Annotated in this window: 100 protein-coding genes, 1 other RNA gene and 2 pseudogenes (1 of these 103 running past the window's edge); 65 read left to right on the top strand and 38 right to left on the bottom strand. The window is 41.7% G+C overall.

Going from position 1 to position 115,343, the window contains the following annotated elements:
• Window positions 1-314: 314 nt before the first annotated feature.
• The 3 genes from ssrS to rapA all read right to left on the bottom strand — a co-directional run bounded on the left by ssrS (window position 315) and on the right by rapA (window position 4,349).
• Window positions 315-497: non-coding RNA, 6S RNA (gene ssrS / locus L1271_RS00005), on the bottom strand.
• Between the two features lie 197 nt (window positions 498-694).
• Window positions 695-1,348, bottom strand: coding sequence for a bifunctional tRNA pseudouridine(32) synthase/23S rRNA pseudouridine(746) synthase RluA (gene rluA / locus L1271_RS00010; protein WP_235366504.1), 654 nt, complete (start codon window positions 1,346-1,348; stop codon window positions 695-697).
• A 103-nt stretch (window positions 1,349-1,451) separates the two neighbouring features.
• Window positions 1,452-4,349, bottom strand: a complete 2,898-nt coding sequence (rapA, locus tag L1271_RS00015; RefSeq protein ID WP_235366505.1) for an RNA polymerase-associated protein RapA — start codon at window positions 4,347-4,349, stop codon at window positions 1,452-1,454.
• On the opposite strand from rapA, the gene L1271_RS00020 reads away from it, so the two are divergent.
• From L1271_RS00020 to L1271_RS00150, 27 genes are all read left to right on the top strand, one after another.
• On the top strand, window positions 4,348-4,485 hold the full coding sequence (locus L1271_RS00020) for a hypothetical protein (protein ID WP_235366506.1): 138 nt from the start codon (window positions 4,348-4,350) through the stop codon (window positions 4,483-4,485). The genes rapA and L1271_RS00020 overlap by 2 nt on opposite strands.
• 158 nt (window positions 4,486-4,643) lie before the next feature.
• Window positions 4,644-6,011 carry a PhoH family protein gene (locus L1271_RS00025; RefSeq protein ID WP_235366507.1) on the top strand — a complete coding sequence of 456 codons (1,368 nt, stop codon included), beginning with the start codon at window positions 4,644-4,646 and terminating at the stop codon, window positions 6,009-6,011.
• Complete coding sequence (locus L1271_RS00030; RefSeq protein ID WP_062566157.1) at window positions 6,011-7,393, top strand: PhoH family protein; 1,383 nt, start codon at window positions 6,011-6,013, stop codon at window positions 7,391-7,393. The genes L1271_RS00025 and L1271_RS00030 overlap by 1 nt, the downstream gene beginning before the upstream one ends.
• A 194-nt stretch (window positions 7,394-7,587) precedes the next feature.
• Window positions 7,588-7,950, top strand: a complete 363-nt coding sequence (locus tag L1271_RS00035) for a hypothetical protein (protein ID WP_062566156.1) — start codon at window positions 7,588-7,590, stop codon at window positions 7,948-7,950.
• 208 nt (window positions 7,951-8,158) lie between these two features.
• Window positions 8,159-9,196 (top strand): hypothetical protein, encoded by a 1,038-nt coding sequence (locus L1271_RS00040; protein WP_045979611.1) that lies wholly within the window; start codon window positions 8,159-8,161, stop codon window positions 9,194-9,196.
• Window positions 9,193-9,510, top strand: a complete 318-nt coding sequence (locus L1271_RS00045; RefSeq protein WP_045979610.1) for a hypothetical protein — start codon at window positions 9,193-9,195, stop codon at window positions 9,508-9,510. The genes L1271_RS00040 and L1271_RS00045 overlap by 4 nt, the downstream gene beginning before the upstream one ends.
• Before the next feature lie 13 nt (window positions 9,511-9,523).
• Window positions 9,524-9,871, top strand: a complete 348-nt coding sequence (locus L1271_RS00050; RefSeq protein ID WP_235366508.1) for a hypothetical protein — start codon at window positions 9,524-9,526, stop codon at window positions 9,869-9,871.
• 178 nt (window positions 9,872-10,049) lie between these two features.
• Window positions 10,050-10,403: a hypothetical protein gene (locus L1271_RS00055; RefSeq protein ID WP_235366509.1), complete on the top strand. Its 354-nt coding sequence runs from the start codon at window positions 10,050-10,052 to the stop codon at window positions 10,401-10,403.
• A gap of 107 nt (window positions 10,404-10,510) precedes the next feature.
• Window positions 10,511-11,008, top strand: a complete 498-nt coding sequence (locus L1271_RS00060) for a DUF411 domain-containing protein (RefSeq protein WP_004589252.1) — start codon at window positions 10,511-10,513, stop codon at window positions 11,006-11,008.
• Window positions 11,008-12,435: a TolC family protein gene (locus L1271_RS00065; RefSeq protein ID WP_235366510.1), complete on the top strand. Its 1,428-nt coding sequence runs from the start codon at window positions 11,008-11,010 to the stop codon at window positions 12,433-12,435. The genes L1271_RS00060 and L1271_RS00065 overlap by 1 nt, the downstream gene beginning before the upstream one ends.
• The gene (locus tag L1271_RS00070; protein WP_055022008.1) at window positions 12,435-14,192 is read left to right on the top strand and encodes an efflux RND transporter periplasmic adaptor subunit; all 1,758 of its coding nucleotides are present in this window, start codon (window positions 12,435-12,437) and stop codon (window positions 14,190-14,192) included. Before L1271_RS00065 ends, L1271_RS00070 begins: the two co-directional genes overlap by 1 nt.
• Before the next feature lie 14 nt (window positions 14,193-14,206).
• On the top strand, window positions 14,207-17,371 hold the full coding sequence (locus L1271_RS00075) for an efflux RND transporter permease subunit (protein ID WP_235366511.1): 3,165 nt from the start codon (window positions 14,207-14,209) through the stop codon (window positions 17,369-17,371).
• A 53-nt stretch (window positions 17,372-17,424) separates the two neighbouring features.
• Complete coding sequence (locus L1271_RS00080) at window positions 17,425-17,772, top strand: copper resistance CopC family protein (protein ID WP_010558032.1); 348 nt, start codon at window positions 17,425-17,427, stop codon at window positions 17,770-17,772.
• Between the two features lie 19 nt (window positions 17,773-17,791).
• Complete coding sequence (locus L1271_RS00085; protein WP_235366702.1) at window positions 17,792-18,679, top strand: copper resistance D family protein; 888 nt, start codon at window positions 17,792-17,794, stop codon at window positions 18,677-18,679.
• A 15-nt stretch (window positions 18,680-18,694) separates the two neighbouring features.
• Entirely contained in the window at window positions 18,695-19,165 is a 471-nt protein-coding gene (locus L1271_RS00090; protein ID WP_008467847.1) for a YybH family protein, read from the top strand.
• Between the two features lie 27 nt (window positions 19,166-19,192).
• Window positions 19,193-21,016 (top strand): copper resistance system multicopper oxidase, encoded by a 1,824-nt coding sequence (locus L1271_RS00095; RefSeq protein ID WP_010558029.1) that lies wholly within the window; start codon window positions 19,193-19,195, stop codon window positions 21,014-21,016.
• A complete protein-coding gene (locus tag L1271_RS00100) occupies window positions 21,013-21,873 on the top strand; it encodes a copper resistance protein B (protein ID WP_182724336.1) in 861 nt (286 codons plus the stop codon). Before L1271_RS00095 ends, L1271_RS00100 begins: the two co-directional genes overlap by 4 nt.
• A 659-nt stretch (window positions 21,874-22,532) precedes the next feature.
• The gene (locus tag L1271_RS00105; protein ID WP_004589264.1) at window positions 22,533-22,955 is read left to right on the top strand and encodes a hypothetical protein; all 423 of its coding nucleotides are present in this window, start codon (window positions 22,533-22,535) and stop codon (window positions 22,953-22,955) included.
• 306 nt (window positions 22,956-23,261) lie between these two features.
• Window positions 23,262-23,675 (top strand): MerR family transcriptional regulator, encoded by a 414-nt coding sequence (locus L1271_RS00110; RefSeq protein ID WP_193522134.1) that lies wholly within the window; start codon window positions 23,262-23,264, stop codon window positions 23,673-23,675.
• 101 nt (window positions 23,676-23,776) lie between these two features.
• Complete coding sequence (locus L1271_RS00115; RefSeq protein WP_193522135.1) at window positions 23,777-26,020, top strand: heavy metal translocating P-type ATPase; 2,244 nt, start codon at window positions 23,777-23,779, stop codon at window positions 26,018-26,020.
• A gap of 11 nt (window positions 26,021-26,031) precedes the next feature.
• Window positions 26,032-26,385: a cupredoxin domain-containing protein gene (locus tag L1271_RS00120; protein WP_138627005.1), complete on the top strand. Its 354-nt coding sequence runs from the start codon at window positions 26,032-26,034 to the stop codon at window positions 26,383-26,385.
• Between the two features lie 4 nt (window positions 26,386-26,389).
• Window positions 26,390-26,737: a P-II family nitrogen regulator gene (locus tag L1271_RS00125; protein WP_138627004.1), complete on the top strand. Its 348-nt coding sequence runs from the start codon at window positions 26,390-26,392 to the stop codon at window positions 26,735-26,737.
• Complete coding sequence (locus L1271_RS00130) at window positions 26,727-27,062, top strand: DUF2933 domain-containing protein (protein WP_063529849.1); 336 nt, start codon at window positions 26,727-26,729, stop codon at window positions 27,060-27,062. Before L1271_RS00125 ends, L1271_RS00130 begins: the two co-directional genes overlap by 11 nt.
• Entirely contained in the window at window positions 27,055-27,720 is a 666-nt protein-coding gene (locus L1271_RS00135; protein ID WP_063529850.1) for a methyltransferase family protein, read from the top strand. The genes L1271_RS00130 and L1271_RS00135 overlap by 8 nt, the downstream gene beginning before the upstream one ends.
• On the top strand, window positions 27,704-28,126 hold the full coding sequence (locus tag L1271_RS00140) for a hypothetical protein (RefSeq protein WP_008467863.1): 423 nt from the start codon (window positions 27,704-27,706) through the stop codon (window positions 28,124-28,126). Before L1271_RS00135 ends, L1271_RS00140 begins: the two co-directional genes overlap by 17 nt.
• Window positions 28,127-28,136: 10 nt before the next feature.
• Window positions 28,137-28,508 carry a hypothetical protein gene (locus L1271_RS00145; RefSeq protein ID WP_008109666.1) on the top strand — a complete coding sequence of 124 codons (372 nt, stop codon included), beginning with the start codon at window positions 28,137-28,139 and terminating at the stop codon, window positions 28,506-28,508.
• Between the two features lie 50 nt (window positions 28,509-28,558).
• Entirely contained in the window at window positions 28,559-28,909 is a 351-nt protein-coding gene (locus L1271_RS00150) for a hypothetical protein (RefSeq protein WP_024602002.1), read from the top strand.
• A gap of 215 nt (window positions 28,910-29,124) precedes the next feature.
• On the opposite strand, the gene L1271_RS00155 is transcribed toward L1271_RS00150, so the two are convergent.
• Entirely contained in the window at window positions 29,125-29,856 is a 732-nt protein-coding gene (locus tag L1271_RS00155) for a glutaredoxin (protein WP_235366512.1), read from the bottom strand.
• Between the two features lies 1 nt (window position 29,857).
• The gene (locus tag L1271_RS00160) at window positions 29,858-30,379 is read right to left on the bottom strand and encodes a DUF305 domain-containing protein (RefSeq protein WP_008109672.1); all 522 of its coding nucleotides are present in this window, start codon (window positions 30,377-30,379) and stop codon (window positions 29,858-29,860) included.
• Window positions 30,380-30,766: 387 nt separating this feature from the next.
• Between L1271_RS00160 and L1271_RS00165 the strand changes: the two genes are divergently transcribed.
• Window positions 30,767-31,129, top strand: a complete 363-nt coding sequence (locus L1271_RS00165; protein ID WP_235366513.1) for a recombinase family protein — start codon at window positions 30,767-30,769, stop codon at window positions 31,127-31,129.
• 526 nt (window positions 31,130-31,655) lie between these two features.
• Here L1271_RS00165 and cadR read toward each other — a convergent pair.
• Complete coding sequence (cadR, locus tag L1271_RS00170) at window positions 31,656-32,045, bottom strand: Cd(II)/Pb(II)-responsive transcriptional regulator (protein ID WP_008109677.1); 390 nt, start codon at window positions 32,043-32,045, stop codon at window positions 31,656-31,658.
• Between the two features lie 79 nt (window positions 32,046-32,124).
• Here cadR and L1271_RS00175 point away from each other — a divergent pair, with 79 nt between their 5' ends.
• Window positions 32,125-32,856: a transglutaminase-like domain-containing protein gene (locus L1271_RS00175; protein WP_005245162.1), complete on the top strand. Its 732-nt coding sequence runs from the start codon at window positions 32,125-32,127 to the stop codon at window positions 32,854-32,856.
• The gene (locus L1271_RS00180; RefSeq protein WP_235366514.1) at window positions 32,843-33,730 is read left to right on the top strand and encodes a cation diffusion facilitator family transporter; all 888 of its coding nucleotides are present in this window, start codon (window positions 32,843-32,845) and stop codon (window positions 33,728-33,730) included. Before L1271_RS00175 ends, L1271_RS00180 begins: the two co-directional genes overlap by 14 nt.
• An 84-nt stretch (window positions 33,731-33,814) precedes the next feature.
• Here L1271_RS00180 and L1271_RS00185 read toward each other — a convergent pair whose 3' ends face one another.
• The 4 genes from L1271_RS00185 to L1271_RS00200 form a co-directional block, all read right to left on the bottom strand.
• Window positions 33,815-36,943, bottom strand: coding sequence for an efflux RND transporter permease subunit (locus tag L1271_RS00185; RefSeq protein ID WP_235366515.1), 3,129 nt, complete (start codon window positions 36,941-36,943; stop codon window positions 33,815-33,817).
• 10 nt (window positions 36,944-36,953) lie between these two features.
• Window positions 36,954-37,850, bottom strand: coding sequence for an efflux RND transporter periplasmic adaptor subunit (locus L1271_RS00190; RefSeq protein WP_235366516.1), 897 nt, complete (start codon window positions 37,848-37,850; stop codon window positions 36,954-36,956).
• Window positions 37,851-37,921: 71 nt separating this feature from the next.
• Window positions 37,922-39,214, bottom strand: a complete 1,293-nt coding sequence (locus L1271_RS00195) for a TolC family protein (RefSeq protein WP_235366517.1) — start codon at window positions 39,212-39,214, stop codon at window positions 37,922-37,924.
• Window positions 39,215-39,667: 453 nt separating this feature from the next.
• Window positions 39,668-40,567, bottom strand: coding sequence for a cation transporter (locus L1271_RS00200; RefSeq protein WP_235366518.1), 900 nt, complete (start codon window positions 40,565-40,567; stop codon window positions 39,668-39,670).
• A 508-nt stretch (window positions 40,568-41,075) separates the two neighbouring features.
• Here L1271_RS00200 and L1271_RS00205 point away from each other — a divergent pair.
• The 6 genes and pseudogenes from L1271_RS00205 to L1271_RS00230 all read left to right on the top strand — a co-directional run bounded on the left by L1271_RS00205 (window position 41,076) and on the right by L1271_RS00230 (window position 46,657).
• Entirely contained in the window at window positions 41,076-41,321 is a 246-nt protein-coding gene (locus L1271_RS00205; RefSeq protein ID WP_033103103.1) for a helix-turn-helix domain-containing protein, read from the top strand.
• A gap of 18 nt (window positions 41,322-41,339) precedes the next feature.
• Window positions 41,340-43,100, top strand: a complete 1,761-nt coding sequence (locus tag L1271_RS00210) for a KAP family P-loop NTPase fold protein (RefSeq protein WP_235366519.1) — start codon at window positions 41,340-41,342, stop codon at window positions 43,098-43,100.
• 1 nt (window position 43,101) lies between these two features.
• Complete coding sequence (locus L1271_RS00215) at window positions 43,102-43,989, top strand: hypothetical protein (protein ID WP_075594018.1); 888 nt, start codon at window positions 43,102-43,104, stop codon at window positions 43,987-43,989.
• Entirely contained in the window at window positions 43,982-45,316 is a 1,335-nt protein-coding gene (gene qatC / locus L1271_RS00220; protein WP_100912783.1) for a Qat anti-phage system QueC-like protein QatC, read from the top strand. The genes L1271_RS00215 and qatC overlap by 8 nt, the downstream gene beginning before the upstream one ends.
• Complete coding sequence (gene qatD, locus L1271_RS00225; RefSeq protein WP_062566148.1) at window positions 45,313-46,044, top strand: Qat anti-phage system TatD family nuclease QatD; 732 nt, start codon at window positions 45,313-45,315, stop codon at window positions 46,042-46,044. The genes qatC and qatD overlap by 4 nt, the downstream gene beginning before the upstream one ends.
• Window positions 46,045-46,095: 51 nt before the next feature.
• Window positions 46,096-46,657 (top strand): annotated as a pseudogene (locus L1271_RS00230) (manganese efflux pump MntP).
• A 1-nt stretch (window position 46,658) separates the two neighbouring features.
• On the opposite strand, the gene L1271_RS00235 reads toward L1271_RS00230, so the two are convergent.
• From L1271_RS00235 to L1271_RS00265, 7 genes are all read right to left on the bottom strand, one after another.
• A complete protein-coding gene (locus tag L1271_RS00235) occupies window positions 46,659-46,877 on the bottom strand; it encodes a GDCCVxC domain-containing (seleno)protein (protein WP_062566147.1) in 219 nt (72 codons plus the stop codon).
• The gene (gene merC / locus L1271_RS00240; RefSeq protein ID WP_016708222.1) at window positions 46,865-47,254 is read right to left on the bottom strand and encodes an organomercurial transporter MerC; all 390 of its coding nucleotides are present in this window, start codon (window positions 47,252-47,254) and stop codon (window positions 46,865-46,867) included. The genes L1271_RS00235 and merC overlap by 13 nt, the downstream gene beginning before the upstream one ends.
• Window positions 47,255-47,314: 60 nt before the next feature.
• Window positions 47,315-47,692: a MerR family transcriptional regulator gene (locus L1271_RS00245; RefSeq protein ID WP_016708221.1), complete on the bottom strand. Its 378-nt coding sequence runs from the start codon at window positions 47,690-47,692 to the stop codon at window positions 47,315-47,317.
• A 239-nt stretch (window positions 47,693-47,931) separates the two neighbouring features.
• Entirely contained in the window at window positions 47,932-48,396 is a 465-nt protein-coding gene (locus tag L1271_RS00250; RefSeq protein ID WP_016708220.1) for a hypothetical protein, read from the bottom strand.
• Entirely contained in the window at window positions 48,393-50,477 is a 2,085-nt protein-coding gene (locus L1271_RS00255; RefSeq protein WP_045979590.1) for a hypothetical protein, read from the bottom strand. The genes L1271_RS00250 and L1271_RS00255 overlap by 4 nt, the downstream gene beginning before the upstream one ends.
• Window positions 50,474-53,245 (bottom strand): hypothetical protein, encoded by a 2,772-nt coding sequence (locus L1271_RS00260; RefSeq protein ID WP_062566146.1) that lies wholly within the window; start codon window positions 53,243-53,245, stop codon window positions 50,474-50,476. The genes L1271_RS00255 and L1271_RS00260 overlap by 4 nt, the downstream gene beginning before the upstream one ends.
• Window positions 53,229-54,719, bottom strand: coding sequence for a site-specific integrase (locus L1271_RS00265; RefSeq protein ID WP_045979589.1), 1,491 nt, complete (start codon window positions 54,717-54,719; stop codon window positions 53,229-53,231). The genes L1271_RS00260 and L1271_RS00265 overlap by 17 nt, the downstream gene beginning before the upstream one ends.
• 85 nt (window positions 54,720-54,804) lie before the next feature.
• Here L1271_RS00265 and L1271_RS00270 point away from each other — a divergent pair.
• From L1271_RS00270 to L1271_RS00280, 3 genes and pseudogenes are all read left to right on the top strand, one after another.
• Window positions 54,805-55,062, top strand: a pseudogene (locus L1271_RS00270) (PhoH family protein); the annotation flags it as partial.
• Between the two features lie 122 nt (window positions 55,063-55,184).
• Window positions 55,185-58,826, top strand: coding sequence for a hybrid sensor histidine kinase/response regulator (locus tag L1271_RS00275; protein ID WP_235366520.1), 3,642 nt, complete (start codon window positions 55,185-55,187; stop codon window positions 58,824-58,826).
• A 9-nt stretch (window positions 58,827-58,835) separates the two neighbouring features.
• On the top strand, window positions 58,836-59,738 hold the full coding sequence (locus tag L1271_RS00280) for a GGDEF domain-containing response regulator (protein ID WP_102057391.1): 903 nt from the start codon (window positions 58,836-58,838) through the stop codon (window positions 59,736-59,738).
• Between the two features lie 68 nt (window positions 59,739-59,806).
• On the opposite strand, the gene L1271_RS00285 is transcribed toward L1271_RS00280, so the two are convergent.
• Both L1271_RS00285 and L1271_RS00290 read right to left on the bottom strand, forming a co-directional pair.
• Complete coding sequence (locus L1271_RS00285) at window positions 59,807-60,187, bottom strand: DUF3192 domain-containing protein (protein ID WP_010606064.1); 381 nt, start codon at window positions 60,185-60,187, stop codon at window positions 59,807-59,809.
• A gap of 198 nt (window positions 60,188-60,385) precedes the next feature.
• Window positions 60,386-61,333 (bottom strand): D-2-hydroxyacid dehydrogenase, encoded by a 948-nt coding sequence (locus tag L1271_RS00290; RefSeq protein ID WP_235366521.1) that lies wholly within the window; start codon window positions 61,331-61,333, stop codon window positions 60,386-60,388.
• Between the two features lie 91 nt (window positions 61,334-61,424).
• On the opposite strand from L1271_RS00290, the gene zntR reads away from it, so the two are divergent.
• The 3 genes from zntR to L1271_RS00305 all read left to right on the top strand — a co-directional run bounded on the left by zntR (window position 61,425) and on the right by L1271_RS00305 (window position 64,361).
• Window positions 61,425-61,832, top strand: a complete 408-nt coding sequence (zntR, locus tag L1271_RS00295) for a Zn(2+)-responsive transcriptional regulator (protein WP_010606066.1) — start codon at window positions 61,425-61,427, stop codon at window positions 61,830-61,832.
• Window positions 61,825-63,099 (top strand): SO_0444 family Cu/Zn efflux transporter, encoded by a 1,275-nt coding sequence (locus L1271_RS00300; RefSeq protein WP_235366522.1) that lies wholly within the window; start codon window positions 61,825-61,827, stop codon window positions 63,097-63,099. The genes zntR and L1271_RS00300 overlap by 8 nt, the downstream gene beginning before the upstream one ends.
• A 167-nt stretch (window positions 63,100-63,266) precedes the next feature.
• A complete protein-coding gene (locus L1271_RS00305; protein ID WP_235366523.1) occupies window positions 63,267-64,361 on the top strand; it encodes a 1-acyl-sn-glycerol-3-phosphate acyltransferase in 1,095 nt (364 codons plus the stop codon).
• A 51-nt stretch (window positions 64,362-64,412) separates the two neighbouring features.
• On the opposite strand, the gene L1271_RS00310 is transcribed toward L1271_RS00305, so the two are convergent.
• Window positions 64,413-64,955 (bottom strand): GNAT family N-acetyltransferase, encoded by a 543-nt coding sequence (locus L1271_RS00310; RefSeq protein ID WP_235366524.1) that lies wholly within the window; start codon window positions 64,953-64,955, stop codon window positions 64,413-64,415.
• Between the two features lie 137 nt (window positions 64,956-65,092).
• Between L1271_RS00310 and L1271_RS00315 the strand changes: the two genes are divergently transcribed.
• The 6 genes from L1271_RS00315 (at window position 65,093) to L1271_RS00340 (ending at window position 71,492) form a co-directional block, all read left to right on the top strand.
• Complete coding sequence (locus L1271_RS00315) at window positions 65,093-65,758, top strand: tRNA-uridine aminocarboxypropyltransferase (RefSeq protein WP_102057387.1); 666 nt, start codon at window positions 65,093-65,095, stop codon at window positions 65,756-65,758.
• Between the two features lie 54 nt (window positions 65,759-65,812).
• Window positions 65,813-66,019 carry a hypothetical protein gene (locus L1271_RS00320; RefSeq protein ID WP_235366525.1) on the top strand — a complete coding sequence of 69 codons (207 nt, stop codon included), beginning with the start codon at window positions 65,813-65,815 and terminating at the stop codon, window positions 66,017-66,019.
• Window positions 66,020-66,880: 861 nt separating this feature from the next.
• Window positions 66,881-67,885 (top strand): Fe(3+) ABC transporter substrate-binding protein, encoded by a 1,005-nt coding sequence (locus tag L1271_RS00325; protein ID WP_039493791.1) that lies wholly within the window; start codon window positions 66,881-66,883, stop codon window positions 67,883-67,885.
• Window positions 67,885-69,516: an ABC transporter permease gene (locus L1271_RS00330; RefSeq protein WP_174169830.1), complete on the top strand. Its 1,632-nt coding sequence runs from the start codon at window positions 67,885-67,887 to the stop codon at window positions 69,514-69,516. The genes L1271_RS00325 and L1271_RS00330 overlap by 1 nt, the downstream gene beginning before the upstream one ends.
• The gene (locus tag L1271_RS00335) at window positions 69,516-70,547 is read left to right on the top strand and encodes an ABC transporter ATP-binding protein (protein WP_211858395.1); all 1,032 of its coding nucleotides are present in this window, start codon (window positions 69,516-69,518) and stop codon (window positions 70,545-70,547) included. The genes L1271_RS00330 and L1271_RS00335 overlap by 1 nt, the downstream gene beginning before the upstream one ends.
• 30 nt (window positions 70,548-70,577) lie before the next feature.
• Window positions 70,578-71,492, top strand: a complete 915-nt coding sequence (locus tag L1271_RS00340; RefSeq protein WP_235366526.1) for a Dyp-type peroxidase — start codon at window positions 70,578-70,580, stop codon at window positions 71,490-71,492.
• Window positions 71,493-71,584: 92 nt separating this feature from the next.
• Here L1271_RS00340 and L1271_RS00345 read toward each other — a convergent pair whose 3' ends face one another.
• From L1271_RS00345 to argR, 4 genes are all read right to left on the bottom strand, one after another.
• Window positions 71,585-77,083 (bottom strand): DNA repair ATPase, encoded by a 5,499-nt coding sequence (locus tag L1271_RS00345; RefSeq protein ID WP_235366527.1) that lies wholly within the window; start codon window positions 77,081-77,083, stop codon window positions 71,585-71,587.
• A gap of 70 nt (window positions 77,084-77,153) precedes the next feature.
• Window positions 77,154-79,331, bottom strand: coding sequence for an SPFH domain-containing protein (locus tag L1271_RS00350; RefSeq protein ID WP_102057381.1), 2,178 nt, complete (start codon window positions 79,329-79,331; stop codon window positions 77,154-77,156).
• Window positions 79,332-79,414: 83 nt separating this feature from the next.
• Window positions 79,415-80,026: an OB-fold-containig protein gene (locus L1271_RS00355; RefSeq protein ID WP_010606077.1), complete on the bottom strand. Its 612-nt coding sequence runs from the start codon at window positions 80,024-80,026 to the stop codon at window positions 79,415-79,417.
• Window positions 80,027-80,441: 415 nt separating this feature from the next.
• Entirely contained in the window at window positions 80,442-80,909 is a 468-nt protein-coding gene (gene argR, locus L1271_RS00360) for a transcriptional regulator ArgR (RefSeq protein WP_010372285.1), read from the bottom strand.
• A 241-nt stretch (window positions 80,910-81,150) separates the two neighbouring features.
• Here argR and mdh point away from each other — a divergent pair, with 241 nt between their 5' ends.
• A complete protein-coding gene (mdh, locus tag L1271_RS00365; protein ID WP_095729865.1) occupies window positions 81,151-82,083 on the top strand; it encodes a malate dehydrogenase in 933 nt (310 codons plus the stop codon).
• A gap of 63 nt (window positions 82,084-82,146) precedes the next feature.
• Here the strand turns inward: mdh and serA are convergent, their stop codons facing one another.
• The 5 genes from serA to L1271_RS00390 form a co-directional block, all read right to left on the bottom strand.
• A complete protein-coding gene (serA, locus tag L1271_RS00370) occupies window positions 82,147-83,376 on the bottom strand; it encodes a phosphoglycerate dehydrogenase (protein ID WP_039493776.1) in 1,230 nt (409 codons plus the stop codon).
• A gap of 11 nt (window positions 83,377-83,387) precedes the next feature.
• Window positions 83,388-84,041 carry a ribose-5-phosphate isomerase RpiA gene (gene rpiA, locus L1271_RS00375; RefSeq protein ID WP_010372275.1) on the bottom strand — a complete coding sequence of 218 codons (654 nt, stop codon included), beginning with the start codon at window positions 84,039-84,041 and terminating at the stop codon, window positions 83,388-83,390.
• 104 nt (window positions 84,042-84,145) lie between these two features.
• Entirely contained in the window at window positions 84,146-84,775 is a 630-nt protein-coding gene (locus tag L1271_RS00380) for a 5-formyltetrahydrofolate cyclo-ligase (RefSeq protein WP_235366528.1), read from the bottom strand.
• Window positions 84,772-85,305, bottom strand: a complete 534-nt coding sequence (locus L1271_RS00385) for a hypothetical protein (protein ID WP_010606079.1) — start codon at window positions 85,303-85,305, stop codon at window positions 84,772-84,774. Before L1271_RS00385 ends, L1271_RS00380 begins: the two co-directional genes overlap by 4 nt.
• Before the next feature lie 139 nt (window positions 85,306-85,444).
• On the bottom strand, window positions 85,445-86,956 hold the full coding sequence (locus L1271_RS00390) for a S10 family peptidase (RefSeq protein ID WP_102057379.1): 1,512 nt from the start codon (window positions 86,954-86,956) through the stop codon (window positions 85,445-85,447).
• A gap of 276 nt (window positions 86,957-87,232) precedes the next feature.
• Between L1271_RS00390 and L1271_RS00395 the strand changes: the two genes are divergently transcribed.
• The 5 genes from L1271_RS00395 to L1271_RS00415 all read left to right on the top strand — a co-directional run bounded on the left by L1271_RS00395 (window position 87,233) and on the right by L1271_RS00415 (window position 95,830).
• Window positions 87,233-88,462, top strand: a complete 1,230-nt coding sequence (locus L1271_RS00395) for a GGDEF domain-containing response regulator (RefSeq protein ID WP_010372263.1) — start codon at window positions 87,233-87,235, stop codon at window positions 88,460-88,462.
• 189 nt (window positions 88,463-88,651) lie between these two features.
• The gene (locus L1271_RS00400) at window positions 88,652-88,990 is read left to right on the top strand and encodes a P-II family nitrogen regulator (protein WP_010372259.1); all 339 of its coding nucleotides are present in this window, start codon (window positions 88,652-88,654) and stop codon (window positions 88,988-88,990) included.
• A gap of 13 nt (window positions 88,991-89,003) precedes the next feature.
• A complete protein-coding gene (locus L1271_RS00405) occupies window positions 89,004-90,233 on the top strand; it encodes an ammonium transporter (protein ID WP_235366529.1) in 1,230 nt (409 codons plus the stop codon).
• 161 nt (window positions 90,234-90,394) lie between these two features.
• Window positions 90,395-92,716 (top strand): penicillin-binding protein 1B, encoded by a 2,322-nt coding sequence (gene mrcB / locus L1271_RS00410; RefSeq protein WP_235366530.1) that lies wholly within the window; start codon window positions 90,395-90,397, stop codon window positions 92,714-92,716.
• Window positions 92,717-92,845: 129 nt separating this feature from the next.
• Window positions 92,846-95,830 carry a TonB-dependent receptor gene (locus tag L1271_RS00415; protein WP_235366531.1) on the top strand — a complete coding sequence of 995 codons (2,985 nt, stop codon included), beginning with the start codon at window positions 92,846-92,848 and terminating at the stop codon, window positions 95,828-95,830.
• Between the two features lie 41 nt (window positions 95,831-95,871).
• On the opposite strand, the gene L1271_RS00420 is transcribed toward L1271_RS00415, so the two are convergent.
• The 5 genes from L1271_RS00420 to L1271_RS00440 all read right to left on the bottom strand — a co-directional run bounded on the left by L1271_RS00420 (window position 95,872) and on the right by L1271_RS00440 (window position 102,455).
• Window positions 95,872-97,716, bottom strand: coding sequence for a methyl-accepting chemotaxis protein (locus L1271_RS00420; protein WP_235366532.1), 1,845 nt, complete (start codon window positions 97,714-97,716; stop codon window positions 95,872-95,874).
• A gap of 168 nt (window positions 97,717-97,884) precedes the next feature.
• A complete protein-coding gene (gene hemL, locus L1271_RS00425; RefSeq protein ID WP_235366533.1) occupies window positions 97,885-99,165 on the bottom strand; it encodes a glutamate-1-semialdehyde 2,1-aminomutase in 1,281 nt (426 codons plus the stop codon).
• Window positions 99,166-99,177: 12 nt separating this feature from the next.
• The gene (locus tag L1271_RS00430; protein ID WP_235366534.1) at window positions 99,178-100,194 is read right to left on the bottom strand and encodes an aspartate carbamoyltransferase; all 1,017 of its coding nucleotides are present in this window, start codon (window positions 100,192-100,194) and stop codon (window positions 99,178-99,180) included.
• Window positions 100,195-100,317: 123 nt separating this feature from the next.
• Window positions 100,318-100,752, bottom strand: coding sequence for a CopD family protein (locus L1271_RS00435; RefSeq protein WP_235366535.1), 435 nt, complete (start codon window positions 100,750-100,752; stop codon window positions 100,318-100,320).
• Window positions 100,753-100,772: 20 nt separating this feature from the next.
• A complete protein-coding gene (locus L1271_RS00440; protein WP_010606088.1) occupies window positions 100,773-102,455 on the bottom strand; it encodes a chloride channel protein in 1,683 nt (560 codons plus the stop codon).
• A gap of 337 nt (window positions 102,456-102,792) precedes the next feature.
• Between L1271_RS00440 and erpA the strand changes: the two genes are divergently transcribed.
• Window positions 102,793-103,131: an iron-sulfur cluster insertion protein ErpA gene (gene erpA / locus L1271_RS00445; protein WP_010372235.1), complete on the top strand. Its 339-nt coding sequence runs from the start codon at window positions 102,793-102,795 to the stop codon at window positions 103,129-103,131.
• A 741-nt stretch (window positions 103,132-103,872) separates the two neighbouring features.
• Entirely contained in the window at window positions 103,873-104,115 is a 243-nt protein-coding gene (locus L1271_RS00450) for a helix-turn-helix domain-containing protein (RefSeq protein ID WP_017216404.1), read from the top strand.
• 44 nt (window positions 104,116-104,159) lie between these two features.
• Here L1271_RS00450 and L1271_RS00455 read toward each other — a convergent pair whose 3' ends face one another.
• Genes L1271_RS00455 through L1271_RS00470 form a run of 4 tightly spaced genes read right to left on the bottom strand, consistent with a single transcriptional unit; the run spans window position 104,160 to window position 107,864 of the window.
• Entirely contained in the window at window positions 104,160-105,545 is a 1,386-nt protein-coding gene (locus L1271_RS00455) for an AmpG family muropeptide MFS transporter (RefSeq protein WP_010606091.1), read from the bottom strand.
• 9 nt (window positions 105,546-105,554) lie between these two features.
• The gene (locus L1271_RS00460; protein WP_010606092.1) at window positions 105,555-106,172 is read right to left on the bottom strand and encodes a peptidylprolyl isomerase; all 618 of its coding nucleotides are present in this window, start codon (window positions 106,170-106,172) and stop codon (window positions 105,555-105,557) included.
• The gene (locus L1271_RS00465; RefSeq protein WP_010606093.1) at window positions 106,172-106,729 is read right to left on the bottom strand and encodes a YajG family lipoprotein; all 558 of its coding nucleotides are present in this window, start codon (window positions 106,727-106,729) and stop codon (window positions 106,172-106,174) included. Before L1271_RS00465 ends, L1271_RS00460 begins: the two co-directional genes overlap by 1 nt.
• 4 nt (window positions 106,730-106,733) lie before the next feature.
• The gene (locus L1271_RS00470; protein ID WP_235366536.1) at window positions 106,734-107,864 is read right to left on the bottom strand and encodes a methyltransferase; all 1,131 of its coding nucleotides are present in this window, start codon (window positions 107,862-107,864) and stop codon (window positions 106,734-106,736) included.
• 38 nt (window positions 107,865-107,902) lie between these two features.
• Here L1271_RS00470 and L1271_RS00475 point away from each other — a divergent pair, with 38 nt between their 5' ends.
• From L1271_RS00475 to nqrF, 9 genes are all read left to right on the top strand, one after another.
• Window positions 107,903-108,496, top strand: a complete 594-nt coding sequence (locus tag L1271_RS00475) for an alpha-ketoglutarate-dependent dioxygenase AlkB family protein (RefSeq protein WP_010606095.1) — start codon at window positions 107,903-107,905, stop codon at window positions 108,494-108,496.
• 45 nt (window positions 108,497-108,541) lie between these two features.
• Window positions 108,542-108,856 (top strand): BolA family protein, encoded by a 315-nt coding sequence (locus L1271_RS00480; protein WP_010372214.1) that lies wholly within the window; start codon window positions 108,542-108,544, stop codon window positions 108,854-108,856.
• Between the two features lie 105 nt (window positions 108,857-108,961).
• A complete protein-coding gene (gene fabV, locus L1271_RS00485) occupies window positions 108,962-110,152 on the top strand; it encodes an enoyl-ACP reductase FabV (protein WP_235366537.1) in 1,191 nt (396 codons plus the stop codon).
• Window positions 110,153-110,594: 442 nt separating this feature from the next.
• On the top strand, window positions 110,595-111,938 hold the full coding sequence (locus L1271_RS00490) for a Na(+)-translocating NADH-quinone reductase subunit A (RefSeq protein WP_010372207.1): 1,344 nt from the start codon (window positions 110,595-110,597) through the stop codon (window positions 111,936-111,938).
• 2 nt (window positions 111,939-111,940) lie between these two features.
• A complete protein-coding gene (locus L1271_RS00495; protein WP_010372204.1) occupies window positions 111,941-113,143 on the top strand; it encodes an NADH:ubiquinone reductase (Na(+)-transporting) subunit B in 1,203 nt (400 codons plus the stop codon).
• Window positions 113,133-113,882 (top strand): Na(+)-translocating NADH-quinone reductase subunit C, encoded by a 750-nt coding sequence (locus tag L1271_RS00500; protein WP_095729564.1) that lies wholly within the window; start codon window positions 113,133-113,135, stop codon window positions 113,880-113,882. The genes L1271_RS00495 and L1271_RS00500 overlap by 11 nt, the downstream gene beginning before the upstream one ends.
• Complete coding sequence (locus tag L1271_RS00505; protein ID WP_010372200.1) at window positions 113,882-114,514, top strand: NADH:ubiquinone reductase (Na(+)-transporting) subunit D; 633 nt, start codon at window positions 113,882-113,884, stop codon at window positions 114,512-114,514. Before L1271_RS00500 ends, L1271_RS00505 begins: the two co-directional genes overlap by 1 nt.
• A gap of 10 nt (window positions 114,515-114,524) precedes the next feature.
• Window positions 114,525-115,133: an NADH:ubiquinone reductase (Na(+)-transporting) subunit E gene (gene nqrE / locus L1271_RS00510; protein WP_010372198.1), complete on the top strand. Its 609-nt coding sequence runs from the start codon at window positions 114,525-114,527 to the stop codon at window positions 115,131-115,133.
• A 20-nt stretch (window positions 115,134-115,153) separates the two neighbouring features.
• A protein-coding gene (gene nqrF, locus L1271_RS00515) for an NADH:ubiquinone reductase (Na(+)-transporting) subunit F (protein ID WP_235366538.1) crosses the window boundary here: on the top strand, window positions 115,154-115,343 show its 5' end (the start). 1,037 nt of this gene lie beyond the right edge of the window; only the first 190 of its 1,227 coding nucleotides appear in the window; its start codon is at window positions 115,154-115,156; the stop codon falls past the right edge of the window.

Raw genomic sequence — 115,343 nt, forward strand, 5'->3', positions numbered from 1 at the left:
TTTCTAGAGTTATCTCGCGACTCTTTTCTAGAGTTATCTCGCGACTCTTTTCTAGAGTTATCTCGCGACTCTTTTCTAGAGTTATCTCGCGACTCTTTTCTAGAGTTATCTCGCGACTCTTTTCTAGAGTTATCTCGCGACTCTTTTCTAGCGTTATCTCGTGACTCTTTTCTAGCGTTTATCTCGCAATTTCTTTTGCTTTGCGACGTTAACCGTGTGGCCGCTTTTATAGTATGGAGTTGGGTATACGGTTTATTGAGTAGGTGTAAAAGCGAGTTAGCTCTGAGGCAATGACAAGCGTAGAGTGGGAAAGGTTGTTCCCCGGCTTCGCGGATGCCGATGTCAGCCCTTGAACCCTGAGGTTCAAGGCGGAGAGCAACAGCCTACCGTAGGCTTCTCGGTACATGCCGAGCATGCTCAATAGTAAACAAACTGCTATCCTAAACGAAATTTATCGGCTCAGGGACTTAATCAGCTGTCCTACGAGCTAGGGAACAATTACAGTATATAAAACATCTGCCGATCACGAAACCATAGTAATGCAATTTATGTGTTAACCGCGTGCTTTTTACTCGCTTTGTTTAGTGACTAAGCAAACGTTAATCTGAGCGTTTGCTGGCAACGCTAAATTTGCTTAATTTTTCGAAGGCCACAGCTTCTGGACCGTTTCAAACTAACAGAGTAAACAGGTTACTTAGAAAGGAACCGGTGCAGTAAAGGTCATCATCTCTGCAGTTGTTGGATGTGAAATTTGTAGCATCTCTGCATGCAACTGTAGACGTGAAGCCGCCGCTAACGCCTCTCCCGTAGCGTATAGTCTATCACCTAGGATAACGTGTCCAAGCGAAAGCATATGTACTCTGAGTTGATGAGAGCGTCCTGTGATGGGGGTTAGCTTTACGCGTGTTGCTTGTGCTTCATATTCCATAACTTCAAAATGCGTTAATGAAGGTTTTCCGGTCTCATGACAAACCATTTGCTTAGGGCGGTTAGGCCAATCACACACCAGCGGTAAATCAACAGAACCCGTTTGCTGTTGTAATTTGCCATGAACCCGGGCGATGTAGTGTTTGTGGGTTAACCGGTCTTGAAATTGAATACTTAGATGGCGATGCGCTGCTTTATTCATAGCAAGGCACAGCACGCCGGATGTTGCCATATCAAGGCGATGCACAATTCTTGCCGTAGGGTAGACAAAATTCACTCTGGCGATAGCGCTGTCCCAATGCTTTGGATCTTTACCAGGTACGGTGAGTAACCCGCTTGGTTTGTTGATCACCAGCATATCTTCATCTTGGTACAAAATATCAAGATAGGGAGAAAGGGGGGGAGCGTAATTTAGTAACACCAGCTGCCTCAGCATGAACAGAACGAAGCCGGGTATTATATATGAGTTGCTAAGTGAGCGGTAGCGAGAAAGAGAGCCGCAGCTCTCTCTCGGTGTGGGAGGTTTACTGGTTTGCAACCACAATTAAACGAATCGCATCCAACTTAAGCTGCGCTTTTTCAATGTGTGTGCTCAGCTCAGCCCTTTGTTTATCAAATACTTGAACTTCTTCATCACGGATGTTCGGATTGATAGCCTTAAGTGCTTGTAAACGACCTTGCTCATCACCTAATTGCTTTTGCATTTTATCCATCGCGTTGGCTTGAATGCTTTCAAGTTGAGTTTGTGCAATATCGCCAGCTTTAGTAATAAGCGGGTGAATAGCGCTTTGTAGCGCATTAACTAGCTTGCTGCCGGTTTGTCTGCCAACGGCAGAAAGCTGTTGATTGAATGCATCAAACGCCACGTTTTGGGCTAAGTCATTGCCACCTTTATCCATTAGAATACGAATTGGTGTTGGCGGTAAAAAGCGACCTACTTGAAGAGACTTAGGCGCAGAAGCTTCTGCAACGAAGATCATTTCAACAAAGAAAGTACCGACAGGTAGCTTGTTGTTTTTAAGCAGTGCCACTGACGCACAACCAAAGTCATCGTTACAGATCATATCCATTACGCCGCTGACCATAGGGTGATCCCAGCTGATGAAATGCGCATCTTCTTGTGACAGTGAGGTGTTACGGTCAAAAGTCACTGTGATGCCATCGTCTTTCAAACAAGGGAAAGAAGGATTTAGCATGTGCTCGGTTGGTTTGAGAATAATCGTATTCTCGCCTTTGTCTTCTTGGTTAACACCAAAAGTATCAAACACATTAATCATAAATGCAGGCAAAATGACGTCGTTATCCAGCGCTTCAAGTTCAGCAACGATATTATCTGTTTTACCTTGACCACTTGAGTGAAGCTCAAGTAGGCGGTCTCGACCTTGCTCCATCTTTGTGCGCAGCTGTGCGTTTTCTTTTGCGGCTTGCTCCAATAGAGGATCTAATTCGTCTTCGTCACAGTTGTGTTCAGCGATCAGCGCTAACAAATCATCAGAGAAAGACTTATACAGCATTTGCCCTGTAGTGCTGGTGGTTTCGAATGCATCTAAGCCCTCGTGATACCAACGTAGTAATACTTCTTGCGCGGTACTTTCAAAGTAAGGCACGTGAATATTAATGTCGTGCTTTTGACCAATGCGGTCAAGACGGCCAATACGTTGCTCAAGTAAGTCAGGGTTAAGCGGTAGGTCAAATAGCACCAAGTGATGTGAGAACTGGAAGTTACGACCTTCAGAGCCAATTTCAGAGCAGAGCAATACTTGCGCGCTATCATATTCATCAGCAAAAAACGCTGCCGCGCGGTCGCGCTCGATGATAGACATGCCTTCGTGGAACACCGCCGCTTTAATCGCTTCGCGCTCACGTAATACTTGTTCAAGGCTAATTGCGGTTTCCGCTTTGGCACAAATAAGCAGTACTTTTTCGTGCTTTAACTCTTTTAATTTAGCAATCAACCACTCGACGCGCGGGTCAAACTGCGCCCAGCTGCTTCCTTCACCTTCAAACTCTTGGAAGATTTTTTCAGGGAACAAAGCACGCATCGCGTTAAATTCAGGACTTTGAATACCACCAATGTTACCCATTACCGACATTGCTGTTTTGTATTGCTTCGGTAAAGGTACTGGGTATTGATGTAACAAACGACTTGGGTAGCCATCAATGCCACTGCGGCTATTTCTAAATAGAATACGGCCAGTACCATGACGGTCTAGTAGCATAGACAAGATTTCAGCTTTGGCGTCGCTATCGCCACTTTGTGCCTTTGCTAGTAGCTCAGAAATATCGGTTTCTTTTAGCAGTGTACAAAGTGTTTGCTCTTCTTTTGCGTCTAATTTTTTGTCTTGTAGTAGGTTGTTCGCGGCTTCTGCGACTTCTTTATAATGACTTTCTTCTTCAACGAACACGTCGTAGTCGTAGAAGCGGTCTGGATCGAGTAGCTGTAAACGCGCAAAGTGACTGCGGTGACCCAGTTGGTCAGGTGTTGCAGTCAATAAGATAAGTCCAGGAATATCTTGAGAAAGCTCAGCAATACGTTGATATTCGGTGCTTGGCTTTTCCTTTGTGACCGTCAGGTGGTGCGCTTCATCGACAATCAGTAGATCCCAATCAGCGAGTGTGGCTTGTTCAAACCAGCGGCGCTTTTTGGTAATAAACTCTAGGCTAACCAGTACTAGTTGTTCTGTTTCGAATACATTCGGTGCATCTGCATAAGCTTCGCTACAACGCTCTTCGTCAAAAATAGAAAAGTGTAGGTTAAAGCGGCGTAGCATCTCTACCAGCCATTGGTGTTGTAAGTTCTCAGGAACCACGATCAACACACGGTTGGCACGACCTGAGAGAATTTGCTGGTGTAAAATCATGCCCGCTTCAATGGTTTTACCTAGGCCTACTTCATCAGACAGAAGTACGCGAGGTGCAAAGCGCTTACCGACTTCATCGGCAATATAGAGCTGGTGTGGAATAAGGCTAGCGCGCTGACCTATCAATCCTTTAAGGTGAGATTGTTCTTTATCAAACTGGTGTTGCCAAGTTTGATAGCGCAGAGTGTAGCGATCAAAACGGTCGATTTGGCCTGCAAATAGACGATCTTGAGGTTTATTGAACTTGAGGAAGTGATCAAGAAAGGTCTCTTTGAATGAAGTCTCTTCTTCATTATCAACTCGAGTACCATGATAGCAAAATAGTCCATCTTGCTCTTCCACGCTGTCAACACGTAGTTCCCACTCTTCAACATGGCGGATCACATCGCCTGGGTTGAATACAACTCGAGTTACAGGCGCTTCCTGTACTGAGTAAACACGGTTTTCTCCGCTAGCGGGAAATAAAATAGTCACTTGACGCCCCTCAAGTGCCACTATTGTACCTAATCCCAAATCTGATTCGGTATCACTGATCCAGCGCTGACCTAAGGAAAAATTCATGGTTATCTCGTCTATGCAGAAAAAAGGCGGCTATGTTACCTATTCATGTCGGTTTGTTCAAGACACAACAGTGACTCAAGCCTTTATTTATCAGGCACTGACGCCTTTTCTATTTAGTTGGCATGGCAATCGCTAACTAGTTGTTTTTTATAAATATGCAAGTTGGATTTTCTACTGTCATAAAAGCGACTTTTGCGACAAATAGACTAAACTTGAACTATACCCAAAACATAATTAACCGCAGTGTTGTGTATTGGGTATAGCATAATAATCTGTAAACAACAGGAATGCGCTATGGTAAAACAAGACAAAGACCATAAAGTGTACGTGCTCGACACCAACGTACTTCTCCATGAACCACTCGCTTACCTTTCCTTCCAAGAACACGATGTTGTGATTCCCATGACTGTCCTTGAAGAACTCGATCACATTAAAGATCGAAAGAGTGACGTGAGCCGAGACGCAAGAGTTGCCATTCGTGGGTTAGATGATGTGCTTCGCGATGCAACACCAGAGCAAATGCTAGAGGGGGTAGCGCTACCAACATTGAGGATAGAAAGTCACCGAACGCCTTGTTCAGGTAAATTGATTATTGTAAACGATCACCTGTTTCCTGATTCCATCTCCGGGTTACCCGGCAACGAAAATGATCACCGCATTATTAATTGTGCGGTACATTTGCAAACTCAGTACAGCGACAAAAAAGTGGTGCTGGTTACCAAAGACATCAATATGAGACTGAAAGCGAAAGGCGCTGGACTCAAGTATGTTGAAGATTATCGTACCGATCAGCTGATTGACGACATTGCGCTTTTAACCAGTGGCTTTAAAAAGGTTGAAGGCGATTTTTGGCAAAATGTTGGTGAGTGTCAAACGCAGCAGGAAGGGCGATACACGGTTCATGATGTGCCAAAATCACTCGTACCAGATGTGTTCTGTAATGAGTATCTGATAGATGATACTAATCACTTCGCAGCTCGGGTTGTGGGATACGATTCTGAGCACATTCGATTAAAAGACTTAGGCGTTGAACGTTTGATGCACCGTCAAGCATGGGGAGTGAAACCGAAGAATATCAACCAAGGTATGGCGTTGGATGCATTACTTGATACTGACATTGAGCTGGTGATATTAACAGGACCTGCGGGGTGCGGAAAAACCTTATTGGCGCTTGCCAGTGCGCTTGAAATGATCATCGAAAAAGGAATTTACGACAAGGTAATTGTGACGCGAAATACGCCTGAAATAGCTGAAAGTATTGGCTTTTTACCAGGCACGGAAGAAGAGAAAATGGCCCCTTGGCTTGCGGCAATCACAGATACCTTAGAAGTGCTTCACAAACACGATGAAAGCCCAGTGACTAGCCGAAACTATATTATGGAAAAGGCGAACATTCAGTTCAAATCGGTGAATTTTATGCGTGGCCGAAGTATTCAAAATGCGGTCGTTATTTTACAACCCCGAATTGGGGATATTTTAAAGTTTTTACCCCCTTGTTTTTATTGGCCTGTAGAAAAAGTAAAAAGAATTTCCAAAAAAATTGATTACCTTAGCTACTCTGAGCAGTCTCTCAACAATAAACCTTTACTCAAAATTTGTAATTTACAAGAAAAGTACAACACAAAGCCTAGCAACGATTCAATCTTTTGGGAGGCTGCGTAATGAAAAGCTCTATTGATAATCGAAATCCTCGTGTACTAGACACATCTGCATTAGTACATGATCCAAAATCTATTTTTAGCTACAAAGATGATATTTACATCTGTCTAACTGTCCTTGAAGAGCTTGATAACCTGAAAGAAAGAACTAATAAATCGGTAAGTGCCGATGCCCGTATGTGCATTAGAATGCTTGAAGACATTATAAATGGACATACAGCCGAGGAAATGGAAATAGGTATTCCTTTACCATCTACCGAAACAGCCCAGAGAGGAAAGCTTTTCATTGGAATTGACACTCAATTGGATCTGGCTAAGGAGTTAAAGCACGGGATAGGAAGTGATGCTGATAACAGAATAATTAATTATGCTTTATATCTTCAAAAAGAACTCAATAAAGACGTAATAATTGTTAGCCGTGACATTAATATGCGCTTGAAAGCTCGAACCGTAGGGGTCATGGCAGAAGACGTTGCCGTAGATAATCAAATATCAGATATTGATCTTTTATACACAGGGGTACAAGCCTTTAAAGGAGATCTTTTTGATCGAATTAAATCAGACAAAGACTTCAAGGTTTCAGGAGAAGTTTATACTTTCCCAATAAGTCTATTTAATGATGAAGTTCAGCCAAACATGTATTGGTACGATGAAGCTGGACACATTGGGCGAATTTCAGAAGTAACAGATACTGAGGTATTCACAAAGCTATTGCCTCGTAAACAAGAAAAAGTATGGGGCATTTTGCCTAAAAATCAGCGTCAGTCGGTAGCTTTAAGCCAATTAACAGACCCTTACTATGATTTAAATATCATCCTTGGTCCTGCTGGCTCCGGAAAAACTTTTTTGGCAGTTGCTTCGGCGCTGCATCAAGTATTGGAGTTGAAAAAGTACAAAAAAATCGTTGTGGTGCGCTCCAGAGACTTTATGGACGACGATCCGGGATTCTTACCGGGGGATTTAACTGAAAAATCAATGCCTCTTCTGGCAGGTATTACTGACGCATTAATTTCGATGCACTCGGATGATAATCATGAAGGAAATGTCTACGCTACAGTCGAGCATGTGATTGAAAAAGCCAATATAGAATTTACTAGCATGGCTTATTTTCGTGGCCGTTCAATAGACGATGCTGTTTTAATCATTGATGAAGCTCAAAACATGACTAGAGCGCAAATCAAGGGCATGTTAAGCCGTGGTGGGAAAAATTGTCGGACAATCGTATTGGGCAACCTAGCCCAGATTGACGATAAGTTTGTAACACCTGCTTCTTCTGGTGCAAGTGCGGCTGTTAATGTGTTTCGTCATTATGAAAAAGGATCAGTGCTGATTTTTGATGAAGTAGAGCGTAGTAGCTTGGCTGAATTCACTGAAAAGAATATGTAGGCATCAAACTACCATTCACATTTCCTTATAATATTGCGACAATGGCCACTGCTTTTTGCAGTGGCTTTTCAGAGAAGCCCGTTCCCACGAAAACAGGACGAAATGGATTTACTCTGAACTAAAAGATTAAATATTCACATAAAAACTGAGTGACATAGGTGCGTGGCCTAGCGTTGCCGTTTTTTGGTGTATTGATGTCTTTTAAAAAAGAAGACCTGCTAGTAAATATAAAAAGGCAGGCAAAACGATTATCTAAATTATTAACTATTCCCCTTGGACAAGCCCAAGAAGGGGCAGCTATTTGTCTATATGGCTGTGACAGTTACAGCGATTTACTAGTAAAAATAAAAGCTGAATCCTTTGACAACCCAATGATAGCACTGTCTGCACTCTCACCAAACTCGGAAATATTTTTAGTAAAAATATTAGCTAGCCACCTAGATAGCATTATTGGAAATTTTGAAAAAAAATTTCCCGGCTCCAATATAAATGAAGAGATGGTCGTATCCTTGTTTGGGCTTAGCTTTTCAGAGTTCAAACTCAAAATATCTACCTAAAGTTGTACAAATACGTAAGTTGTCATTTTGTTTTTTGGCGATATTATAATAAGAAGGCTGAACGGACAGCCTACGCCTACACATGTTTTTCGCCTTGAAAAACGTGAACAGTGAAGCGGAGCATCCGTAAAAATTTGGTTATTTGAACAATAAATAAAGCAATGTGTTGGTAGGCCATTGTTTATTAGAAAGTTGTTTGGAGAACTAAATGATCTCACTTTATCAATTAAAGAATAAACTCAATAAACAAGCAAAAGAGTTTGCTGAGTTATTAGAGTTTCCTGATCTTTACGCCCAAGGCCTGTGGGCTAGAGGTGTTTATAACTGCCCTCATTTTTCTGATACCCATAATAGCCTCACTGAAGCATTTGAACAGAAAAAACTGGATTCAATTCTAAAGCACGATTCCCTGAAATACTTAATGATCAATGAATACGATGATCAAGAAATTATTGAATCGCTTCATAAAGAAATTGAGTCAATGGCAAACCGTATTGAAAGCCTGATGCTGGTAGATATCGAAACATTAGAGTTAGTTTCAGTGATATACCAAGTATTAGGGTTGCCAGAAGATGCCAAGTTTATTGTAAACACTGGTGCTGACTTTAGGCTGGAGTGGCGACCATATTTCGATGCTTTTGATGATCCGTTGATAGTTCAATATGCAGATTTAAAAGTTCATGGTTGTTATTTCAGGCTCATAGCTTCAAAGTTTCCGGTTGAAAAGCTTTCCTTGAATGACATTAAAAAATACATGTACATCAATCATGTAAACCATGATAGTGAGTTCGAAGGCTGTATTTCTGAAGGAAATACATTTTCTAAGCATGAGCACTGGCTGGTGTTGACACTTGAATTATTCCGTAGCGGCAAAGTAAATAAGGCTCAGTTCAATCCAACAACCTTCAAAATCGAAGGTATGCGCTATTTGGTATATGGCTTCCCACTGATTCCTTCCTTTGTATCTGATTGGCACAAACCTGATTTATGTCTACAGGTTAAAAATCTAGATGGTGATCAAAAGTTCATTGTTCGTATCGATCAGCAAGCTCTTGTTTTCCATGCACGACGTGTCGATACCAATTTTTTTAACACCATCGATTATGAAAAATATATTTCGTTGTATCAGTCTAGCGTTCTGTCACATTTTGATGCTGACAACAATTTACTAAAAGTTAATGGAGTTAAGTACCTTAGTTTTTTCCGCCCGTTTTGCCTAGAAGATAAGAAGGAAGCACAAGCATGAGACCAAGAGTAAAACTAACTAACGCAACACTTATCTCAATTAAATCTGACTTAGAAGATAAGGTTGAACAGGTGCTTTACGCTACTTTTGCTGAGGATAGTAAGAACGGTAAAAAAGGTGAGGCTTTGTTTTCCACGAAAGTCATGGAAGTAAACGGTCTTGAATATAGAACTTTTGGTGCTGACTTTTATATCTTAGATGCAGAACCCCAAAAGTTTGATGTAGATGTATTTGAGTTCAATTTAATGCATGAGTGTATGTACTCTCCAAATGAGCTATTAGAGTTGCGAGAAATGCTCCCTGCTGGCTATTAGTAGGGAGTAACAAATGGACAAAACATATTTAAAGGATGCTTACATACTCTCGGTCTATGACTATAAAGACTTTGAAAAATCATTTCTTGGGGAGTTTTTGTCAGGGGTTGTTATTGACGATGAAACATTCAGATTTCGGCCATTTCAGCAAATCGTGACTTCAAAGATTGTTAGCAAATCTGCTGATGAGGATAAGTTAGAAATATACACACATAGTGGGAGTTGTTATGTGATTGATGCTGACCATAAGTTAATTGATATTTCGTTTGTTGAGCTGGTTGTTATGAGAGCAGGAGCTTATTCGGCAGATCGAGTTTTAGAAATGAGAGAGCAACTTAAGTCTCAAAATAAAAGCCATTGAATAGCGAAGATAAGAAGTCTGATGAGATTATTATTTGTACACTAATTCATATTATTTGTCACTTACCTCTTTGAAAAAATTGACGTTAGTCAAATATTCATAAATGTTTACATGACATCAATTTACTTATTCGAAAATTTGTATTAGCATAGACCATGTATATTTTTATGAGAATTTTATGTCTAAAGCATTTTCAAAAGTCTTAGTAATAACGCTTATGCTGGTTGCCTTTGTAGGGCAAGCATTTGCGTATTCTGCTATGCCTTGCGAAATGTCATCAGGTTCTCACGAATCACACATGAACATGAACATGGATCATGGTGATATGAATAAAAGCAGTAATGGTCAATCAGAAGATTGTTGTGACGTTGAATGTATTTGTCCTGCAAATGCTTGCTCATCTACGACAGTCCTAAATTCCAGTGTTGACTCGACAGATATTCAAATATTGCGTGAATCTGTAGCTGCTCTGCAATCTAAACAACCTCATTCAATTTCCACTTCCCTTTATCGTCCACCAATTTTTGCCTAATACAGGATTAGTGCGTCTAAATTTCGCGCACATGTAATTAATTTTTCTGTTAGTCAATATAGCGTCGTAGCGCTATAGATATTTTCCAGCGATGTCTGGGGGCAAAAATGATCAATAAGTATTTAAAAATAGCAGTAGTAATGCTGCTTTCACCTGCGTTTGCAAACGCCAACGAACATAACCATGCACACAATAACGACGTAACACCTTTGGAGTTAATCGTTTATAAAACCCCTACTTGTGGGTGTTGTAAAAAATGGATAACTCATATTGAAGACAAAGGGATCGTTGCGCATTCCAAAGATTTCCGAAACATCGGCAACATCAAAACTAAGTATGGTATCAAACCTAATTACCGTTCATGCCACACGGCAGTGAGTAGAAATGGATTTGCCTTTGAAGGTCATATACCAGCTAAATTTATTCAGCAGTTCTTATCAGAAGAACATCCCAATGCGATTGGGCTTTCAGTTCCAGCAATGCCAGTTGGCTCTCCCGGTATGGAAGTCGATGACCGCTTTATGCCATACAACGTGTTAATTCTATTTAAAGATGGAACGAGCAAAGTCTATGCAAAAGTTAAGACATACGAGGAGCAATTCTAATGAAATTGAACTCTTCAAACCTTACTTCACTTTCAACTGCATTAATACTCGGCTTATCTGTATTCTCAGCTCAAGCTGAGAAAGTAGTGTCGCTTGAACAAGCTATCACCTTAGCTCAGCAAAATGATCCTTGGCTTCATGGTAGCCGATTGAAACAAAGTGCAGTTGAAAATAGAAGTATTGCTTCAGGTACTTTGCCTGATCCGAAAGTATCGCTAGGGATAATGAATTTACCAACAGATACTTGGGATTTAGATCAGGAAGGAATGACTCAGCTAAAGGTTGGCGTCTCTCAAATGTTTCCGAGAGGCGACAGTCTAGAGATCAAGAAAGACCAGTTACAAATTGAGTCCACGAAATTTCCACTGTTACGAGAGGATCGTAAAGCTAAGTTGAAAAGCCAAGTGTCACAACTTTGGTTAGATGCTTACTTAGCCCAACAAACTATTAAATTGATTGAAGATGATTGGGCGCTCTTTGAGCAGATGGCGGAAGTTACTAAAGCTAGCTACTCAAATGTTGTTGGTAAAACCAGACAACAAGATGTTATTCGTGCTCAATTGGAAATCGTGCAGTTAGATGACCGATTAACTTCGCAAAAGCAGAAACTAGAAACAACAATCGCTCGCCTTAATGAGTGGCTTCATATCTACGATGCTGCTGGCTTGAATGAATCATTTAACTTTGATACGCAACCATTAGAGTTTAGGGTTTCTAAAAAGTTGCCTGCAATTCATTTGAACAATTCAACAGTCCTAAAAGCATCTAATTACTCAAGAAATCTATTGGCTCAGGAGCTTTCGAATCACCCAGCCATACTTGCAATTGATATAAAACGCAAAGCTTCAGAAAAAGCAGTTGAGTTAGCTAAACAGCAATATGAACCGCAATGGGGTGTTAATGCTAGTTATGCCTATCGGGACAATATGCCCTCTGGTGATAGCCGAGCTGATTTATTTTCTGTTGGAGTAACGTTTGATTTACCCTTGTTCACCGAGAACAGACAAGATAAGCAAGTTGCAGCTTCTATTGCAGATTCAGAGACTATTAAAACCGAGAAACTATTACTGACAAAGCAAATGATCAGTATGGTGGAAAAGGAGCTTAGACAGCTTAAGCGTTTATCTGATAGGCAATCTATCTATCAAGAACAACTCCTTAAACAAACTCATGACCAAGCAGAAGCGTCATTGACAGCTTACACAAATGATGATGGCGATTTTGCCGAAGTTGTTCGAGCAAGAATCGCAGAATTAAATGCCAGAATATCAGCCTTAAGAATTGATGTTGACGCACTTAAAACAGTTGCTCGTATCAACTATTTCTTTGCACGTTCTCAATCTAACTCAAATGCTGAACATAAGTCGATGCAAACTTCACACAAAACTAATCAGCACTTATCCAATCAGCAATTTGGAGAAAAATAATGTCAACGAATACTAAAACAATTATTGCCATCATCATTGGTGCTGCGCTAGGCGCAGGAGTATTGAGCTTATATCAAGGTGCAGGGTCAAACAGTAATACAGATGAAACAACATCAGCAGAGAAAAAGCCTCTGTATTGGGTTGCACCGATGGATTCTAATTACCGCCGGGACAAGCCCGGTAAGTCGCCTATGGGGATGGATTTAATTCCTGTGTATGAGGAAGAATCATCTGGTGATGATTTTGGTCCCGGAGCAGTAAAAATTGCGCCTCATGTAGTGAATAACCTAGGGGTTCGCACTGCACCTGTTGAGCTGAAAAATATGCATACTGAAATATCAACGGTTGGTTACGTTCAATATGATGAAGATAAGCTAATTCATATCCACCCACGTGTTGATGGTTGGATTGAAAAACTCTATGTCAAAGCGGCAGGTAACCCTGTAGAGAAAGGGCAGCCTCTTTATACACTGTATTCTCCTCAGTTAGTTAACGCGCAAGAAGAACTTTTAATAGCTTTAAAGCGCGACAATAGTTCCTTAATTTCGGCGGCGAAAGATCGCCTTAAAGCGTTACAGCTTTCAGCAGATTTCATTCAAAAGCTAGAAAAGACTAGAAAAGTTCAGCAAACCATCACCTTTTATTCACCACAAGCAGGTGTTGTTGACGGTTTGAAGATTAGAGAAGGCTTTTATGTCAAGCCGGGAAACACCTTATTAAGCATTGGTCAACTAGATCAAGTTTGGGTTGAAGCAGAAGTGTTTGAACGTGACGCAGCCTTAATTAAAGAAGGACTGCCTGTATCAATGACACTGGATTATTTACCCGGAGAGGACTGGGCTGGTGTCGTTGATTATGTTTATCCAACATTGAATAGTAAAACACGCACACTCAGAGTGAGACTGAAGTTTGACAACCCAGACTATCAATTAAAACCAAACATGTTTGCACAAGTCTCTATTCACGCTAATCAAGCTGATAGCACGATACTCGTACCTAAAGAAGCCGTCATTCGCACAGGTAAACAAGACAGAGTTGTACTTGCCTTGGGGGATGGGCAATTTAAGTCTATCGAAGTGACAATTGGCCGGGTTGATATCGATAGTATCGAAATCTTAGAGGGTCTTAATGAAGATGATGTTGTGGTGACATCTGCTCAATTCTTGATTGATTCTGAATCAAGTAAAAACTCTGATTTTAAACGAATGACTCATGACGAAGTGCCTAGCTCTGTTTGGATGGAAGGCGAAATCAACAGCGTCATGGCGGGACATCGTATGGTTAATATTACTCATGGTCCTGCTGAGGCTTGGGATTGGCCTGAAATGACAATGGACTTCGATGTAGGTGAAAAGGTAGATATTGATTCACTGAAGTCTGGTCAATCTTTGCACTTTGAAGTGAGCAAAACCGAAGAGGGTGGATATGAAGTTACTGGAATTCATATCATGAGTGAGCCTGCTGATATGAGTGAAGAAGTATCATCAGCAACAGTATCAGGTTTAATTAATGCGATTGATATTGATACACGGATTCTAAATATTAGCCGAGGCCCAATAGAGAAGTGGGATAGACCTGCTGCGACGATGGATTTTATCGTCGCGGACAATATAGAAATAGTTGATTTCAATGTTGGTGATAATGTCACTTTCACTTTTGAGGTTAGGGATGACTTAGTTATCACTGAAATCTCTCTTGAATCAGATGAACAACACGGCAAGGAAAATAAAGCTGCTGTTGATCATTCTAATCATTAAGTGGGAGAAAAATAATGATTGAATCAATTATTAGATGGTCTATCGGCAATCGTTTCTTTGTTTTGTTGATTACCTTAATTATCGCGTTTGGTGGTTTGTATTCATTACAAAAAACGCCAGTAGATGCACTCCCAGATCTTTCTGATGTGCAGGTGATAATTAAGACGAGTTATCCGGGACAGGCACCACAAGTTGTGCAGGATCAAGTGACATTTCCACTTACTACAGCGATGCTATCAGTGCCGGGGGCGCAAACTGTTCGTGGTTACTCATTCTTTGGTGATTCCTACGTCTACATTATTTTTGATGATGATACTGATTTGTATTGGGCTAGAAGCCGAGTACTTGAATACTTAAGCCAAGTAGCATCAAGCCTGCCTGATTCGGCAAAACCTCAATTAGGACCTGATGCAACAGGTGTGGGTTGGGTATACATTTACGCTTTAACAGATAAGTCTGGAAACCATGATCTAAGCCAATTAAGAAGCATTCAAGACTGGTTCTTAAAGTATGAACTACAAACTGTTCCGGGCGTGTCCGAAGTTGCCGCCGTTGGTGGTATGGTTAAGCAGTATCAAGTGCAAGTAGATCCTGACAAATTGAGAGCTTACGATATTCCTCTAAGTTTAATACAAATAGCCTTACAAAAAGGGAACAAAGAAACTGGCGCATCCGTTGTGGAAATGGCTGAAGCTGAATATATGGTTACCGCAACGGGGTATATTCAATCAGTTAGTGATATAGAGAAAATTCCACTTGGTATTAACGAACAAGGCACGCCGTTGCGTATTGGTGATGTTGCCAACGTTAACCTTGGTCCTCAAATGCGCCGTGGTATCGCAGAACTTAATGGCGAAGGCGAAGTTGTTGGTGGTGTTGTCGTTATGCGCTTTGGTGAAAACGCTCAACAAACCATAAATGGGGTAAAAGAAAAGCTTGAGTCGCTCAAATCTTCTTTACCAGAGGGGGTGGAGGTTGTCCCTGTCTATGACAGATCGAAGTTAATAGATCGTGCTGTTGATAACCTTTGGAGCAAGTTGCTAGAGGAGCTTGCGGTCGTGGCTATTGTCTGTGTTGCTTTCCTATTTCATCTTCGCTCATCAATTGTGGCAGTTGTTACTCTACCATTAGGTATATTGGTGTCATTCATCATCATGTATATGCAAGGCATCAATGCCAATATTATGTCTTTAGGCGGTATCGCTATTGCTATTGGTGCGATGACTGATGGTGCAATAGTGATGATTGAAAATATGCATAAACATATGGAGAAAACACCACTAACAGATGAAAATCGCTGGCAAATTGTAGCTAAGGCTGCGAGTGAGGTAGGCCCTGCATTATTTTTTAGCTTGCTGATCATAACTGTCTCATTCTTACCTGTGTTTATCTTAGAAGCGCAAGAAGGAAGAATGTTTTCACCGCTCGCCTATACAAAAACCTATGCAATGGCTGCATCAGCAGGCTTGGCAATAACATTGGTGCCTGTTTTGATGGGCTACTTTATTCGAGGCAAAGTCGTCTCTGAAAAGAAAAACCCGTTAAATCGATTATTGATTGCTATCTACATGCCTGTTTTAAAGCAAGTCATGAAGTTTCCAAAATTGACAATAGTCGCAGCAGTATTAGTGACTATCGTTGGTTTTTGGCCTGTCGATAAAATTGGTAGTGAATTCATTCCGCCATTGGATGAAGGCGACCTTATGTATATGCCTACTACATATCCCGGCATTTCAATCGGTAAAGCAAGAGAGTTATTGCAGCAAACGGACAAGCTTATTCGCACTGTGCCAGAAGTTGAAACTGTATTTGGTAAAGTAGGACGAGCTGAAACCGCAACTGACCCTGCGCCTCTAACCATGATTGAAACCTTTATTCAATTGAAGCCACGGGAGGAGTGGCGAGAAGGCGTGACAACTGAGTCGTTAAAAGCTGAGTTTGATAAGTTGGTTAAATTTCCGGGCTTAACCAATGCTTGGGTCATGCCAATCAAGACCCGCATTGACATGTTAGCTACAGGTATAAAAACGCCTGTCGGTATTAAAGTCGCCGGACCAGAACTTGATGTAATTCAGGATATCGGCCAACAAATAGAACAACTCTTGCCAGAAGTGACAGGCACAGCGTCAGTTTACTCTGAACGAGTTGCAGGTGGACGATATATCAAGGTTGATATTTCACGAGATAAATCAAGTCGCTTTGGGTTAAATATCGAAGATGTCCAACAAGTAGTTTCTACTGCGATTGGCGGTATGAATGTGACACAAACGATAGAAGGTCAAGAGCGTTACCCTGTTAATCTGCGCTATCCGCAAGATTATCGAGATTCTCCTGAGCAGCTAGCACGATTACCTGTTGTAACACCAAGTGGTCAACGCATTGCACTAGGTGATGTTGCTGATATTCGAGTAGAGAATGGCCCACCGGGTATTAAAAGTGAGAATGCCAGAATCAATGGTTGGACTTTCATTGATATTGATAGCGTTGATGTAGGTACTTATGTTGAAAATGCTAAAGAACACTTAGCAAATAACCTGACATTACCAGCAGGCTATTCAATTACTTGGGCTGGACAATACGAATATATGGAAAGAGCGAAAGAAAAGCTCACCTATGTATTGCCTTTAACACTCGCCATTATTGTTATTCTGCTTTACCTGAATTTCAGAGCGTTTAGTGAAGTGGCTATCATTATCGTTACCTTGCCGATGGCAATGATCGGTGGGTTATGGTTGATGTATCTAGAAGGGTTTAATTTCTCAGTAGCTGTTGGTGTGGGCTTTATCGCTCTAGCTGGTGTTGCGGTTGAGATTGGCGTGATAATGCTGGTTTATCTTAATCAAGCACTTGCTGAGCTTAAGGAAAAAGCGGTGGAGCGAGCAGAACTCATCTCAGATGATGCATATCAAGATGCATTATTGCACGGTGCTGGCTTACGAGTTCGTCCAGTAATGATGACAGTTGCAACAATCATTATCGGCTTGATGCCCATTTTATATGGTACAGGAACAGGTTCGGAGATTATGAGTCGTATTGCTGCACCTATGGTAGGCGGAATGACAAGTGCTGTGCTACTCACTCTTATTGTGCTCCCAGTAATTTACTCAATCGTTAAAAAGCCAGAATTAAACGCCTTTAACAAGGAGCTTTCTAAGGCGGAGCTAAAAAGTAATGCTTAGCGAAGTTAAGAAACCATAAATAGCAATTTCAATAAACTAAAATAGAGGTAAATATGAAAAAACTAATTAAATTTTTAACCGTAATCAGTGTCGTTTTTAGTAGTGCGGTATTTGCGCATGTGCATCTTGAAAAAAGTGTGCCTGCTGATAATGCAATGCTAATGAATCCTCCAGAAGAGTTAACTTTGGTGTTCACCAAAGAGGTACGGGTTGTAAAAGTTTCATTGGCCAATAAACAAGGCGAAGAATTTAAATTTGGATTCGAGCCTTCTAAAGTCGCTACTAGCAAATTTACATGGAAACTACCTAAATTAGCTCCTGCAAACTATGCTGTGGATGTAACCTTCTTAGGTAACGATGGTCATAAAATGAAACATAGCTTCGGCTTTATGGTTCACTAAAATAGGCGGTGTGATTGATATGGAAATGTATATCTGGAATACAGTCATTGTACTGTCAAAAATTGTATTTTACGCCGGCTTTGCCTGTATTGCAGGTTATACATTTTTCAGGCAAATATTTGAGAATAATGAATCTCATACTAATGCTGTAATAGCGAATTTAACGTGGACAAGAACTTATATAGTTATGGCTTTGATCGCTAATATTACTTGGTTCTTTGCCAGTACTGGTGCAATGGCAGAAGAGGGAATTCAGGGGGCGATAGACGCTGATATATTGGCTATTATGTGGGACTCCTCTGTCGGCAATGGAGCTTTGCTTCGAGCGCTTGGGCTAGTTACCGCAATAATCGCTTTAGCTTTAAGGTTCAAACTCGCTGTGAACTCGTACTTAAAACAAAGCGCTTTAATGTTGAGTTTATTAATCCTTGCATACTCATTCACGTTACTGGGTCATATTTCTGAGTTAGGCACAATTGAAAAAGGCTTGCTTATTTTGCATGTGCTCGTTATGGCATGGTGGTTTGGGGCGTTATTGCCACTAAAACAGGCTTGCCATCAGCTAAGTTATGCAGAACTTCATTTGCTGATGGAAAGCTTTGGCAAACAAGCAAGTTTTACAGTGAGCCTATTGTTGGTAGCAGGCCTCTGGCTCGTGATTCAATTGGTCGGAAGTCTTGATGCACTAATAAGCTCAAGTTACGGACAAACACTGTTGTTTAAATTGGCCCTTGTAGTGTCTATTTTGGCACTTGCTGCTAAACATAAACTAATACTCGTTCCACAACTTAAAAATAGTCAAGGCAGAGAGGCTTTATCTAAATCTATCTCGATAGAAATGCTAGTAGCTTTTGCCATTTTATCTGTAACGGCTGGGCTTACTAGTGTTGTTGGCCCTGCAAATTAAAACCTAAAAGAGAGAATGAAAATGAAAACAATAAATATATTACTCGTTTTATTAATGACGTTTAGTTTCGCAGCAAACGCTCATGGTGATAAGAACAAAGACAAAGGTTTGTTTAAAGGTATAGATACCCCTGCCGCAAAAGTTGTTTTGGCATTTCATCAAGCACTTGAAACTGGCAATCAAAAACAGGCTAGAGCGCAGTTAGCAGATGATGTCACCATTTTCGAGGGAGGCCGCGTTGAAAGGAGCGCTGATGAATATGCTCATCATCATATGTTGTCGGATATGAAGTATTTAGCAGCGATGAAGAGCGACACACTTGAACATCAAGTGACGATACTTGGAAATACCGCTATCTCTGCGTCGCGTAGTCAAACTACAGGTACTCATAAAGGTGTTGAACGCGATTATCAAGGCATGGAAACGATGGTGCTGGAAAAACAAAATGGTGAATGGAAGATTAAGCACATTCATTGGTCACATTAACTTATTGATTAAATAACGGAGTACAAAATGAGAATTAAAAGTCCATTACATCAAGTTTCTACGCCACGTAGACGCTTTGTACAAGGTGTAATTGCTGGCGGTGTATTAGCTGCTTTTCCAAGTGTTCTTCATGCAGCTTCATCTTTGATTGCTGGAACTTCAACAGGTACTGCGCCCGAACTAAGTGGAGAAGTAATAGATTTAGTGATAGATGAGTCACCCGTAAACTTCACAGGTGTTGTAAGAATGGCTACAACAATCAATGGCTCAATACCAGCTCCTACCTTGCGCCTCAGAGAAGGTGATGACGTTACTATCAGGGTAACTAATAAATTATCAGTGCCGAGTTCAATTCATTGGCATGGGATCATTCTTCCGTATCAAATGGATGGCGTACCGGGTATTAGCTTTAAAGGTATAATGCCGGGTGAAACCTTTGTTTATAAATTTAAGCTGCAACAAAGCGGCACATATTGGTATCACTCACACAGTGGCTTTCAAGAAATGACAGGTATGTACGGCGCATTAATTATTGAGCCAAGAGAAAAGGATATTATTAGTGCTGACAATGAGCATGTCATCCAATTGTCTGATTGGACTGATGATGACCCAATGGATTTGTTTCGCAAGTTAAAAGTACAGGGCGATGTATTTAACTTTAATCAACCTACTGTTCCAGAGTTTTTTGATGACATTTCAAATAGCAGCGTTTCAAATGCGCTACAACGCCGGGAAATGTGGAATAAAATGAGAATGAACCCTACAGATCTTGCAGACTTATCAGCATCTGCAATGACTTTTTTAATGAATGGTTGTGCGCCTTTGACAAACTGGCGTGGAATGTTTAAAGCTGGCGAAAAGGTTAGGCTTAGATTTATTAACGGTTCTAGCAATACGTTTTTTGATGTAAGAATACCTGAGCTGAAGTTAACAGTTGTACAAGCTGATGGACAAAATGTTGAACCTGTGACAGTAGATGAATTTAGATTTGGTCCCGGTGAAACTTATGATGTACTTGTCGAGCCAAAAAATGATGCATATACGATTTTTGCACAAAGCATGGATCGCTCAGGTTATGCTAAAGGTACTTTATCAATGGCACCTAACGTTGATGCACCAGTACCTTCTTTAGACCCCGTTGAGTGGTTAACGATGACAGATATGATGGGCAATATGACCCATGATAGTGTGCATTCTACAATGGCTGATACGGCAGGTATGTCGGGCATGAATTCTAATAAAATGGATCATAGTGCAATGGGTCATGGAGCGATGGCAATGGATCATAGTAAACATGGAATGACTAAAAACCCATTAGCTGTTGCTAGCACTAAAGTGCGTCATGCAAAAACAGAGTATGGAGCTTCTGTTGATATGCGTGTTGATATGCCTAGAACAAACCTTGATGATCCCGGTATAGGTTTACGTAAAAATGGACGCCGTGTTTTAACACTTGCAGATTTACATTCTCTTGAGGGAATTACAAACCAGCAAGAACCAGAGGCTGAAATTGAATTACATTTAACTGGAAACATGGAGCGTTATAGCTGGTCATTTGATGGCTTGGAATTTGGAAAAAGCACGCCAGTTCACATGAAGCATAATCAACGTTTAAGAGTTATTTTACAAAACGATACAATGATGACACATCCCATGCACCTGCATGGTATGTGGAGCGATTTGGAGAATGAAAAAGGTGATGTACAGGTTCGTCGCCATACTATCCCTGTACAACCAGCGCAAAGAATTAGTTTTTTAACAACACCTCATGACGTAGGTCGCTGGGCATGGCATTGCCATTTATTATTCCACATGGATGCAGGTATGTTTAGAGAGGTAGTTGTATCATGAAAAAATTAATACTAACCAATACCTTAAGACTATTATTAATAGGTTTGCCCCTTATAAGTGTATCTGTATCTGCAAAAGATGAGATGACTGAGATGGGTGATCCTAAAATGCAAGCACAAGGTGGAGATGCACCTAAAGATGCTAGAGACCCCCATGCTTATGCAGCAGGTACAACTTTGACTGAAGGCCCTTACGCACTCAGTAGCGACAAACGACTGACTTTGGCAGATGAGCATTCATTTTACGCGCTACTAGGGGATCGTCTTGAATATAATGAGCAAACAAACGCAGGTGTTTTTGACTTTCAGGCATGGTATGGCACTACTTTTGATAGATTAGTCATCAAAACTGAAGGAGATTTTAGCGAAGGTAATTTAGAGGAGAACCAAACAGATTTTCTATGGGGCCACGCAATATCTGCTTATTGGGATACACAAGTCGGTATTCGACTTGATTACAATAACGAAGGTGAAAACCGCAAATGGCTAGCTTTTGGTTTACAAGGTCTAGCCCCCTACTGGTTTGAAATTGATATGACTGCGTATTTAGGAGAGCAAGGTAATAGTGCATTTTCGATCGAAGCTGAGTATGAGCTATTACTTACTCAAAAGTTAATTGTTCAACCACGAGCAGAGTTGACGCTTTACGGTAAGGATGACGTCCAAAATAACCTTGGTAGTGGCTTGTCTAGCAGTGCTATTGGTTTTCGGGTTCGTTATGAGTTTACCCGCCAGTTTGCTCCCTATGTTGGCGTTGAGTGGACAAATAAATTTGGTAATACAGCCGACTTTGCGAAGTTAAATGGGCAAAGTACTCGTGATACTGCTTTTGTTGCAGGTATCAAGTTCTGGCTCTGATGTGAAGAAATACTATATTGACTTGATGAGAGCTACCGCAACTATATTGATGGTAGCTTTCGTTTTTTGGGATTTAAACCATTTTAGTTATGTTAGGAAAGGCCTAGCTAATAGTTTTTTTGGAAAGAACTAAGAGCAGTAATAGTAAGCTACTTCTTGTTTTCAGTCGGTGCCAGTCTGGTGTATACCTATCAAGGTGGAATATCAGCTAAGAAGTAAAGTTGGCGAATGGTTAAGGTTAAAGAGTCAAGGCAAAAAACATCGCCATTGAAAGACCTACAATAGGCCATTTTATCACTTTTGATGAACGGGAATTGGATGTGCCCGGGATAGAACCGATTGTTGCAAAGTACAGCGCTTAAAGCTGAACAATTGGAAAAATGATCCCTTACTCAATACCTAATTATGAGCGTAGGGTTTTTATTTCTTTTAATGGTGCTCATGCTTGGCTTCAATCTCATGAGTATAAATTAGACACCCCTTTTATACTTGTGAAGTTTAAGCTGTTTAAAAAAGTAAAAAGTAAAAAGTAAAAAGTAAAAAGTAAAAAGTAAAAAGTAAAAAGTAAAAAGTTTAGGTTTTAGTTCAAAGGTTGATCAAGATCATAAAATTATTTTTATAAAGTGGCTAATATTGTAGGTGCTAAAGAAGGAATGATAATGTTTGGACTTTTCAGGTGGTTTAAAATAGTAATAATAACTGTGTTGCTTACGCAGCATGGCTTTGCTATTGCTAAACCAATGAATTGTGAAGAGCATCATAATGGCTCATCCGACACGCATATTATACAACCAAGCAAAAATATGCATCATCAATCAATGATTGACAATAGTCACTATCACACTGAAAATTCGCAAGATTCTAAAAACCGTCATGGTGATGAAGACTGTGAAAAATGTAAAGCTGGTGATTGTGTTTGTTGTGAAGGCGGTTTTTGTACAAGCTTTCATTTAAATGCCTATCTTGTGGAAGCGCAAGACGAAGGTATTTGCAATATTCATTCTGAGCTAATTCTACAGCGTACACCCCTACCAAAATCTGGTATCCATCTCTTACTTTATCGTCCACCAATTATTGGCTAATCACAGGATCAGTGCGTCTTTTTTTCGCCACTCCCATCAAAAATAGAATGACTTATTCATTGATTTAAATAATCAATTGTTTTGAACGATTAGTACGATATTTGGAAAGGCATTATGAAAATGCTCAAGTTATTGCCATTTACAGTAATTAATACTGTCGATTTTGGCCGAGATTCCTCTTTTTACCAAAAATTAGTTTTTAGCTTTTGCATTATTAATCACGAATAATCACTTGACCTGTGTCTTAGACACAGGTCTAAGCTGTAGGTGAGATTACAAACTTAGGTGAAGAACTAAGGAGTGAACATGAAAGTTGCAGAGCTGGCAAAAAGCCTTGGAACGACTGCTGATACGGTGCGCTATTACTCGCGATTGGGATTGTTAAAACCTGCTAAGTCAGTGAACGGCTACAAGTCATACTCGAATAAAGAAGTATCGAGACTTAAATTCATTTTAAGTGCCAGAAACCTTGGTTTTTCTGTTGCAGATATCAAGCAAATTCTTAATGAATCTGAAGATGGTAAAAGTGCGTGCCCATTAGTCAGAAGCCTGATCAAAGAGAGGCTTGAAGAAACAGAAAAACAGTTTCAAGCAATGTTGGCACTTCGAGGAAAAATGTCTTCAGCTCTTTCTCAATGGGAAGAAATGGAAGACAAAGCGCCGACTGCAAACATGGTTTGTCATCTCATCGAAAACTTTGAGCAAATTAAAAAGGCATAGGAGGAAAAATGGTGACTACTAATACAAATATAGAAACCGAATCAGGCTGTTGCTGTCAGGCAAAAGCTCAATCCTCTTCGTGTAAAAGTAAGGAGAATACGTTGGAGAAAGTATCACATAACCAACAGCTCATCATTGAAGGAGCTGGGTGTGCTAGCTGTGTAGGCAAAATTGAAGGGGCGTTAAAGGCAACTCTTGGTGTAGTCAGTGCGGAAATGAATTTTGCTGATAGGACTGTAACAGTTTCTGGGACAGCTAAGACAGAAGAATTGATCAAAGCTGTTGAGTCTGTGGGGTATAACGCGAAGCCAATTGATGATAGCTCGGCAGCAGATGCGCTTGACGAGAAAGAAGCGGCTGATTGGGCATATTATAAAAAACTAATGCGCGATACGTTTATTGCCCTTTCACTCGGTGTTCCTTTGATGATCTACAGCATTGTGGTTGGAGAAATGACGGTTGAAACAAACCTTGAACGCATGTCTTGGCTGGTTGTAGGCATTTTAACTTTTGGTGTTATGTATTTTTCAGGTAAGCATTTTTATGTTGGCGCTTGGAAAAGCTTTAAAAACCACTCCGCTAATATGGACACTTTAATAGCTTTAGGAACAGGTACAGCTTGGGTGTATTCGATGGTTGTCGTGTTTGCACCTGACGCCGTTCCATTAATGGCACGGCATGTTTATTTTGAAGCTACCGCCATGATCATTGGCTTAATTGATTTAGGTCTGGCATTAGAAATAAAAGCCAGAGGTAAAACCTCTGAGGCCATTAAGCGTCTTATCGGCTTGCAGGCCAAAACGGCAACCGTAGTTCGTGATAGCAAAGAAGTTCAGATTGGTATTGAGCAGGTTTTACTTAACGATATTGTAAAGGTAAAACCGGGCGAAAAAATTCCCGTCGATGGTGTGGTATTGGAAGGGCACACCTCTATTGATGAGTCCATGCTGACAGGCGAGCCTATGCCTGTTGAAAAAGCCGAAGAAGATGAGGTTGTCGCTGGTACTTTGAACAAATCAGGCATGATTATGTTTAAAGCCACACGTGTTGGAAAAGACACGGCGCTTGCGCAAATCATCAATATGGTGAAACGAGCACAAAATTCTAAACCGCCGATTGGCCGCTTGGCTGATGTTATTTCAGCTTTTTTCGTTCCTGTTGTCATGATCATCTCTGTGTTAAGTGCGCTAGCATGGCTTAACTTTGGACCTGAGCCAGCAATTGCTTTTGCCATCGTATCAGCAACTACTGTACTCATTATTGCCTGCCCATGTGCTTTGGGCTTGGCAACGCCCATGTCTGTCATGGTCGGAGTAGGAAAGGCCGCAGAAGCAGGCGTGCTAATTCGCAACGGTGAAGCACTGCAAACCGCCTCTAAAATCACTGCCATGATTTTAGATAAAACGGGCACTATTACTGAAGGGGCACCTAAGGTAACCGATATTGTTTTAGCAAAAGCTACGGACGAAAAAGACGTACTACAGCTTGCTGCAAGTTTAGAGAGCGGCTCAGAGCACCCTTTAGCGCAAGCGATTGTTGAAAGTGCGTTAGATAAGGATATTGAGTTACTAAAAATTGAAGCGTTTAACGCCATTACGGGTTTTGGTGTAGAAGCAAACTGCAACAATAAAGCCCTGCTTTTCGGAAACGATAAACTAATGAAGTTAAAAGGCATAGACCTCACAGGCTTTGTTGAACAAGCGCAGTCTTTAGCCAAAGAAGCCAAAACACCTATGTACTTTGCTGTAGATGGTGAACTTGCAGCAATCATTGCTGTTGCAGATCCTATCAAGTCAGACTCAATCTCTGCTATCAAACGACTTCAGGCTAATGGTATACGCGTCATCATGTTAACGGGTGATAACAAGGAAACCGCTGCTGCTGTTGCCAAAAAAGCGGGTATTAGTGAGTTTCTTGCTGAAGTGCTGCCAGAAGATAAAGCCAACAAGGTGAAAGAGCTACAAGAAGGCGGCGAAATTGTTGGTATGACAGGAGATGGCATCAACGATGCTCCTGCGCTAGCGTTAGCCGATGTTGGCTTCGCCATAGGCACAGGGACTGATGTAGCTATCGAAAGTGCTGACATTACCCTAATGCGTGGTTCACTTCATGGCCTAGCTGATGCCATAGCGGTAAGCAAAGCTACTTTACGAAATATAAAACAAAACTTGTTTGGCGCGTTTGTCTATAACGTAGCCGGGATTCCTTTTGCTGCGGGGGTTCTATATCCCTTCTTTGGCATTCTGCTTAGCCCTGTAATTGCAGGTGCTGCAATGGCGTTTTCGTCATTGACTGTAGTGTCAAATGCAAATCGACTTCGCTTGTTTAAAGCAAAAGAGCATTAAGGAGAAACACGATGATGTTAATTAACTTATTAGGCTTAGTGTTAATCGCACTGATTGTTTGGTGGTTTTGGCTATACAAACCCAATAAAACAATTGTTCAAGGTAATGAAGTACTCATTGAAGTGAGGGATGGCGTGTATTCACCATCCTCAATCCAAGTGTCTGCTAGTCAACCTGTCACTCTGAAGTTTATGCGCAAAGATCAATCACCCTGCGCTGAAACAATGCTTATTCCATCATTGGAGGTAAGCGAGCAGCTTAAATTAAATGAAATTACTCAAATTACCTTATTGAACTTATCACCGGGAGAGCATGAGTTTCATTGTCAGATGCAAATGTATCGCGGTGTCTTAAAGGTTGTTTAGGAGGATGAAAAAAGTGACCGCCATTTTCGATGAAATGGTGTTAACACGAGTAGAAGAGGCACTACTTTCACATGGCTATAAAGGCTTTACCATTCATAAAGCAACGGGCAGAGGTGCATATGCTGATACTTACAACAGAAATCACTTATCAGCACATATAGTTATGACAATTTATGTTGCTTTTGATGATGCAGAACATGTTGCTAAAGTTTTGCTTGATGCAGCGTATACCAACGTTGAAGGAGAAGGACTAGTTAGTATCTCCCCTGTGGATAATCTCTTCTGGATAAATTCTAAGTCTGAAGCTTCAGCGGAAAATTTAAGGTCAATAGGAGGCCAATATGAAAAATGAGCACCCTAAATTTTGGTCAACACCCACGGGTTGGGCTGCATTGGTGCTTATTGCCGCAGCCACCTATTTTTTAATCTTTGAACATGGACAGCATGTACTGCAATTTCTTCCTTATTTGATTTTATTGCTATGCCCGTTGATGCACGTATTTATGCATGGCAGTCATGGCAAACATGGCCACGATCATTCACATGCGCCTGATGAGAAAAAGGAAGAGAGCTTTCAAGAACTCACGGATAAAAATGCTGCCTATCGTGACGGCTACATACAAGGTTTAGAAGAAGGACGTAAGGAATCACATAAAAAGGAGAACAGTGATGAATGAGACATATGATTATGGCTTATGGTCAATGGTGATACTGAACTCAGCAATTTTTATCTTTTTTGCCTTTAGTTTTGTCAAACCAAAAACATCTACTGATTGGCGAAGCCTTGGAGCGTTCTCCGCCTTTATTGTTGCCCTATTTACTGAAATGTATGGCTTTCCTTTAACTATCTATTTTCTGTCGGGGTGGCTGACGGAGACCTATCCAGAAGTAAATTTCTTTGCGCATGAGAATGGGCATTTATTACATACTTTCTTTGGATTTCAAGGTGATGCCCATTGGGACCCATTTCATATAGTGAGTATGGTGTTTATTGTTGCAGGTTTCTTTATGTTGTCTTCAGCATGGAATGTATTGCATCACGCGCAAAAGCATCATCAATTGGCTACAACTGGATGGTATGCAAGGTGTCGCCACCCACAGTATGTAGCTTTCATTCTAATCATGTTCGGCTTTTTATTGCAGTGGCCGACAATCCCAACACTTGCGATGTTTCCGATCTTAGTCGTTGTTTACGTCAAGCTAGCGAAACGCGAAGAAGCACAAGCGATTGCTGAGTTTGGTTCGGAGTACCACAGGTATATGGAATCGACACCAAGTTGGATCCCAAATTTTAATAAAAGTGTAGAAGGTAAAAATCATGAAAACGTTAACTAAATCAATTTTATTTATTAGTTCACTACTGATAACTACTAGCTCATTTGCCCAAAACAATGAGCATAAACATGAAGGTGCGAACAAAGCTGATATGCATCAAGGCATGGCAATACCACATGAGAACATGGGAGAAATGCACAAAAAGATGATGGAAATGAAAAAGGAAGTCCATGCCATTAAAACTGAAAAAGATCCTGAAAAGCAACAGCAGATGATGGTTGAACATCACCGTTCAATGATGAAGATGATGCAATCCATGCACAAAAACATGGAAGAAATGCCAATGCATCAACAAATCAAGATGGCTGAACATCATTTAGAAATGATGGGGAACATGATGCCGCAGATGAACCGCAAAATGGAAGAAATGAAAGATAGCAATCAACAGCATTCACACAAACATTAGGAGAAAAATTATGAGCGATTTAAATCATAGAGTTGGCGTTAGAGAGCAAAATTTAGTTGTTCGAAATCTAAAGCTTAGCAATGTCACAGAAGAAAGCTGTGACGAGTTAGTAAAAGAAATAGATCAGCTTTTTGGTATAGATGAAGTTAGTTACAACATCAAAGAAGGTGAAATACACCTTGCCTATGATGCCGCAAACGTAAGCCTTGATGGGATTGAGGAGGTAATCCGTAAGTATGGCGCAGATGTTCATAATGATTGGTGGACACATACTAAAGAAAGTTACTATAAATTTGTTGATCAGAACATCAAAGATAACTCTGTTCATAAGCCTTGGAGTTGTCATCAAGCACCTTCGGGGGCTGGCCGGAAAAACAAATGAATTCATAAAAAAGTGTATAGATAATTAGTTAGTCAAATGAGGTAACAGTGATGAAAACACCCTATATAAAAGCTCTTTTATTGCTTACATTCGGTTTATATTTAGTGGGTTGTTCCAATACCACTTTTTATCATAAATACATGGTGAGAGGTCAGGTAGTAGAAAGTTCTGATAATCGAACTCTAATCTGTATTGGTGCTAAGCATGGCGCAGAGGTTGGGCAAAAATACAGTGTTATTAGATTCCATGAAAGAATAGTATTGAGTGAAGGTGAAGATCCCTACACTATCGAAAAGGTAGGAACGGTACAAATTACTAAAATTGTGAATGATCATTTCGCAACTGTAAAGCTAGTGTCTGGTGACATTGCAGCGAAAGATATGGTGGAACTTGAAAACTAATAAAGTGGTGGCGAAAGCCACCACAAGAGCATAACAATAAAACTTAATGAAAAAGCTTTAGTGTTATTTTGTACAACCTTTGAGATTGTTTGCTCAGTTCTGGTTATCTTGATGCCAGTACGACAGAAAAATGTTACATATGGATTAAAAAGGTGTGGGCTGGCATCCTAGGTCTAATCTTAACAGTTAAGGGGCCGCCGAATAGAGCTATACCTTTATATCAGCAGCATAATCAATGCTCCCGCGATCATAAATAAGTTTTCAGATAGCGATACAAATCCAAGTGGCACACTGCTATCGCCGCCTACACAGGCACACTTTAACTGGCGTTTGTCAATGTAAACGGCTTTGAAAACTGAAATTGCTCCAACTGTGCCGATAAACAATGAAAATGGTGCCACTGCGAGAGGCTGTAGTTGGGCAACCATACCAATACCTGCATATGCTTCAATGAAGGGATAAATATAACCATATCTTATCCATCTCATCGCTAGTAAATCATAAGTAATAAACGAATTTGTGAAACTGTATAGGTCTTTCAGTTTTTGCACCGCTAAGAGCGTCATTGAAAAAGCTATAAATAGCATCAGTGTTCTGATGGAGATAAATGAGCTGGAAGCAAAATGTTGAGATGCGACAGCAAGAAGTGCAGCTATCGAGAAAATGGCTACAACGGGCGTGTAGGTTGTGCCAGTTTGACCTGCTTCATCTTTACCAAAATACTCTCTTAAGTCATCGTATCCTCCGACACGCTTTCCTTCAATAAAGGTTTGTGGCGTAGTTTTGACATCATGCTTAGCTTTGAAGTCATCAGCTTGTTGTCTTGACGTGAGCTTATGATCTTCTACATCATACCCTTGCCTCTCCAGCAAATCTTTCGACCTTAAACCATAGGGGCAGATATGTTCGTCAGTGACCATTCTGTACAGGGTAGCTGTCTTAGTCATCTTAGTCTCCTTTGTTCAGTGTGCCTTCAAACTTTGGGAGCGGTCGTTGCTCAGCCTGAGCTTGTGAGCTGACCTTTCCATTTTCAGAAATATCTTTAATCAGCCATTCCATTTCTTTTATTTCTTTTCGTTGGGCTTTAATAATACCATTTGCCAATTCACGCACGCGTACATCCTCCAAAGTTGAATGCTCACTAGTAAGAATAGCAATGGAGTGATGAGGAATCATCGCTTTCATGTAGGCAGTGTCAGAAATTGTGCTTTGAGAGCGAACAAGATAAAGACATATGGCGAACAGTATTGTCGCCAATAGAAAAATAGCCATGTTGAGCTTCTTGTTACTGTACATGCCAAGCATAAAGGCCAGCATGATCATTGCCATACCTGCTCCCATATACAACGCCATATAGATACGCGTTTCACTAAACCATATATGTGATACTGCGTAAGTGTTGAGATACATCATGACAAACATAGCAATGGTTGAGGTGATGATCATTGCAGCAAATCTTGAGTATTTCATAAGTAATCCTTACATTGATAGTGTAAATATTTCCCACTGTTAGCCTATTATTCTCTACATGTGGTCATGTTCTCGAAAAAGTGCAAGTAATGAGTCAGTATCAATAAGAGTATTTGTAATACGATTGACTCAATTTCAGCTTATATCTAGAGTTTAAGTTTTGAACTTATGATAGACACAGGCTAAATTGGCTTTAATTAACAATCTAATGGGAGAACTCAAAGCACTACAAGCTGAGCTTCAACAAATGGCAAGCTCATGTACAAGTGAAGCGTGTGAAATAATTAAGTCACTTTATAGTTAGAATTGTCATTCATTTTCTATCCGTAGTGTACGAATTTCTATTTTTCATTACGTTCATGTACGAAAGTTACAGGTTTCGTATATATGAAAGTTGGTTTTGCAAGAGTTTCAACTAAAGAACAAGATTTAAATATTCAACTGTCCAAGTTGGACGCTCAGGGCTGTGAAAAAATATTCCAAGGCAAACAGTCTGGTGCTTCGATTCGAAATGAAGAAAAGCTTAAGGAACTCATCGACTTTATCAGGGAAGGTGATGAAGTTATTGTTACTCGCCTCGACCGTTTGGGACGGTCGTTAAAATCTATTCTTGAGGCAATTGAAAGCATCCATAAGAAAGGTGCTTGTTTGAATATTATCGACGGCTCTCTCAATACCAAAAATGATAATCCGTTTGCCACTGCCATGATCAACCTATGTGGAGTATTTGTGACTGTGCATAATGATTGAGATTGATCTCATTTTAGACTGAAAGGTTTTAAAGGGATGCCGCCAATCTCTCTTTTTATGAAAGTATGATTTTTTAATCATAATATCTGAGACTCAATCAGTTATATTACGATAATTTGATGCTATTTGCTAACGGCAGCTCCTCCGACATTGCGGACATTAGCATCAATGAATACCTTATGACTTCACTTAGCCAAAAGCGGAAGTTAGCTTTTGAGTTATTAACGAAAATTCAGAGTGTAAAGCAGACGTTGAAGAGTCAATAATAAACTTCAATTTAAACACTCTAGTGCATTAACGGCTGCAACTAATTTTGTCGTTCTAGAATTGGCGGAATTTTGCTGTTCCATATGAGAAGTAAACACACCAGTCACCATTCAATAGTTTGGCAAAACCTTGTGTGACTCATACTTGTGATACCGCTGACATGAATTTGTCAGCATTTCTTCCGTTTTTATCTGTCCACATTTAGGACATGCAATAGTCGATTAATGTTCTATATTCTGCCCGTATGCCTCTAACAGAGTTAACTATCTAGTGACTTAATGATCCCGCATGCTTCAATAGTATTGTTCGAACCACAAGCACTAGCCATCTGCTGTAATTCAGCTTTAAGCGCCCTTAATTCTTTCATGCGTTTATTCACTAGTGCAAGTTGCTGATCAATTAATGCATTAACGCTAGAGCAGCTTTCTTCTGGCTTATTTTTTAATTCGATAAGACGTTTAATATCATTGAGTGATATATCTAGGCTGCGACAATGTTTTACGAACTCCAATTGTTTAAGTGCTTTACTATCATACAGCCTGAAATTACCTTCTGAACGGTTTGGATTTAACAGTAATCCTTCTCTTTCATAATATCTAATCGTTTGTATTGAACAGCCCGATTTTTTAGACAATTCGCCTATTTTCATCAATTTCCCCCAGACATTTGACTCTATAGTTACTATAGAGTCTATAGTATAAGTATGCAACGAAAAGGATATATAAAAAATGACTGAGAAATATTTAAACAATACGAATATCGTTAATTTTGAACACAAAGATATCCAATCCTTGATCGATCAACGTAGGTGGAAAAACTTGGATAACTTCAACAAAATTGGTGCCGCTTATCAGTTTGTAAAAGATGAGATTTTCTTTGGTTATAATGAAAGCGATGATATTGCAGCAAGCGATGTGCTAGCAGATGGTTATGGACAATGTAATACTAAGGGTAATCTGTTAATGGCACTATTGCGTGGACTAGGCATTCAATGCCGATTTCATGGGTTTACCATAGACCAGCAACTACAAAAAGGTGCTATCCCAAGCTATGTATTTTGGTTAGCACCTAAATACATCATTCATAGTTGGGTAGAAGTTTACTTTGAAGGGCGTTGGATAAACTTAGAGGGCTTTATATTGGATGAGCAATACTTAAGCTCTCTACAGGAGAAATTTGACCAAGTAAAAGATGATTTTTGTGGTTATGGTGTTGCAACAAAGTGCTTTTCATCACCAGATACAGATTGGCGTGGAGAAAATACCTATATTCAAAAAGAAGGTATTCATGATGACTTTGGGCTTTACGATTCCCCTGATGAGTTCTATCTCGAAAAAGGGACTAACTTGTCGGGGTTCAAACGCTGGATATATCAACGCTTGATACGTCACTTGATTAATATGAATGTATCAAAACTAAGAAATAGAAAAGTACTAGAGGTACAAAATGCACAACCATAATCATAGTCATCAACATGGTAAAGATGACCGTATTGGTTGGGCATTTTTCCTTAATGTGACATTCACTATTATCGAATTTATAGGTGGTTGGCTCACTAACAGTACGGCGATAATGGCAGATGCAGTTCACGATCTTGGTGATAGTCTTTCAATAGGTTTTGCGTGGATTTTAAGTCGTTTTTCAGATAAAGAAGCATCAGATAAGTTTAGTTATGGTTATCGTAGACTTACTCTCTTTGGCGCATTGATAAACAGTATTGTTTTAATCATTGGCTCAATTTGGATTTTATTTGAAGCAATTCCAAGGCTGTCCAATCCTGAAATGCCTGTAGTCGAGGGGATGTTAGGGCTAGCGATACTCGGCGTTGCCGTTAACGGATATGCTGTATTAAGATTAAAAGCGGGTGAAACATTAAATGAGAAAGTGCTGACATGGCACCTTCTTGAAGATGTACTTGGATGGGTTGCCGTTCTTATAGTCTCTATCGTACTGTTGTTCGCTGAACTGCCGATATTAGATCCCCTTTTATCAATAGGGTTCACGCTGTTCATCTTGTTTAATGTTTTCAAAAACCTGAAATCAACACTCGTTTTATTTCTTCAAGCTGCACCCGATAAAGAGACTCAAAAGCGTATTAAACTATCACTAATGGAATTTCCTGAAGTTAATGGTATCCACCACATGCACTTTTGGTCACTAGATGGTGAAAGTCACGTTTTAACAGCGCACCTTGAGCTGAGTGACAACTTTGACGTTAAAGAATTAATTAGGCTTAAACAAGAAGTTGCAGCTAAATTATCTTCCTATCATTTATCGCATACAACGATAGAGTTTGAGTTTTTAAATGAAAATTGTCGGGATGAAGCGCAGTAAGCTTTATCAATAAAATGTTGGGCATACAATATAAAAAGCAGCTTAATTAGGCATAACCTAGTAATTAAGCTGCTTTTTTTGATTTTAAATTTCGTCGGATTGCTGTTTGCTACTCTCAGAGCCATGCGCCCATTGATATAAAATAGGCAATACAAACAAAGTTAAAATTGTAGAAGATACAATACCGCCGATAACAACTGTTGCTAGTGGTCGTTGTACTTCTGCACCAATTCCAGTGTTTAACGCCATTGGAATAAAACCTAAACTTGCGACCAGTGCCGTCATTAAAATAGGTCTTAAACGAATGATGGCACCTTCAATGATCGCTACGTAAAGGTCGCCTTTTTCATGCCAAAGATCTCGAATAAAAGCCAACATAACCAAGCCATTTAATACGGCGACACCAGATAGGGCTATGAAGCCGACACCTGCCGAAATTGATAAGGGCATGTCTCTTAAATAAAGTGAAAATACGCCCCCTGTTAATGCTAAAGGCACGCCACTGAAAATGATTAATGCATCTTTTAATGAACCAAATGCGATAACCAAAATACCTAAGATAACAACTAATGTGATCGGTACAACTAAGCTTAATCTTTTACTCGCTGACTCTAGTTGTTCAAACGTTCCACCATAATCAAGCCAGTATCCTGCTGGGATTTCTCCTTCCTGATTAATTTTAGCTTTCACTTCTTTTACAAAGCCGCCTAAATCTCTGCCACGAACATTGACGGTAACCACAACTCTTCTTTTTCCGTTCTCACGGCTAATTTGAGCGGGTAAAGACTCTGATTTAAGCTCTGCAACTTCTTCAAGTGGCACATAGTTACCACCCTCAAGCGGAAGCGGCAGGTGCTTCAAGCCATCGATATCTGTTCTTGTTTGCTCTGGTAGGCGAACAACTAACTCAAATCTTCTGTCACCTTCATAAATGATCCCCGCAGATTCACCGCCAATTGCAGTAGCAACCCAGTCTTGCAGTTCGGTAACGCTCAAACCATACCTACCAAGCGCTTCTCGTTTAGGAATTACTGATAAAGATGGAACACCTGTGACCTGTTCCATTCGGGCATCAGCAGCACCGTCCACGGTGTTCACAATATTTAGAATATCTTTTGCGGTAAGTAATAACCGATCCAAATCATCCCCAAATACTTTGATACCCACGTCAGCTCTAACACCAGAAATCAATTCGTTGAAACGCATTTGAATAGGCTGAGTGAATTCATAGTTGTTGCCCGGAATGTTTTTTAGCACCTCTTCCATTTCTTCAACTAATTCACTCTTTGGCTTTGAAGGTTCGGCCCAATCTTTACGTGGTTTTAAAATAACAAAGATATCAGCAATACTCGGTGGCATTGGATCAGTTGCTACTTCTGGTGTGCCGATGCGCGAGAATACTTTATCAACTTCAGGAAACGCTTTAATACGTTGCTCAAGTACTTCTTGCATTTCTACTGATTGCTCTAGGCCAGTCGATGGAATTCTTAATGCCTGTAGTGCAATATCACCTTCATTTAATTGAGGAACAAATTCTGCCCCAAGCGTAGTTGCTAACCAAAGGCTATACCCCATTAACAGCGTTGAAAATGAAACAATAATCCAACGAAATTTCATCGCCATTTTTAACAATGGTTCATAAATAGACTTGGTTGAACGAATAACAACACTTTCTTTTTCGCTGATTTTACCTTTCATAAACACAGCTACAGCAGCAGGAACCAGTGTAACTGAAAGGATCATTGCGGAAATTAACGCCATAACGACAGTTGCCGCCATAGGGTGGAACATTTTCCCTTCAACGCCAGTTAGCGTGAAAATGGGGATGTAAACAACAGTGATAATTGCCACACCAAACAAGCTTGGACGTATCACTTCTGAAGTGGCTTCAAAAACGGTATTTAGGCGTTCTCTTAAGTCTTGCCTATGACCGTTGTGTTGGGCCTGTGCTAACCTACGGACAGAGTTTTCAACGATGATTACAGCCCCGTCCACTATCAAGCCAAAGTCCAATGCGCCGAGACTCATTAAATTGGCAGATACTCCTGCTTGCACCATACCTGTGATTGTCATTAACATGGAAATAGGGATAACAGCAGCGGTAATGAGAGCTGCACGTAAATTTCCAAGTAGAATAAATAACACAACAATAACTAAAAGCGCACCTTCAACGAGGTTTTTGGTAACGGTTGCAATCGCTTTATCTACTAACGTTGTTCTGTCGTAAACAGGCTCTGCGGTAATGCCCTTTGGCAGAGATTTTTGTATTTCGCTGAGCTTATGTTCCACTTCTAAAGCAACGGTGCGAGAATTCTCACCAATCAGCATCATGGTTGTACCAAGCACTGTCTCAATGCCATTACGAGTAGCAGCCCCTGTTCTAAGTTCTTTGCCTATAGCAACATTGGCAACATCACTTATTTTTACAGGAATACCATCGTTCTTTTTGATGATGACATTGAGGATCTCATCTATTGTCGCTAGTTGCCCAATGGAGCGTACTAAAACTTGCTGTCCGTTTTGCTCGATATAACCCGCGCCACGGTTATCATTATTTTTACGTAATGCATCAGATATTTCTTCAAAGCTCACACGATAAAAAAGTAATTTTTCAGGTTTCGGTGTTATGTGATATTGCTTGTTGTAGCCGCCGATACTGTTGACCTCAATGACGCCTTTAACTTGAGCCAATTGCGGTTTAATGATCCAGTCTTGTATTTCTCTTAAGGCAATAGCGGTATAAGGCTCTCCATTAGGCATTTTAGCATCAGGAGAAGCTTGTACGGTATACATAAATATTTCGCCAAGCCCTGTCGAAATAGGACCCATTTCTGGCTCTAAGCCAGAGGGAATAACGCCTTTTATCGCAGCTAATCTTGCATTGATTAAGTTGCGAGCAAAATAAATATCGGTTCCCTCTTCAAAGATAACGGTTACTTGAGATAATCCATATCTTGACAGGGAGCGGGTGTGAGACAGCTTTGGCAATCCGGCTAAGGCTGTTTCTACAGGAAAGGTCACCCTTTGTTCCGCTTCCAAAGGTGAATAACCGGGGGCAGAAGTGTTTATTTGTACCTGCACGTTTGTTATATCTGGAACAGCATCAATGGGAAGTTTTTGATAACTCCACATACCAACGCCGATGATTACCATCAGCAAGCTTAATACTAAGTAGCGCCTATTTATTGCAAGACGCAAAATTGATTCAATCATATTGCGTCTCCTAATCGTCGTCTTCTACTTCAGATTTCAATATATCTGCTTTTATCAGATAACTGTTTTTGTTTACATATTCAGTGTCTTTACTGAGGCCACCAATAACCTCGATATAGTTCTTATCTGAACGTCCTAATACAAGCGGTGCAAATTCGTACTCTTCATCTTCTTTAACAAATACACCTAATTGTCCCCCCAGTTCTTGGATAGCAACTTTCTCAACGGCTAAATCCACCTTGAATTGATTTATTTTGACGTTGCCTTTTAATAATTGACCTGACGTTAGCTTTAACTCAGTGTTGTTTAAACGTACACGTGCTAAAACATAAGACTGATCTTTAGCTGGAATTATATTGGTGATGGTTGAGTTGAATGCCTGTTCACCATGCTCAATATCAACAGGTTGACCGACTTTAATTTGATTATATTGGCTGGTAAACACCTTAAATTCAGCCCACAAGGTGTCAAAATTGACGATTTCAAACAAGCTAGTGTTTTGCGTGATACCGCCAATATTTCCATTTCGCTGTAAAACAGTCCCAGAAACAGGCGATGTTATTTTATAAGTATTTAAGCTCTCATTAGATTCAATAACGGCTAATAGATCGCCTTTTTTTACCGTATCACCAACAGTGGAGTTTATTGTCTTTATAACGCCGTTATATCTAGCGCCAACTTGAAATAATTGTTCAGCGCCTATCGTCGTAGCGCCGTATACAGGGATAGTTTGGTTCAACGTTTTTGAAGCTAAATAGGCTGTTTCAACACCAACCTTTTTTGCCATGTTATTGTCGATTTTGCTTATGCCTTCTTCGCCTTCATGTTCATCTTCACTAGCGAAAACACTTTGAATGGGTGACAAATACCCAATAAAAATCAATAGTGCGAGTAAATAGTTTTTCATTTTTAATTCCTAAACGATTCAGTTAATAACTGAATCAATAAATTGTTATTAAGCTTAAAGTGATGCTTTTTTTAGAGTGACAGCGCTTCGTTTGTTAGTTTTTCTATCTCTGCGCCATAAATTAGGGCAGCAGATGCCGCATCAATGAGGGTTCGCCGAGCATTTAACAGCTCTTGTCTAGCCGATACATAATCAAGATATCCATATCGACCTTTTTGATAGGCGTCTTGAGTATCTTCCAGTGCATCTTCAAGCATTGGGATAACCGACTGCTTTAATGAATTAGCTGTTAATATGGCTTGTTTTCTATTGGAGTATGCTCGTAGTAAGTGATTTCTAAACCTCAACTTAGTCGCCTCTTTCTCTATGGCAACTTGGTCACGCTCTGCTAGCGCACTAGCGATTGCACCAGAATTTCGCTTTTCAGCAAACAAAGGTAAGCTAAAGCCAGCGACCAGTGCCGTATCATTGGCTTCTTGAGAGCGCCTAACACCAACAGACCATTTGATATTGGCCGTTGACTCTGTTTTAGCTAACTGTATTTCAGCCTCTTTTAGTCGCTGTTCACTTGCATAGATTTGAATAGCAGGGTTCTTCTCTAACTTCGCAAAAAGGCTGTTAAAGTCACTATCATTGCCAAACTGAAACAGATCACCTTTTACTTCAGAGAAGGTTACAGAGTTTTCCCCCCAGTAGGCTGCTAATGAGAGCTTCAAATATTCCAAGCGCTTTTGTTCAGATTGAAGGGTGAGGTTAGCCTGAGCAATAACTGCTTTTGAGCGTTTCACTTCAGCCTCAGGAGTAGCACCTGCGCGGTTACGCTGAGATACAATCTCTAACGTTTCTTGTGCTAAGCTCAAAGCATTTTCTGCCAATATAACTCTTTGTTGGGCTGCAAGTACTTCCACGTACTTCTCAGTGACTTGAGCCATTAAGTTAAGCGCAGAGACTTCTTTCTCAGCATTGAGTAGTACTCTTGATTTTGAAACAAGTCCAATTCGCGCTGAGCGTTTATCTCCCATTTCGATAACCGAAGATAGAGCGACTGTTAATTCAGCACTGTCGAATGCATTAAATTCACCTGAGCCTGCAAAGTTCTCAGCTTCAACTTCTAGTTCATAAGCGGGATTTAAACTTGCTGTTTGTTCTTGTCCTGTTAATGCCGCTTGCTTGAAATCAAATATTTTAAGTTCTGGACTTTGTTTAAGCGTCCGCTGAATTGCCTCTTGAAGGTTTAACGGCTTTTCAAACGCATAAACATTAAATGTAAAAAGTGACAAAGCGAGAAACGCGATATATTTAAGCCGAGGTGTTACACACCTCAAAATTGCTATCTTGCGATGCACACAGGTATTAAGTGCCATGTATACTTTCCTATAAATTTATATGTGATATTTAGGTCATTAACATTTGACCTTTCTTAATTTTCTATAAAATTTAGGCGTATTTAGGTGGGCGGAATGGCACCGAGATATAGCCTTTTAGCTCAGGAGAAACTAAGGCGTAGGTAAGGAAGTGATCTGTTGCTTGGAAAATGTTACAGGAAGAATCAGCATTTAAAAATAAGTGACAACAGCAACAAAAATTACAATTATCAATTGAAGAGTTGCTATTATTCACCTCAAGCATATTGGAGTCTTCTGGAGCTTTTAGCGGGGTAATAGACTTAGTTAGTGATGAACTAAAAGAACTTTCACTTAAGTTTATTTCAAGCTCTTCTAGCGAAAAAAACACAGACTGCACCGCGATTAAAATCATTATCACGTATGATATATTTGATTTGATATACGATGAGTGCATTATTTTCATTTCTCTGCTTAATACTTTAGCTGTAAGATACGGCGAGCACCGTTTAAAACGACAACAGCAATAATCAAACCAATCACTAAATCTGGATAACGGCTGCTTGTTACTGTAACTAAAAAGCCAGCTAAGATTACCCCAACATTTGCAATAACGTCATTTGCGGAAAAAATCCAGCTTGCTTTCATATGAGCGCCGTCTTCTTTATTACCAAATATTAAAAATAGACAAGCAATGTTAGCGATTAGTGCTATTCCACCAAATATCATCATTAAAGAAGAGATCGGTTCACTACCGTAAACAAAGCGTCTTACGACTTCGCTCAAAGCACCTAGCGCTAGAATAACTTGAAGCACACCAGATATATGTGCCGCTCTAAGTTTCATGCTGATACTTTTACCTACCGCATAAATAGCCAAACCATACACAGCAGCATCAGCAAACATATCTAATGAGTCCGCAATTAGGCCAGCAGACTGTGCAATCAACCCAGCAATTACTTCTATAAAAAACATGACTCCATTAATGGCTAACAACCATTTTAGGGTTGATGCTTCTTTCATCTCATTTTTTTGGGCTAAGTCTTTTGCTTTTGCAGCTTCCGTACTGCAACTATTTTGGGTTAATTCTAGTTCTGCACCGAGATTGAGTTGTTGTAACTTTTTTGTTATCTCATCTAAATTTTCATCATGAAAAACTTTGACTAAACGGCTAGGAATATCAAATTGCAACCCAACTGAAGGCTCAATTGAGTCAAGTGCTAACCTAATCAATCTCTCTTCTGAAGGACAGTCCATTTGAGGTACTTTAAATGTACTGACAAACGCGCCACTATAGTTATCTAGTTGCGTATCAATTTTTACATCTTCGTTGATAGGAGATGATTGACACTGACCACTACATTTTCTCGACATATTCTACATTCCGAAACAATATTAAAATAAGTATAAAATCTATAGTGACTATAGAGTCAAATAAAAATTATTCAATATGAAAAGTTTGGGAAGTAACTCAAATAGCTATTCCAAGAAAATAATTGTTGGGGGGTAGTGACAGCAAACACTGCTAACATTATTTGGACTGCCCGTTTTATACCGATGTTTATCAAAGATAAAAAATAGAAGAGCTATCTAGATAGAATAAATTAACCGATGATCCTAATTCCACATTAAAGTCGCGTTGGTGTGTTACTAATTGTACAGAGGATCTAAAACAAGATTTAAATTTAAAAGTAAGAGCAACGACTATATTGTTGGAACACTTGTCATGAGATACGCTAAGCCTAATGTCCGGTTTCGTATCAAAGTGAATTTTAGCTGAAGTAATTTTGTACCATCGTTTACGACTGCTTCAGGCTCAAATCTGACGAAGATTTCCTAGTACTCACCCAATCTGGCTTGATGAGAAATAATCTCAAACATTATGCGTAGCCACATATTCGCTCAACTTGAGCGGGATCTTATAAAAGCCAGAACCACAGAAGGTCGTGAAGAGGCTAAAGCTAAAGGCAAACACATGGGCAGATTGCCTGCTTTATCAGACAAACAAGCGAAAGAATTATATAAAGATAAATTAAATGGTGAATCGATCTCTGCATTAGCGAAGAAATATTCTGTTAGCCGCCCCACGGTTCACCGAACTATTGAAAGAATGGAACAAAAGAAATAATAAATAAAAGGAGACGTTATGTGGTCTGATAAAGAATCAAAAATTGATTTCTTAAATTTTAATGAAACGGCTGAGTCAATAAAAGATCTTATAACAGAAAAGGAGTTAATGCCTATTAGCGTCGGTGTCTTTGGTGATTGGGGCGCAGGAAAATCTACTATTCTTGAACTTACCAAAGCATCTTTGGAAACTGATGAACAAGAATATATCCAAGTACATTTTGATGCATGGACTTTCCAAGGGTACGATGATGCTAAAGCTGCGCTATTAGAAACAATCGCATCTACTTTAGTTAAAAAAGCAGCAGACGATAAAAACCTAAGTGCAAAAGCAAAAGAGTTTGCTGGACGAATAGATAAGATCAGACTGATGGGACTACTTATGGATGGTGGTGCAGCATTAGCTGGTATACCAACTATAGGTGGTATACAGAAGATCATGGGACTATTCAGTGGTGGTGACGATGGTGAACTGGATGTTGATGATGTAAAAGGTGCTGTCGATGGCGCTAAGGATGTCGCGAAGAAAAACAAAGGTTTGATCAAAGATAAGAAATCATTCTCACCTCCTAAAGAAATTAAAGAATTCCGAAAAGCATATTCAGATCTGCTAAAGGAGTTTGATAAACCACTTATTGTCTATGTCGATAATTTAGATCGCTGCTCTCCATTTAATGCCATTTCAACACTTGAGGCGATCAGATTATTTCTATTTCTACCAAATACCGCATTTGTTATTGCCGCCGATGAAGACATGATCCGCTTGGCTGTGCCGGAATATCACAAAGGTGCATCTCAACGACATCAAACTGATTATTTAGACAAGCTTATTCAAATTCCTGTGCATGTACCAAGACCCGGCGTTCTGGAGATAAGGGCATATTTAATGATGCTTACTGCTCAAGACCACGGCGTTACCGATGCTCAATTAGAAACGATAAGATGTGCCCTTGAAGAATCATTAAGGCTGTCGTGGAAACAACCACAAATAACCATTGATGAGCTACTTCAAGATCACGCTATCGAAAAGCATTCAGAACTCAGAAGTAAATTTGTAGTTGCTGAGCAGTTAGCTCCACTATTAGCTGAATCTACAAACATTAACGGCAACCCTCGCATAGTTAAGCGATTACTGAACCAAGTGAAGATGAGAAAGAAAACGGCTCACCGTCGAGGTATGCAGCTTGATGAAAAAACCATCACTAAGCTGGTAATTTTTGAGAGGTGCTTAGGCACTCAGGCTACCAATAAGCTTTATGAATTAATTGACAAGGAAAAGGGATTCCCAAAAGTATTGGCGGAACTCGAAAATTCAGAAGTTGAATTTGACGAAATTAAGTTACCTGAAGAGTGGAAGCTAGACCTAGCTTTTATTGATAAATGGTCAAAATTACCTCCAATGTTTACTGAGATGGATTTGACTCCAGCGGCGTATCTGAGTCGAGAAAGCATTCCAATGGGCGCTGTTAATGCGGTAATGTCAGGAGCCGCTCAAAAACTTGTAGAAGACTTAATGAAGCAAAAGGTAAGGGTCAGTGGCGTTAACTCTACTGCGATTACCACAACTCCTAAGGAAGAATACATGTCAGTCATGGATGGTTTGATTGAAAACTTTAAGTTGATTGGTGATTGGACTGAAAGACCTACAGGCATTTATGGAGCAGTGCTACTTGCCAAGCAGGATGATAAATGTTGTTTAAGTCTTCTTACATTCTTAAAAAGCTTGCCCCGACAAAGGTGGCTTAATCCAATTTTAAAAGAACTAGAGGGAACTAAGTAATATGGGTACGTCCGCATCGTCAACAGGACCGAATAACAAGAGTCCGCTAATTCCATCGTGGGCAGAGCAAGGAGACCCCGTCACGATAGAACCTGCATCAGGTACTGATGGGGATGATCAAACAGGCTTTGACAGTGGTCAAGCAGATGATCAGAATGACAATAGTAACGATATTGACAATGACAAGGTTCAACAAGAAATCGGCGGTTCACCAACAGCAACACCGCCTCCAAATAGGTTTGCTAGTGCAAGAAGAGCATTTGGTAAGTACGCTCAAACAGGTGGATCAACTTCGGATCTAAGGCGTTCATTAAAAAGTTACTCTAGAAAAGGCTCTGGTGGAGGTAAGAGTACTAGCCGGAGACTAGCAAGCGGCATAACTGCTGGTTCTGGATTGCTTGGTTTCATGCGTGGCGACACAGTAACGGTTAATAATCAAAGCTTATCATTAGGTGATCTAACTGGGCTATCGACTGACCAAGCAATTGACAAAATTGCTAGCCATTTAGCGCCTCATAATGCCGATTCGGATGCTGTAAGAGTTGCGTTGGATTACGCACTAGAGGAAGCATTACCCGATACTGAAGAGTTTGATCCTAACAGCTTTACCGACGAAGTTATCCAAGAAGCCATAGGTTGTTATTTAACAGATCTTATATTTCAGGATGTGGTTGAAGGCATGGGCAGAGCTTGGTTTCATGTAGAGCCAGCAAGCAAGCATCATCAAATGGAAGTTGAATTAAGGGAATTAATAAAAGTGATCACACAAGAACAGTTAGACAAAGTAACTAATGGCAACCCCAGTACTATCAGTAAGGAAAATATTACTAAAATTCAAGCCGATGCTATTGCCATGACAGTTGATGAGTGGGAGAGCTTTGATGACTAATTTTTATTTTAATCATGACCCAGCTAACTTGCCTGATTTTTCTAATGATTGTCATCCTGTCCAGATGTTCCATACGCATCAAAATGACATCACTAAGCACAGCTTAGTGTCAAAACAACTACTACAAACAGTTCGTGATTTGGGATTGAATGTAGATGCTGATGCAATAGATCTGATAACAATTGCAACCGCTGTTACCGCCGCTGATACATTTGAATTGAGGGATAATGCAGAAAATGCATGGGCTAGAAAAATGCATTTACATGTTCCTGTTACCGATGAGGATATGTGGAATACTGTTGAGCCTGAACTAAGTTCTTTGCTCAACTTTCTAACGGGCGATCAATGGCAGTTTACTTTTGAAAAAACAACTATGCCGATGCCGACTCCTAAAACAAGTGAGCAAGCGAAAGCAAAAGCAAAATCATTAATTGGACTCAACTCAGTCTGCCTTTTTTCAGGAGGTCTTGATAGCGCAGTTGGTGCAATTGACATTTTAAACGGAGAGTCAGCCTTAAAACCGCTTTTGGTTAGTCACGCTTATCGTGGTGATGGCGCAAAACAGGAAGATATTAAGCATTTATTGTCCCCGCCATTCGGCGAATTGTCCTATTCAATGTCTCCTCATATTATCAAGCAGTTAGAAGGTAAAACTGACATTAGCATGAGGGGAAGAAGCTTCAACTTCCTAGCTATGGCGGTACTTGGTATATCAGCCTTAAGAAATGCTAATTGCGATAGCAGTATTGAAACTATTGTCGTCCCTGAGAATGGCTATATTTCTATAAATCCACCGCTTACCAGAAGACGGATTGGTAGCCATAGTACTAGAACTACTCATCCTAATTTTCTAAGCAGGCTTGAATCTTTGCTTAGAGACACTGGGTTTCATGTCAAATTTGTAAACCCCTATCAATTCAAAACTAAAGGTGAAATGTTAGCGGAATGTGTTGATCAAGACGCAATTAGAAAAGCAGTTCCTCTGAGTGTTTCTTGTAGTCATTGGCACAGAGAGCATAAACAGTGTGGGCATTGTGTACCTTGCCTTATTCGAAGAGCGTCAGTTTTTCATGCTGGTTTTACACAAGATGCGCCATACAAGACAAAGCGGTTGAGAGGTCTTATTAAAGAAAAAGATACTCGCGATGATCTCCAAGCGGTTCAAACTGCCATTATTAGATTGAAACAATCCGATAACTATCGTTCTTGGCTTCGAAAGTCAGGACCAATACCACAAGAAAAAGATATACGAGAAAAATTAGAATCAACTATTAAGCGAGGATTGGCAGAGGTTGAATTATTTCTCCAAGCGGATAAATCATCATGATGGATCTTCATTGCCATGTTGATTTATATCCAGATTATCAAGAGGTATTGAACGACATAAAAAGCAGTAATTATTACGTGCTATCAGTAACTACGGTGCCGTCAGCTTTTGAAGGTACTGTCCAGTTAACAAGTGACATAAAACACTGTAAAACGGCTTTGGGTCTGCACCCTCAACTTGCTCATTTAAGGAAAAATGAACTACCTCTATTCGATAAGCTAGTTGATAGAACTAGATATATTGGAGAAATTGGGCTGGATGGCTCAAAAGGTTATGCTGATTACTTTGATGATCAATTAGAGGTTTTTACGCATATTTTGAAAAAATGTGAAGGCTTTGATAACAAAATATTAACTATCCATAGTCTTAATGCGACAGGTGAAGTACTTGAACAACTTAAGTTATACCCCGATGCTGGTACTTCTATTCTTCATTGGTTTTTAGGTACTAAGAAGCAAGTTCTAGAAGCCGTCGAGCTAGGCTGTTTCTTTTCTATTGGGCCAGCCATGCTTACTTCAGCCAGAGCTAAAAAAGTAATATCGTGGATACCTCAAGATAGGATTTTACTCGAAACTGATGGCCCTTTCGCCAAAGTGGCGGGGAATATTCTGTTTCCTTCAAGTGTTGGCACTGTTACTGAATATCTGGCTGAAATTTGGTGTAAAAATAAGGCTTCGATAATTGAGCAACTGTCAGCAAACCTTAGGTGTTTAACATCAGTCAAGTAACTAATTATACGTCACGTAATCTTATAACAATTTTATTCAGGTTTAATCGATTTGTTTGAAGTATTTGTATTAGCTATAGCACTCAGTATGGACGTGTTTGCAGTATCCATAGGCTTAGGTTCTAAAAAAGTAGCAAATGCTGAAAAACTCTTTATTAAAGCCGTTGCTTATTTTGGATTTTTCCAAGGCTTTATACCTCTTTTAGGCTATTACAGCGGTAAAGGATGATCATCTTGGATTGAAGATTATGCACCTTGGATAGCTTTTATTTTGCTATTATTTATCGGTGGCAAAAATGATTTATGAGTCCCAATCTGAAGGAATTGAAGAAGATATTGCTAATGTTACTCATCGTGTGCTATTTGTTCTTGCTATTGCCGCCAGTATTGATGCAATGGCGGCAGGTTATGCAATCACATTGCTTGAGGTAGATATAGCCGTAGCTTGCTTGATAATAGGCGTCACGACGTTTGCCTTTAGCTAGATTGGTGTGAATATCGGCGAAAGAAGTGGCGTATGGCTGGAGTCTAAAGCTGAACTATTTGGTGGTTTAGTGTTAATCGCAATCGCATTTAAGATATTACTTGGTTGGCACAGAACCACCGAATACTAGGCTACTTACCTGAGCAACATGCATTGCCTTCTTGAATAGGAGGACACTTAACTGTTCCATAAGAGCAGTAAACGCAACAATCACCTTTGAACGGTTTAAGTAGTGCTTTACAGCTTTCGCATTCGTAATACCATTGGCAAGCGTTTGTAGGCATGGTTTCAACTTTGCTAAATCCACATTCAGGGCAAGTTATCTTAGATTTTAATTCTATACCTTGCATACTGGTTCCTTAATGGGCTTAACAATATCTAAAATAGACATTACGACCATCCAAATGATCCCAAAGTAAAATAAGTAAGTGCTCCAGTCGTATTGCCATAAAGGATAAAGGGTCAGCAATACTGCAATTGGGCCAATGACACTTAAAATGCCTCTTAATGACTCTCGATGTTGATACCAATTATAGAAATTAACTAACAACGCTAGTGAAGCAAATAATGGCAATAAGGTGTTCACCGCTATCCCTTCAAAATGTGAAAGAAAACCTAACCCAAGAGCAGATGCCAATGAGCCGAGCGCAGGAAAACATGCTGTGCAACTAAGGGCGGCTAGCCAAACGCCACCAGAACCTACTTTATCTAGAATTTTATTGATCATAACTATCTACCTCAATTTTTAAGGTAGTATAAACTCCGTACATAAGTACGGGGTCAATAGCTATTTAAGTGAATTTATTACCGGGCAGGATTGAGGGTCTTGATTGGCCTTGCAAGAATCTGTCATATCTTGAATTACTTTCTCTAACCGCTGTAAATCAGCAATTTTATTACGGATGAGATTAAGTTTTTGCAATCCCATCGATTCTATATCAGCGCAACTGCTACTTAGTGACATCAGTGATTCAATTTCTTTCAGCGTAAACCCTAATGCTTTAGCTTTCAGAATAAATTTGAGTTGATTAGCGTGTGTCTCGTCATACTTTCGATAACCTGATTCGGGTTTTGGAGGCTGCTCTATTAAACCTTGGCGCTCATAAAAGCGGATCGTTTCAACATTGATATCTAAATCTTTTGCCAGTTTTCCAATGGTTCTCATAAACATACTCTTTAGAAGCAGAGACATCATTATACAATTAATGCGGATTGCCTAAACTCAATTTTATTGCATGAACGGGGTCGCTAAGCGTCCGCTTTGTAGAATTAAGTTCACATATCCAGATCACTCTGACCGTCTCTTGTTCGCTCTTGCTGCCTGTCAGGTGAAGTCTAAACCTAATCAACAAAACTGTAAGATGAGATATGAGCTACTACATCTAATCTACTACTACATCTAATCTATTGTTTCGTTGAAACTAATTCAATAATTTCACCAGTAGACGTATCCACTCTTATTTCTGTATGTTGCCCTGAGTGCTGAAGTTGATTTTTTAAATCAGCATTAATCAGTTTGAGCTTATCTATTTCAGCGTACATTTCTTGTAATCGCACCAGTAGCTTTTCAAAATCCTTATCGATTTCCTTAGGGTCAATCTCGTTTTTTTGCTTTTCTTTAGCAAGCTTGCTTTTTAGTTCGGCTACCTTTGTTCTGAGTTGTTTTATTAAATTATCTTTATTTTTTTCTTCCCAAGTTAATTGAGCTTTTTCAATATTTTCTCGTAACTTTACCCATTTTTCTTCTTCTTTAGATAGATTTGCAATATTTCTTTTAGCTCTCGTTGCTACTGCATTTTTGGTTATCTTGCTGCCATCAGATTTCATCTCTTCAAAAGCACGTTTTATATCATCGTATGCGCTACTCATGCTTGTTCTCCTTGGTTTGTATGCGCTTTGCCTTCATCTAATACATAGTCAGCTGCTGCTATATTATTTTTCCAGTGAATAGCAAATAGCTCGTAATCTTCTTGCTCTTCTTTGGTTAATGCCGCATATGCCTCTAGTTTCTGCGTTGCTTCTTTTTTTATTATTTGCCAATTGACCTTGTGGCGTTTGGTAATGATTTTACTACCACAATACACACAGCCACTAGGGATTCCTGCTCCTTTTATCTTGCAAGCTTCTCCCGCAGTGCAGTACCCCGTAGGTAAGCCACGTATGTTTTTAATATTTTTGACGAGAAATTTTTTCAGTTCTTCAATTGAACTGAAATGGATCTGCTTAATCACAGTCGAATCTTTACTTTGACTATCAGTAATACCTATTATCAGATCTTTAGATGTTTTATTAATTTGCTCACCAGCACCACCTTTAAGTGATTGTGACTCGGCTTCATCTATTAACTCTTCTGCAACACGGTCAATTAAAATCTCATTAAACTCTTCAGTAGTTTTAATTAAAGTTGTTGAGGCCAAAAATGCTCTTCGAGTATAAACAAACGTCATTAGGCTAGTTAAATGTTTAAATTGATATCTAATATCATCAAGCTCACCTAATTTATTGGCAATGACAAAGTAGGCCAACGTATGTCGAAACATGTGAGCGGTTAATCTAAACGTATCGCCTTCTTCGTATGGGACACCTCTATTCTCTCCTCTAACCTCTTTGTAGTTAGATTCAAGGCGTTCAAGCTCTGCTATATCATCATCGTCTAGAGTTAAGTCAAAAAGCTCAATGTTTTCACTGTTTTTAACCTCAAATTTTGTGAATCGCCCAGCATCGCTAAAACTAACACTACAGCTACTATGTGAAACCCCGAAAAGACGGTTTCTTTCTAACCCTTCTTTCAAATTGTGTGCTTGACTACTTGTTATATTGGCTCTGCATGAAGAAAGTACAGCTTTTGCCCTTTCTTGCATACCGATCACATATTTTTCGTAAATACCAACACACTCATGTACTTCAGCGTTTGAAAACCATTCCATCTCAACCTTACTGTTGTCGGTTTTGGTCATAATTGCCGTAATGTAATAAATATCATCTTTGTAATTGGCACAGCCAACCTTGCATGTAAGTACTTCGTTATATCTCATACCTGTATAGGCCAAGATATTAATGTATGTGGCTAATTTTAAATCTTCTAATTCTTCGGATAATTGAATGAATTCCTCTTCATTGGGTAAGTTTCTTACATGTTTTGCTATTAGCTCACCTGTATTCATTTTGGGCGGTGGTTCAATGGAGCCTTCATGTAAACTATCTATTAAGCGTGCATTTAATTCTAGCCATCGTTCTATCTTATCCTTAGAGTTTTCAACTATTTTTTCTGCAAACTTCAGAATTTTTTTCATTACTTTAGTAGGAATGACAGGGTGCGAATAAGTGACTGGTCTCGGATGGTGTAACTCGTTTAGTTGGTTAAGCACATTAATAAAAACACTACACACCTTAGGGCCAAAAAGACGAAAGCTTCGTTGCACGTCAAATAGTTTAGTAAATGAGTGTGATTGTCTGTAAATAGCTATTTTCCCGACTTCATATAAATAGTCTTTTATGAGATTCCTAATAACTAAGTCAGATTTGAACTCCAACTCATGAAATGAGTGATAACCTCTTTGTCTTAAGAAGGCTGCAATTAAATTTAGATACGTTACATCATTTTGAAGTGTAGAGATTTTTAGAGGTTTACCGCCTACAACATCACCATGTGTGAGTTTAATTAGTGAATAAATTCGAATTTGATATGCTAATTCATCAACACCTTTAAAATTCACATTTCTTTGCGTTTCTTCATAGCTTATCCAAGTGTCATCGCCAAAGTGAATAGTGCCATGTTTAGCAATATTCAATGCTCTGTTTTCCCACAAAGCAATCGAATTAAAAGCGCTAGTATCATCAACTTTAAAATCTTCTAACACCTGAACCAAAGGTTTTATAGTGATTTGACCTGTATGTGTTTTTACAACAGCGATATCAAGTAGTTTTGTTTTAGTTATCTCTTTGGTCATAGCAAACCTGTGTTTTTCCAATGAGGATGAATACCCTCTGTTCTCAATAATTCTTTTCCATCAATCACAGCTTGAGCATTAAGCTTGGCAATATCAGTTAATATTTCGTTAACTCTATTTTTCAACTGCTCTATGTTTTCCAGTTGCTCTGTTACAGAGTCAAATGTTGCGGCTGAGTTTTCCATATCAGCAACAACAAAATCCCGGTATGACAAAAGTTTCCAAACATGCAATGCGTCAGCAACACAGCGATAGAACGGACACCACAAGCATGCGTTAAAGTCGGCACATGCATGCTCGTTTGTATCTCGCTGGTCTAATAATTTCCTGTTTTGAGATTCGAATGCCACTACTGCGGATTTATCTTTTGAGTTAATGCATGTGCCATTCGGGACTTTTTTACCGTCTTCTGGTGGAGTCTGCAAAATGATTACTTTGTCGGTAACATCGCGAACAAAATAGTCTGCCATTGTTTTTGTCGCTCTGTTGATTGTCATTGCAACATCTTTGTTATCTTGCATTAAATAATGACGCAAGAACGTTTCATAAGAGTGCTTGCCAGCTTTTTGATACCACTTAAATTCTTTGGCAACTTTTCGGTAAATGTAGTTAAGCCCTGATTTTCTGATCTTTTGCGAATTAAATACGATATCACACCCAAGCTCAGTCAATATCCTATCTATAGTGGTCTTGAAACGTGATGCTGTTAATAATTGAATCTTTACTTCTCCAATACTATTTACTTTGGGAAAAACAAAAATTCTTTTTGATAGGTTCTCAATAGAAGGGCGGTAAATAGACGTAAGTCTAGTCGCAGCCTTAATATCAAATATTACTGGTTCGACAACGTCGCCGTATAAGACGCCTTCTTTTTCTAGATCTTCGGCTTTAATTTCAAATTTATGCCATTGAGTTTGATAATTAGCTCGGCGTTTAAATAAACGAAGAGCAGGAGTTTTACTTGAATGTAATGGCGTGTTAAAGAAAAATAAGTCGTCAGTATCAAGCTCTAGCGTAGGAGTTGAATTCCAACCAGTTTTCAATATGACTTTTGCTGCATAAAGTGTAACTTTGTCTTTAATTGTGAGTAAGGTCTCAGAAAGCCCTTTTTCTATGTAATATGCTAATTCTACTACTTCTCTATATGAGTAGAGTTTATCTTGATTCTGAGATAGTTGCTCTTGATGTTGTGCAGTTAATTCGGTGTTGACCGGAAAGCTTTTAATAGTATCTAGACCATAAAACGATAGTAATTTGTCGATAGCGCTCTGATATTGATTACCAACAAAAACCGACAAATCGCCTTGTTTTGATTTTAGTTGAATTGCCTCTCTTATAGCCTTTAGTATCTCACAGTTATTTTCAACAAAAGCATGAACCCCATGACTGGCAATAAGCTTCATTTGTTCATCTGTTAATGATGATGCATTTTCTTTCAATGCTCTAGCCATACTACCTATGTAACCTTTGAGAGTGACGATACCTATGCTCTCGCCATCAATTCGCTTTGTAAAAACTTTATGGTATTCGACTAGGTTTTGATAAAATTTATAGGCATTGTCATATACCCACTCATGCTTCTGCCATTCGGTAGTGTCACTTTCTTTAAGGTAATAGCCCAATGAGTAGGGTAATAAACTTTCCTTTGCGATTTTTTCACCCGTAACAAAGTGGTAAAGGTCCAATGCAGCGTTTAGTAGCAGTAAAAACTGCTGGTTATTTTGAGTTTCTTCTTGGTAATGCTTATAAAGGTATTTAAATCCCTGAAGGCCATTTTCTGCAAACCCTTGAATTCCACGCTCACTAAGCAGCTTAATTATTGGTGATGCTACGCTACCAGCACTATTCAACCACCTTGGAAATGATAAAGTTGAGGATCTAACTCTTGTTGTATTAGCTTCCGAAGCGCTTGCTATCTGATTTTTCAAAAAAGCATCAACTTCATTGCCAAATTTGGATGATATGCTTTGTGCATACCCTATTACTTCGGCTTCAGTTTTAAATTGATTGACTCTAGCTTTACCCCACACATCGGGTAGTATAAATTTTAAAAAAGTACGGAAGTTGTGATTGCATATAAATGATGAAACGAATTCCCTATCCTGTAATGTTGCCAATAATGGCAGTTTGACGCGTTCAGTATTCTTAAAAGTATCATGTAGACAAAGATTTATAATAGCTGTCGCAGTTTTGAGGATATTGTCCCCAATAGAAGAATCTTTGAGGCTTAATTCTGGAAGGACGAGATAGTCCAGATATTTATTTAGTAATTTACGAATCTCTTTTACTTGATGGAATTCAAGTTCGAATAATTTAGTTATGTCGATTGAAGTAGCCCCATTTACTAGCCTAAAAGGAGCGTTGATAGCGTTATCATAAAAATGAAACTTAGCTAAGTTTTCTAAGGCTTCTTCTATACGAGTAGCATAACTAGGTAGCTTGACATCATTTATTTCATTAATGCAAAAGTATTCCAGTTCTTGCCAAATTTCAAAGTCTGATAGAGCATTTAATCCCGAAGTTTGAATTGATGTCGCAGTATCTGTACTAACCTTATTAAGGGCTAGAGGAAGAGTGTGTTGTAAACTGACACAAGCATTCCGCAAGCGACTCATTGAAATAGCAGTGTCGTCATCTGCGCTAATATTGTTTTCTTTGTCATATGCCCTGTTAAATAAAACGTCTAACTGTTTGGCTAGAACAATTGAATGAGGTTTAAATCTAGCAGGAATACGATTGGACTTCCGCGTTTTAACTTGCTGCTGCATCTTCAGCCTCACGCATCAGTAATTCGTCAACATCACCGTAGATATCTTTCACCCACTCTGACATTGCTCCGTATGCATCCACTGCTACACTTTTGGCAAAGTCGATGTAACGTTTGGTTGTTTTAAAACTTTCGTGACTCATCAAGGTCATTAGTGTCTGTCTGATGGAACTCTCCGATTCACCTTTGTCAATTAGGTATTTAGCGACATAAGTAGCAAAGGTAGCGCGTAAGTCATGGAATGTGCGTAATAGTATTTCTAATCCCTGCTTCCTTTGTTCTTTTCTAACTATGGAAATAGTATTCCCCGGTGTATCTTCGCTTATCCGCGATCCTGAACTATTCATAAACAAAGGAAGCGGATGTTCACTATTGTCCATACCATGATTAGTCTCATGTTTGGTACGTCGCTTCATATTTTGAATTGTCAAAGTGTGATTGTACAAAAGCTTCATTAGAACTCGCGCTATTGTTAATCTCACTGGCTTATGTCCTTTTCGTACAATGTTCAATTTTGGAATACGTTTCTCGTTTTCTTTTTCATCAGGATCAAAAAGGTCTTTCTGGTCGATGGCTGAAATCTCAAAAGAACGAAGTCCACCTAGCAAAGCACATTGCAAATAAAGCTTATAAGTCTCTTTTTGAGCCGTATCCGTCTCCAGCAACTGTTTAAGTTCTTTTGGAGAATATGGTTGTAGATCTTTTTCGGGTGAGTCTTCCTTTTGTTTCAATGTATTTGGAATGCTCAAATTACTAACCCACTTCCATAAGCCTCCAGAACGTGTGTTGCTAGTAGGTAATTGAAACAATGAACTTACACTTGATTTAGCTTTCGATTTAATACGTACCTGTTTGTATTCAAGTGAGAAGGGGAGGCTATCTATAGCCCCGCGCTTATGGCTCCATATATAGAATGCTTTAACAGCTCTAATTCGTTCTTGAGCGCTGTTAAAGCTTATGCGTTTAGACTTATCTTTGGTTTCGACTCTTTCACATAAATGTTTGTGATATCTCCACACAGGTAACCTAGAAATATCATCATCTACAGATTGTTTTGAAAGTGGTGCAGTTATTACTTCAAAATAGGATGCATCATCTTTATCCAACCAATCTAAGAAAGCTTTTAAGTGCTTAGCTATACTGCAAACAGACTTAACATCTAATGGCTTTCCCGGTTGGCTGGCATGATAAGCGTCACTAAAAGCCTCATTGTCTATTTGATTCTTTTTGAGACTGAAATGACCTTCAAAGCGGTGCATTAAAAATAAGTTCATTTCTTGGCATTCGGTGAAGCGAGTCGGGTGATATAGCACTGGAAAATTAGGTTCTATTTTATCGTGCCTATATGAGTGAGTTCTGATGCCTTTTTCAGTCTTAATAGGTTGCCCTGATTTATCGAGGTGAAAAGACATTCCTTTTCCAAAGTTGACTGATGCTTTAATTATTTTAGTTTTTGTTGTATTTCGAAGTATCATTTTCGTTCACCTTTGATTCTTAGCTAGAGTATGTGTGTAAAAGCTTTTTTGTTCAAGTTTATTAAGGGTATGATAGTATTATATCAATTCGGGGGTGATTTTAGATGAGAGCCAAAACTTAACGGCATCACAGTTAAAAACCATCATCACTCGCTGCGGTGAAGGGACTAAATTGATTTGTACGGGAAACCTCGCCCAGATTGATAGTAATTATCTCACCCCAGTGACATCAGGGTTAACTTATATTGTCGAGCGCTTTAAAGACTTTGAAGGTAGCGCTACCATTAACTTAAACGGTGTAGTACGAAGCCGCTTGGCAAGTTTTGCTGAAGAAAATTTATAACTTGCCTTGAGCCGACTGGCTCGTTACTCTTTCGCTAACACTGTGTGCAAACGGGAACGAGCCAGTAAATGGATGCGACAAAAGAATTTTTACCACTAAAAAGTTACCGAAAGGGAATTTTAGTGGCGGTAATAATACCCATCCTACTTGTCCTCGTCTTAGCTTACCATCTCTATCAAATTAAACTCGAACGCCAGTACAAAGTACGTTTTGGCCAGTATGAATATGTTTCTCAGCAGCTGAAACAAGAGTTTTATGCTGCACATGTCGTTCTTGATAGTATCGCCGTTAACCTAGCGCAGCCAATTTCTTTTCAAAAGCCGCCAGAGTGGTTAGAAGATATAGAGCAACACCCTGAACATTATTATCATGCGTTACCAAACAATGGTGGAGAGATTGTTGGTCGTGGGCAAGTCAGTGAAGCGCTTTTTGCCACTAAACGATGGCAAACCGTATTATCGCTTAATACCGCTTTTGATGCCGCACTCGCGTTGCAAGGTGGATTGTATGCGGTCGCATACATAGAAGATGATGGTTTTGCGTATGTTAAGCGTCGAGATGCGTCAAGCAGCCATTTCATCACCCGGTTAGTTCAAGGTAAGTTCGAACCCGACTTTAGCTTGGGCAATATAGTCGTTGGTCCACCCGTGAAGTTTTTCGATAGACAAATGTTTGCGCTCGGTAAGAAATTATCAACGGTGGATAACGCCCATGTATTGATGATCTACGATAGCGATATTATTGATAGGTGGTTGTTAAACATCGGCTCCTTAGACGGTACGATGGAATTTAAAAACCAAAGCGATGAGATTATCGCGGGGAAGCGTTATGACCACGACCACTATGGTGTTGTGAATTCATCAGCACCTTGGCAGTACGGACTGCACTTTATTGCAAAGCCCGCCAAAGAGCCTATTAGCTTAAACTATCATGAAAGCTATGAGCAATTTGCCGCTCCGCTACAGCAGGAGATCTTGCTCGAACTTGCATTATTACTGTTTTTTATTCTTTTTACCTTTGTGACCATTGTGTGGTTAAGCGGACAAATATTTGTCCGACCTTTAAAGCATTTTGTGAATTATTTATCTTTGCAAGAGCATACACCACAAGCCACTTTAAATTATCCCATCCCCTCAGAATGGCAACCTTGGTTTATACAAATCAAGCAGGTGGTGGAGCAAAAATCGCGCTTAATGCATGCTCTTAAGCAACATAATCAAGAACTAGATGACGAAATTAAACGCAAACAACAGGCATTAAAGCAAAGCTTTGAGGCAAAAGAGCGTCAAGCTGCTTTGCTAAATGCAGTGCTTGACTCTGTGCCCGATATTATCTATTTCAAAAATATAGACGGTTCATTCATAGGCTGTAATCGCGCGTTTGAAGAGTTTATGGGGGTTGATAAGTCGGATTTAGTTGCGAAAACACAACCTGAAGTGACATCTGGATTAACCATTTTACTTGAGCAAGAAGCGGCGATGGAGCGCTCGCAAGAACAAGTGGCAACTAATTTTGTCCTTGGGGCAAATACCTACTTTTTGACTATCACGCCATTGAAATCGGAAACTGGAAAGCTCATCGGTTGTTTGGGGGTTGCGAGAGATATTACTGCCGCACAAGAGGCATATAATGCCCTAAGAGACTCTGAAGAAAACTTTAGGGCAGCGACTGAGTTTGCACCTAATGGCGTTATTTTGGCTGCGATCAGCGGTAAAATTTTGGAGATGAACAAGGCTGCCAAACGTTACTTATCACTTGATAAGAATACCGGAGAAAAGCAGCTGGAACGCTTGTTTGATGAACAAAACTGGCAAGAGCTGAAGCCTGTCTTGGCTGGGCTATTAAAAGAGCAAAAGAAAGTCGTTGAGCACATGATTTCACAGTCGGGTAAGCACCGCTGGTTACAATTGAGTATTTCTTTAGTTTGGGATAAAAATAAGCGCCCTAAGTATTACGTGATCCATATTCAAAATATCACTGGTCTGCTGTTAGCGAAGCAAGATGCTGAGCGCGCAACGCTTGCCAAAAGTCGCTTTATCGCGAATATCAGCCATGAAATTAGAACGCCAATTAATGCCATATTAGGTCTGGCGGATATGATCAAAAGTGAGGCGCTGACGCGAGTTCAGAGTAAAAAATTGCAGCAGCTTTCTGGGGCTGCAAACGAGCTGCTTACCATGCTCAACAGTATTTTAGAGTTTGCCAAAGTAGAAAGTCATCAAGGCACAATTCAATACGAGACATTTCAAACCTGCCATGTATTTACCACGATAGAATCACTGATTAAGCCTTTATGTATACAAAAAGGCTTGGAGTTTGAGTTACAGGTCGACCCTCAAGTTTGGCCTTACCTGTACAGTGATGAAGATAAGGTAAAGCAAATCTTGGTAAACCTGCTTGGCAATGCGGTAAAGTATACCAATCAAGGGAAGGTTGGTTTGAAGGTGGCGTTAGTTAATGATAGAGCTGCAAAACAAACCATAAAGTTTGCTGTTTGGGACACTGGAGTTGGGATCAAATCGCAAGAAATTGAACACCTTTTTGATGCATTTACCCAAGGTGATGAAAGCTTCACACGTCGTCACGAAGGCATTGGTTTGGGGCTTGCGATTGTGAAGCAAGAAGTTGCACTCTTAGGTGGCGATATTGCGGTTAACTCAACCCCGAACGAAGGAAGCTGCTTTTTCTTTGAATTGGTGCTAGATAAAGGCGCTTGTCCAGTTGTGGATAGTCACAAAGAAGTTTACTGTCTCACCACCGAAGCACATAGCTTACCAAGCTATTTTGCAGGTCTTGCGGAACCTTTATCTGTTGAGCGATTGCACGGGATGCATGCTCAGCTCGACAAGTCTATTGTTGTTATTCCACCAGAAGCAGCACTTGACCCCGCTTATACGCTACCTGGAAATACCGCATTACTACTGCATTGTGAAGGGGAGTTTCCTGAGCAAAGTAACCATATTGCGCTTAATCAAAGTGTGTTTTACCAATCAGCTTATACTTGGCTTGCTGAATTTGCCCATATGACGCAAACCGTCGACAACGTGTGTATGCAGGTTGCCGGTGCACTTTGCTTGGTGGTCGACGATAACAACTTAAATTTAGATATTACTGAAAATATGTTGAAGCAGAATGGTATTTCTACCGTAGGGCTCCAAAGCGCCGAACATATTGAGGAAGTTTGTCGCTCACTGCAACCCGATATCATCCTGATGGATATCCATATGCCAAATATTGATGGCTATCAAGCGACCAAGCAGATCAGAGCCGTGTGGTCTGAAACTGAGCTTCCCGTTATCGCCTTGACCGCCAATGCAAGCAAAGAAGAGCGGGCGAAAGCCACAGCCGTTGGCATGAATGATTATTTGGTAAAACCAATTAATAGCACACAGGCGTGCAAGGCATTGGCAAGTAATATTTTCCAGTCAGATAAAACAGAAGAAATCTTTTTCGATTATGAGTTTGCTTTATCACAAATGATGCAAAATGAAACGTTTTTGAAAACAATGTTAGATAAATTTGCTAAACTTTGCCATGATTACCTAGAACAGGTTGCTGAAATAGAGCAAGGTTCAGCATTATTCGAGTTAGCACACGGAATTAAGGGCGCAGCTGCTGGTCTGGGTTTTAAGCGACTGGCGAAAGTTGCAAAAGACCTTGAAACGCAAAGCAAAACGATCACAACAATAACAAATCGCACTGACTTGGATGTGTTAACAAATGCACTTTCACAGGTGGTGTGCTTTATCGAGCTAAAAAGGTAGCGTCATAAGATGCAGCAAGCTGAGCACATTTTTATTATTGATGATGACCCAATAAATAAGATGGTCCTAAGTAATACATTAGGTGACGGCCATCGGTTATCCCATAGCACTGACGCTAAGTTATGTATTGATGAACTAAAAGTAAGCAAACCAGATCTTATTATTTTAGATGTGTTAATGGCTGACGGCGCTGGCTTTGCTGTTTTAGAGTGCCTGAAAAAGGATGCGAGCACTTACGGTATTCCCGTTGTCGTGATCTCCGGTAGTGTGAGCTTTAAAGATGAAGCACGAGGTTTGGAGTTAGGGGCTGTGGATTATATTACTAAACCCTTTAACCCTTTGATTGTAAAAGCCAGAATCAAAAACCATTTAGCAATAAAAAAGAAAAATGATCTGCTAGAAAAGCTAGCCTCTATCGATGGTTTAACAGAGTTGCCCAATCGCAGGTATCTAGATGAAGCGATGAAATCAGCTTTAGAGAGCGCAAAAGCTGATGGCAGTGCGTTTACCGTAATGCTGGTTGAGGTGGACTATTTTAAAACGTTTAATGAGCATTATGGCTATATGCATGGTGATGACTGCTTATTTAAGGTAGCCAAAGCGCTAGAAGAAGCCGCAACCCGACGTTCTTTATTTATTGGCCGTTTTGACGGTACCCGTTTTGCGTTAGTGCTAACTCAGCATAATATCGACATAATTAATGAAATAGCAGAAGCGTTGCACGACTCGGTTAACGCGTTAAAAATCCCCCATATTGCCTCACCCATATGTGCGCATGTGAGCGTTAGCATTGGTGCAGTTCATATTGAAAATCACTGTAGTAATGAGCTCGGTGAGCTGATCAAAATGGCCGATAGCGCACTTGCCGTTGCACAAAAACAGCAAAGTACGGTTTTTATTAAAGTGTTATAAATATCTAAAGCCATATGCGGGGGCTAAAGCATATCCGCATTATTCACCATCCTTGGTGCGATAAAGTCTTACTGAATTTGCTTTAGTGCGTTGTCGCCAAAGCCAACCAGTTGGTTGTTTTTGAATACCAATGGCGTGCACTCATCTTTTGTTACTTTGCCGTCTGAGTGTTTGCTGTTGGTTGCATAGTACAGCACTTGATAGTTGTCGCCGTCTTTTGACACCAACTCGCTAAAGTCAGGAGTTGCAAACATGTCTTTTACTGATGAGTAAGACGCGCCCATTTCAAGGTTAGCAATCTTTTCACGATTTTTACGCTGTTTATGTTCCCAGTTAGACGAGTTGTATTCAGAAGCCCAACCGTGTTCTACTTCACCGTCGGATACAGCAACGATACAGCCTGATAATAGAGTAGAGCTAAGCGCAGCCACTAACATTAATTTTTTCATTGTTGTTTTCCTTTTTAATTTTGTTGCTGAGCAAGTAATGCAAACAGCCATTTATTTTTTGCTTGAATTATCACAAGAGTTGCAAACTCTTTGCCAACTAATAAAGTTTATAAATATCAGTTTGTTGTTGTTTTTTAATCAGTTTGTGGTTGATGGTTTTCACTAACTTTTAGCGATATCACTCACTAAAACAATAATCTAGACCACTCGGTTTCTCGTTGTGCCTGCCACAAAACTTTCAATATTAATGGCAATTTCGCCGACTAAACGTTCGATGGCTTCTTTACTTGCCCATGCCGTATGCGGTGTTAAAAGCAAGTTTTCCCCTTGGTATTGAACAAGTGGGTTGCTTGCTTGGGCCGGCTCTTGAGTGAGGACATCCACAGCAGCACCAGCTATTTGCTTGTTAGTTAGCGCATCCACCAGCGCTTGCTCATTGACTATTCCGCCTCTCGCGGTGTTGATAAGATAAGCATGATTTGGAAGTAGAGCGAATTCAGCTCTCGAAATCAGGTTTTCTGTTTCAGCGGTAAGCGGGCAGTGAATCGATACAATATCCGCAATCTGCAGTGCTTCTTCAAAAGCCATTCGTCCTGCTCTAACCTCAGTTAGGCCCCTACGTTCGGCAACAATTACCTGAGCTCCAAATGCTTGTGCGACTTTTGCAACGGCTTCTCCTAACGTTCCATGGCCTACGATCACAAAGTTTTTGCCTGCAATTTCGTTGATGCTGTAGTCCAAGCGACAAAACATATCACTTTGCTGCCAAAGCCCTGCACGGCAGTCTTGCTGGTAACGATGAATATTTGTCATTAAGTTACCAAGCATAGTAAAGGTGTGCTGCACGACAGAAGGGGTCGAATAACCAGCCACATTAGCCACCGCAATTTGATGGGCTTTTGCGGCTGCCAAATCGATGTTGTTGACGCCTGTGGCCGCAACACAAATCAGGCGTAATTGCGGTAACGCCGCGATTGTTTGTTCAGTTAACTGTACTTTATTGGTGATGATGACTGCTGCATCTTTACAGCGTGTGATGATGTCCTCACTGGGTGTGGTGTCGTAAGACGTTAATGTGCCTAGTTTGGCAATGGGGGAAAGATCGGTTCCTGCAAGGGTTTTAGCGTCTAATACCACGATTTGCATTATTTTTATCCTTTTCTTGACTTTGGAGTTAACTCTAAGGTTTATACTTGTGATGTCGACTAGGATAATCTTCAGGACTTGGGAGTGTAAAGTGGTAAAGATTGGTGAGCTGGCAAAGCGGCTTAACGTATCAACTGACACGTTAAGGTATTATGAAGCAAACGATCTTCTACACCCTTGCACAAGGAGCGAGGGCGGGTATCGGTTGTTTGATGAGCAAAGTGAAAAGCAAATGCGCTTTATTCTTCGCGCGAAGGAAGTAGGGTTTAGCCTCAAAGAAGTGCAAGACTTGCTGAAGATAAAGTTTGAAAAGCATCAGCACAGTTGCGAAGAAGTGAAAACGCTGACTATCACTAAACGGGATTTAGTGAGAGCGCGGATCGCTGAGTTACAAAAATTTGAACAATCATTATCGACGCTAGCAGAGCAATGCTGCGGCGGTAAGGAAGCGGCAGTGAGCTGCTCGATTTTAACGGCCTTGGAGGCTATCGATGAATGAACTGATAGTAAATTTTTGGCAGCTATTTTTAGTATCTGCCCCGTGGTTACTGCTTGGCCTAATATTGGCTGGGTTACTTAATGTATTTATTCCAAAAGATTTATTGCAAAAGCACTTAGGAAAAGAAGGATTTTGGACAACGATAAAGGCAGCGCTGATTGGGGCGCCTATGCCACTGTGCTCTTGCGGCGTTATTCCTGCTGCGGTGGGACTGAGAAGAGCGGGGGGCTCGAAAAGTGCGACAACCGCATTTTTAGTCTCAACGCCTGAAACTGGAGTGGACTCTATCTCAGTTTCTTATGTACTACTTGGTCCTTTTATGGCGATAATTAGGCCAATTGCGGCTGTGGTTAGCGCAATTGCGGCTGGGTTACTCGTTAGCAGTGAGAAAGATGATAAGCCTGTGCCACTAAAGCACCTTAATACCTCAGAGGAACCAAGCGCGACTAGCGGTTGTTGTGACGCTAATCATCACTCAGAGCCAAAGCCTGCTGAAAAGCATCACAGCCATGATAGCTGTTGTGCCAGCGCTAAAGTGGAAACCGCAAAAGTAAGCTCAAGCTGCTGTGCGCCTGCAAGCCCGCAATTAGCAATGGTAGGGACGAATATGTCTTGTTGTGATACTACGGAGCCTACCGTAACCAGTTGTTGCGACTCTTCATCAGCCACGACAAGCTGTTGTGAGCCAGCTCCTAAGCCTAAAAACCAAGGGATTTTTGGTAAAATTGTAGAAGCTGTTAAGTTCAGCTGTAATCAATTACTGTCCGACACCGCAGTTTGGCTACTTATCGGTTTATTCTTTGCAGCGTTAGTGCAAACCTTTGTGCCTGAGTCTTTCTTATCTCAGTGGGGCGACGGTATTATTGCCATGCTAGTGGTTATTCTTATCAGTATCCCAATGTATATTTGTGCGACCGCTTCAACTCCAATCGCTGCGGGTTTATTAATGGCTGGTGTTTCACCCGGTGCTGTATTGGTATTTATGCTCGCAGGCCCTGCAACTAACATCGCCACAATTGGGGTGGTTGGTAAAGAATTAGGGCGTCGTGCCGTGTTTGCCTACTTGGGCGGTGTCATCGGGATTGCACTTATCTTTGGCTATTTAACTGATTACTTAGTCAATACTTATGGTTTTGTTGTAACGCCGATGATAGGTGAGGAACACGAAGTGCTACCACATTGGTTAACAGTATCGATGGGCGCATTATTAGCAGCACTCTTACTAAGATTAGCTATACTCAAATTAGGTAAAGTTGTTAGAAGATAAACTATTGTGGTACTTTTTACCGTATTACAATTGCATGACGCTTAAGCATTTATTGTTCCAACTTGGTATATTGCCTTGGTGGTCAGACATGAAATGCTTAGCGTCTGTTTATTTGACACGATAGAATGCGTTCCAGTATTCGTTAATCCGACAATTTGAGAAGTAGAGTGGATAAATACGCTGACATTAGACCGTATAATGATGATGAAGTAGTGCCAGCACTGGCACGTCTACTAGGTGATGATCAATTCATTGATGTGATCGCCAAATATAACCTGCCAGCTTGGTTAAATGCTTGGCCTGCTATTGCACGCCCACTCGTAAGAATGAAACTAAAAAAGAAGTGGGGAGATTTTTGTACGATTGAACAAGTACAAGATGAAGTGGCGTACTATCTGCAAATTTTAATCAATAAAACGACGTCTAAAGTGACTTATTCTGGCCTTGAAACATTAGACTCGAATACCTCGTATTTATTTATTTCAAATCACCGTGACATCGTATTAGACCCTGCACTTGTTAACTGGGGCTTGCATCAGCAAGATATGCGCACGGTGCGTATCGCTATTGGTGATAACTTACTGCAAGTACCTTATATCACTGAGCTTATGCGCCTTAATAAGAGTTTTATTGTAAAACGCTCGGCAAAGGCGCCGAAAGAAATGCTAAAAGCACTAACCCAGCTTTCAGCCTATATTTCTGACTCATTAAGTGAAGGTAACTCCATTTGGATTGCGCAAAAAGAGGGGCGTGCGAAGGATGGAGTGGATCAAACCGATCCGGCACTGTTAAAAATGCTACAGCTCAATGGCCGCAAACAGAAGCTAGATTTTTCAGAATATGTAAAGCAGCTCAGGATAGTGCCCGTTGCCATCTCCTATCAATATGAGCCATGCGCGGTTGCTAAGGCTAAAGAGCTATACCATAAAAAGCAGTTTGGCCAATATGTGAAAGCACAAGGCGAAGACATTGCTAGCATTGTTGAGGGCTTTAGTTCAGATAAAGGCCATGTGCATATCGCATTTGGCGACCCTATCACTGCGGATGTTGAAAACCCAGATGAGCTGGCGAATGTCATTGATAAACAGATTTTAGATTTATACTATCTGCATTCAACCAATCACCTAGCAGCAGGCGATGATGCGCAAGTTAGCCCAGAAGATAAAGAGGATTTTATCTCAACACTTGAGTCTGTACCGGAAGAGCTGAAGCAATTGGTGCTGAGTATGTATGCCGAACCACTGCGTCGCAAAGGCATTTAATAGCAGTGAACATGCGCAACCGTGGTGTTAGGTGGTTGCGCTTTTGTTTGGTTAATTAATAACTTTATGATAATAAACGACTTCCATATCTCCTAAAATATCTTTGTGAAGCCCTTTTTTCACATAACTCATCCCAAGTTTTTTCATAATATTGATGGAGCCAAGGTTCTCTTCTTCAGCGATAGCGCTCAAGTGTGTCAAAGTAGGATTTACTGCTATTAGGTCTGGAAGAAGATGTTGTGCGGCCTCTGTTGCAAACCCTTTGCCCCAAGAAGCTTGTTTAAAACGCCAACCGAGTTCTAAATCCTGATCGTTTCTTTGTTCTGAAAAGAAGTTAGCAGGGCGAACCAAAATCCAACCAATAAATGCCTTGTTTGGCAGCTCGAAACAGCCCCAAAGCCCCCAACCTTTGATCTCGTCCGTATACTCGGTTAAACGTGGAATATATACGGCTTTTACTTCTTCAAGTGAGTTAGTCTGACCGCCTGTGATGTATTTCATTACTTCAGGGTCGCTATCAAGATCGGCGAGTAGCTGTGCATCTTGTGGGGTGAGTAGGCGATAACTCAGTCTTGCAGAGTCCTTTACTTGCATTTTTTACTCCTAATGAAACCCAATAAAACTTTAGAGTACAAAAGCTTACGTCATGAGTAAAGATGTTGCATAAGTTTGCGTAGACGCCAGCCGAGCGCTTTACTAAAATACGTCGGCATTTTTAGATGGGGAACAGAGTGAATAATTCAGTACTAGCGCTTAGACAGCGTCAAATTGCTGCGGCTCAACGGGAATATAAGGCAAGGGGATCAAAGCTTGCGCGTTGTGAATGCTGCTTATTAGCCACGACTCTATGTATTTGCGACAAAGTCGAAATGGCCAAAGCTGACTGTGCAGTGTGTTTGCTTATGTATCATAATGAAAGCTTTAAGCCCTCTAACACTGGACGCTTAATTGCCGATGTGATCCCTGATAATCATGCCTTTCGTTGGGACAGAACTGAGCCTGACGCTGCGTTTTTAGCGCTTCTTTCGGACGAGCAATATGCACCAATAGTCGTTTTCCCAGAGCAGGGCGTGGAGCCTGAACGAGTAATTACTAAGGTGACTCGCACTGAAAGTAAAACACCACTATTCATCTTTTTGGATGGCACATGGCGTGAAGCTAAGAAAATGTTCAGAAAGAGCCCTTACCTCGATAATTTACCCGTGTTATCCATCGCCCCTGAAAAGCTCTCGGATTACAAGCTTCGAGTCGCGCCGCATGAACATCAGCTTGGTACGGCGGAAGTTGCGTGTGTATTGTTTGCCGAATGCGGCGAGCAGGATGCGGCAGATAAATTAACCGCGCATTTTATCGATTTTAGAGATGCCTACTTAAAAGGTAAGCGCAGCAAACTGTAGGTCGAAATTTATTTCGACAAAAAGCTGAATTGTTTACGCAGTACGGCGAGCAAGATGACGGTCGGTCGAGATTTATCTCGACAAAAAGCTGAATTGTTTACGCAGTACGGCGAGCAAGATGATGGTAGGTCGAGATTTATTTCGACAACACAAGCGCAATATCACGCGACAGATAGGAATAAAAATAAAACAAGAAGCGCGCGACTCATTGCTGAGTCGCGCTTACGGAATCTTCTAAATGCATCCTGCAAAGTTGAGTAGTTCAACGTCCTGAATCTTTCCTCTTCCATGGCATCGCTTGGTGTTCTCGTTTTGCGAATAAAGGCATCTTGCCCTGTGTCCATCTTCCTTTTACACGTCCGCTGTCTTATCCATTGCCATCCACTTGCTAAGAACAAGCCCTTGTTCTAATTGTCCTTGTTTGCTACTTTCCAAAATAGCAGTGCCAATCATCACCTTGTTTTACCTTGGCACTTGGTAGCCTGAACGTGTTGCTTCAAGCTAGGTGTTGCGCTGTTAATTGCAACAATTGGCATCTCCTAAGCCACATTTTACCAGTACATCCAATGTACCTTCCTTCCTCATCCTTAACCACCTGCATATCCAATGCAGTAACGTTATCCCTCAACGTTTAGCCTCTCCCCTGAAGCAATCCTTAGGTTCATCATGAACCTTTAATCCCTGTCCTTTAATGTAATCACACCATGTGACATACAATCTCGCTCGCTTTTCCCTATATTCCTTTAAGTGGGTGCTTATCCATTAGCAAATCCTGCCCTGAGCGTATCCTGTGTATCCTTTATCTCTCTTCCTGAGATGTTTTTAAGTATAAGCAGACTAAAAAAAATCGGGAGCAGTGAAATTCAATCTTTTTTGCGTCTTTTTCTGGTAATAATAAATAACTTTTTATTTTTTAATTAGTTACCTTAATTCTGAGTGTTATTTCAACACGTCTTTACTCAATTTCTGGTAGCTAAGTGAGATATATCTCACAGGTGATTCTCCCGTTTTCTACAACGCTAATTTTATCTTGAGCGTAGTTTCAAATATTCAGGGTGTAAAACGGCACAATTACAGGTAGAATTAGTTGATAATAATTATTGTTTACCTAATGGAGTCTTTATGAAAAAAGCACTTGTTACTATACTGGCAACGCTTACTTGCCTACCAGCAATGGCTGCAGAGGAAGTTAATATCTACTCGTTTAGACAACCTTTTCTGATCCAACCTATTTTGGATGACTTCACCAAGCAAACCGGTATCAAGACCAATGTGGTTTTTGCAAAAAAAGGCTTAATCGAGCGTGTTAAGCGTGAAGGCAAGCATAGCCGTGCCGATCTTGTACTCACTTCAAACTTCAGTGCGCTAATTCAACTTGAAGACGAAAACCTAACACAAGCAATTAACAGCGAAACCGTCACTAAGAATATCCCAGCGAACTTCAGAGATCCTGAAGGTCAGTGGGTTGCGCTTACTAAGCGTGTGCGCAATGTATATTCTGCAAAAGACCGTGTAGGCAAGTTAGATGCGCTTACTTATGAAGCGCTAGCGGATGAACAATACCGCGGTAAAATATGTACGCGCTCAGGTAAACACCCCTATAACCTTGGTTTAGTGGCGTCTATGATTGCCCATCATGGCGAAGCAAAAACCAAAGAATGGCTTGAAGGCGTGAAGAAAAATTTAGCTCGTAAGCCTCAAGGTAACGACCGTGCACAAGTCAAAGCAGTAAAAGAAGGACTGTGTGATTTGGCCATCGGAAACAGCTATTACTTCGGTAAGATGATGGAAGATGAGAAACAAAAAGCCTGGGCCGAAGCGGTATATATCAACTTCCCAAATCAACAAGATCGTGGTTCACATATCAACGTTTCTGGTGTTGTCTTGACCAAGCACGCTAAAAATACAGAAAATGCCTTGAAACTCATTGAGTTTATGACCGACAATAAGGCGCAAAATATGTATGCGTCGATGAATATGGAATACCCGGTTAAACCTGGCGTCGAGTTATCGAAACTTGTGGCATCTTGGGGTGAGTTTAAGGAAGACAGCCTACCATTGTCAGAGATCAGTAAATACCGTCCGTTAGCGCTTAAGCTAATCGATGAGGTAAAATTTGACCTTTAATGCAATTATCATTTTCACTGTCTAAATGGCAGAGTTTTGCGTGGCTGATAGGGCTTAGCCTATCAGTCCCGCTGATGTTTTTAATCTTTGAGTCGCTACAACCTGACTCCGAAGTCTTTGCTCACCTTTGGGATACCGTTCTGTGGGATTATGTCCGCAATACGATTTTGCTGATTGTGGGTGTATGCATCCTTTGCGCTTTAATCGCGCTACCACTTGGCTGGCTAACTGCATATTGTGAATTTCCTGGACGGCGCTTTTTCGAATGGTCTTTGATGCTACCCCTTGCGATGCCAACCTATTTGATTGCTTACGTGTATACCGATTTGCTAGATTATGCAGGGCCTGTACAAATCGCGCTGCGAGAGTGGTTTGGTTGGCAATCTCCAGACGATTATTGGTTTTTTGATATTCGCACTTTGTCAGGTGCTATCGTGATGATTGCACTGGTGCTTTATCCTTATTTGTTTTTGATTTTTAGAACGGCGCTAAGAGAGCAGTCGTTTAAGCTGGTGCAAGCCAGCCAATTGATGGGCAAGTCGCCTTCACAGAGCTTCTTTAAAGTAAGTTTACCTTTGTCGCGAGGGGCGATTGTGGCGGGGCTGGCACTGATCGCCATGGAAAGCATGGCAGATTTTGCAACCGTACATTACTTTGCTGTGAGCACACTAACCACCGCCGTTTACGATACTTGGTTGGGCTATTATTCACTTACCGCAGCGGCTAAAATTTCAGGCATTATGCTACTATTTTTATTTTTAGCCCTAACACTGGAGCGAGTGAGTCGCCCAACTCAGGTAGTGCATGAGCGCCAATCGAGTGTTAACAGTACCACGCTTTATCATCTTAAAGGCGCGCAGGCTTGGCTCGCTAGCGCTTTTTGTTGGCTTATTCTTATTGCGGCTTTTATCGTGCCTACATGGGTGCTTGCAGATTACGCCGTCGACTATTTTGAACAAGCTTGGAATGACGATTTTTTCTTGTATGCGTGGCAAAGTTTAAAAATAGCGTTTTGGGTGAGTGTGGTATTAATTATCATGAGCATGCTGGTGGTGTTTAACCAGCGAGTTAGTAGTGGTAAACGGGTCACGCTACCGGGCAAGCTTGCAAGTACCGGATATGCGCTACCGGGCACGGTGCTGGCAATTGCGGTACTTATTCCACTCACTTTATTAGACGACAAGCTAAATGCTTGGCTTGAAGGTACTTCATTTGAGCCTGGCTTGCTGTTCAGCGGGACGATTTTTGCGCTGGTTTTCGCTTACGTTGTACGATTTTATGCGATTGCACAAGGCGCGGTCGAATCGAGTTATCAGCGGATCAGCCCAAGTCTAGATATGGCAAGTTTTTCGTTGGGTCGCAATCGTTTCAAAACCATGTTATCAATACATTTGCCATTGCTGCGTCGCGGTATTTTAACCGCAGCACTGCTGGTTTTTATTGAGTGTATGAAAGAACTTCCAGCGGCATTGTTATTACGACCCTTTAATTATGAAACACTAGCAACACATGTTTTCCAATATGTGAGTGATGAGCAGCTGGAGTTGGCTTCTGTCTCTGCGTTATTTATTGTGTTGGTTGGTTTAATTCCGCTTTATGTTGTAAACCGTTCTATGGAGCAGCGAAGTTAATGCATAGTTTAGTGCTTGAAAATCTCTCTTATCGCTATGACGGTGAAGCCGTTGTGGATAGCCTAAATCTGACCGTAGAACAAAACGAGATTGTTTGTTTGCTTGGTGCCAGTGGCTGCGGTAAAACGACCACGCTGAAGGCGATAGCGGGCTTGATTGAACCATTTCAAGGCTCGGTGAGTATTTTAGGCAAAGCCATGAATGGTCATGGCACTTTTGTACCTCCACAAAAACGCAATATTGGCATGATGTTTCAAGACTATGCGCTGTTCCCACACCTCACTGTGGCGCAAAATGTGGCGTTTGGTTTAACCTCAAAAAGCAAGCGTGAACGTCAAGACCGAGTAGCTGAAATGCTCCATTTGGTGCAGCTGCAAGACTATAGCGACCGCTTTCCACACGAGCTTTCAGGTGGCCAGCAACAACGTGTGGCAATTGCGCGAGCACTGGCGTACAAGCCAAATCTGTTGCTGCTTGATGAGCCGTTTTCAAATATAGATGCTCAAGTGCGGTTTCAGTTAATTAACGATATTCGCCGTATAATCAAAGATCAGCAAGTTTCCGCGATTTTTGTTAGTCACTCGAAAGAAGAAGCTTTTGCTTTTGCCGATCGGTTGGCAATTATGGATAAAGGGAAGATCGCACAAGTGGGCGAGCCGAGAACGTTATTCCAACGACCAAAGAGCAAAATGGTTGCCGAGTTTTTGGGTCAGGGAATTTATATTCCTGCACAGCGAGTGAATGGCGCTTCGGTAGAAACCCAATTTGGTGCCGTAAAATCACTCGTTGAGCTCGGTAATATCGACGCGAAGGGTGAAATGTATGTGAGGCCACAGCACATTACGTTAGAAAACGCCGAGCTTGGCAGCGTTAAAATACTCAATCAGCGCTTTATGGGAACAGAGTATATTTACCGTGTTGCATTAGAGGGACAAGAGCTCGAAGTCCCGCATCCAGCGCATGAACCGCTCGACTTAAATCAACCAATCTCTTTAAAAATTAAGGCACATGCTGTAAATTTCTTTTCTTAATAGCAAATGAATAAACGCAGGGAGTAGAGCATGGCGCTTGCCCAATCAGGTGTGTGTGCTGAAGCCAATTTGCACGGCTTACACTTGTTCTTCAATGTGCTTGAAGGGCAAGACGAGGCGCTAAGAGCGGCGCTCGCCAATTGTGGACGCTTGCAAGAGGAGTTAGAAGACAGATTCTCTGAGTCTATGCTGTCGAGCTTTGTCGCGGTAGGTGCGCAATACTGGCCGCACATTTATCCTGAGTTTATTCCTAAAGAGCTGAAAAGCTTTCCACATATTGTTGAGGCTGAGCACACCGTGCATACTCAGCCTTTTGACTTGCTTTATGTGATCCGCTCCGATCGAGAAGATGTTAATCATATCTTTGCTCAAAGTGTGCTGCATATGCTAAACGGCCTAGTTGAAATGGTGGCACATGTGCGCGCCTTTCGTTTCTTAGACGGTCGTGATTTTAATGGCTTTATTTATGGTGCAGACACACCTAGAGGGCGCAATAAACGGGAAGTTGCACTTGTGCACAACCCGAATGCAGCCGACCATCTTGGTAGTTATATTCACGTACAGCGGGTGAAGTTTGATTTACTGCGCTGGCAGGCGTTGCCGCTCGCTGAGCAAGAGCAATTAATGGGGCGTACACGTCTAGACAATGACCTAATTGAAGATTGCGAACCCTGTAATCATGCGGCATTAACCGAATTGAAAGACGTAAATGGTAATGCGCTACTGCTTAACCAAAGCATGCCATTTGGTGATGTATTTGAACAAGGAAGCTTGTCGCTAAGTTGCAGCGCCAAGGGTGATGCTTTTGAGCAGGTGTTAAGAAGTCGATTGGGTGAAGGGGATGAATACGATCCCATATTGGATTATTCCAGTGCCGATATGGGTTCTGCGTTTTTTGCACCCTCACTAGAGTTTTTGGCGGTGATGGCAAAAATGCCGGAGTAAGTTACTTTTTAACCCGAGTTCAGGTTTTTTAGCTTTACATCTCCAAAGCCCATCCATGGGCTTTGACTTGTTTCGCAAGCGTTTTTCCGCCGTTACAACATATACGGGTTTTTCGCAGGTGATCCGTTACTAACAACAGGTCTTGATTGAATATCCTCCAGCTTTTGTAAAATGTCTTTTAGCTGTTGCTGCTGGACTTGTTCAGCGCTTGAGTTTGCTAAGGTATTTGTCAGCAAAGTGGTGACGGCTTCAAGCGCTTTTGCACTGCTATCATCAACGTGATTGTCGACTTGAATATGCGGTTGTGCCACCGCTTCTAAGCGCTCAGACAGGTTTTCAAATAGCGTATTTTGCTGCTGACCTTGTTGACCCAACGCTTGTTGTATCTGCGCTTGGGTGCTGAGCAAGTCATTGAGTTTGCCAAGGTTAGCGAGTAGCTGCTCGTTGTTCGCAGTGCGTTTGATAGCGTTTTGCAGCCCCGCAATTTCTTCTGCGACTTGTTGCTGTGAAGCTATCAATTGCTTTAGCGGTGTAGCGTAAGGTTGCTGCGTTAAGGCCTCACGTAGCTCAGTTAACTGCGTGGCAAACTCTTGCTCGTTAAGCACTTGAGCCAATTGTTGCAACAGCGCACTGTAATCAAAGCTAAGCTGCTCTTTATCGAGTTTAGCGGCGATTTGCGAAAGGGATTTATTGACAAAGCTTAGTTGTTCAACTGCCAATTGCGCAGGGCTTCCTTCGTCGCCATTGCGGTGCAGGCGGGCATATTCGGCCTTGATTTCATGCCAGCGCGTAGCTTCTTCAGCCGTTAAGGTACCGCGTAATTCAGCCAGTTTCAGTAAGTTTTCTTCGCTGCCTTTGCTAAGTGTTTGTGCTTCACCGCGATAGTGATCTTGAATTAGATTTTCAAGTTCACTGTCATTCATGGCAGCAACCACCTTTTCAGCCATCTTATTCATGTTACGGTAACTGCCTTGTAGCTTAAACGGCGGCTCGGTTCGATAGTTATCATCTTGCGCTGCTGAGGCTATATATTGGGCATTTACTTTGAGCACGGTGCTGCGAATGGTGAGCAGCTTTTTCAGTACGCTGACAATTTCATTCACTTGCGCTTGAGAGTAATTAAATTCCAATTCATTGATGGAGATGTCTTCTCCGTCGGCAATGCGTACTAGTTTGTACAAGTCTTCCATACCACGATTGGCAAGTGGTGCGAGCACCGCATTGGAAGTAAGCGTATTTTCAATAAAGCTCATGGCAAATTCTTGTTCGCAGCCACTGAGAGTGTCACCGAGGTTGTAAATATCCGCACGGTTGGCAAGCATATCTGGGATCTTAAAGGATTCACCGGATTCGGTGTAGGGGTTTCCTGCCATCACAACGGCAAACTTTTTGCCTCTCAGATCATAGGTTTTACTGCGGCCATTCCACACCCCGTCTATGCGTCTTGAACCGTCACATAAAGAGATGAACTTTTGTAAAAACTCGGGGTTGGTGTGCTGAATATCGTCAAGGTACAGCATCACATTATTGCCCATCTCAAAGCTTTGGTTGATCTTCTCAATTTCTTTTGCGGCAGTCGCGTTGATGGCTTGAGCTGGATCTAAAGAGACTTGGTCGTGACCAATGGATGGACAGTTGACCTTAACAAAGGTGAGTCCTAAGCGGTTGGCTACATACTCTATTAGCGTGGTTTTACCATAGCCCGGAGGGGAGATAAGCAGCAACATGCCCATTAAGTCGGTGCGTTTATTGTTTCCTGCAGCCCCTATTTGTTTTGCTAAGTTATCGCCAATAATAGGGAAGTAGACTTTGTCAATCAGCTGGTTACGTACAAATGAGCTTAGTGGTCTGGGTTTAAACTCATCCAATTGCAAGCGCTGCTTTTGTGCCTCAAGCACTTGTGCTTTTAACTGTTGGTACTGTTTGTAGGCCGGAACATGAACCGTGAGATACTCGTTACTACGGGCAAAAAAGTCTGCATAATCTAGGTGTAGCACTTGGTTCTCGATACGTGGGTGTTGGCCCATCAAACCTGAAATTTCGGTTTTTATTTCGGCTTCTTTGACTTGGTATGTGATATCTAACTGGGTGGAAAGCAAAATGCAGTTAGCGGCCTCAAGCAAGGTCTCAGTACTTTCATTTTGCTTACTGCCATAGGCGCGCAGCCAGCTGCTTAACAGGCGGCATTTGTCCGCAAGTTTAGTCAAATGCGTTAATGAGTCTTCAAGCTGTTGCCAAACGCCTTTGGCCTTTGCCATCGAGATAAACTGCTCGCTGGTGTGTTTTGCAGGTGAAGCCAAATCAAATTGTCTCGGCTTGACTTGCTTGGCAAGGGCTTTAATTAAGTAAGTTGCGCTTAACTCGCCTGAAAAGCGGTGTAGCTCGGTTAAATAGCTCGATAAATTTTGTTGGCAAAATGCGGTGATCTTTTCACTCAATTCTTTGCTTAGCTGTTGGCTAAAACTATGGTCATCTAACTTCGTTGCCATCAGCTCTGCTTGTGTGGCCTGAAACGCCAATTCAGCTAGCTCAGCCTTGCTTTGTTGAGTATAAAATAGCTGTGCCGCAATTCGACAGCTGGCAGGGTAGACGAGTAACTCAAGCTGTCGTTTTTGTTTTAGTAAATTTGCTAAGATCAGGCTGGCATCTTGATCATGAATGCCTTTTTCATAGCCTTCTTGATATCGAGGTTCTGCAAATTTTTGTACGATAGACAGTAAACTTCCCTCATCAACGGCAAGTTCTAAATCCGCTAGACTAAAGTCGTTGCCATCTTGCTCTGCAGCCGCTAATACTTGAGCTGCAAGGTACTCGCCTCGATATAAGTGACGATTTTCTGAGATCAGGTTTTGCTGCCAGTATGTGCTTGCGTCATTGAGTTGTTGATTGACCTTGGCGTCAGGAATGGTATCAAAATACTCAGTGCCAGTGAGGTGTAACATCAGCTGTTCACCACGAGGCAGCAAAGTCAAATCAAGGATTTGTTTATTGAAACTAAACGCATGTTTGCCGACTTTAACGGTATTGCCACCATCAATATAAATATCTTGCTTGTCTCGCAAAGCGCGGATCGCTTGATCTTTGCAGGCCTTGAGTTTGGCTTGAATATCATCCGCCTTCACTTCATCGCTTAGGCTTTTTAGCTCTTGCGTTAAATCGCGAAGCTTGCCAATCATAGGATCGGAGGCAAAATAGCTATTGATGTCATCTAAGGTTTTAAAACTTTGCGAGCGTCGCGTCACCCCCTGTAAAATCCGCTCTGCTGCGTTTGCTAGGCTCAGCGCGCGGCGCTGTCTTTCGTCAATGAGCTGCTGTTTGTGCGCCTCAAAGCTTTCATAAACGTCATCACGTTTAGCCAAGATCTCCGTTAAAAATTCATCATACTGACTAAATTGAGACTCGAGCTCTTCTAATTGAATGAGTAAGCGAGATAGTTGGTCGTCACATTGCTCTGGGGTTTTGGCAGCGCTTAGACCGCTGGTAATACTTTGGCTGAAAAGCTTAAAACGAGCCGCAAATTCGGCTTTTGCTTCAACACTGCCCACGCTCTTTTTCTGGATTTCTAACGCTGCTTTGGCGCGGTTTACTTGACCATAAATGGCGCTGACATCTTCCAAAATTTTAGTGCGAATGCGGCTATCGTCAATGTCGAGATCCAGCATGGTATGGTTGAGCAAATCAAGTTCAGCGCTTAAGGTTTCCAAGGTCGCCAAAAAGCCGTTAAGCTCGGTGACACTCTCTGTTTGCGCTCTGGCTTGCTCTAAGGAGTCTAGCTGCTCGTAGTAGGGCGCCAAAGCACTATCTTGCTGCAAAAACTCCGCGGTTTTATGGCTTAAGCTTAAGGTTTGCTCATCAACCTGCTGCTGCATGGCAGATAGCGCGTCAAGATTGATATACTTCACTTCTTCAAGGCTTATCACTTTGCCTTTTAAGCGTTTGAGAGATTCTAAGCTCTGAACGAATTGCTCTGCTGTTTTAAAGCTATCTGGTCTCACCTCGCGAAGCACATCTTGCATGGCTTGCTCTATTTCGGTTTCTGCGCGCCGAGCGTCGGCCTCAATTTGGCTTACCTTTTCAAATTCGTCTAGTACCTGCTCCGAGGTTTCAAAAATTTCATGTAGTTTTGCTGTGACATCTGCAAAGTCCGCTTCAGCAAGCCAATGATAGCGGTCTAAAATACTGCGGGTGAGAGCAATTAAATCTTCATAATGAAAGACCGTGGGGCTTTGTTCGTTAATGGCTTTGAACACACTGTATAAATCAGAAATTGCACGTACTAAATCCGGATTGCCTATCCGGCCAAATAAGCCGGTTGCTCGAGGGGCTTGTGCGGCAAACTCGCTGCCACAAAATGGGCTTTGCCAGATTTGAATAGGGTGCACGCGCTCAGGCTCAGGCTCTGCTTTAAAGGTTAGCGCTAAGCCATCGTCATAGATACCATAGCCATGACAATAGATAGGATTTTGCAGGTTTTTCTCAATAATATTGTAAGAGAAAAGTGCGTAACGACCCTCGTTTGGTTCGTAGAAGATATACAGTACATCTTCACCATTGGGTGATTTGATCTGGCGATGGAAAACTAAATCGTCCAGTTGGTCGTCAAAATAGCGTGTTTGCCCCGATTGTAAATAATAGCCACCAGGAAAAATAATTCCTTGGTTCTCAGGTAATTGAACACAGGCACCACCCAGCGCATCTTGGCGCAATACCTGCTGGGTGCGGCAATTATAAATAAAATAACGCCACTGTTTTTCTCGGTAGGGAAGTAACTTTAACAACACCATTTCGCCAACTTCGGCAAAACGTAAATCGCAATCTGCGAGTGATTGACTGGCGTCATCAACGGCTTCTTGATAAATACCTTCACCGCTTTGGGTATTGTTTTCTATTTTTACGGTGAGTTTGCCACTCGATACTTCAATAAATACTTTGTCGTTTACATTAATATGTGGGTGACGGCCTTCGACGTGATCGGCGCGATCGGTTTTTTGCCATTCAAAGTCAAAGTTTTCCACTTCGCCTAGGTCACGCTCTCCTCGGTTATCAATGTAATCTAAGGTTTCGTCTTTGGCGATTTGCCAGCGAAACACGCGGACATCAGAGAGCTTTTCGCCAATCTGAAATAGTGCAAAAAGCTTGTTTGATTTAACAAATAGGTGCTGTAGACGGGTGTCTTTGTAATACGTGTATAGTTCGTCGAAGTCCCGTAAGAAACGTTGATCAGTGAGGAATTTGGTTTCTTGCGGGTAAGGTTCTATTTCGTAATGATCTTCTTGCAAGTGTAGCTTTTGTACGGTGAATACATCGCTGACTTGGGTATTTTGTTTAAGCCCCATAAAGACATTATAAGCAAAGATAAGCTTGTCGCCGATCAGTACGATGTCGCGCGGTACGCAGTTATGCTCAGTACGAACTCTTGCTCGACCTTTCACTTTAAGCTCGGTGCTGCCAAAAGTATCAACACGCTGTTGGTTGAGTTTATCTATTTGACTTTTCAGTTCGCTGCCAAAGTTACTAAGTCGGCGTTTAATCAGTTGATAAGAGTCTTGTTCGAGCGTTCGCTCTGGCGCTTGTTGCGTTGCTTCCGTCATTCTTTGCTTTCCTATGTGCGCTGTCGCAAATGGGGGAGAGGAGCCAAGCAGATTGACTCCTCAGGGTTAATTACTCTAGTGGTTCGCTTTGTTTACTGCCATTTAACGAGCCGCCAAGTAACTTGAGTAGCTGCTGTTTGTCCGCATCTGAGCTATTGCTTAGTTGTTGGAAGAACTTACTCATGTTGATGTTTTTTAGCGTTTCCGACGACGCATTAGCACCAGCCAACACCCCTTTTAGGTCGTCCATCAAATTACGCTCACCGTTTAGGTGATCTTTAAATACGGTTTGTACCGTCTTACTTTCGCCGACTAAGCCGTCAATTGACTTGCCCACTGTGATGGCATTCATAAACTGGTTAAAGAACTGGCCGTCGCCGCCCATAAAGTTGATATCAGCACCGCTTAGTGCTTTACCTAATACTTCAGCCTGACTTGCAGAAACTTGTTTGTTTGCCTCGATACTCGCAAGCGTCAGCTCTTTCTGTTGATTTAGCTGTAGTGTAAAGCCTTCGTATTCACGGGCGTCTTTATCCATCTTATTAAGTGCTTCCAGCTTCTCTGTAAGACCTTTGGCTTCTGCTGACATCTTACGCTCAAGGTTGATAGCTTCTGCTTCACCTTGTTTTTCAATTGCTTCAGCCATTGCTGATTGAACCTCAGCTTCTGCTAAACCAATTTCACGTTTGCCTTGTGCCTCGGCTTCACTTTGCTTCTTGGTTGCCTCTGCCATTGCAGCTTGTACTTCGGCTTCGGCGCGGCCAATATCACGTTTGCCTTGTGCTTCGGCTTCTAGTTTTTGCTGTAGCACTTTAGCGTCTGTTTCGCCTTGTATCGCACTAGCAGTTGCTTTTGCCTTGATGATATCTGCTTCTGCAAGACCAGGCGCAGCCGCTTCAACTTGGGCAGCTTCGGCAAGAATCTTCTTCGACTCTGCGGTTTGGTTCGCAATACGTAGTTCTGCTGCGGCCATTTTTTCCATTTCACGGGCTTTAAATTCGGCAGCTTGCTCTTTAGCTTTAGCCGCTTCAATATCTTTAACCAACGCTTCTTCGGCCTCAGCTTGAGCAAGAATAATTTTCGCTTGCTTCTCACGCTCGGCTTCAGCAATACATTGCACGTCTTTGATGCGCTCTTGTTCCTCGGCAACGGTTTTCTCTACGGCAACCCGTTCACGCTGAACATCGGCGATTTCTTTTTGCTCGACTTCCAGTGCTTTGGCTTTTTGGATACGTAAAATTTCGGTTTCGCGTTCGCGTTCGATAATTTCAATTTGGCGAGAACGCGTGACTTTTTCTTCTTCTATGCCGAGTAAGCGAAGGCGATTTTGCTCTGCAACATCGATTTCGCGTTGTTTGTTGTGTTCTGCAATTGCAATTGCTTCGTCTGCTTTGAGGCGTGCTTCTTCGGCTTTTAAGCGCTCTTCATGCTTAACACGTTCAGCTTCAGCGGCTTCACGAGCGCGCACTGATTCGATTTCACGGCGCTGTCTCGCGCTGGCATCTTCTCGTTGACGCTCGACTTCTGCGGCTTTTTCAAAGGCTGCTTGGTTTTGGTTGTCGATTTGCGCTTTTTCATCGCATTTAAGTTGGTTAGTTTCCACGTTTTGGCGCGAGGTTTTTTCGGTAATACGGCGAATACCTTCAGCGTCAAGAATGTTATTTGGATCTAACTTTTCGATAGAGGTTTGTTCAAGATAATCAATCGCCACATCCTCTAACGTATAGCCAGATAAATCTTGTCCAATCACTTCTTTAATAGAATCTCGGAACTCATTACGATGTGTAAATAGCTCCTCAAAATTCATGCGCTTACCAACGGTTTTCAAGGCTTCGGAGAATTTTGCCTCAAATAATGCTTGTAAGGTTTCTGGTGCAGATGCGCGGGCACAGCCAACTTGTTTCGCAACACGTAGGATATCTTCTTTGTTTTCGTTTACGCGAATGTAAAAAGTAATGGCGATGTCAGCACGGATATTATCTTTACAGATCAGACCGCTGTTTTCACGACGCTCTAATACCATGCGATTAGTTGAAATATCCATGACTTCCATTTTATGGATCACAGGTAGTACGATGCCGCCCGTTGTCGTAACATCAGGTTCGTTTTTCATCTTGTTGATGATCAGTGCCTGACCTTGTTCAACCTTGCGGTAGAACTTTCCAATCAGAAGTAGAATGGCAAAAATAATGACGATGGATATACCCACGATTGTGAGCACTGGTCCGAGGTTGTTTAGAAATTCCATGTTTTTTCCTGCGTTGCGCTATGTTGTTTGAGTTGGTATTAGCTGTATCAACTCGTTCCTAAATTCCGTTATTTTCTGTATTATTACCAAGGTTTAGCCACAATAGTGTAGCTATGTGTAAGGGGGTCGTGTTCGATAAGTAAGGCACTGTCTCCTAGTGTGAAGGTGTTATCTTCATCCGAGCGTACTTCAATGAGTTGATCCGTTCCTTGAATATATACTCGGGCTTGGCCAAAAGTGTTACTGACTCTTGATGTTGCAATGACGCATTCGAGCCCAACCAGCGCTTGCTTCGATGTGGTTTCTTGGCTTTCGAAAAAGCGCCGTAATGGCCGTACAATCACGGCGGTTAGTGGTAGTGCAACAATGAGGCTGACGAGCATAAATGCCGTTCCCACCAGGTAGTAAAAAATGCCATTACCCAGTAGGTAAGCAAAAAATTGTTGTACATAAATACTGACAATCCAGCCCAGCGCGATGATTAGGCTCAGTGAAATACTCACTGGGACGCCACCAAAAGCAACCTCCCAAAAAGAACCAGAACTTGCGCCTTCGGCTTCAATATCAACATCGCCTTCTAAGATATCGATATCAGCAAAACCGAGTAAAGCAATTAACCAGAACAATAGCACTATGAGTAATAGTGTTGAAAAAATAACAGTGGGAAACGTAAATACAGTATTTAAAAATTCCATTGTTGCTCCTTGACTCCTTGCTTTTCCTTTTTAAGTGGTTAAGTAAGCAAGTAAACTGGCCCACTCAACGTCATCAGGCGCTTTTTGGGCCTATCAAAGCGGTGAGTTCCGCATCATAGGATAGTGAGATGAATGAGTGAAAAGAATAGCGTGCGTGTCCGATGGGTTATAGACATCGCAGGAAACAAGTCCGAGAAGCTAGTCAATCTGCTTAAAAACTATCCATGCGTAGTGAGAAAAATCTCACCTTGCGTTTCTAAAGTTGCCACACAAGGACATATTATGTCAAACATTTTTTTGCTGTAAAGATAAGCAGTTTATTCTGTTTATTGTGATAGTGGGAAAGCGTGTTTGTTGGGAGGAAAGTACCAGAGTAAGTGCTAACTTGTGAGTTAGCACCGATAAAAATAATAGACTAAACGTTATCGAACAGCGTTTTTACTTTATCTAGAGTAACGTCGATTTCAGATACTTTGGCAGGCGCAATAAAAATCGTGTCATCGCCAGCAATGGTACCTAATACACCATCTGCGGTGCCTAATGAGTCAAGTAGTCTTGCAATTAATTGTGCAGCACCAGGACTGGTTCGAATAATAATCATCATTTCGTTGTGCATAATATCAACGACTAACTGACGCAAAGGGCTTTTTGCTGTTGGAACGCTCATTTCTGCGGGTAAACAGTAAACCATTTCTTGCTTAGCATTACGTGTACGTACAGCACCAAACTTGCTCAGCATGCGCGATACTTTACTCTGACTGACGTTGTCAAAACCTTGTTGTTTTAGAGCATCAACAATTTCACCTTGAGAGCCAAAGTTTTCTTCTTTTAAAATGGCTTTAAATGCTTTGATCAGTGCTTCTTGTTTTTCTTGCGGCTGCATAGTCTGTCTTCTTTTACGGCTAATCTTTAAATTCTACACAAAACCACCGAGATTCCCAAATTTGCGCGACCAAAATGGCAGTCGTAAAGCATAAGTGGACAAAGTGTCGCGATCTTTACACTTTTATTTAAGACATTAGTCAAAAAATCTCGAAAATAACCGTGATTAATTTGTGTTTAACAGCGCTTTTCATTATCTTTACTGCACACTCAATTCCACCTTCAAATTATGGAGAATTCAAATGAAAGTTGCTGTATTAGGTGCCGCTGGCGGTATCGGTCAAGCTCTATCTTTATTGCTTAAAAATGGTCTTCCAGCTGGCTCGGAGTTAGCGCTTTATGACGTTGCACCTGTTGTACCTGGTGTTGCAGTTGACTTATCTCACATCCCAACTGCGGTAAAAGTAGCGGGTTATGGTAAAGACGACCTAGACCCAGCTCTTGCAGGTGCTGACGTAGTGCTTATCCCTGCTGGTATGCCTCGTAAGCCTGGTATGGACCGTGCTGACCTTTTCAACGTTAACGCAGGTATCATCAAGACACTTGCTGAAGGTATCGTTAGAAGCTGCCCTAAAGCACTTGTTGGTATCATCACAAACCCAGTAAATGGCACGGTACCAATCGTTGCTGAAGTGTTCAAAAAAGCAGGTACTTATGATCCAGCTCGCGTATTCGGTGTAACAACCCTTGACGTTATCCGCGCTGAAACCTTCATCGCAGAGCTTAAAGGTCTAGACGTTGCTGAAGTTAAGATCCCAGTAATTGGTGGTCACTCAGGTACTACAATTCTACCTCTACTTTCTCAAGTTGAAGGTGTTGAGTTCACTGACGAAGAAGTTGCTGCACTAACAACTCGTATCCAAAACGCGGGTACTGAAGTGGTTGAAGCTAAAGCGGGTGGCGGTTCAGCTACACTTTCAATGGGTGCAGCAGCAGCACGTTTCTGCTTCTCACTAGTGAAAGGTCTACAAGGTGAAGAAGTACTTGAGTACGCATACGTTGAAGGTAACACAGGCGATGCAACATTCTTTGCACAGCCAGTTATCCTTGGTAAAAACGGTGTAGAGCAGTTACTTCCTTACGGTGAGCTAAGCGCGTTTGAGCAAAAAGCAAAAGACGACATGCTAGCGACACTTGAAAAAGACATCAAAGAAGGTGTTGATTTCATGGCGTAAGCCAGATTGATACAAAAAAACCAGTCGCTTCACAGTGACTGGTTTTTTTATGTGTGATTATTCTTAGTGAAGAATACGTGCTCTGATAGTTCCTTCAACTGCACTTAACTCTTTCAACGCCACTTCAGAGTGGTCGCTATCGACGTCGATAACCACGTAACCAATAGATTCATCCGTTTGTAGGTATTGCGCCGCAATATTGATACCGTGCTGAGCGAACGCTTGGTTGATTTGTGTTAGTACGCCTGGGCGGTTTACGTGTACGTGTAATAAACGACTTCGGTTTGATAATTCAGGTAAAGAAACCTCAGGGAAGTTAACTGCCGTGACTGTTGAACCGTTATCTGAATATTTCGCCAACTTACCCGCGACTTCTACACCGATGTTTTCTTGTGCTTCTTGGGTAGAACCACCAACGTGTGGGGTTAGCAGTACATTGTCAAACTCGCGTAGTGGTGAGACGAATTCTTCATGATTAGATTTTGGCTCAACGGGGAATACATCAATAGCAGCGCCGGAAAGCTTCTTGGCCGCCAATGCTTCAGCTAAGGCGTCGATATCAACAACCGTTCCACGTGATGCGTTAATTAGGATTGCGCCTTGCTTCATCACTTCAATTTCAGCCATGCCGATAAGGTTTTTGGTCTGTGATGTCTCCGGTACATGCAAACTGACCACGTCCGCTCTTTGTAACAATTGCGTAAGCGTGTGTAACTGCGTTGCGTTGCCGAGCGTGAGCTTATCTTCGATGTCATAAAACTCGACGTTCATCCCGATATTCTCAGCCATAATGCCAAGCTGGGTGCCAATGTGACCATAACCAATAATACCTAGCGTTTTACCACGAGCTTCGTATGAACCGTCGGCAGATTTATCCCACTCACCGCGATGCGCCTTTGCGTTACGCTCAGGAACACGGCGCAATAACAAGAGAATTTCACCTAGTACGAGCTCAGCCACAGAGCGGGTGTTAGAAAATGGTGCGTTGAATACGGCGATACCACGTTTTTTAGCGGCATCCAAATCCACTTGGTTGGTGCCGATGCAGAAACAGCCAACAGCGACCAGCTTTTCAGCCTGTTCTAATACTGCTTCCGTAAGGTGGGTACGTGAGCGGATCCCGACAAAGTGAGCATCTTTGATCCGCTCGATCAGCTCAGGCTCCGGTAAGGATGTTTTAACGTAGTCTATGTTGCTATAACCGTTGCGCTTTAGTGTCTCAACGGCGCTTTGGTGCACGCCTTCTAACAACAAAATTCGAATTTTATCCTTTGATAACGAAACCTTGCTCATCTGTAATCTCACTAGTTGATTTTAGGCCCTTCTGGAGTGCCTGTTATTACAACGTCAGCGCCACGCGCGGCAAATAAGCCATTAGTCACGACGCCAACAATCTGGTTAATTTTTTCTTCAAGCGCTTTTGCTGCGCTAATTTCTAGGCCATGCACATCAAGAATGACATTGCCGTTATCAGTGATAACGCCTTGGCGGTAAACTGGATCGCCACCTAGTTTTAGTAACTCTCTTGCCACGTAGCTACGCGCCATTGGGATCACTTCAACAGGTAGTGGAAATGCGCCTAGCGTCTCAACATGCTTTGTATTATCAACGATACAAACAAATTTCTTGGCAACGGCTGCAACGATTTTCTCGCGTGTCAGTGCTGCGCCACCGCCTTTTATCATTTCATTGGTGCTGTTGATTTCATCTGCGCCATCAACATATACCGCAAGCTCTGACACATCGTTTAGCTCGAAAACTTCAATACCAAGTGCTTTTAGCTTCTCTGTTGAAGCTTCAGAGCTTGATACTGCCCCTTTGATTTGATCCTTGATACTGCCAAGCGCATCAATAAAGTGGTTTACCGTTGAGCCTGTACCAACCCCAACAATGGTGTTTTCTTCTACATAGTTCAAAGCTGCCCATGCCGCGGCTTTTTTCATTTCATCTTGAGTCATAACGCTACACTTAGTTGTCATTGAAGTTGTATGGAGTATAACTCAATCAAAGTGTCAGCGTCATGGTCAAAAGCGCCTCAAAATGCGCTTAACTATTTGCCTGCTCAATTATTTTTTGGCCAAGTGTATAGTTGGGTTGGAGTGAGGATAGTTGGGAGCGGTACATCCCAAGCTGCTGTTGGTAAGCTCGGAACTTGCTGGCAATCATGAGCAAGGCCAACAAGTGCTGGTTTAGCTCGCTGCTCAGCGTAGTGTAACGCTAAAGTTCTATCGTAGTACCCACCGCCCATACCCAGGCGATTACCTTGCTCATCAAAAGCAACCAGAGGCATCAAAAGTAAATCCAGTGATGCAAGCGGTGCCACAGCTGAACAATCTAACTTAGGTTCCAAGATAGCATAGCGATTTGCCTTCATGGGTGAGTTTTTTTCATACTTCTGGAAGAGTAAATTTGCAGGGTTGAAGGGATGGATTACGGGTAAGAAAACCTGGTGATTTTTATCCCAAAGTGATTGAATTAAAAGGGATGTATCTAGTTCGCCATCGTTTTGAATATAGACCCCTATATTGGCATTTTTTGGGAGGTTTATTTGTTGAAAAAAATTAATGTTGAGATGTGCGGCGGCTGTCTTCTGTTGCTCTTCTGATAGCGAGTTTCTTGCGTTTCTAATCATTTTTCTCAAATCAGCACGAGTAACTTGAGATTTATTTATGTTGTTATTAGTTTTATTCATTCTAACGCGAGCCACTCAGGGAAAAACAAACTTACACCAAGCAGAATAAATAAAATAATTAATACAGCGAGCAGATAATATAGCCAAGTTTTAGATTTAGCCGGAGGGCTAGGCTCAAAGTCCAGCTCATCGAATAGCTCCTTCGTCTCCCACTCTTCGTCTGTTGTATCTTCAATTTCAGTATGAGCGGTTGGTGCTACGCGTTGCTCAAGTTCTTCTAATCGCTCTTCGATACGTATTAGACTGCTTGTGATGTAATCCAGCGCTTCAAATACGCGCTCTTGATCTGCGTTAGTTGGGGTAGCGGCTGTTTGGCTTTGTAGCTTGGCGTTGATCCCCGCGCTTGCAAGTAATTTTACCTGTTTTAGCGCTTTGGCTTTATCTGCAGGAGCAAACAAGTTTTTGCCAGCGTAAAATTGCTGGATCTTTGAGGGTGAGGTTTTCAACCTGTCTGCCATCGCGATAGCGGCGCTTTGTTGATCCTTACCGTCGGCCATGCCAACGAAGACGACTTTAAACTGCTCGTTCATGGTGCGTGCCTAAGTTGTAGAGAGATAGTATTGAGTATATCTAGATTATAGGTAACTGTAGAAGGATAAAAGGAAATTTTTGCAACCTGGTAAGCATTAAGATAAGTGACCGCTTGCGCGGCCACAATGGGTTGGGAATTTAGTAAAGCGCTGACTGATCCGCCTTGGGTGTTGTTTTTAAGATAAACTCGCGGAGATCTTCGTTCGATTTTTGTAAATCTTCATGACGCAGGTACATCATGTGCCCGGAGCGGTAACCTTTAAAGCTTAAGCGATCACGCATTTTTCCGCTCGGATCGAGTTGCCACATATTGTACTTGGCATCAAAGTAATTCGTTGCGCCATCGTAGTAGCCAGACTGGATCATCACGTTTAGGTAAGGGTTTTGTGCCATCGCTAATCGTAATTGTTCACCGACATTATTATCGCTGCTATCCCAAGGGTGAACTGAACCAAACATATTATATTTTACATCGGTTTTATAGTTGAGTTCTGTAGCGAAGTAATGATTAATCGCTGGCGTAAATGAGTGCAACCAAGAGGTCAGCTCAGGCCAATAATCAGGGCGAGAACCAGCGTCTCTTTTATCAATACCAAGATAGCGTGAGTCCAACCGACCTAGGGTATAGCCACGCTCACGCAATAGCTCTTTCCAAAATGCCGCAGTAGGAATATCTAGGTTGTTTTGAGCTACAAAGCGCTCGCTTAAGCCACTATATTTAGCAACGGCCTGTGTCACACTTTGCTTTTCTTGGGCACTGATAAATGCGCCTTTGGCGAGTGCGGGAAGATACTGATCAACCGTATATTGTTCAACCTCTGCAAGTACTTCGAGTAAATCTTTATTTTGCAATTCAGAAGACAGCGCTTTGTGGTACCAAGCGGCGGCAGCGTAATACGGTAAACGGTTTGCCACTTCAACCGGACCTTCTCGTTTAATGCCGATTTCTGTAGGAGATACCAACACCACGCCATTGAGATAAAGCCACTGATTGTTTTGCATCGCGTGCGCAAGACCTGACACTCGAGTCGTGCCGTAGCTCTCACCAATCAGGTACTTAGGAGAAAGCATACGCTCATTGCGATGAATAAATGTATTGAGCCATTCGGCTAAGTACTTCACGTCCGCGTTGACGCCAAAAAACATCTTTGTTTGTTCGGCTTTACTCGGATATTTACCTTCAGCATTTTTGAGTACGCGAGAATAACCTGTGTTGACTGGGTTTACATAAACAATATCGGCAACATCTAGCACTGAATATGGGTTGTCTTTCAAGCCGTAAGGTTGCAGTGGATATCCTTCGTCATCAATTTTTAATACTCTTGGGCCAGTATAGGCAATGTGCATCCACACGGAAGCAGAGCCCGGACCACCGTTAAATGAGATCAGCAGCGGACGTTTGCTCATATCTTTGATTTTTGTGCGCTTGTAGTAGGTGTAATGCAACGTTGCAACTGCGTCGCCGTTTTCATTCCACACCGGCTGCGTGCCTGTTGTCGCGGTGTAGTTAATACGTTCACCTTTTATTTCGGCTCTATGCTCAGTTGTTATTTTATGATCTATCTCAATTGCGCGGTTGTGCTCCTCAGCTATGCTTGGTGCTGAGAGTAGGGCACAACTCACGAGCAATAGTGGTAGTAGTTTTTTCATTGCTTCCTCGGTATTGCATTAGGTATGTCTGCATTAAAGAAGTATTTCATCTGAAATTCAAAGCCGTTGAGACAAACTCAACAAAAAAAACGGCAGGTTTGAAAAATAGGCTGTTGTAACCTCGTTTATCGAAAAGTAACGAATTTGAGCCGATTTGGTTTTTTTTAGTGCAAGATTCGCGTATATTTAATACTTAATTATGTAGTAATAAAGTATTTAGCCTCGTTAAATTCTTGTTTCACTGCGCTTCTCGTTGTACTTAAGAGATCTCAATCCATGCAAAGAATTTTAATTGTTGAAGACAGTAAAGTCGTACAACAGGTATTGCGACACCTTGCTGCTCAGCATCTAGATGTCGAAATCGATTTTGCTTGGTCCCTCAAGGAAAGTAAGGACTTCTTAGCACAGCACCAATATACATTGGCGCTGGTAGATTTAACGCTGCCCGATGCGATGGACGCAGAGGTCGTGCAGCTCACGCTTAGCCACAAAATACCCACCGTGGTGTTGACCTCAAAAATAGATGAATATAGCCGCCAGCAAATGCTTGAAATGGGTGTGGTGGATTATGTGATTAAAGATAACCGCGATTCATACCTATACGCGGTCAAGTTAGCATCTAGACTATTGAGAAACCAAGGTTGCAAGGCGCTGATCGCCGATGATTCTGTGATCAGTCGAGCGGTAATGAAGCAGATGCTTGAAAAGCAATTATTTACAGTGCTTGAGGCGCAAGATGGCGAACAGGCATTGGAGATGTTGCTATCTGACCATGAAATTAAGCTACTGCTGACGGACTTTGCGATGCCGACGATGGATGGCTTTGAGTTGGTAAAATCCGTTCGTAATAGTCGTGGACGAGATGAGTTGGCGATTATTGGTCTGTCTGGCGCAGGAAGTCATGGCTTGTCAGCAAAGTTTATCAAATACGGCGCCAATGACTTTTTGGCAAAACCTTTTATGAGTGAAGAGTTTCATTGTCGTATCATGCAGACGATGGAACAGCTCAATTTGATCGCAGAAATCAAAGAATATGCGCATCGAGACTATTTAACAGGGCTTTATAACCGCCGCTATTTTTGTCAGCAAGCAGAGCGTTTAATCAAGAACAAACCGAGCCAGCATATATTGGCATTGTTAGACCTCGATCACTTTAAGTCTATTAATGATCAATATGGTCATGAAAGCGGTGATGATGTACTTAAACAAGTTGCTGATTTACTGCGTAGTGCATTTGGTCACTATATTGTCGCACGTATTGGTGGGGAAGAGTTTGCTTTGCTTATTCCAAGCTCAGATATGAAGATGGCAAAGCACATGCTAGAAGACTTTAGAGAGCGCCTTGCACAGCAAGCATTCAAAATTCCTGAGGGTAAGCATTATTGCACCATCAGTATTGGCCTCGCGGCTTGCCAATCAAAGAGTTTAAGCGAAGTAATGCGCAAGGCAGATAAGGCGCTCTACAAAGCGAAGGACAAACAACGAAATTGCGTTATCGCGCATTAGCTTTTCGTTATTTGAGTGTTTATGCACCAACTCAGTTCAGGCTTAATATCAATGCACCTAGATGGTGCATTTTTTATGCGTGAAATTCCACCTCCCACTTTAATTCATTGTTAATTAAGGAATAAAAAATTTGGCATAAAGGTTGGATTACTGCATACAACAGGATCAACTGTCCTAAGGGGACTCAGCATGAAAATGATAAGTGCAATAATAAAACCATTTAAGCTTGATGAGGTACGTGAAGCGTTAGCCGATCTAGGGATTGAAGGCATGACGGTTGTTGACGTTAAAGGGTTTGGACGTCAGCGCGGTCATACCGAACTGTATCGCGGTGCAGAATATCAAGTCGATTTCATTCCAAAAATAAAAATAGAAATTGCGACGTTAAGCGAAAACGCCGAGCGCGTTGTGGAAACGGTTACAAAGGCTGCGTTCACTGGAAAAATTGGTGACGGAAAAATCTTTGTTTACGACTTAGACCAAGTTGTTCGGATCCGTACCGGCGAACTTGATGAAGAAGCCATTTAAGGGGAGCCGAACAATGGAAAATACAATAATAGAACTAAAATTTTCATTAAATACCTTTTACTTTTTGATCTCTGGTGTCTTAGTTATGTGGATGGCTGCCGGATTCGCTATGCTTGAAGCGGGATTAGTACGCTCAAAAAATACCACTGAAATCCTTACCAAGAACGTCGCACTGTACGCCATTGCTTGTACTATGTATCTGCTTATTGGTTACAACATCATGTATGTCGATAATGCCGAAGGTGGGGTTTTACCAAGTCTCGGTGCGCTCATTGGCAGTGCTGCTGATGATGCCGACCATGCACTGCAATCCGACTTTTTCTTCCAAGTGGTATTTGTTGCAACGGCTATGTCAATTGTCTCTGGCGCTGTTGCCGAGCGTATGAAATTGTGGGCGTTTTTAGCATTTTGTGTGGTGTTAACTGGTTTTATCTACCCGTTAGAAGGCTATTGGACGTGGGGTGGTGGTTTCTTATCTGAGCTTGGCTTTGTTGACTTTGCCGGTTCAGCCATTGTGCATGGTGCCGGTGCTGCTGCGGCACTAGCGGGTGTTCTGTTACTTGGTGCGCGCAAAGGAAAATATGGCAAAAATGGTGAGGTTTACCCAATTCCTGGTTCCAACATGCCACTGGCGACACTAGGCACCTTTATTTTGTGGATGGGATGGTTTGGCTTTAACGGTGGCTCTCAACTGTTCCTTGCCGACAAAGAAAATGCCATCGCGGTCAGCCAAATCATGCTAAATACCAATGCGGCGGCGGCGGCAGGTGCGGTTGCTGCACTGTTGGTGTGTAAATTAATGTGGGGCAAGGCGGATTTAACTATGGTACTTAATGGTGCGCTAGCAGGTCTGGTGACTATTACCGCTGAGCCTGCCTCTCCAACACCTGTATTAGCGCTTATTCTCGGTGCCATAGGCGGTGCATTGGTGGTGTTTAGTATCGTTGCGCTAGATAAGGCAAAAATTGATGATCCTGTCGGTGCTATCTCTGTTCACGGTATATGTGGTGCGCTAGGTGTGATGATGGTGCCATTTTCAAACTCAGACGCTACTTTCCAAGGTCAGGCTGTGGGACTTATCACTATTTTAGGTTTTGTTTTCATTGCTTCTTATATTGTCTGGAGTGTATTGAAAGCGAGCATGGGGATCCGCGTTGGCGAAGAAGAAGAACTAAGCGGTATGGATCAACATGATTGCGGCGTAGATGCCTATCCCGAGTTCGTGACAGTTCGCGGACAATAATACCAATTTGGCTCTCAGTCAATATTGTAAAGTTCTCGTTGTCTAAACAAAGTGAGTCCAACAGGGCTCACTTTTCTTTATATATATTATTCTACTTTCAGCAGTTGTTAATTTAGGTTACCCTACCATCTTGCGATTCATTTTTTAGTTTTACTTGGGTCATGACGGATAAAAAGAAACGAAAACCTGCCAACAAATCAAACGTCAAAGCGAACACTTCGCGTAAAAACAATACCCAGCAAAACGGTTCTAAGATGCAAAGAGTTAAAAGCCGTGTACTGAGCACGTTGTGGTCTTTCTTTTGGAAAGGGACTATTGCGGCGATATTCCTTGTTGCAATTTATATCATCTACTTAGACGCCAAAATAAGCCGGCAGTTTGAGGGCAATAAGTGGGAACTTCCCGTTCAGGTTTATGCCAGATCGATGCAGTTTTTCCCCGATCAATTCCTTAATGAGGATGAAGTGCTGTGGGAACTGAAGCGGCTTAACTATTCTCGTGTAAATCGTATCAGCCGTACCGGTCAATATATCGTTCAAGGTCGCACAATCACCATCCATCGTCGCGCGTTCGAATTCTACGATGGCCCAGAAGTGGCGCGTATTTTTACGCTTAATTTTGCTGGTAAAAAGCTTGCCAATATTGTTGATAATCAAGGTCGGCGCTTAGCCGGCGCTCGCTTAGAGCCGGTGCAGATTGCTCGGATCGGCAATGAATCGCGCCAAGACAGAGAGTTTGTTCCGTTCGATAAATTCCCTAATATTTTAAAAGAAACACTGCTGGTGGTAGAAGATCGAGACTTTTACGAACATCATGGTGTTTCTGCGCTGTCTATTTTGCGTGCGCTGTATGCCAACATCAAAGCGGGGCGAACTGTGCAAGGTGGCAGTACGCTTACGCAACAGCTCGCAAAGAACTTTTATCTCACCAGAGATCGCACCTTAATCCGCAAGGTGAATGAAGCATTCATCGCATTGATTTTAGATTTCCGTTACAGCAAAGATGAAATCCTTGAAGCCTATTTAAACGAAGTGTTTTTGGGACAAGCCTATAATCAAGGCGTTCATGGTATGGGGCTTGCGGCCGATTTTTATTTTGGTAAACCAGTGGACGAGCTTGAGTTTGACCAAGTCGCTATGTTAGTTGCAATGGTTAAAGGACCGTCTTTTTATAACCCAAGACGATATCCTGAGCGGGTAATGGAAAGGCGCGATTTAGTCTTAAGGTTGATGGTGGAAAATGGCCTCATCACAACCCCTGAGTATCGCGCGGCGCTCTCTAGGCCGATTGATGTACAGCCTTTAAAAGCGAGCCGTATGCAGTCTTATCCTGGATATTTGGAGTTGGTGAATCGCGAGTTAAAGAAACTGGTGCCTGATGATGACATTGTCGACTCTGGAATTCGGATTTTTACTTACCTAGATTTACAAAAGCAAACGGCGATGGAAGATGCTGTTAAAAAGGGCTTACCTTACTTAGAACGCCGTTTCAAAACGGAAGAGCTAGAAACCGCGATGCTGTCAGTTAATGTTGAAAAAGCGGGCGTATCGGCGTTAGTTGCTGGTCGCCAGTTGAAGTTTTCAGGTTTTAATCGGGTATTAGACACCGAGCGCAATATAGGTTCACTGGTTAAGCCCGCTATTTATTTGAGCGCTTTGTCGAATCCAAACTACCATTTGGGTATGCTACTTGATGACAGTCCACTCGAAGTGACTGACGGTTCAGGTAAAGTTTGGTCTCCAGAGAACTTTGATCATAAATTCAGAGGCCAAGTGCCAATGTTTGAAGCGTTCAGCAATAGTATCAATATTCCGGCAGTAAACCTTGGCTTGGATGTGGGTGTGAATCGAGTCGCACAAACTTTGAATGACCTTGGAGTCTCTAAGTCGATTCCACTTTATCCTTCTTTATTGTTAGGCGCGTTAGAGTTATCCAGTTTTGATGTTGCACAGGCGTACACCACACTTGCTGCAGATGGTAAGCAGAGCGAGTTGACCAGCGTCATGGCGATCACCGATTCACTGGGTAAACTAGTATACGAACATCCCGTGCAAAAAAGCCAAACGCTAGACAGTGATGCGGTATACATGACGAAATATGGCATGAAGCGCGTAACTAAAAAAGGCACTGCTAAACGCCTTAACCTTCACTTCCCCTCAATTCAACTTGCAGGGAAAACGGGGACTAGTAATGATTTAAGAGATAGCTGGTTTGCAGGTTTTGACCAAAATACGGTCACCGTGGCTTGGATTGGCCGTGATGATAACAAGCCAACGGGATTAACGGGCAGCCAGGGGGCGCTTGAGCTCTATATTCGCTATCTTAAACCACTAAATCCACAAGCGATTGTTGATGAGCGTCCAAAGTCCATTCGCTGGGCCTTTATCAATCCTAAAACGGGTAAGCAGTCGCCTCCGAGTTGTGGTCCTGTATTGCAGCTACCTATTAGAGAGAGCATGTTTGAACCCAGACCAGGTTGTTAGCAATTTAGGAACTTGAGAGTATTTTTGTAAACTAATCTTTAATTATTCTCTTGTTTGTCATAGTATATTTCCGTTCAGGGAACAGAAACTGAACATATAACAATTACAATGTTCAAAGGAAATATAATAATGAAGACATTTCAAAGAAATATCCTTTCTTTGGCTGTAGTTGGTGCCTTGGTTTCAGGTACCGCGATCGCAGCCGATGCCACATCTTCAGGGTTTCTATACGGTGTTGTAGAGAACACTGCGGGAGAATCAGTATCAGGCGTTACTATTGAGATACTTAATAAAGATACTGGACTGCAGCGTGTAGTTACTACAGGTAATAACGGTAGTTACCGATTCCCGTTGTTGCCAGCGGGTACCTATGATGTGACCGTTAAAAAGAATGGCCAAATATTACACCAGCAAACAGATGTAAATGTTAGAGTGGGTACACGTACAAATATTCCACTCTCTGTTACTTCTAGCAATGGTACTGAAGTGATTGAAGTTGTAGGATCTCGCATTAGTTCGATAGATGTGGCATCCAGTGAAGCGGTGACTATTGTCGACCAAGAGTTCCTTGCTCGAGTTCCTGTTTCGCGAGATATTGCCTCAGTTGCAATGTTAGCGCCAGGCACGACAAAAGGTGATGAATCATTCGGTAATATCGCTTCGTTTGGTGGGTCATCAGTAGGTGAAAACAGCTACTATGTTAACGGTATGAATGTCACAAACTTCCGTAATGGTCTAGGTGGTGCAGATGTTCCGTTTGACTTTTACGATAGCTTTGAGGTGAAAACAGGTGGTTACTCTGCCGAGTTTGGTCGCTCAACGGGTGGTGTAATTAATGCCACAACACGTCGCGGTAGCAATACTTTTGAGTACGGTGGCGGGGTAGTTTTAGAGCCAAGCTCACTGCGCGAGACTAGTCCTCAGGCTTATCGTTCGGCGGAAGGTGAAGCTCTTTATGGTACGGATATTTATCACCGTGACCAAGAAGAACGAAAAGTAGGTAAAAACGAATATACACTGTACGCTGGTGGTGCGTTGATAGAAGATAAGCTTTTCTTCTTTGGCCTTGCAAATTATAACGAACGTGATTCTGATTACGCAGAGGAGTCCACAAAATACGTTCGTGAATCAGGCGATTTGTTCCTTGCTCTTAAATTAGATTATTACATTACAGATGATCACATTATTGAGTTTACTGGGTGGGATAGCTCAAGTGATCTTGATAGTGTGAAATATAACTGGGATTCAAAAGCGCACAAAACGACTTCTCGCCGAGGAGACTACACTGAAAAGCGTGGTGGTAAAACTTACTCATTCAAATATACAGGTATTTTGACTGATACTTTCACAATGAGTGCAATGTATGGTGTAAATGAAGCAAACTACAGTAACGTTAACGCAGGTAGTTCACCTTTTGGTGAGTATCCACGTGTATACGAGCGCTTCTCTAGTACCGATCTGGGTGATTGGGCACTAAGTACACCTAGCTTGGAAGAAGATAAACGAACAGCTTACCGCTTAGATTTTGATTGGTATGTGACGGATAATCATACTCTACGTTTTGGTATTGATAGAGAAGAGTTAGAGGCGGTTAACCAGACACAGCGTGCTGGCGGTGCTTCATATCGTTACGAAGACTGTGCGGATATTGACGCTGTACGTGCAGGAGACCCTTCATCGTGTACGTCAGTACGTAAAGAGATATACCGCAATATCGGTGATTTTGAAACCAAGAGTTCAGCCTATTATATTACTGATACGTGGACTGTCACTGACGATCTAACGGTTACTTTAGGCTTAAGAAACGAAACATTTGAAAACTATAATAAAGCAGGTGAAAAGTTTATAGATGTGAGCGACCAATGGGCTCCTCGAGTTGGGTTAAGTTGGGACCCATACGGGGAAGGTGAGTTTAAAGTATTTGCTAATTTTGGCCGCTATTTCTTACCGGTTGCAACGAATACAAACGTTCGTATGGCAGGTGATGAGCTTTATACTCGCCAGCAATTTGAAGTACTTGGTATCGCCGATGATATTTCTAAAGAGCCAATTTTAGGTGAAGCGAAAGATGGCTTATTGGTACTAGCAGATGGTACTTTGAAAAACACCGCTGAAACCGTTAATCAAGACCTAGATCCTATGTATCAAGATGAATTTATTTTAGGTTTTCAGATGATACTTGATGATGATTGGAGCTTAGGTGTTAAAGGGACTTACCGTAATCTTGGTAGCTCGCTTGAGGACATTGCGGTTGACAAAGGCTTTGACGACTATTTAAAAGCTGAGTTTGGCAGTGGTTGTACCCTGTGTGAGGGCGGCTTTCATTACTATGTATTAACCAACCCTGGTTCAGATGTAACCTTTGCTACTGACCCTGATGGTGATGGACCGCTAGCAAACCAAGAGTATACTATTCCAGCTTCATATCTAGGTTATCCAGAGTCAGAGCGTCAATATGGGGCAGTTGACATCAACCTTAGCAAAGCTTGGGGTGATGGTTGGATGTTAGATCTAACGTATACTTGGGCGCATAGCTGGGGTAATAATGAAGGTTTCGTACGCTCAGATAACGAGCAAGATGATGCGGGTGCAACAACCAACTTTGACCAACCAGGCTTGACTGATGGTGCAAAAGGCAACTTACCTAATGACAGACGTCATCAGATCAAAGCTCAGTTTGCTTATGAAATCACAGAAAATATTCTGTTAGGTTCAAACTTCTTATGGCAGACGGGTCGTCCGTATGGTGCTTATGGATACCATCCGACAGATGTATATGCATCTTTTTATGATGCAGAGTCATTTTATCGCGGTGGCGAGCTTGTACCTCGTGGCTCTTTAGGGACTACCCCTAACACTTGGAGTCTAGACTTGAGCTTACAATATAACACGACTGTTTATGATCACGATCTGACATTCAGAGCGGACGTATTCAACGTGTTTAATAACGATAAACCGACCAAGTATAATGAAGTTTCTGAAATTAGAAAAACAGTACTTGATGACGGTGATAATTTCAAAGGGTATCGTGGTGCTTCAAACCCAGACTACCTGTTACCTAAGTACTTCCAAGAGCCTCGTAAGATTCGCTTGAGTGCGACATTTAAGTTTTAATACTTAATACCATGTTATAGGGGAAGCTTAGCTTCCCTTTTTTATTCCGTTTTGTACTTAGTTATATTTTCCTCCATAACGGCTGCAGTATCGGTAAGTGAGAACGCATTAGCTTGGGTTTCTCGTGCTGAGCTCAATGTGTGTTGAGCAAGCTCGTTAATCTCAGAGGATTCATTTAAAGCCTGCTCTGTTGCTTGAGTTTGTTGTTGTACCAGCTGACTTATCAGTTTTCCTTGCTCGTCTATGTCTCGCATACTTTGCTCTGCGTGATGTAGGACTTCATTAGTATCATTCGCGGAGATAACACTTTGTGCCATATTGTCTTCACTGCTGCGCATTTTGTCTTGCGTGTCTCTGGATGCAGCTTGTAAAGATTGAATAATATTGTGTATTTCTTCTGTTTGTTGCTGCGTTCTTTGCGCAAGCGTTCTAACTTCATCCGCTACCACCGCAAATCCTCGGCCTTGTTCACCTGCACGAGCAGCCTCAATTGCGGCATTGAGCGCGAGTAAATTGGTTTGCTCGGCAATCTCTCTAATCGCGGAACTCACCTGACTAATGTTTTGCGTGTCTTCCGCGAGCTTATCTAAGGCCGCTCGACTTTGTTGAAACTCAGCTTGTAGTTCGGTCATTTGCTCTGCAAGGGCTGTGGTATTGACGCTACTTTGCTTTACTTGTTTGGCTGCTACGGAGGCCAACTCTGTGGCGCTAAATGCGGCATCCTCAACCGAGCGAGCGGACTGCGCCATATTCTCGAGTGAGTGGTGAATAGACTGGATTTTATTCTCCTGCTGGGCGACGTCCTTCTCAGTATCTTGGCTTATCTTATTGAGTGTTTTTGTTGCTTGCTGTAGCTCGTCACTACTTAATCGAACGCTACCAAGTAAAGAGATAAAGGCATGTAGTACCGCATTAAATTGTTCAATAATTTGGCTAAGCTCGTCAGAGCCAGTTGCCTGCGCTTTGATGCTTAAATCCCCTCGAGAGGCGGCCTGCGCGGCATGTGAGAAAGTCGTGATGGTGCCCATGACCGACAAGTAAAAGCCAACCATAAGATAAATAGCGATGATCAGTGCGAGTAGCGAAGCCATGGCAACGGTGTTTCTGATCCACCGTTGCTGGTTTTGTTTTTCGGCGACAAGCCCGGCAAGCGTGGGTGTTGCAACATTAACAAACTGCTTGATAGCATCACTTGCACTTTGGTAGTAACGGTTAAATTGCGCTTGTGAGAGTGCCAGTTCATCAGGGTCTAACAAACCTGTTTTCACCGCTTGCTGGTAATCAGAGAGGCTAGACTCAAGCTCAGCTAAGGGCTGACTAAGCTGCTTTTTGAGTCGCTGATTATCATTGATAGCAATGTTAAGTTTGCCTGAAAATAGTGTCGTGACGCCTGGCAATCCTTTGTTTAAATTGGACAGCGCAATAAAACTATCTGGAGTAAAACTGCCTCTACTGATGATATCGCTTGCTTGCGCTTCAATTTCATTGATTTGCGATATAAGTCTTGGCGCAGACTCAACAAGTGTGCGATTCAGGTAACTGCGTCCAAGATCATCATCGACGGCAAGTTGAGAGGCAATTGAGAGCTGCTCAAGGGCGCTTGCACCTGCGGCGCTCACTTTGGGTAACTTAGCGCGTTGCAATAAAATTGAATTATCGGAAGCTTTACCCGCTAAAATGTTTTCCAACATACTAGGGTAAAGCGTGAGCCCTTGCCTTTGCATCTCACTGACAGAAATAGAATGGTTAAGTACACTGTTTAGAAAAAACAAGCTGAGGCTTAGCGGTAGTAATAAAATACCAAATACAACGGCCATTTTGGTTTTGTATCGCAACCGCGCCATCAAACGGGTTGCAGGATTAATTAGTGTATTAAATCCAGCCATCACTTCCTCTGTATGATAGTTTTAACTTAGCACAGCGTTATTAATTAAGTACGCCTTGGTTAACTAGACCGAAGCTTTTGAAAAGCTTATTCAAAGCGTAGCTGAAAAAACAAAAAAAGCCCTGAACGGGCTTTTTAAATACAAACTAATGTGGGTTACAATCAGTGATTACAACTTGGCAAATGCACGCTTTGCAGCATTAATAGTGTTAGCAATTTCTTTGTCAGAATGCATTGTGCTCACGAAACCCGCTTCGAATGCAGATGGGGCCAAATAAACGCCTTCATCTAGCATCAGATGGAAGAACTTTTTGAAGCGCTCTAGGTCACATTCAGTTGCTTGTTGATAGCTGGTTACTTTCTTAGCGTCAGTAAAGAAGAAGCCAAACATACCACCTGCGTAGTTAGTCGTAAGTGCGATACCTGCTTCATCAGCAGCCGCTTGGAAGCCTTCACACAGGGCTTTACTCTTAGCTTCAAGCTCTGCGTGCAGCCCTTCTTTTGAAAGTAGCTCTAGTGCTTTTAAACCAGCAGCCATGGCTATTGGGTTACCAGATAGCGTGCCCGCTTGATAAACAGGACCAACTGGGGCGATGTAATCCATGATTTCTTTTTTACCGCCAAACGCACCCACTGGCATACCGCCACCAATCACTTTACCTAAACAGGTTAAGTCTGGGGTGATGTTGTAGTACTGTTGAGCACCACCAAGAGCAACACGGAAACCCGTCATGACTTCATCAAAGATAAGCACACTTTGATTGTCAGTACATACTTCGCGCAGGCCTTCTAAAAAGCCTTCTACCGGTGGAATGCAGTTCATGTTTCCAGCAACAGGCTCGATGATCACACAGGCAATTTGATCTTTGTACTGCTCAAAAATCGCTTTTACTTCATCAAGGTTATTAAATGAAACCGTTAGCGTATGCTTAGCAAAGTCGGCAGGAATACCAGGGGAGTTAGGCACGCCCATGGTAAGTGCACCTGAACCTGCTTTAACAAGCAAGGAGTCAGCGTGACCGTGGTAACAGCCTTCAAACTTTAAGATTTTATCGCGGCCGGTGTAACCACGAGCAAGGCGAATAGCGCTCATGGTCGCTTCTGTACCAGAGCTTACCATGCGTACTTTTTCAATAGATGGTACTAGCGCTTTTACTTTTTCCGCCATTAGGATTTCAGTTTCCGTCGGCGCGCCGTACGATAGGCCATTTTCAACCGCTTCAAGCACTGCTTGTTTAATCTCAGGATGGTTATGACCTAAGATCATCGGGCCCCAAGAACCCACATAATCAATGTACTGTTTACCATCGGCATCAAAGGTGTGAACGCCTTCGGCTTTGGTGATAAATAGTGGCGTACCACCTACACCATTAAAAGCGCGAACAGGAGAGTTAACGCCTCCAGGGATTGAGTCTTGGGCGCGTTTGAATAAGTCTTGACTGATTGTCATTGTCGATCCTTTTTAGCTTTCACGTTTGCGGCTAAACCAAGGTACTTCTACCTCGTGTTTTTCCACTTGGTTTTCAACACCTAGCGTTAGGGCAAAAAGTGCCATACGGATCAATACACCATTTTGAACTTGGCGGAAGATAGCTAGGTTGTCGTTATTATTTAGGTCGTTGTCTAGCTCGTTTGCATCGCTACGGCTGTCGCGAGGTAACGGGTGCATTAATACTGAGCTAGGTTTACAGTGAGCGTCATAAATCGCTTGGCTGATCCTAAAGCCACCACGGTATTTGTTTGCTTCTTCTTGAGAAGGGAAACGCTCTTCTTGAATACGAGTCTGGTAAACGATATCGGCAGCTAAATTGCCTTCCATCTTAGACACGACTTCTATACGGTGACCGGCATTGTCTACGACATCTAAAATAGACTGAGGCATTTGTAAGCCATCCGGTGCAACCATTGTAAAGCGGATATCTTTGTAGTGACTCAGTAACTTTGATAAAGAATGCACGGTGCGGCCGTATTTTAAATCCCCGACTAGGGCGATGTGCATGTTATCAATTCCAGTACCAAAGCGGCTAAGCTCTCGGTCAATTGTCAGTAAGTCCAACAGAGCTTGGGTAGGGTGCTCATTAGGGCCATCGCCCCCGTTTATGACAGGAACATCGGAACCGGTTGCAAACTCGGCTACTGAACCTGCATCTGGGTGGCGCATTGCCACCGCGTCAGCATAAGCGGAAATCACACGGGCGGTATCATACAAAGATTCGCCTTTTGTCAGTGCTGAGCTTTGCATACCTGTGGTTTCACGGACTAGGCCGCCGAGCAGGTTAAATGCGGTGCCGAAACTTACGCGTGTTCTCGTACTTGGTTCAAAGAATAGATTTGCCAAAATCGCCCCATTGAGTACTTGGGTACGTTTTTGCTTTTTAGCATAGGGTTCCATTTTTTTGGCAATGGAGAAGATGTGTTCAATAGAATCCCTGTCTAATTGATTGACAGAAAGAATGTTTTCACCTTGGAAACTGAACATTTGGCGATTCCTAAAGACAAATTGACTACCGGGTTGCAGGTCGCTTACCCAACCAGATAACACGCAGATTGTGGGCGGTTACTTGGGCGCATATTATACCCAAGTACCCCCAATAATGCACGGTTACAGTGCAGGTTTTAAAACGGCAAGAAAGACAATGGCTAATAGGATTAGCACGGGAAATTCGTTGAAAAAACGATAGAACTTGTCACTTTTATGATTGCGATCATGTTTGAAATCGGCAAGCAATTTAAAGCAATAGCCATGATAAATATAAAGTAAAATCACTAAAGTCAGCTTGTAGTGCAGCCACATACTGTGCTTAAACCATTCGCGTCCGTATTCTGTAATCGTTAAGACCCCAAACACAGCGGTGAGAATAGCAAATGGGGTTACAAAATAGAGTAGGCGGCGCTCCATGATTTTGAGCATTGAGCTGCAAGATTTTTCTTCAGTCATCGCGTGATATACAAAGAGACGTGGCAGATAAAAAATCCCTGCAAACCAGGCAATCATAAAAAAGATATGTAAGGCTTTATACGTTAGCAATAAGCTCATTATAAATTCCACTTTTTAGGCTAGAGTAAACTGTTTCTGGTGGTGAGTATGTGACGAATTTGGTCCCATCGCAATAATCCAAGTATTTGTTTATCATCCTTTTGATTGTATATATACACCGCGCCTGAACGTTTATCTTTTAGCACATCAAAAGCATCTGCTAAGGTCGCTTGTGTGCTTAATCCTTGCAGCTCGATATAAGAGACCGATACGCTGCCCTCGGAGATTAAGTTCAAATCGTATTCGGCTAAGCGGTAGCCGCTTTGTTCGTCATAAACAATAAGTGGTGTTTGGCTATCAACCGCGGATAGGGTTTCTTTTATTTGCTCTTTGTCGTCGGAATAGAGCAGTTTAAAATTCTCATCCATCTCAGCCACTATCCCCACTTTCTGCAATGCCTCTTTTGCGGGCGATACTTGGTAAGGTAGTCCTTGAAAGTCCAGTTGTTGAATAAAAATGGAGCGATTGCCAAACGCCTGTAAAGCCGTAACGTAAGCAGTGGTGATCACCAGCATAGCTGGAACGATTATTTTTGGGTTTGAAGTCAGCTCCATTACCGCAGTAAGCGCAGCAAGCGGGGCGTGCAAAGTCGCAGCAAGTAAGCCTGCCATACCGAGTACACCATAAGTTCCTGCAACATCAACGCTTGGCTCTATAAACTGGGCAAAGAAAGACATTAAGGTGCCCATGATAACCCCAAGCCCAATCACTGGACCAATAATACCACCGGGAATACCAAGTCCGATCGCAAATAAAGTTGCCATCAGCTTGGCAATCAAAATTGTGGTAAGTAGTTGTAAGTTATGCGGAGATTCAACTGCTTGGGTGATAGCGCTCATACCTGAGCCCATGGCCCCTGGTACGGCATAGCCAATTAATCCCGCAATTAAACCCGCTAATAGAAGACGAGGAAACATACTGATGGGCTTAAAAGTTTTGATGATCAGCATTAGATTTTGATTAAAGGCAAAAGCAACTGCCCCTAATGCTGCACCACAAATAATTAAATAAGGGTAATGCCAAAAACTCAACGGGGTGATATGAATTAGTGCCAGCTCGGAACTGTTACCAAACACATATTGTGTGCTCATCGCACCGATCACTGAAGCCAACATCACGGGAACGAAAATGTGGATTTTATACTCCCGGAGCACGACTTCCATGACGAATATCACTGCCGCGAGTGGGGTATTAAATGAGGCGGCAATACCTGCAGCTACACCGCATCCGGCCAAAGTTCGCGCAGCATTGAGTGGTAGATGTAAACGCTCTGATAAAACGCTTGCAGCTGTAGCCCCCATGTGTACAGATGGTCCTTCTCGACCAACAGAGAAACCACTGATCAAAGCAACAGCACCACCAAAAAACTGGTTGGCAGAATTCCAAATTGGCATATGACCGTAGTGGTGTTTGATCCGATTGATCACATATGGAATGCCCAAACGGTAGTGCTTAAACCCTGTCAAAGCAGCAAAGACAGCGATGAGTAGCGCGGCAAGGACAGGCAAAAATAGTCGATGTAGCTCAGAAAGCTCAGTAAAGTCATCTGGTTTATCGAGAAATGTGCCTTGGATTAATTCAATAGTAAGACGAAAAGCAATGATAAGTATCGCTGCAAGCAGGCCTGCACCGGCACCAAGTAGGCACAGTTGCGCTGAAGTTTTAGGTTTTGCAAGGCTTCGTCTTAATGTATCCAACGACATGAACGTCATTCCACAATAGTAAACCGTTTAAGAATATCAAATTTTTTATACTAAGTCCTTGTGCCAACGCAACTTAACTAAGGCAATAGTCATATTTTCCTTGGTTAAACGTGCTATTACCAATTTATATCAATATGGGCGCATAAGTTTGCAGCACATAGAGTTAAAAGTTTCTCGATGGGAAAAAATAGAAAAATTTTGCGGTGTAATCAATGGGGCCCTCTTTTTCTTTAAAAAAGAGGTAGCTTAACAAATGTGACTGGTACAAACGCTATACTTGATTAAAATACTCAGGTATTAGATAATTTGCAGATTACAGGGTTAGGGGTCTAAATCTATGTCTGAACAATTACCAATTCAGTTTTCTGACGCTGCTGCAAGCCGCGTAAAGGAACTTATTGAAGAAGAAGAGAATGCCAATCTTAAGCTACGCGTGTATGTAACGGGTGGCGGTTGCTCAGGCTTTCAATATGGTTTCACTTTCGATGAAAAAGTAAATCCAGGTGATTTGGAAATCGTAAAAAACGGTGTCACTATGGTTGTCGATCCAATGAGTATTCAGTATCTAATTGACGGTATCGTAGATTATACCGAAGGGCTTGAGGGCGCACGTTTCTTTGTGAATAATCCCAATGCAACAACCACTTGTGGCTGTGGTGCAAGTTTCAGCGTCTAGACATTATTCGCACTACGTTCTGCTAAGCTAAAGAGCCATGCTTTTGTCATGGCTCTTTTTGTTTCTGCCCATCAAAATTCAATTTGCTTTATTTGTCACAAACTACCTGTTAGATACATCATTAAGACAAAAAAACCTAAAACAAAAGATGAAAATACTAAGATGTAGATAAAGCCTTTTTTCCCTTGCTTAAGCGGCACGCCGTTTGAACGAAGGAAGTAAACCCAGCCTAAGCACAATAGAATTGGCAGTAAAAACAGTAATCGAATCATCTAGTAATAGCCTCTTTTTTAACCACTTAGTAAATGTTAGCTGTAAGTTTTTATTTTTTAAAGAAAAATAATTTATTTCAAATACTGGTACATTTTTTAAAAAATTTGTTAAAGTGTTACTGGATATTACAACCCTTAATGAATTAATAAAAAGTAAAAATTAATTAGGTGTTACGCGTGTTTTAGTCTATACCTAATTGGGTACATAGGGACAAGTTAACATTTTGTCTACGTGTCACTGGTTTGGCACAATTTATCGCAGCTAGCTGGTAAGTTGTACCGCATTCGGGGTAAACTGTAGGCTTGATCGAGTTCTAAAGACAAACATGCTGAGTTCATACAGGCTTAACATTTTGCATTGTAGAGTTCTTCGATAAGCTACAACTGTAATATTTAGATAATAGCTAAATGAGACGGGCATATTTCATTTAGATAATTTAGTCTTTCATCTAGTAGGAGATGTTTAATTATGATGGGTAAAACGGTTTCTTCTGAAGAAAACGGCAAACTAACGAAGTGGCTAAAATCAAAGCGCCACGAGAAAGGTCACACAATGCGTAGTCTTGCGCAGGTGTTGGGTACGCCTCATTCATTCATCGGTAAAATTGAAAACCAAGAGCGTCGATTGGATGTCATTGAGTTTTTACGTTACTGCGAAGCGTTAGAAGTTGATCCTTATGAGGGCTTACAGCTAATCAAAGAAGATCAATAAGCGTTTAGTTAGCAAAAACGTAAAAGGTGCAAGGACCTGCACCTCTAGTCTTTGTTAGCATGATACGCCTTTTCAATAGCATAAAGCTTGTGCCGAATTAAATATAAAAACAATAACGACGGAAGCACCATAAGCGCAGTTAGCGCGAAGAAGAGTGCCCAATTACCTCCAAGCAAATCATCTATCACAAAACCACTATAGCCAGACAGCACAGTACGGCCTAAACTGCCAAGTGATGCAAGTAAGGCATAGTGGGTTGCGCTAAAAGCTCTATCACAGAGCATAGAAATAAATGCTACCATCGCTACTAGTGACCAAGCTTGGGTAAAGCCATCCACTACAATTGCCAGTGCGTAAAGGTGTTCTTTAGGTCCTGCAATTGCAATCCAAGAGAACATTAAATTTGATGCGGCCATAGCAACGCCGCTAATAAATAAGCCCTTTACGATACCGTATTTATGGTTAAAGATACTGCCAAGAAAAGCAAATACGATAGTGATCACACCGGTACCAAGCTTAGAATATTGCCCAATTTGGGTGTTTGAAAACCCCACTTCTTTATAAAATACGATGGACATACGGGCTAAGAAAGCTTCTCCTATCTTAAATAGGAAAATAAAGGCGAGTAGTGCACATGCAGTTTTAACCCCATTCTTTTCAAAAAATCGCTTAAAGGGTTCAACCAGAGTCACAGCAAGCCAGGCATAGATCTTTTTAGAAGCATTTGATGATGCGCTGTGGTTAAGTTTATGCTCGTAACTCTTCTGTAGCTGTGCTTGTACTTGCTCCCGATGAGATTTTGGTTCTTTTGCCAACAAAGTGACAACTAATAAACACACTACGATGACGCTTAGCATCTGATAGATAATGGGCCAACTAAAGCCGGGTAAATCAGCCATAAAGAATGGAATTGCACCAAGTAAGGCATAGCCAGACCACCAACCTGAAGTCGCCATCGCTGCCGCTGCCGTTGCCTTTTCACTTTCGTCTTCTGGTAAAATGTCGATGCGATAAGCATCTATTGCAATATCTTGGGTAGCTGAAAATAACGCAATAATAAAGCACAATAATGCGGCATGTGAAAGATGGTCTTTAATTGAAATAGTGGCTAATGCAAAGGTGGCAATAATAATAATAAACTGACAACCTGCTATCCAACTTCGTCGTTGCCCTAAGCGATTGTACAGCAGGGGGATTTTTATTCGGTCAACGAGTGGGGACCACAAAAAGTTGATTGTATAGGCACCATATACTAGGCCAAATAGGCCAATGGTGCTACGGCTTAACCCTTCATCTTTAAGCCAAGCTGACATCACAGAGCCAATCAATACCCAAGGAAAACCGCTACTTATTCCAAAAGCAAAGACAGTTAATAGACGTTTGTCTTTGTAATAACCGAGATATTGCGAAAAGCTAGATGATATCAACATAAAAGGTAATTACTCTGGCTGCTTTAATACTTCAACTGAAAGAATAATGACGGGCTCTTTAGGTATAAAGGTATAGCCAAGTTTTTCATTGTAGCCGGTTTCCACCTTCATAATTGCGTCCAGTGTTTCATAACCTTCAGAGACGTTCCCGAATACGGCAAAACCCCAGCCTCTTCCCGGGTTCAAGTGATCGTTGTCATCCATATTAAAGAAAAACTGCCTAGTACCTGAGTGTGGTTTGTTGTCTTGGTAGGCCATGGCAATGGTGTACATATCATTTTTCAAGCCATTACCGCTTTCATTGAAGATAGCTTCGCGCTCAAACATACCATCGTACTCTTTGTCGTAACCTCCACCTTGGATAACAAAGTCTTTTTCGTTGGCTTCATCACGCTCAACTCGATGAAAGACAGAGCCGTTATAATCTTTGTTAATAACGTAAGTTAAAAAGTTATTTACTGTTATAGGCGCTCTCGATCTGTCTAGTTCGACAATAATAGGCCCTTTACTAGTATTGATTTGAACTCGAGGGAATAGGTTATTCTTTTGTACGAATTTACCGTTCATTTCGGCAAATACATTCATACTTAATAATAGGATGGTTAAGCTTAGAATTATTTTTTTCATTAACTTCCTCTCACAAATTGAATAAATTCAGGATCTTGAATGATTCGAGTAACAACCTGTTGAGCTAGATTGTTGAGCTGTTCTTCGATTTTAGCTTGGTCGTGTTTTAGTGGACCATTTAAATTAGCGCTACCTTTATATTGCTTTTTGAAACTGCGAGTGCCTTGCTTTATCAGTACGGTGACGTCAGCTTCAGCATCACTTTGGTGAGTCGAGAAAGACTCCTCAATAATGGCTTTAAAGCGATTGATATCCACAGTGACTTGCGTTGCTGCAACCGGTGTTATTTGCGCGCCATGTGCAGTGAGTGCTTGCGTTAATACCTGATTGAAGTTAACCGGTAAATTAGCATCGGGTACGTAAAGTGCGGGTTCTTGGTTCTTCACGCGAATGGTGTATTTTGTAGTCCGTAGGTCGTTTACTTGTACCGCCACGTTGGCGGCAAGCGCGTTTGACGAAGGACCTTGATATTCCGGATGAAGAATGACACTGCGTGGTGAGCTTTCACAGCCCACGAGTATCAAGGTTAGCAGAATAATCAGCAATGAAAAACGCATGAAGTTAGCTCCTTTTTATTGCACTTAAAACAGTGAATTTTTTGTTGTTGCCTAGTGTCTTGCTGTTACCGAATAAGCGCTTGAGTTTGTCGTCATATTCCAAGTGGCGGTTACCGATAATTCTTAACTCTCCCCCATGGCGAAGCGCTGCCTTAGCTTGTAAAAACATCTGCCAAGCGATGTGATCGGTGATTGCATTGGCCTGATGGAATGGCGGGTTACACAGTATCAGATCCGCACCGTAATTTTCAAAACCCGTAAGGCAGTCGTTTTGTACGAACTGACAATCAGCAACACGCTCGGGTAGGTTATTGACGATATTTTGCTCCGCGCTATGCACAGCCATCGCCGACTCGTCGATAAAGGTGACGGTGGCATTTGGCATTTTTGCGAGCGTCATCAATCCAATAACACCGTTACCACAGCCGAGATCAATGACCTTCAATGGTTTTTTCCCCATAGGAAGGTAATTGATAAAAAAACGTGCGCCAATATCAAGAGAATCTCGTGAGAAGACATTTGCTTCATTCGACAAGGCAAAATCGGTTTTTTCCAGCGGCCAAGACACAGGGAATTTACTATCAATGGCTTTGGCTGACGTCTTGCTGAACACTAAACGCGATTTTTTTACCGCTAAGCTAGTCGTTGGCTCCGTCAAAAAGTGGCTAAAGCTTTTTAATGTTGAGGTGTGAATTTCTTTTGCTTTGCCAGCCGCAATTACGGGAATGTCTATAGTCAATTTACTTAACTGTGCAAGTTGCGCTTGCAATAGCCCTGAGTTTTTGGGAATTTTTATTAATATCAGATCGATATCTTTTGGCAGCTCATCCATGCTAGTGAGTACATCAACCTTAGCGTCCGCAAGTTCGTTGGCCTCTAAATTATACTCATAGGCGAGGGTACTCACATAAGAGTCGGTCACTACCGTACAGTGCTTGTCAGCAAGTGCACAGCATAATGCGCCAAAACTATCGTTGAGAATGAGAATACGATTTGCATCGCGGTGATGTTCAAAGACATAATCTAACAGGTATTCGTCGGCTGAATCCCAAGCTTGTAAGCTACGATTTTTTTGATCGAGTGGAAACCTATGTAGCGTAAAAGGGTTTCCGGCTAGAATTGCATCAGTCGTCATGTGAATGTTCTATAAATAAAAGCAGCGGGTAGTTTAACATGAGAGCAGTAGACAAAGCACGGAACTTGCCGTGCGGTTTTAGCTATCAAGCACAGGCTATTAGCTTCGATAAAAGTCTAGCGCTATATAATGTACTACTGAATAGCCTTGCGTGGCAGCAAAATACCATCACCTTATTTGGTAAGACCCATCAAACGCCTCGACTTGAACGATTTATTGCCGACCCTGACGTGCATTACAGTTATTCTGGAAAGCGACTTGAAAATGCTCCTTGGCCTTCGGTATTGCTTGGGATGAGACAAACGCTAGAACGCAGATTTAATATTCCTTTTAATGCGGTATTGGCTAATTTTTATCGTGATGGTCAAGACAGTATGGGCTGGCACAGTGATGATGAACCCGAACTTGGTTTGACGCCCACAATCGCTTCACTGTCGCTTGGCGCGACCCGCAAATTTAAAATACGCCACAAAGTAAGCCACTCTGTAACCGACATTTTATTGGAAACTGGCAGCCTATTGGTAATGCAAGGTGATAGTCAGCGCGACTATCAACATGCTTTGCCAAAGCAGGCCAAGGTGACTCAGGGGCGTATTAATCTCACTTTTCGAAGTGTTGGAAATACGCGCTGAACGGCGTATAGTAGCGTCACGAATTGCTCAAGGAGACAAAGTATAATGTCAATGCAATCACAGATTTATGACAAAATAGCTGAAGCCGTTGCGTGCAAGCATCTGAACGTTATCAATGAAAGCCATATGCACAGCCGTGGCGAAGAGTCTCACTTTAAAGTCATTGTTGTAAGCGAACAATTTATTGGCCAGAGGCTGCTGCAACGTCATCGAAAGATCAATGAAGTGCTAAAAGATGAATTACAAAACCATATTCACGCTTTGGCTATTCATGCCTATACACCAGAAGAGTTTTCAGACAAAGAAGGTCAGACGCCAGAGTCACCAAAATGCTTGGGTGGTTCTAAGTTCGATAGCTGATCAGATGTGTGTTTTACATATCTGCCAGTACACTACGCAGTAATTTTAATAAAGTGAGACCAATCTCACTTTTATTTTGTATCAAATCAATGGATAGGATCTCTTATGGTCATCAAACCAAAAATTCGTGGATTTATTTGTACGAATGCGCATCCGGTAGGCTGTGCTGCACACGTTCAAGAACAGATTGAATACGTAAAACAACAAGGCCAAATCGAAAATGGTCCTAAGAATGTATTAGTAATTGGTGCATCGACAGGCTATGGCTTGGCGTCGCGTATCACTGCTGCATTTGGTGCCGGTGCGAAAACGCTAGGTATCTTCTTTGAAAAAGAAGGCTCAGAGAAGAAAACCGCGTCAGCGGGTTGGTATAATACGGCTGCATTCCAGCAAGCTGCAGAAGAAGCGGGTTTATGGTCTAAAAATATCAATGGTGATGCGTTTTCTGATGAGTTGAAGCAAAAAACCATCGACACTATCAAAGCTGAGTTGGGTAAAGTAGATTTAGTGGTATATAGCCTTGCGTCTCCTCGTCGTAAAGACCCTAAATCTGATGAAGTTTACTCTTCAACACTTAAGCCAATTGGCTCAGCTATCACAACTAAAAACCTAAATACTTCAAAGCGCGTCATTGATGAAATGACAGTTGAAGCTGCTAACGAAGACGAAATTGCTAATACGGTTAAAGTGATGGGTGGTGAAGACTGGGAACTTTGGATTGATGCGCTTAAGCAAGCTGATGTACTGGCTGATGGTTTCAAGACAACGGCATATACTTATATTGGTAAAGAGCTGACTTGGCCGATATACGGTCACGCGACTATTGGTAAAGCAAAAGAAGACTTGGACCGTGCGACGCAGGCAATTCGTGAAACCACAGCGGATATTAAAGGCGAAGCGTATGTGTCTTCACTGAATGCAGTAGTGACGCAGGCAAGCTCTGCTATTCCAATTATGCCTCTTTATATCTCTGCACTATTTAAAGTGATGAAAGGTGATGGAACTTATGAAGGGACAATCGAGCAAATTCATGGGCTGTTTACTGAAAATCTATATGGTCAATCGCCAAGCTTTGATGATGGCGGTCACTTGTTCCAAAACTATAAGGAACTAGAAGACGGCGTTCAAGCTCGTGTGCAAACTATTTGGGATACTGTTGATACTGATACAATTGATGAACTGACGGATTATGTTGGTTATCACAACGAATTCTTGAAGCTATTCGGCTTCGGGGTTGACGGCGTAGATTACGAAGCTGATGTGGATGCAACGGTAGAAATTAATCACCTCGTTTAATTTTACGGTTTTTAATCTCACTGTTTGTGATTTGGCGGGCAAAGTGCTAATTGGTACTTTGCCCGTTTTTGTTTGACCGTGAATTTTTACTTATTTTGCAGATCAGGGTAAGAAAAATTTTATCTATGCAACTTTGGTCTATACTCCTTCCAGTGATGGATTTTTCAACTAATCTAAATCCACGTTAAAGTCGTATTAATTTCATAATTCCACTCGCATACTCAGTACGATTAATGTTAAAATCAGATAAATATGTGAGGACTTTTATCACGACGCTGCTTTTTTGTGCGCGTTGAGAGGTATTTTAAAGGGGCTTGTTTGGGAACCCTATCCGGACTCATAACTTTCTGCTCTTTATACCTAATACTTAGTACAAACGAGGTGGCGCTGTGGTGACTAAAGATATTTTCAGTTTCTTTCCGTTAATGTAATGCAAGTGCGTATGATCAACATAAAAAAAGGTCTGGACTTACCAATAGAGGGCGCACCTCAGCAAGTTATTCATGATGGTTCTGCTGTCAAACGAGTAGCTGTGCTAGGTGAAGAATTCATCGGTATGCGTCCTACCATGCATATTCGTGTGGATGACCAAGTCAAAAAAGGCCAAGTTCTTTTTGAAGATAAAAAGAACCCAGGCGTCAAGTTTACTGCGCCAGCTTCTGGTGTAGTTAAAGAAATTAACCGTGGTGCTAAGCGTGTACTTCAATCCGTTGTGATCGAAGTTCAAGGCGACGAGCAAATCACTTTCGAGAAGTTTTCAGCTGCTGATTTAAGCAACTTAGACTCTGAAAAAGTGAAGGAAGTGCTAATCGAGTCTGGTCAATGGCCAGCGCTTCGTGCACGTCCATTCAGCCGTGTCGCTGTGCCGAGTGCAACACCTAGCTCAATCTTTGTGACAGCAACAGATACTAATCCGTTAGCAGCAGATCCTGCTGTTATCATCGCAGAAAACGTGGAAGCGTTTGAAGCGGGTCTAGCGGTTGTATCTCGTTTGACTGAAGGCAAAGTATTTGTGTGTAAGAAAGCGGGTGCTAACGTACCTAGTTCTTCTATCTCACAAGTAGAAGTTCATGAGTTTGCAGGTGTGCATCCAGCAGGTAACGTGGGTACTCACATTCACTTCCTAGATTCTGTAGGTACAAACAAGCAAGTTTGGCACATTGGTTACCAAGATGTCATCGCGTTTGGTAAGTTGTTCCTGACAGGTGAAATCTACTCAGACAGAGTTATTGCTCTAGCAGGTCCTCGAGTTAAGAACCCTCGCTTAGTAAAAACTCATGTCGGTGCGTCGCTAACAGATTTAGTTGCAGGCGAGCTTGAAGACGGTGATAACCGAGTCATTTCTGGCTCTGTGTTAGCTGGTAAAACAGCAACTGGCCCTCACGCTTACCTTGGTCGTTACCATACTCAAGTATCAGTTTTACTTGAAGGTCGCGAGAAAGAGCTATTTGGCTGGATCGCTCCGGGTAGTGATAAATTCTCAGTAACACGTACATTCATTTCACACTTAACACCTAGCCGTTTGTTCAAGATGACAACGTCTACTGGTGGTTCTAAGCGTGCGATGGTACCAATCGGTAACTATGAGCGTGTTATGCCACTCGATATTTTGCCAACGCTATTATTACGTGATCTTATTTCACGTGATCTAGATTCTGCGATTTCGTTGGGTGCACTAGAGCTAGATGAAGAAGATTTAGCACTATGTACTTACGTATGTCCGGGCAAATATGAGTACGGTTCAATCCTGCGCGATTGCCTGACTACTATCGAGAAGGAAGGTTAAAAATGGCCTTAAAGAAATTTTTAGAAGACATTGAACCTCACTTTGAACCTGGTGGTAAACACGAGAAGTGGTACGCGCTTTACGAAGCCGTAGCAACTATCTTCTATACTCCTGGTTATGTAAACAAAGGTGCAACGCACGTTCGTGATAACATCGACCTAAAACGTATTATGATTTTAGTGTGGATGGCGACGTTCCCTGCAATGTTCTTTGGTATGTTCAACATCGGTCACCAAGCTGCACTTGCACTAGGTAACGGTTTTGAGCTTGCTAATACTTGGCAGGTAGCTATCTTCCAAGCGCTTGGCGGAGAATTAACCGCTGATGCCGGGTGGGGCGCCAAAACGTTCTACGGTGCGTGTTTCTTCTTGCCTATTTATGCAACTGTGTTTGCGGTTGGTGGCTTCTGGGAAGTGTTATTCGCGTCAGTTCGCAAGCACGAAGTAAACGAAGGCTTCTTCGTAACCTCAGTGTTATTCGCGCTTATCCTGCCTGCAACAATTCCGCTATGGCAAGCTGCTTTAGGTATTACGTTCGGTGTTGTAATCGCGAAGGAAATCTTCGGCGGTACAGGTCGTAACTTCCTAAACCCAGCACTTGCAGGCCGTGCGTTCTTATTCTTTGCGTACCCTGCTGACATTTCTGGTGACACAGTGTGGACAGCTGTTGATTCGTTCTCTGGTGCAACTTACTTAGGTCAAGCGACTGCAGGTTCACTAGACTACAGCAATATGGACCTTTGGTTTAACGCGTTTTACGGTTTTATCCAAGGCTCTGTAGGTGAAACATCAACACTAGCAATCTTACTTGGTGGTTTGTTCCTTGTTTATGTTCGTATCGCTTCATGGCGCATCGTACTAGGTACATTCATTGGTATGGTTGTAATGTCATTCGTTCTAAATGCAATTGGCTCTGAAACAAACGCTGCGTTTGCTATGCCTTGGCACTGGCACTTAGTACTTGGTGGTTTTGCATTTGGTATGTTCTTTATGGCAACAGACCCAGTATCTGCGTCTTTCACAGACAAAGGTAAGTGGTTATACGGTGCGCTAATCGGTGTAATGGTTGTGCTTATCCGTGTTGTTAACCCGGCATACCCAGAGGGCATGATGTTAGCAATCTTATTCGCTAACCTTTTTGCTCCACTATTCGACCACTTCGTAGTGCAGTCAAATGTGAAGAGGAGATTGGCACGTGTCAACTAATAATGAATCAATGGGCAAAACGCTCGGCGTAGTTGTTGGCTTATGTTTAGTGTGTGCAATCGTAGTATCTTTTGCTTCGGTTCAGCTTCGTCCTATGCAGCAAGCAAACAAAAACGAAGATATTCAACGTAACATTTTAGCCGTTGCTGGCTACGATAAAGTTAAAAACGTATCTGAAGTTTTTAACCAAAATATCGAATCACGTGTTGTTAGTCTTAAAACGGGTGAGTTTGTTGAAGACGTTAAAGCGGAAACTTTTGATTTTGAAGCGACTAAGTTTGATGCCAAACGTAGTTACAAGCTTTCAAAAGAAGAAGACAAAGCGGGTATTCAACGTATCACAAATAACTCTCCAGTTTATTTTGCAAAAGATGACCAAGGTAAAGTGTCCACTATCATTCTACCAATCCAAGGTTATGGCCTTTGGGGTGTGATGTATGGCTTCCTTGCGCTAGAAGCTGATGGTGAGACGATTAAGTCAATCAACTTTTATAAGCACAGTGAAACTCCTGGTCTTGGTGGCGAAATCCAAAACCCTAAGTGGACTGCACTTTGGGAAGGTAAAGAGCTTCCTATCGACGTTGTTAAAGGTAGTGCTGGCGGTAACGAACACAAGGTAGATGGTCTATCTGGTGCGACACTTACTTCTAATGGTGTTGATCATACAGTAGATTTCTGGACAAGCGACAAAGCGTTTGGTCCATTCCTTGCGAAAGTACGTAAAGGAGCATTGAACTAATGGCTAATGCAAAAGAAATGAAGGAAGTCTTGTTTGGTCCTGTTTTTGCGAACAACCCGATTGCACTGCAAGTGTTGGGTATCTGTTCTGCACTAGCGGTAACTTCAAGCCTTAAAAATGCACTTATCATGTCAATTGCGTTGACATTGGTTACTGCGTTTTCAAGTTTATTTATCTCAATGATCCGTAATCACATTCCTTCAAGTGTGCGTATCATTGTCCAAATGACGATTATTGCATCTTTAGTAATCGTTGTAGACCAAGTGCTTCAAGCCGTTGTTTATTCAACAGCAAAAGAACTATCAACGTTCATCGGCCTTATCATTACTAACTGTATTGTAATGGGTCGTGCAGAAGCATACGCAATGAAGTCACCACCAACAATGTCGTTCCTTGACGGTATTGGTAACGGTTTAGGTTATTCTGTTGTGCTTTTAACAGTTGGCTTTATCCGTGAGCTATTCGGTGCGGGCACATTGTTTGGCGTTGAAATCTTACCACTTATCTCTGAAGGTGGTTGGTATCAGCCTATGGGTCTACTAGTTATGCCATTCAGTTCGTTCTTCATCGTAGGTGCATTTATTTGGGCACTACGTACTTGGAAGAAAGAGCAAGTAGAAGCGAAGGCATAAGGGGAGAGAGATGGAACAATATATCAATTTATTTATAAAAGCAGTTTTCATTGAAAACTTAGCTTTGTCTTTCTTCTTAGGTATGTGTACTTTCTTGGCGGTATCTAAGAAAGTAACAACGTCGCTAGGTCTAGGTATTGCGGTAGTTGTAGTTCTTGGTATCTCTGTACCAGTAAACAACTTGGTTTATCACGCAGTGCTAGCGCCGGGCGCATTGGAATGGTTAGGCTTCCCTGAAGTGGATCTTAGCTTCCTACGCTTCTTGACGTTTATCGGTGTAATCGCAGCGCTTGTTCAAATTCTAGAAATGACATTGGATAAGTTCTTCCCTGCGCTATATAACGCACTAGGTATCTTCCTACCGCTAATCACAGTTAACTGTGCGATTTTCGGTGCGGTATCATTCATGGTTGAGCGTAACTTAAACTTCGGTGAATCTGTAGTTTATGGTCTAGGTTCAGGTGTGGGCTGGGCACTTGCTATCGTATTGTTAGCAGGTATTCGTGAGAAGATGAAGTATGCAGACGTTCCTGATGGTTTACGTGGCTTAGGTATTACCTTTGTTACTGTAGGTCTAATGGGCTTTGGCTTCATGTCATTCTCTGGTATTTCACTGTAAGGTAGCGAGGAAACTATACGATGGAAACTATTGTATTAGGCGTAAGCATGTTCATCGCTATCGTTGTGATGCTAGTGCTTATCATCATTGCAGCGAAATCGAAGCTTGTAGCAAGCGGTGACGTTACAATTGATATTAACGGCGATCCTGAAAAAGCGATCAAGACTCCTGCTGGCGGTAAGCTACTAGGTGCACTTGCAAATGCGGGTA

Origin of the sequence: Pseudoalteromonas sp. OF5H-5, from assembly GCF_021530695.1 — a bacterium.
Classification (GTDB): domain Bacteria; phylum Pseudomonadota; class Gammaproteobacteria; order Enterobacterales; family Alteromonadaceae; genus Pseudoalteromonas.

What these genes read in the sequence shown, in the direction of transcription:
- argR (WP_010372285.1), bottom strand. Translation starts at nt 80,909, where the DNA reads ATGCAGCCGCAAGAAAAACAAGAAGCACTGATCAAAGCATTTAAAGCC.
- L1271_RS00125 (WP_138627004.1), top strand. Translation starts at nt 26,390, where the DNA reads ATGAAAAAAGTGACCGCCATTTTCGATGAAATGGTGTTAACACGAGTA.
- L1271_RS00130 (WP_063529849.1), top strand. Translation starts at nt 26,727, where the DNA reads ATGAAAAATGAGCACCCTAAATTTTGGTCAACACCCACGGGTTGGGCT.
- qatC (WP_100912783.1), top strand. Translation starts at nt 43,982, where the DNA reads ATGACTAATTTTTATTTTAATCATGACCCAGCTAACTTGCCTGATTTT.
- L1271_RS00380 (WP_235366528.1), bottom strand. Translation starts at nt 84,775, where the DNA reads ATGAATAAAACTAATAACAACATAAATAAATCTCAAGTTACTCGTGCT.
- L1271_RS00040 (WP_045979611.1), top strand. Translation starts at nt 8,159, where the DNA reads ATGATCTCACTTTATCAATTAAAGAATAAACTCAATAAACAAGCAAAA.
- L1271_RS00490 (WP_010372207.1), top strand. Translation starts at nt 110,595, where the DNA reads ATGATCAACATAAAAAAAGGTCTGGACTTACCAATAGAGGGCGCACCT.
- L1271_RS00090 (WP_008467847.1), top strand. Translation starts at nt 18,695, where the DNA reads ATGAAAATGAAAACAATAAATATATTACTCGTTTTATTAATGACGTTT.
- L1271_RS00345 (WP_235366527.1), bottom strand. Translation starts at nt 77,083, where the DNA reads ATGACGGAAGCAACGCAACAAGCGCCAGAGCGAACGCTCGAACAAGAC.
- L1271_RS00435 (WP_235366535.1), bottom strand. Translation starts at nt 100,752, where the DNA reads ATGAGCTTATTGCTAACGTATAAAGCCTTACATATCTTTTTTATGATT.
- L1271_RS00030 (WP_062566157.1), top strand. Translation starts at nt 6,011, where the DNA reads ATGAAAAGCTCTATTGATAATCGAAATCCTCGTGTACTAGACACATCT.
- L1271_RS00190 (WP_235366516.1), bottom strand. Translation starts at nt 37,850, where the DNA reads ATGAAAAACTATTTACTCGCACTATTGATTTTTATTGGGTATTTGTCA.
- L1271_RS00300 (WP_235366522.1), top strand. Translation starts at nt 61,825, where the DNA reads ATGAATGAACTGATAGTAAATTTTTGGCAGCTATTTTTAGTATCTGCC.
- L1271_RS00390 (WP_102057379.1), bottom strand. Translation starts at nt 86,956, where the DNA reads ATGAAAAAACTACTACCACTATTGCTCGTGAGTTGTGCCCTACTCTCA.
- L1271_RS00260 (WP_062566146.1), bottom strand. Translation starts at nt 53,245, where the DNA reads ATGCAGCAGCAAGTTAAAACGCGGAAGTCCAATCGTATTCCTGCTAGA.
- L1271_RS00255 (WP_045979590.1), bottom strand. Translation starts at nt 50,477, where the DNA reads ATGACCAAAGAGATAACTAAAACAAAACTACTTGATATCGCTGTTGTA.
- serA (WP_039493776.1), bottom strand. Translation starts at nt 83,376, where the DNA reads ATGAGCAAGGTTTCGTTATCAAAGGATAAAATTCGAATTTTGTTGTTA.
- L1271_RS00215 (WP_075594018.1), top strand. Translation starts at nt 43,102, where the DNA reads ATGGGTACGTCCGCATCGTCAACAGGACCGAATAACAAGAGTCCGCTA.
- L1271_RS00405 (WP_235366529.1), top strand. Translation starts at nt 89,004, where the DNA reads ATGGAAAATACAATAATAGAACTAAAATTTTCATTAAATACCTTTTAC.
- L1271_RS00140 (WP_008467863.1), top strand. Translation starts at nt 27,704, where the DNA reads ATGAAAACGTTAACTAAATCAATTTTATTTATTAGTTCACTACTGATA.
- L1271_RS00415 (WP_235366531.1), top strand. Translation starts at nt 92,846, where the DNA reads ATGAAGACATTTCAAAGAAATATCCTTTCTTTGGCTGTAGTTGGTGCC.
- L1271_RS00480 (WP_010372214.1), top strand. Translation starts at nt 108,542, where the DNA reads ATGTCAATGCAATCACAGATTTATGACAAAATAGCTGAAGCCGTTGCG.
- L1271_RS00430 (WP_235366534.1), bottom strand. Translation starts at nt 100,194, where the DNA reads ATGTTCAGTTTCCAAGGTGAAAACATTCTTTCTGTCAATCAATTAGAC.
- L1271_RS00290 (WP_235366521.1), bottom strand. Translation starts at nt 61,333, where the DNA reads ATGCAAATCGTGGTATTAGACGCTAAAACCCTTGCAGGAACCGATCTT.
- L1271_RS00505 (WP_010372200.1), top strand. Translation starts at nt 113,882, where the DNA reads ATGGCTAATGCAAAAGAAATGAAGGAAGTCTTGTTTGGTCCTGTTTTT.
- L1271_RS00150 (WP_024602002.1), top strand. Translation starts at nt 28,559, where the DNA reads ATGAAAACACCCTATATAAAAGCTCTTTTATTGCTTACATTCGGTTTA.
- L1271_RS00185 (WP_235366515.1), bottom strand. Translation starts at nt 36,943, where the DNA reads ATGATTGAATCAATTTTGCGTCTTGCAATAAATAGGCGCTACTTAGTA.
- L1271_RS00120 (WP_138627005.1), top strand. Translation starts at nt 26,032, where the DNA reads ATGATGTTAATTAACTTATTAGGCTTAGTGTTAATCGCACTGATTGTT.
- L1271_RS00210 (WP_235366519.1), top strand. Translation starts at nt 41,340, where the DNA reads ATGTGGTCTGATAAAGAATCAAAAATTGATTTCTTAAATTTTAATGAA.
- L1271_RS00200 (WP_235366518.1), bottom strand. Translation starts at nt 40,567, where the DNA reads ATGTCGAGAAAATGTAGTGGTCAGTGTCAATCATCTCCTATCAACGAA.
- nqrE (WP_010372198.1), top strand. Translation starts at nt 114,525, where the DNA reads ATGGAACAATATATCAATTTATTTATAAAAGCAGTTTTCATTGAAAAC.
- L1271_RS00280 (WP_102057391.1), top strand. Translation starts at nt 58,836, where the DNA reads ATGCAGCAAGCTGAGCACATTTTTATTATTGATGATGACCCAATAAAT.
- L1271_RS00310 (WP_235366524.1), bottom strand. Translation starts at nt 64,955, where the DNA reads ATGCAAGTAAAGGACTCTGCAAGACTGAGTTATCGCCTACTCACCCCA.
- L1271_RS00385 (WP_010606079.1), bottom strand. Translation starts at nt 85,305, where the DNA reads ATGAACGAGCAGTTTAAAGTCGTCTTCGTTGGCATGGCCGACGGTAAG.
- L1271_RS00235 (WP_062566147.1), bottom strand. Translation starts at nt 46,877, where the DNA reads ATGCAAGGTATAGAATTAAAATCTAAGATAACTTGCCCTGAATGTGGA.
- L1271_RS00355 (WP_010606077.1), bottom strand. Translation starts at nt 80,026, where the DNA reads ATGGAATTTTTAAATACTGTATTTACGTTTCCCACTGTTATTTTTTCA.
- L1271_RS00055 (WP_235366509.1), top strand. Translation starts at nt 10,050, where the DNA reads ATGTCTAAAGCATTTTCAAAAGTCTTAGTAATAACGCTTATGCTGGTT.
- qatD (WP_062566148.1), top strand. Translation starts at nt 45,313, where the DNA reads ATGATGGATCTTCATTGCCATGTTGATTTATATCCAGATTATCAAGAG.
- mdh (WP_095729865.1), top strand. Translation starts at nt 81,151, where the DNA reads ATGAAAGTTGCTGTATTAGGTGCCGCTGGCGGTATCGGTCAAGCTCTA.
- L1271_RS00050 (WP_235366508.1), top strand. Translation starts at nt 9,524, where the DNA reads ATGGACAAAACATATTTAAAGGATGCTTACATACTCTCGGTCTATGAC.
- L1271_RS00460 (WP_010606092.1), bottom strand. Translation starts at nt 106,172, where the DNA reads ATGAAAAAAATAATTCTAAGCTTAACCATCCTATTATTAAGTATGAAT.
- L1271_RS00110 (WP_193522134.1), top strand. Translation starts at nt 23,262, where the DNA reads ATGAAAGTTGCAGAGCTGGCAAAAAGCCTTGGAACGACTGCTGATACG.
- L1271_RS00155 (WP_235366512.1), bottom strand. Translation starts at nt 29,856, where the DNA reads ATGACTAAGACAGCTACCCTGTACAGAATGGTCACTGACGAACATATC.
- L1271_RS00340 (WP_235366526.1), top strand. Translation starts at nt 70,578, where the DNA reads ATGGCGCTTGCCCAATCAGGTGTGTGTGCTGAAGCCAATTTGCACGGC.
- L1271_RS00320 (WP_235366525.1), top strand. Translation starts at nt 65,813, where the DNA reads ATGACGGTCGGTCGAGATTTATCTCGACAAAAAGCTGAATTGTTTACG.
- hemL (WP_235366533.1), bottom strand. Translation starts at nt 99,165, where the DNA reads ATGACAATCAGTCAAGACTTATTCAAACGCGCCCAAGACTCAATCCCT.
- L1271_RS00350 (WP_102057381.1), bottom strand. Translation starts at nt 79,331, where the DNA reads ATGGAATTTCTAAACAACCTCGGACCAGTGCTCACAATCGTGGGTATA.
- L1271_RS00065 (WP_235366510.1), top strand. Translation starts at nt 11,008, where the DNA reads ATGAAATTGAACTCTTCAAACCTTACTTCACTTTCAACTGCATTAATA.
- erpA (WP_010372235.1), top strand. Translation starts at nt 102,793, where the DNA reads ATGTCTGAACAATTACCAATTCAGTTTTCTGACGCTGCTGCAAGCCGC.
- mrcB (WP_235366530.1), top strand. Translation starts at nt 90,395, where the DNA reads ATGACGGATAAAAAGAAACGAAAACCTGCCAACAAATCAAACGTCAAA.
- L1271_RS00440 (WP_010606088.1), bottom strand. Translation starts at nt 102,455, where the DNA reads ATGTCGTTGGATACATTAAGACGAAGCCTTGCAAAACCTAAAACTTCA.
- fabV (WP_235366537.1), top strand. Translation starts at nt 108,962, where the DNA reads ATGGTCATCAAACCAAAAATTCGTGGATTTATTTGTACGAATGCGCAT.
- L1271_RS00450 (WP_017216404.1), top strand. Translation starts at nt 103,873, where the DNA reads ATGATGGGTAAAACGGTTTCTTCTGAAGAAAACGGCAAACTAACGAAG.
- L1271_RS00100 (WP_182724336.1), top strand. Translation starts at nt 21,013, where the DNA reads ATGAAAAAATTAATACTAACCAATACCTTAAGACTATTATTAATAGGT.
- L1271_RS00455 (WP_010606091.1), bottom strand. Translation starts at nt 105,545, where the DNA reads ATGTTGATATCATCTAGCTTTTCGCAATATCTCGGTTATTACAAAGAC.
- L1271_RS00245 (WP_016708221.1), bottom strand. Translation starts at nt 47,692, where the DNA reads ATGAGAACCATTGGAAAACTGGCAAAAGATTTAGATATCAATGTTGAA.
- L1271_RS00095 (WP_010558029.1), top strand. Translation starts at nt 19,193, where the DNA reads ATGAGAATTAAAAGTCCATTACATCAAGTTTCTACGCCACGTAGACGC.
- L1271_RS00265 (WP_045979589.1), bottom strand. Translation starts at nt 54,719, where the DNA reads ATGATACTTCGAAATACAACAAAAACTAAAATAATTAAAGCATCAGTC.
- L1271_RS00180 (WP_235366514.1), top strand. Translation starts at nt 32,843, where the DNA reads ATGCACAACCATAATCATAGTCATCAACATGGTAAAGATGACCGTATT.
- L1271_RS00400 (WP_010372259.1), top strand. Translation starts at nt 88,652, where the DNA reads ATGAAAATGATAAGTGCAATAATAAAACCATTTAAGCTTGATGAGGTA.
- cadR (WP_008109677.1), bottom strand. Translation starts at nt 32,045, where the DNA reads ATGAAAATAGGCGAATTGTCTAAAAAATCGGGCTGTTCAATACAAACG.
- L1271_RS00285 (WP_010606064.1), bottom strand. Translation starts at nt 60,187, where the DNA reads ATGAAAAAATTAATGTTAGTGGCTGCGCTTAGCTCTACTCTATTATCA.
- L1271_RS00105 (WP_004589264.1), top strand. Translation starts at nt 22,533, where the DNA reads ATGTTTGGACTTTTCAGGTGGTTTAAAATAGTAATAATAACTGTGTTG.
- L1271_RS00085 (WP_235366702.1), top strand. Translation starts at nt 17,792, where the DNA reads ATGGAAATGTATATCTGGAATACAGTCATTGTACTGTCAAAAATTGTA.
- L1271_RS00045 (WP_045979610.1), top strand. Translation starts at nt 9,193, where the DNA reads ATGAGACCAAGAGTAAAACTAACTAACGCAACACTTATCTCAATTAAA.
- L1271_RS00475 (WP_010606095.1), top strand. Translation starts at nt 107,903, where the DNA reads ATGAGAGCAGTAGACAAAGCACGGAACTTGCCGTGCGGTTTTAGCTAT.
- merC (WP_016708222.1), bottom strand. Translation starts at nt 47,254, where the DNA reads ATGATCAATAAAATTCTAGATAAAGTAGGTTCTGGTGGCGTTTGGCTA.
- L1271_RS00060 (WP_004589252.1), top strand. Translation starts at nt 10,511, where the DNA reads ATGATCAATAAGTATTTAAAAATAGCAGTAGTAATGCTGCTTTCACCT.
- L1271_RS00250 (WP_016708220.1), bottom strand. Translation starts at nt 48,396, where the DNA reads ATGAGTAGCGCATACGATGATATAAAACGTGCTTTTGAAGAGATGAAA.
- L1271_RS00145 (WP_008109666.1), top strand. Translation starts at nt 28,137, where the DNA reads ATGAGCGATTTAAATCATAGAGTTGGCGTTAGAGAGCAAAATTTAGTT.
- L1271_RS00330 (WP_174169830.1), top strand. Translation starts at nt 67,885, where the DNA reads ATGCAATTATCATTTTCACTGTCTAAATGGCAGAGTTTTGCGTGGCTG.
- L1271_RS00080 (WP_010558032.1), top strand. Translation starts at nt 17,425, where the DNA reads ATGAAAAAACTAATTAAATTTTTAACCGTAATCAGTGTCGTTTTTAGT.
- L1271_RS00020 (WP_235366506.1), top strand. Translation starts at nt 4,348, where the DNA reads ATGGTTATCTCGTCTATGCAGAAAAAAGGCGGCTATGTTACCTATTCA.
- L1271_RS00165 (WP_235366513.1), top strand. Translation starts at nt 30,767, where the DNA reads ATGAAAGTTGGTTTTGCAAGAGTTTCAACTAAAGAACAAGATTTAAAT.
- L1271_RS00025 (WP_235366507.1), top strand. Translation starts at nt 4,644, where the DNA reads ATGGTAAAACAAGACAAAGACCATAAAGTGTACGTGCTCGACACCAAC.
- L1271_RS00160 (WP_008109672.1), bottom strand. Translation starts at nt 30,379, where the DNA reads ATGAAATACTCAAGATTTGCTGCAATGATCATCACCTCAACCATTGCT.
- L1271_RS00325 (WP_039493791.1), top strand. Translation starts at nt 66,881, where the DNA reads ATGAAAAAAGCACTTGTTACTATACTGGCAACGCTTACTTGCCTACCA.
- L1271_RS00495 (WP_010372204.1), top strand. Translation starts at nt 111,941, where the DNA reads ATGGCCTTAAAGAAATTTTTAGAAGACATTGAACCTCACTTTGAACCT.
- L1271_RS00135 (WP_063529850.1), top strand. Translation starts at nt 27,055, where the DNA reads ATGAATGAGACATATGATTATGGCTTATGGTCAATGGTGATACTGAAC.
- L1271_RS00035 (WP_062566156.1), top strand. Translation starts at nt 7,588, where the DNA reads ATGTCTTTTAAAAAAGAAGACCTGCTAGTAAATATAAAAAGGCAGGCA.
- L1271_RS00075 (WP_235366511.1), top strand. Translation starts at nt 14,207, where the DNA reads ATGATTGAATCAATTATTAGATGGTCTATCGGCAATCGTTTCTTTGTT.
- L1271_RS00335 (WP_211858395.1), top strand. Translation starts at nt 69,516, where the DNA reads ATGCATAGTTTAGTGCTTGAAAATCTCTCTTATCGCTATGACGGTGAA.
- L1271_RS00070 (WP_055022008.1), top strand. Translation starts at nt 12,435, where the DNA reads ATGTCAACGAATACTAAAACAATTATTGCCATCATCATTGGTGCTGCG.
- L1271_RS00195 (WP_235366517.1), bottom strand. Translation starts at nt 39,214, where the DNA reads ATGGCACTTAATACCTGTGTGCATCGCAAGATAGCAATTTTGAGGTGT.
- L1271_RS00465 (WP_010606093.1), bottom strand. Translation starts at nt 106,729, where the DNA reads ATGCGTTTTTCATTGCTGATTATTCTGCTAACCTTGATACTCGTGGGC.
- L1271_RS00205 (WP_033103103.1), top strand. Translation starts at nt 41,076, where the DNA reads ATGCGTAGCCACATATTCGCTCAACTTGAGCGGGATCTTATAAAAGCC.
- L1271_RS00420 (WP_235366532.1), bottom strand. Translation starts at nt 97,716, where the DNA reads ATGGCTGGATTTAATACACTAATTAATCCTGCAACCCGTTTGATGGCG.
- L1271_RS00395 (WP_010372263.1), top strand. Translation starts at nt 87,233, where the DNA reads ATGCAAAGAATTTTAATTGTTGAAGACAGTAAAGTCGTACAACAGGTA.
- L1271_RS00470 (WP_235366536.1), bottom strand. Translation starts at nt 107,864, where the DNA reads ATGACGACTGATGCAATTCTAGCCGGAAACCCTTTTACGCTACATAGG.
- rapA (WP_235366505.1), bottom strand. Translation starts at nt 4,349, where the DNA reads ATGAATTTTTCCTTAGGTCAGCGCTGGATCAGTGATACCGAATCAGAT.
- L1271_RS00175 (WP_005245162.1), top strand. Translation starts at nt 32,125, where the DNA reads ATGACTGAGAAATATTTAAACAATACGAATATCGTTAATTTTGAACAC.
- rpiA (WP_010372275.1), bottom strand. Translation starts at nt 84,041, where the DNA reads ATGACTCAAGATGAAATGAAAAAAGCCGCGGCATGGGCAGCTTTGAAC.